Raw genomic sequence first — 95346 nt, 5'->3', positions numbered from 1 at the left:
AGAAAAGGCGTTGGCGGGCTGTTTCTGGATCACCGTCCAAGGCCTTCGAGGCCAAGGACGGTGAAGATCCCAAAAACCCGGTTTCCGGTGGATCGCAAGGCTGCTCCGCTTAAGTGAACAGCATTACGTCACAGGGACGGGGCTTTCAGTGAGCGCAAATTGAGTCTTAGAACACCACACCCTGACTGCGCAGGTAGTCATCATAGGTGCCGCTGAAGTCGGTCACGCCATCCGGGCTCAGCTCGATGATGCGCGTGGCCAGGGACGATACGAACTCACGGTCGTGGCTGACGAAGATCAGCGTGCCCGGGTAGTTTTCCAGCGCCAGGTTCAGCGCCTCGATCGATTCCATGTCCAGGTGGTTGGTCGGTTCGTCCATGATCAGCACGTTCGGCTTTTGCAGGATCAGCTTGCCGAACAGCATGCGACCTTGCTCACCACCGGAAATCACTTTGACCGACTTGAGGATCTCGTCGTTGGAGAACAGCATACGGCCCAAAGTACCGCGAATCATCTGCTCGCCCTGGGTCCACTGACCCATCCAGTCGAACAGCGTGACGTCGTCTTCGAAGTCGTGCGCGTGGTCCTGAGCGTAGTAGCCCAGTTCCGCGGCGTCGGTCCACTTGACGCTACCGGCATCCGGGGTCAGTTCGTTGACCAGGGTGCGCAGCAGGGTGGTTTTACCGATACCGTTCGGGCCGATGATCGCTACGCGCTCGCCCGCTTCAACCTGGAAGCTGAAGTCCTTGAACAACGGCTTGCCGTCGAAGCCTTTGGCCATTTTTTCGACCATGACTGCCTGACGGTGCAGCTTTTTGTTCTGCTCGAAACGGATGAACGGACTCACGCGGCTCGACGGCTTGACCTCGGCCAGCTGGATCTTGTCGATCGCCTTGGCGCGGGAAGTGGCCTGCTTGGCTTTCGAGGCGTTGGCCGAGAAGCGGCTGACGAACGATTGCAGTTCGGAAATCTGCGCTTTCTTCTTGGCGTTGTCCGACAGCAGTTGCTCGCGGGACTGGGTCGCCACGGTCATGTACTCGTCGTAGTTGCCCGGGAACAGACGCAGCTCGCCGTAGTCCAGGTCAGCCATGTGGGTACACACGCTGTTCAGGAAGTGACGGTCGTGAGAGATGATGATCATCAGGCTGTTACGCTGGGTCAGAACGTTTTCCAGCCAGCGAATGGTGTTGATGTCCAGGTGGTTGGTCGGTTCGTCGAGCAACAGCACTTCCGGATCGGAGAACAGTGCCTGCGCCAGCAACACACGCAGCTTCCAGCCTGGCGACACTTCGCTCATCGGGCCGAAATGCTGCTCGATGCCGATACCCAGGCCCAGCAGCAGTTCACCGGCACGGGATTCGGCGGTGTAGCCGTCCATTTCGGCGAATTCGGTTTCCAGCTCGGCCACGGCCATGCCGTCTTCTTCGCTCATTTCCGGCAGCGAATAGATACGATCGCGCTCGGCCTTGACCTTCCACAGCTCTTCGTGACCCATGATCACGGTGTCGATCACGGTGAATTCTTCGTAGGCGAACTGATCCTGACGCAATTTACCCAGGCGCACGTTCGGCTCGAGCATGACCTGACCACCGGACGGGTCGAGGTCGCCGCCGAGGATTTTCATGAAGGTCGACTTGCCGCAACCGTTGGCGCCGATCAGGCCATAACGGTTGCCCGCGCCAAATTTGACCGAAACGTTTTCGAACAGCGGCTTGGCGCCGAACTGCATCGTGATGTTAGCTGTGGAGATCAATTACCTTACCTATCAATGGGTTAGAGCTGGTGTTTTGTTTGCCTGATACCGCTTCGATACCAATCCGGAGCTTTGCCAGCTCCACCCAGTCTGAGCTTGAGTTGATTCAACGCGCATACGTCGCCAGCACCGTTGACCGCTGTGGCCACGCTGCTGAACGACGAATACGGGGTCTGTGTTTGGACATTGCGCGCATTGTCGCATAAGTACGGCGGCAGTTGTATGACGGGCGATAACGAACCTTGCGCTGATGAGGGTTAATGCTTTTGCCATTCACTCTGACGTGAGCAGTCCAGGCTCCGGGCGCGAAGTGCTGCTTTCAGGCACGGCGCAAGGTAGTGGCGAAATGTCTGACAGAAACTTTCCTTCTGGCGGTGGTCTTTGTCTTCGATGCCGAATGACCTGCCGATGAGTGACGTGTGCTTGTAGAAAAAAACCGCAGTCCCTGTTTCCATGCGTCAGTGAAGGAAAAAGGAAAGCACATGCCATTCATTGCTCGCTGTCTGCTGTTGATTGGCCTCATGCTGATTCCGTCGTGGGCGAGTGCCAATGTCCTGCTGGAAAACGCGCTCTGGCGCGTTGAAATCGATCCGGCAACGCTGGCCATTCAAGTCACGCCGTCCCAGGCGAATACCGTACAGGCTTCGGCGGGCGTCGCCGCGCATGGGGTGAGCGGCCTGACCCAGACCGCCAACCGCATCGATTGGCGCTGGGATGACGGCGCCTGGCGCCTGAGTGCCAGTCTCGATCAGCGCGATCTGTCGCTGTCCATTACCGCCCGTGATCCCGGTGAACTGGGTTTTCTCCGACAACCTGGCCGCGCCATGGGCAACGGCTTGATCTGGCCGTTGGCCGAAGGGCATTACGTGCCGGCAGGCGATGCAGTGTGGCAAGGCTTTCTCCTCGAACAGGGCGAGCTCAATAGCACGCAGGACCTGAGCCTGCCCCTGTGGGGTGTCGACCACGGCAGCTTCACGCTCAATTGGCTGCTGACCAATCCTTATAACAATCGTCTGACTTTCAGTGCCGAGGGTAAAAACCTCGGCCTGGCCGTACGCCATGAATTCACCTCGCTTGAACCGGACAAACCGCTGACCTTCCTACTTTCGCTGGGCACCGCCGATCCGCTGGCACCGGCCAAACGCTATCGACGTTGGCTGATCGACAACGGCCAATACGAACCCTTGAGTGAAAAACTGCAAAAAACGCCACAAGCAAAAAAAATCCTCGGCGCCAGCCATATTTATTTGTGGGGCAATGACCTGCTCGGACCAAAGGACGTCCGCAGTTGGCCGGCACTGGTGAAACTGCTGCGCGGCAATGGCGCGCTGGCCAGCGAGTTGCGTAGCCGTTTTGATGCTGAAACCCGCGATATTCTGGCGAACGCGCAACCGCCGCTGAATCGCTATCAAATGGCGACATTGCTGCGCAGTCTCAATGGCGCCCTCAACACCCAGGCCAGAAAGTCCTGGCAGGCCGTCGTCGAACCGGACATGCAGCAACTCGCCGAGGGCTACGGCACGTTGCGCGCGGAGCTGGCCAGCACATTTTCCGAGGCGCTGACCGCGTCTGCGCAGGGTTGGGGCAGTAGCTTGTCAGCGAATACTTTTGCGCAGTTGAAGGCAGCCGGGTTGTCGCGCCTATGGATTGGACTGGGCGAAGGCTGGGAGGGCGGCCTCTGGCACCCCGAAGCGGTGCGCGAAGGCGTAGCGGCGGGGTATCTGCTGGCGCCTTATGACTCCTATGAAACAGCGCTCACGGCCACTGAGAATCCGGACTGGACCACGGCGCACCTGGGCTCGCGAGCCAACCGACAGTGCGCGATCGTGTTGAACAGTGGTCAATTCAAACGCGGATTTCAGCAGTCGGGCCATTACACCGACCCACGCTGCGTGCGCCCGTTACTGGAGGCTCGCATCAAGGCAGTACAGGGTGGCGCCGGCTTCAATAGCTGGTTTCTCGATGCTTATGCCACCGGGATGCTGTTCGACAGTTACCAGGCAGATAGCCCTCTGACGCAAGCGCAAAATGCCCAGGGCAATATCGAAGCTTCACGCTGGCTGAACGAAACCCTGCAGTTGCCGAGCGGCTCCGAGGACGGCAATGCCACCACAGCGCAAGGCGTGCTGTTTGCCCACGGCATGCAGACGCCGGTCATTGGCTGGGGCGACCCGGACATGAGCAAGAACCGCAAATCGCCGTATTACGTCGGTCGTTGGTTCCCTGACGAGCAGCCGCAAGTGTTTTTCAAAAGCGTTCCGCTCAAAGAGCCTTATCGCACAGTGCATTTTGCGCCCCAGACACGTTTGCCGTTGTATCAGGCGGTGTTCCACGGATCAGTCATCACCACGCATCACTGGCTGTTCGACAGCTTGAAGTTGAGCAATGTGCGCGCCGAGAATCAGTTGAGCCAGTTGCTCTACAACGTCCCGCCGCTGTATCACCTCAGCGCTGCGACATTAAAACAACGCTTGCCATTGATCGCGAAGCAGGACGCCTTCTTCCGGCCGCTCCACGAGCGTCTGGCGATACAGCAAATGACTGACTTTCACTGGGTGAGCGAGGACAGGCTGGTGCAACGGACCACATTCGCCGATGGAACGCAGTTGCTGGCCAATTTTGACAAGCGTGAACGTGAAGTGGCGGGTCACAAGCTCGCAGGGCAGAGCATCAGTGTTTTTGAAAACAACCAAAGAGTAAATGTATTCCAGGTATCGCAGTGACACGCGTCATTGCGCCTTCGTTGCGTACCGGTATCAGGGGCAAGCCCCACGGTTTCGGGCCTTTGGACGATCGGGCGGCAGTGCCATCAGTGGCGCATTGCAGATTCGCGTGACAGATTTTCACAGATGAGGTTCACCATCGGTTACAAAGTGTGGCTAAAATGCCAGCGAATTACCCAAAAGCCGCTAACGGCATGGGCTCAAGGACGTGCCACCGGGACGATTTTCTGTATTTATGCCACTGCTGCAGACGCTGGCCCAAGGCCGGCAGACGCGCAGTTTGTTCACTTTTGACGTGTGACGATTTCCGTGAAACTCATCATTGCCGCTATTTATGTCATTTCCATTGCATACGTTCACTTGCGTGGACGGGTGCGCCACAAGTTGGGTCGGCAATTGAGCGACCACTCGACGTTCCTCGCGCCGATCAACTGCTTTTTGTACCTGTTCTCGAAGAAGCCGAACAAGCCGTTCCTCGATCCGGCTGAGTTTCCTGACCTGAGTCCGTTGCAGGCGCATTGGGAAGAGATCCGCGAAGAAGGGCAGAACCTGCTCCGCGCCGGCGAGATCAAGCGTTCGAACCAGTACGACGATGTCGGTTTCAACTCGTTCTTCAAAACCGGCTGGAAGCGTTTCTACCTCAAGTGGTACGGCGACAGCCATCCATCGGCGATGAAGCTGTGCCCGCGTACCACAGAACTGGTGCAGAGCATCGGCTCAATCAAGGCCGCCATGTTTGCCGAACTGCCGCCGGGTTCCAAGCTGGTCCGTCACCGCGACCCGTATGCCGGCTCCTACCGCTACCACCTGGGTCTGGAAACGCCGAACGATGCCGGCTGCTACATCAATGTCGACGGTGAAAACTATCACTGGCGCGACGGTGAAGCGGTGATGTTCGATGAGACCTTCATCCATTACGCGGAAAACACCACGGACAAAAACCGTATCATTCTGTTCTGCGACATTGAGCGACCGATGAAGTATCGCTGGGCCGCGGCGTTCAATGGTTGGTTCAGCCGCACCGTAATGTCTGCGGCGGGTGCGCCGAACGATGCCGGTGACCGCACCGGCGGCATCAACCGTTTCTTCACAAAAATCTACAAGATTCGCCTGCGCGGTAAAGAGCTGAAAAAACGTAATCGTGCGCGCTATTACCTGGAAAAATGGGCGATCTTTGGTGGTTTACTGGCCGTTTTCATTCTGATCTGAATAGGTTGTGAATGAGCTGACGCCATCGCTGGCAAGCCAGCTCCCACAGTGCTCGATGTGATACACAGACTTCATTCATGCGGCTAAACCTTGTGGTAGCTGGCAAGCCAGCTCCCACAGTGGCCGATGTGATACACAGACTTCATTCGCGCGGCTGAACCTTGTGGTAGCTGGCAAGCCAGCTCCCACAGTGGTCGATGTGATACACAGACTTCATTCACGCGGCTAAACCTTGTGGTAGCAGGCTTGCCAGCGATGACTGTCGCAAAAGCAACCTGTCAGTTGCCTGACAATCCCTCAGTTGTCATTCCCCGGACGCTTTTCGGGTGCGTTTGGCCGGTGCTGCTTTGGTGGCTGTCCTGGCCTTCGGCTTGGCCGGTGCCTTGCCACCCAGGCTGCGTTTAAGCAGCTCGGTCAAGTCGATCACATCGGCCGTCTTGCGCGCTTGTTCGCCACCCACCGTCTCGACGTCCTCGATCTTGCCTTCATGGGCCTTCTTATCCACCAGCGCCATGATCTTGTCTTCGAACTCGTCTTTGTAATCTTCCGGCGTCCAGTCGCCGCTCATGTCCTGAACCAGCCGCTTGGCCATGTCCAATTCACCTTTGGCCAGCTGTGGCTTGGTGACTTCGCTGCCAAGTTCCAGTTGATCAAGGCCGCGCACCTCTTGCGGCCAGCGCAACTTGACCAGTACCAATGCTGACTCCAGCGGCATCAGCGCCGCCAGATACTGCCGCGTATGCAAAACCACGCGGGCGAGGGCGACTTTGTTGGTTTTGCTCAAGGTTTCACGCAGCAGCGCATAGACCTTGCCGCCGCGTTTATCCGGCGCCAGGTAATAGGGCGTGTCGATGTTTTGCAGCGGAATCTGCTCGGCGTCGACAAAGGAAAAAATGTCGATGGTCTGCGTCGAAACCGGGTGCGCCGAGCGGATTTCTTCTTCGCTGAGCACTACGTAACGGCCCTTTTCGTAAGCCACGCCTTTGACGATGTTTTCCTTGGTGACCTCCTTGCCGGTGACCTTGTTGACCCGTTTGTAGCCCACCGGATCCATGCTGCGGCTGTCGAGCCAGTCGAAATCGACGCCCTGCGAGGACGTCGCCGACACCAGCGCGACAGGGATATGAACCAGTCCGAAACTGATCGCGCCTTTCCAGATTGCCCGAGCCATGGTGAGTTCTCCGAGTGATGTTCAGGTGACCTGTACGCGGGCGCGAAAGTTTCCAGTGGGTGCGGCGGTTTCCGATGACTTGGTCAAGCCGTGTTACATGTTGTTTAAGGGCGATGGGTTAACAAATCCGAACCCACGGCGTAGCGTGGACTCGAAGGCTCTGTTCCCTGCACATCGAGAGGCCGCCCCATGAACCGGATTATGTTTGGCATCGCCGTCCTGGCACTCAGTGGCGGTCTGGTTCATGCCGACGTCGTGCTGGCTCAAAGCCCGACCGGCAACAGCAACAACCCCTACAACAGCCCGATCCGCCGGGCCAATCCCAACAGCCTGCAGGGCACCCAACCCAGCGCTCCGGCCATTCGCGGGCCGGGCACGGTGCCGACACCGCGTCAGCCCACCGTCGAGAACCGTGGCATTGGCAACGGCCAGCCGATCCGCTCGGTGCCGGGTACGCCACCGACCTTCATCCCCAATCCGCCTCCACGCGGTAGCGGTAGCAACCGTTGAACGGCAGGACTGACGTTCTGTCAGCCATTCAAATGAACAAAAGGAATCGTGCATGTTGCGTAAAACCCTTTTAGCCACGCTGTGCACCGGCGCGCTGGTCAGTGTTCCGGCATTCGCCGCAGCGCCCAAAGAGCTGCAAAGCGAGCAGGGCACCCTTGAAGTCACCACGATAAGCCAGGGCCTGGAGCATCCGTGGGCTTTGGCGTTTCTGCCGGATCGCCAGGGCATGCTGGTAACCGAACGGCCGGGCAATCTGCGGGTCGTCGGTGCCGATGGCAAGTTGTCGGCACCGATCAGCGGTGTGCCCAAGGTCTGGGCCAAGGGGCAGGGCGGTTTGCTCGATGTGGTGCTGTCGCCGGACTTTAAACAGGATCGGCTGGTGTATCTGTCGTACGCCGAGGGCGGCGGTGCCGGCGACAAGGCCGGGACGGCCGTGGGACGCGGGCGCTTGTCCGATGATTTGCAGACGCTCGAAGACTTCAAGGTGGTCTTCCGCCAGGAGCCGAAACTCTCGACCGGCAACCACTTCGGCTCACGCCTGGTGTTTGACCGCGACGGTTATCTGTTCATTACCCTCGGTGAGAACAACGACCGGCCGACCGCGCAGGATCTCGACAAGCTGCAAGGCAAGATCGTGCGGATCTACCCGGACGGCAAAGTACCGGACGACAACCCGTTCGTGGGGCAGTCCGGCGTGCGCCCCGAGATCTGGGCCTACGGCATCCGCAACCCGCAGGGTGCAGCGCTCAATCCGTGGAACGGCACAATCTGGGAGAACGAACACGGCCCGCGTGGCGGCGATGAAGTGAACATCATCGAGCGCGGTAAGAACTACGGCTGGCCGTTGGCGACCCATGGCATCAACTATTCGCTGCAGCCGATTCCGGAAGCCAAAGGCAAAAGCGTTGAAGGAGGCGTTGATCCACGCCACGTCTGGGAAAAATCACCGGGCGTCACGGGCATGGCGTTTTACGACGCCGATCGCTTCAAGCCGTGGCAGCAGAACCTGTTTATTGGCGCGCTAGTGAGTCAGGAGTTGATTCGCCTGCAGTTCGATGGCGACAAAGTTGTGCATGAAGAGCGCTTGCTCGGTGAGCTGCAGCAGCGCATTCGCGACGTGCGCCAGGGCCCGGATGGTTACTTGTATGTGCTGACGGATGAGGACAATGGCTCGCTCTACAAAATCGGCCTGAAACCCACACCTTGAAATACATTCCCTGTAGGCGCTGGCGCAGGCGGCGATCTTTTGATCTGATTTTTCAAGATCAAAAGATCGCCGCCTTCGGCAGCTCCTGTAGCGCCAGGCTTACTCACTGCGGGAATACAAAACCACCGCCGCCCTTAGCTTCCCTCGTCCGAACCGGCTCATTTTCTCAAACTCCCCATGACTGACCGGCACATGCTGGCAGTCCATCGGTTGGCGATGCTGGCTGTGATCGACATCCGGGTCGTGCAGGTACACAAAGTCCTCATCACAGTCCGTCACCACCACCCAGTGCGGCGACTTGGAGCGGGTCAGGCGATAGCTGCTGATCAACACCAGCGGCTGGCCGCCGGCATCGAGCAGGCGCGGCAGGTCCAGCGCCGCACCGATCACCTGCTCGACATCGGTCTCTGCCAACTGTTCTGTGAACGCCTCGTGTACCAGGCGCATGACGCCTTTTTTATGCTCATCGCGCACGCCATCGAGGAACAGTGGCCCGGCCATGCTCAGTTGCAGGCGCACGCGAAAACTCCGCCGCCATGCGGCCAGAGCCAGCCCCTGCGGACTGCAGCCGCCGTGTCCGGAGGTCATGAACACCGTTGTCGCCTCGCGCCAGATCTGCAACTCCTCGCGTCGCTCCAATAAACGCCCAGGCTGCAGCGCGCCCATGGCCATCAGCAGACACGCCGGGCCGCAGGTGAAATCGGTGGTCTGGCGATACCAGGGCACCTTGATGCTGCGCGAGTCGCGGTGCTGGAGAATGCGTTTCTCCAGGCGCAGCGCATCGGCGTGGTCTTCGTAATAGTCGTGAATCAAGGCGAAACGGCGGAAGCCGCTGCGTTCATACAGATGAATGGCGGCGGGGTTGTCAGTGCGCACCTCAAGGCGCAGATAGGCGCAGTCGTGGTCCAGCGCAATCGCTTCGATGTGTTGCAGCAACTGCTTGCCCAGCCCGGTACCGCGCGCCTCGGCGGCAATCGCGATGGAGTAGAGCCGCGCCAGCGACGTACCGCGATGAAACAGCACCAGTGCGTAACCGACCAATCGCCCCTCACGCTCGGCCACCAGCAACTGTGCGTGGGCGCGGGTGATCATCCACTGAAAACTGCGAGGCGTCAGCCGGTCCGTGGTGAAACATTGCATTTCCAATGCCAGCAACGCCGGCAAGTCTTCAACTACCGCCAAACGAAAAACAGCACTCATATGACCACCGTAAAAGTTGCGTAACGAAACGGGACTTTCGAAAAACTTCGTGCTTAATAGAAATGGTCTTGTTCTCCAACGGATCAATCTCTATGTCAGCGGTACAGGGTCATTGGCGCGAAGTATCCGAGCAAAGTTTGCCGGCGGCAACTTATTTAAATCCAGTCGTTAGAGCCTCCAGTCAAGTGCTGATCATTGTCGAACGCAAGGAAGACTGGGCCTCGTATTTTCCCAGCGAAGACATCATCACGGCGCAGCAATACCTCGAGCAAACCCCGGAAAACGAGTCGGGCAAGCGCGTCCAGGTGATCAACTTGTGCCGCAGCTACAAGTATCTCGGCCACGGTTATTACTGCTCGCTGCTGGCCGAGGCGCGGGGGCACAAGGTGATTCCATCGGTGCGCACGATCAGCGAACTGACCAAAAAATCGCTCTATGGTCTGGCGCTGGATGATCTGGATAAAACTCTGGAAAAAGCTCTCAGTCATCACCTTTACAGCGATACCGAAGGCTTTACCCTGACACTTTACTTCGGCAAGACACACATCGAACCGTTGCAGGATCTGGCCCGTCAGTTATTTGAAGTGTTTCCCTGTCCGATTCTGTTAGTTGAGTTTCGCCGAACTAACGGTTGGCACATCGAAGGCATCAAGTCCGGTGCCTTGCACAAGTTGCGCGATGATCAGGAAGATCAGTTTGCCAATGCGCTGGACGGCTTCAGCCGTAAAGTCTGGCGGGTGCCGCGTTCGCCGCAAGTGGCGCGTTATGACCTGGCGATTCTGCACGATCCGCAAGAGGCGTTACCGCCCTCAAACAGCAAGGCGCTGGAAAATTTCATCCGCGTCGGCAAGCGCATGGGCATCGATGTCGAGCTGATCGAACGCAAGGATTACGCGCGTCTGGCCGAGTACGACGGCCTGCTGATCCGCGAAACCACCAGCGTCGACAACCACACCTACCGCTTCGCCAAGAAAGCCGAAAGCGAAGGGCTGGTGGTGATGGATGACCCGGCTTCGATCCTGCGCTGCACCAACAAGGTCTATCTGACGGATCTGCTCAACAGCCATCAACTGGGCATGCCCGCCACGGAAATCCTCTACAAGGAACGACCCGAAGACTTCGAACGGGTCGGCGAGCGCCTGGGGTTCCCACTGGTCCTGAAGATCCCTGATGGCTGTTTCTCACGCGGGGTGATCAAGGTCGAAAGCCAACAGGCGCTGCTCGAAGCCACCGCCGAACTGTTCGAACATTCGGTGTTGTTGCTGGCGCAAGAGTTTTTCTACACCGAGTACGACTGGCGCATCGGCGTGCTCAATCGCAAACCGATCTTCGCCTGCCAGTACTTCATGTCCAAGGGCCACTGGCAGATCTACAACCACAAGGCCAAAGGTCAGGACGTCAATGGCGAGTGTCGCACCCTGGCCATTCACGAAGCGCCGCGGGCGGTGGTGGAGCTGGCCGTAAAAACCGCGAATCTGATTGGCGACGGCCTCTACGGTGTCGACCTGAAACAGGCCGGCGACAAAGTGGTGGTGATCGAGGTCAACGACAACCCGAACCTTGATGCCGGTATCGAAGACGCCTATTTACAGGACGATCTGTATTCACTGGTGCTGGAAGAGTTCGTGCGACGGCTGGAACTCAAACGTCGCGGTCAGGCCTGGTGATGCGCCGATGATCAGCAGTTTTGCCTTGAGGCATGGCGCACTGCAGCGCGTTGAACGGCTGGACGCCGAGGTCATGCTGTTCAGCAATCCCGATGCTGCCGAGCGTGATTTGCTGCACAGCCACTACAAGCTCGATGAACACGCACTGGCCTCGGCTTTGGACCCGGACGAAGTGTCGCGCATCGAATTCCACCCCGACCATCTGTTTCTGATCTGGAAGCGTCCAGAGAACTACTCGGGGGGTGGCAGCCTGGCGTTCGAAGTGTCGTCTTGCGGCTTGCTGTTTTCGCCGGGCCAGTTGCTGGTGATCGCCACCGACGACACGCCGCTGCACGGTATCGGCACGCGCCAGCCGCTGAATGCGCCACTGGATGTATTGCTCGACCTGCTGTTCAACAACATCCATCACTACCTGGGCCACTTGAAGGTGATCAAACTGGTCGCCCGCGAGTTGCAACAAAAATTCAACGCCTCGATGCAAAACCAGCATCTGGTGCAGATGTTCAACCTCAGTGAAAGCCTGATCTATTACATCAACGCCCTGCACAGCAACGGCGCGGTGCTGACGCGCCTGCGCAATCATGCCGAGAAACAGCATTTCAGCAGCGAAGCACTGGGCCTGATCGACGACCTGATCATCGAAAACAACCAGTGCTACAAACAGGCCGAGATCTACTCCACGGTGTTCTCCGGGCTGATCGACGCGCGTGGCAATCTGATGAACAACAGCATGAACAATCTGCTGCGCAAATTGACGCTGATCAACGTGGTGTTTTTGCCGCTCAACCTGATCGCCAGCATCGGTGGCATGTCGGAGTTCAGCATGATGACGGCGGGGACACCGTGGTGGGTGTCGTATCCGGTGTTTCTGGCGGTGATGCTGCTGGGGGCGGGGGGAATTTTGTTTGGCTTGCGGCGATTGGCCAAGTGACCTGTGTGGGTTGACCAGACGCCATCGCTGGCAAGCCAGCGATAGCTCTCTTGATAACAGCCAAAAAACCCGATCAGCTCGCTCGCACAGCTTCAACAGATGCCTTTCTGTCCCGAACCCCACGTACCACCAGATACAACAACGGCCCGATCGACACAAACACCGCCGTCAGCAACAGATACGGAACCACCGACCACACCGACAGCCCACGCGAGCGGGCATCCTTGACCATCCAGATGGCGGCCAGTGTCGCCAGCAAATACAGATCGATCACCACCTGCGCGGTATCCGGGCGCGACATCAGGCTGATCCCGAAATCGATCAACGACTGCTCGGCCTGGAGCATCACTGAAACGGTATAGCCGGTAAATGCGAGCAAAGCCGTGAGGGGCAGGGCGATAGCAATCATGCGTTCATTCCTTGAAGTGCTGAGCAGAATCGCCAGCCTACAACCGCGACGCACAATTGGCCATTGACTTGCCAGCAGCGCGCAGGCTAATTTCAGGCCCATGACTTCCACCGTATTGCGCTGCCAGCCAAGCATTATTACCGCCATTCCTCATTTGGCGGGCTAGCTCACGACTGCAGCACCGAACCCGCCCTAGAGGCGGGTTTTCATTTTCTGTCTCCGGGGTCTTAACCCAAAACGCCTACCCCTGCAGGAGCTGCCGAAGGCTCGGGCCGCTTCTACAGGGGGGGAATCAGGAGACGTCGATGATGAACAATCAGCAAACCCTGCTTGAGCACTATGTAAAGAAGATCCTCGCCGCGCCGGTCTACGACATCGCGGTGCGTACGCCGTTGCAGGCCGCGCCGGCACTGTCCGAAGCGCTGGGCAACCGCATCCTGCTCAAGCGTGAAGACCTGCAACCGACGTTCTCCTTCAAGATCCGCGGCGCCTACAACAAACTGGTGCAGTTGAGCGACGAGCAGAAGGCGCGCGGGGTGATCACCGCGTCGGCGGGCAACCATGCCCAAGGCGTGGCGCTGGCGGCGCGCGAGCTCGGGATCGCGGCGACCATCGTCATGCCCTCCACAACGCCGGAACTGAAAGTCCTTGGCGTACGCAGTCGCGGTGCCGAAGCGCTGCTGCATGGCGAGAGCTTTCCGTTTGCCTTGGCCCATGCGCTGCAACTGGCCGAGCAGACCGGCCGCACCTTCGTGTCCCCCTTCGACGATCCGGACGTCATCGCCGGTCAAGGTACCGTGGCGATGGAAATCCTCCGTCAGCATCAAGGCGCGCTGGACGCGATCTTCATCCCGGTCGGCGGTGGTGGTTTGATCGCGGGCATCGCCGCCTACGTCAAATACCTGCGCCCACAAGTGCGCATCATCGGCGTTGAGTCTGAGCATTCCGCCTGCCTGAAGGCCGCACTGCAGGCGGATGAGCGCGTTGTGCTGCCCAGCGTCGGCACCTTCGCCGACGGCGTGGCCGTGGCGCAGATTGGCGAGTACGGGTTTGAGGTGTGCCGCTTTTGCGTGGATGAGGTGCTTACCGTCAGTAACGACGACCTCTGCGCGGCGATCAAGAACATCTACGACGATACCCGCTCGATCACCGAACCTTCCGGTGCATTGGCCGTCGCCGGGATCAAACAGTACGTGGCGCGAAACGGTGTACGGGATCAGACCTTCGTGGCGATCGACTCCGGCGCCAACATCAACTTCGACAGCTTGCGGCATGTCGCCGAGCGCGCCGCTGCGTGCGGCGTCCCGGCGTAGGAGCACAGGTCATTCCTTAATGGCGGTGCCGACCTTGTCCGACGCAGACCAGATGCGGTAACGCACTTCGACGTCCGACGGCGCATAAACCACCACCGGCAGCTTGCTGTTGTAACGCAGCATGAAGCCGTCGCCGACCACGGGCACGAATGCGCGTTTCTTCTGCGAGCCGGGCGGGCAGGCCATCATCGTGCTCATCGGGCCGATGACTGTTTCCAGCCGGTAGAACGAGTAACCCCAGCCTTCGAGGTTCTTCTCATCCAGCATGCCGCCCAGACGTTGGCGATTGCAGTCAACTTCAAGGGTTTTGCCAGCGAGGATCTCGACCTGAAAGTTCTCTTCCTGATCCTGCTTGGGCAGATGAATGACCTGACGAGTGAAACCGGCTTCAGCCTTGGGATACGGCGCTACATCTTCCAGTTTGCCGGCGTGAGCAAACGTGGACAGGCTGGCGATGATCAGGCCGGTGGTCGCGCAGGCGCGGAAAGAACCCATGGAAGCCTCCTTGCGGGTGTAGTGTGATTGAGGGGCATTCTTACCCTCACGCGCGTCGAATGCAAACCGGCGCCGAGTTGCAATTTGCAGGGCCTGGAAGCCCTGTTCTTGCATTTTGCAACTGGCTAAATGCTGGCCTTGTCGCCAAGTGCTTGATTTTTCAAGGGTCAAAACGATCCGATGGAAGGCACGCTTTATGCGTCTATAGGGTGCAGCGCACCGTGTTCGGGCGCCTACACTCCAAGAGGCATTTCGCCGTCTCACCGTTTGCCGCACCAAGGAAACAGCGGGGACACACCCGTACAGGAGCAGCACGAACGGTCAACGTGAAGAGTTGATTGGCAGTTTCATCAATAAGGAGAGGTTCACCATGTTTCTGTCTGCCTTGGAACTACGCAATATCATTGAAAGCAGTTTTCTGCCTAAACGCTGCCAATGCACGCTGTCGCCAGACCTTTCGATGACCGTCAAAGTCTTCGGTGATCACCAGACCGACCAGGTCGATTTATTGGTTAGCGGCATTGATGCCAGCCATTTGAACGGCTGTCGCGAAATCAACGAACTGATCGCCGGGCTACGCTCGGATCTGGCACGACAAGCGACGCCACATCATTACAGTCCACGATCCCGAGCTCTTTAACGCACCGTTTCACCCAGTTCGACCGTCACGCGCCGGGCCTGCACAAAACCAAGGCCCAGCGCGAACTCGACCACCACCGCGAGCAGAATCCCGGGGCCGGCGTGGCCGTTAAGCCATTCCGCAAAGCCCAGCACCGCCAAACCCAAACAACCGACGATAAAACCGTTGCTCAGGGCATTACGCCCAAGCGAAGGCGGCGCACTGCGCACCAGATAAAACATCACCCCTAATGCTGCAAACAGCACCGCACTGCGCCGCGCGACAAAACCGGCTGCGTCGGAATACGCGATGCTCCAGATCGCCAGCAACATATCGGGGAAAAAGCCCCAGACCAACGCCAAGAGAAAACACAACGAAGAAGTTAGAGTCGACAACGTGCGAAACGACAACTGCATGGCGAATCCTTGCGGCAGTGAGGAAGGGCCTCGAGCATAACCTCGCGAAACACTTCCCGCCTACCGCAAACCCGCAAATCAGAGCTTTCCGTCAGTTCTGATAACTGCACGCGTCAGACAATTTCCGATAACTGATTTCCTCAGGCTTGCCGTTGTTGTCGATGTACTTCATGTCCGCCGTGATCACCTTGCAATCCAGAGTGGGCGGCTCCGTCAGCGAAACGATCTTCGCCACGTGTAACGGCATGCCGTATTCATAAGGCACGGCTTTGGACGTGGCGCTGGTGTCGTTGGCTTGGGCCAAACCGGCGAATGCGGTGCAGGCGAGGGCGGTGGTCAGCAGAAACGGACGAATGTTCATAAGGGAACTCCCGTGTGGCGGTTCTAGAGTTCGGCGAGATTCAGCCAAACCTGCCGCACTGGGCGTCAGCCAAAAGTGCTGAGGGCGTGCGGTTCAGTAGAGTTTTTGACCGCAGCGTTAAGCGATGGTTAACCAGGCTGAATGCCGGCTGTCAGGGAGCGGGGCGATTTCCTGCGCAGGCAGGCCGGATTCCTACAAAGACAGATGCCTTGTCTGCTTTCGGCGGCTGGAGCGGGGCAGTTATGGTTTGGTGTCGCTGCAAAATCAGCGATTCGGGTTTGGTCACCTGAGCACTACACCATTGCAGATGTGCCATCATTTGCGTTGCGGACATCTATGTCTTCGCAGTGCACTGTTATGGCGGCTGTGTGCAGGGCGCCTTCGGGCGAGCTGAGTTTTGGTGTTGTCTCGGTTGACCAATCCTGCACGCGGCCGCCTCCCACTGTTTGGTCACGGTGCTGGCGGTTACTTTCGAAAAAATCGAGTAATCAAAATGCCAATAATTAATCCGCTCCCCAACCGCTACATCCCCCTCAACAGCGGCGTCACTGAAAGCGCGCCCCTGGTCATCGATACTGAAGCCAACCCCAAAGACATCCTCGAAGCCGCCGTCCAGCGCGTCCGCGCCTCGGCCGACCTGCTCGAAACCCTGCATTGTCTCTGCTTCAAACACGCCGACGTGCAGGACATTCCGCACATTACCCATGCGCTGTACCTGCTAACGCAGGATGGCAATAATTTGCTGCAGGTGGCGCAGCAGCAGATGTTGAATTGGAAGGCGCCGGTATAAAGGCTGGTTGCACGCTCTAGCATTCACGGGCGGAAGCGTTTTTCTGCCCGTGCTTACGTTGGTGTGGCTCGATGAGTTAAAGGGCAGGCTTTTCAGCAGGAAAAGGATCAAACGGGCTAATCAAGTCAGGGGCCCATTTCAGCTCGACAATATTTCCGGGCAGAAAACGAACGTGCAAATAAGAATCTCCGCGTTCTCGGCGAGGGAGCGGCAAGATGACCTCATGGTTTTCTTTCTGCACGCCTTGCCTGAACTGTTCGCCTGTCCGGCTGAGTATCCAAGAGACGCGAACCGTTTTCCCCTCGATACGTTGGCAGCACATACCCCCACCACCGCCCATTGCAAACAGATTGCCACCCCAGAAATCATTTACCCAGAAACTGAAAATTGGACGATTCGTGTAGTTTTCTGAAGTCAGCATGGCGCCGGGCGTACGGAGTAGGGCGAGGAGCTTGGGAGTGGCGGGCAAGTTCGGCTTTGGTCAGAAAGCAATGTTTTTTCTTGGTTCTGCATAAAAATCCTTATTCATTACAGCCAGGATACACGGTGCACTCATGTCCATCTTGTTTGAAAGTTCTAAATTGAGGCGGTGTTGTGCATAACTCTTCTCTTCCAGAGTTCCATCTCCCGGTACAAGGTTTCCAGCCGTTAGGAACTTTTACCCAGTAGCGTAAGTAGCTGGGTGCTTCATCATTTGACAGCTTGAGTGTCACATGGATCGTCTTATCAGTAATCGCTTTTTTTGAAAAGGATCCGCCTGGTTTGCGACGCTGTAAACGACTCTCTGGAATTTTCCATTCAGGATCTGCAGCAGAACACGATAATAACTTCTCAATCTGATCTTTCTTGGCTTTAGCGGTGCTTATCTGAAAACTCCAAGCACAGAGACCTCTTTGCTCGATTAGATCCGGGTAAGGTGTCGCGTTACTGTCTGTGCTTTCGGTCTTGATAGAAAGCCCACCCGCCATCTCCAAACCATGATCCCAAGCGTCCGACCCATACGTGGCATTAACTTCGTAGCTCACCCTCGTTAGCTCCATCGAGCAATCCGCAATGTGAAACTCTAATGGAACGTCTGTAGACACCGTCTGTTCAATGTCTTTCGCGTCGATCGTATTTGATTTCTGTTGTTGACGGGTCACTGAACCACCCAAACCAGAGCTGTATACTTGACAGGTTTCACCCTGCTTAGGTGAATACTGAGCTTTTGAAGTAAAGTCAAATTTTGCAGGAACAGTGGCAATCAGCGTGAAATGCTCTCTGCTGTAGTAACTCGTCGCACCCTCAACAGAGTCCTTCGCTATCTGTCCAGCAAAACTGCATGCACCAATCAACGGTAATACTAGGAAAAATGCAGCTTGAGCGCTGTTAGAAAAGTATTTGCTACTCATTAATGGCTTCCTACTCAACACCTTTTTTGCGTCTTTCAGGTTCGTCATGCTGAACAAGCCCAAAGGCGTGCCCTTGGCATCAGAAAGACTGACTTCACGCAGCGGGAAGCCGGGTTTTACCATGCGGTCGACTGGCTTTGGCTGAAACGCCTCTGCATCCCAAATCAAGTGACGTCCTATTTTCGAAGCCTTCACATTGTTCTGAGCAGTGATTACACTTTCGTAGAACCTCCCCTAAATAATACTGCGACTCCACGTTTCCGGATGTTGCTTCTTTTTCAAGTTCGGGAACGGCTGAGTCGAATTTAAGTTGGTTGTATAAAATCACTCCCTTGGTCCGTTCGTTGCTTTCTGGGGTCGCCGAACTGATTCCAGTGTAGCTCGAAAGTACCATTGCAAAAATCAAACTAGATACTCGCACTGCTTTTAGTAGCCTAGCTTGTCAGGGAAAAATGAAAGAGGCGGGTGGTTGGCCTTCCATGTTTTGGCGAGTTCTTTTGCCATTGTCACCTGCTCTTTGGTCATTTTTTTTTCTATGTCGGGAAGAGTGTCGTTGACGTCACGAATTACATTGCCACCGCCATTAAGCTCCAACAGATTTGACAGTAGAGCATATGATTTTATCGGGTCAAATTCGAAACCGTATTTCGATTTTTCTTCGCCTATGTATGACGCATATCCAAAAACCCCTTCTACATAGCCTGTTTCAGCAGCTTTTTCGTTCCAGCTTCTGAAAGAAGCTAAATCTTTATTTTTTATCATAAGTGCGGCTAAACCCATCATTGCGCGAGGGTAACCATTTTCAGCCGAAGCTTTCATCCATTTTTCGATTGCTTGCGAGCGCCTTGAAGGCAATAAGAAAGAGCCATTACCCTCCTGGTAATTCGTCGCTAGCCGAAACTGAGCAAAGGGAAAACCGTTTTCTGCTGATTTCACTAACCAGTCATCGTTCCCCGTCATGTCATATAACAGGTACATTGATTCGGCATCTCCTTGCGTTGCTCGCTGAACTGCTAATTCTTTCGCTCGAATTACCCAGTTGCTGGAAGTGTCTTTTCCTTGGGGACAGTTTTTCATAGCTACACACAAGTCTTCTTCGACTCTTCCTAGGCGAATCATAGAATATATATTCCCCTTTGTTGCCGAGTTCTCGTACGCTTTTTGCGCCGCCGGGGTCATATGCCTGCTATTTTTTCTTATTGCTTCGCCGAGATAATAAAGAGCTTCGTCATCTCCGCCTTCGGCTGCTACTTCCAGGAACTCAATTGCGGAAATAGCTTTGTATTGATTATAAAGTTCGATTCCTTTCTGCTTTGCCTCCTGTTGTTGGGGCGTGAGTGCTGCGTGCGCAGTTGCACATACCAACAGAAGAATAGCGTGAATAAATTTTAGCGGTAAATTTGATTTTACTTTCAATTTGATGCGCTCGCTGGAGGCAAATATTTTATGGATGTCTTCGGAATATAACTGTTTTCACCCATTACGATTTTACAAGCGCCATCAATTCGCAGGCCTAAAAGTTCTGAGTTTTCCTTGTAGCGTGCTCTTGCTTTATTTCCCCTTGGATCGGTAAAGCTTAGTACAGGGTCACTCATGAATGCATCGAGAGAGTGACGGTTCTCGCAGTATTTCTGACCGATGTCAACGGGCTCGACTCCAAACTGATTCATGCAGGCACATGCTAGCTCAAATTGTTTTTGAGCTTCTTCAAGCGTGCCTTGTTCTTTCGCATTAACGACTATGTGGTCGATTATTATCCCAATTGCCCGTTGTTGAGCTAAATGTGCTTCTTCTCTTGGGTATGTTCGCTTGCTCAAACTAGAAGAGGAGTCGCTTTCTGGTGCGCGAGTGTCAATTGAGAATTTTTCAGGGTTCGCCATAAGGGTCATTAGAATGGGGCCAAGCGCAGATGGTGTTGCTTGAATTACCCAGCTTCTTAATTCATCTGGGTTTTGATATTCAACAATTGTGTGAGCGATTGGTCCACCTTTTCCTCCTCTGGTCATGGTCTCATATAAACTCATAACCAAATCCCAACCCATGAGATAGGCCGTTTCTACATTAAGCCCGGTAGCGCCTAATACGTTCAGAGCGGAGGCGAATTTTCCTGCTTCAGGATCCATCCACTCAACTGTTCGCCCTTTAGTCTTATGAAGTTCTTTGCGATACAAATTGATAAGGTCAACTACTGCCTCATATCCAACTTCAAATTTAAAGCTACCGTTAGCGCCAGGACCCAGCACGACCGCCGCTTTCAAGTTGAGAATAAATCGCCCTTTATCCAGAGAAATCTGCGCCGTTCCCTGAAAGCCTACACCTAACGCAACACCTACAGAGCCACTCAGTTTTGCGAGGGTTAGCCATGGATTCGCGCTTTTCGCGTCTTTGGCGCTACCAATGCCCATTGTTGGAGCGGTGCGCAAGGCGACGAGGTCTTTTGGCGGTGCCCAGTTTAGTGCCCCGGTGAGTTCGATGGCGGCTTGCAAGCCTCCAAAAATATTGAAGTTGGCTTTTGCACCGTTTTCGACTTGCACTTTGGCGAAGCGGCCGCCTCGCAGTTGATCTGTGCTCTTGGAATCGGTGTAGGTGGCGGATTTCGACTTGTGCTCAAGATCGGGAGTAGGGCTGTCGTCACCGCTGTCCGCCTTGGCTTGTTTGGCGGCTGCGTGATCGGCGCGTTCTTCTTTTGCGGAAGCGTCTTCACGCTGTGCGCGTTTTACAGGGCTCAGCGACGCACCGTACTTTACGTTGCCAAAGATCGGGTTTAACTCGACGCTGCCGGCTAACAGCAACGACGCTCCAGCGTAGCCCCATGCTTTCACGCCAAAGTGGAAGGAGAAGCGGCCGAAATTCATTTTTTGCGGGCTGCCGTCCAGGAAGTAATCAAGCGTGATGTCTTGAGCACTGGCTTTTGCAGGCATGTCGACTTTCATCAACTGAACTTCGCCACGGGCCAGGTCCAGGCTCAAACCCATCTCGCCAGATATCTGGAAGCCCTCGGCGGCGGACATTTTCGGGCCTTCGAGCTTCACTTCACCGTGAATACTTGGCTGCGGAGGTGTCAGGCAGCGGACTAATTGAGCCTGAGGACTGTTATCAAACAGTCTTACTTTGCCGCGTACACTTTTCTGGAACACCAGTTGCTGAAGATGCTTGCCCCAGTTCGTCAGGGCTGCGTCGTCTTCAAGTTCAGTGACCTCATAGCCTTGTTTTTTCAAGTAAGCGTAAAAGTCTTTAGCTTGAAACCAGCCTTTTTTGTCGAAACAGTCGCCAACCTGATCACTGAACTTTATGGCGCCCTGGTCTTGCAGCCATTGGCGGAACGAGCTGATTTCACTGTTTTTATCGGAGCCTTCAGTAGCATCAGCAGGCACGCTTTTACCGACTTTTTTTACCGCAGCGGTCGCATTTTTTGAATCTTCCTTCATGATCTTTTTTGCGTCTTTCAGGTTCGACATGCTGAACCAGCCTAAGGGCGTGCCCTCGGCATCCGAAAGACTGACTTCACGCAGAGGGAAGCCGGGTTTAACCATGCGATCGACTGGCTTTGGCTGGAACTCTTCCGGCTCCCAAATCAAGTGCAGCCCTCGCTCTGCGGCCTTCACATTGTTCTGAGCTGTGGTTTGCAGGTCGTCCTTGATTTTCTGTAAGCGGTCCCATTCGGCACGCTCTACATCAACCAAGCCCGCCGGCGCTTGGGCGTTTTGGCCTGTGGCTTCGATCCAGCGTTTGTATTTTTCCTGAAGCTGTGCGGTTACTTCCGATTGTTTTTTCTCGGTGTCCAGATACAGCTTGAATTGCTCAATGCCTGACGGAAGGCCATCGCTGATCAGAGCGAACTCCGGGAGCGCGATACCATATTCCGACGCTTTGATAATGGTCTCAGTGTAATCATGGTAATCAAGCGCATCGGCGTTTTTGTGTAGCGTGTAAACATACCCGACGAGATCGGCGGTGCAGTCATTCATACCGCTGCAGATGTTTTCGTAACTTTTTTTCTTTTCCGCCAAGGCTTTGGCAACGTCGTCCTGTGCAATCTGCTTGAAGTTTTTGTTGCTGAGGAGTTTCTTGCGAGCCTCCAGATAAGCTTGCACGCGTGCGCGCGCTTCAATCGCCTCTTTGGAGTACAGCGAGCCACTTTCGTAGGTGTAGCCTTCCAGCTTCGCAGCTGCTACCGCTTCTTTTTTCAGCGCATGCCACTCAGCCCTCTGCTTGTAAAAGTCGGCATAGGCTTTGTGGACTTCCTGGTCAGTAGCCAGGTCTGCCGTTAGACGGTCCAGGCGCGATTGCGGGGTGTCCTCTTGTGGAGACTGTGCAGGAGCCGCTGCTGGTTTGTTTCCGTTAGCTTCGTTTTGCCTCTTTTTGGCGGTGGCGGGATCGATTTCGATCTCATCTCCCATCGCTTCAAATTCTTCCATACGGGTACGCTTCGCGCCCGTGAGGAAGTTGCTCAACTTGGGCTCAAGGAAGTATTCGAGCAAACCCGATTCCTGTAGCCCATTCAGGCGTGCATCACGTGGTTTGCTGGAGGCAATCAATTTATCCAGCGCGAACATCGATTCTTTGATGGCAGACTTTGCCCGCTCAGGGAGCAGCCAGAACTCTTGCTCCTCAGTTGCATAAATAGCGCTGGCAAACTTTTTAGAGCAAGGAGGTGCGTGAGGCTTGAAGGTTTTTGAGGCGCTATCTGGGGCGTCCTTCACGGGATCCAGTTCAACCAGATCTTCAGCAGAGCACTGAGTTGCGGGTTCTGAGGTTGCCTGTGCAGGGGCCTCATGCGCAGCGGGCGATTGAGCGGCGGGCGTGGCGGCCGCTTGCGCGCTCTTCGGTACGCTCAAATTCCATCCGACTTTGACGTTGTCCGGATTGGTAATGAAGGGGTTGAGCTGGCGGAGTTGAGCCACGGTGCTGTTGTAGCGCGAAGCGATTTGGTCCAGGGTTTCGCCGGGCATGACGGCGTGATTCGTGATTTCCATGGTGATTCCGTTCTGATGTCGCGTCGCCTTAATGTTGGGCGACGGCGGCTGATTCCAGGAGCCGATCTACTTTGATAAACGACTCGTCCTTTGACTGCAGGATCGCCATGATCTCAGGCTGTGTTTCGAATAGCGGACCGTTCACGGCATGGCCAAGCTTGAGCAGGTGATCACCGTCATAAATATTGCTTTTGAGCAGCAGATCGAGGTTGTCGGCGATATCGTTCAAGCGTTCATCACTTGGCTTGTCGAATGCCGCGTATTCCTCATCCACCCAATAAACCCATCCCAGGCGCGCTTGAACTTGCGCGGCGGTCTGAGGAAGATTGAATGGCGCTCTATCATCGAGCCATGTTGATTTTTCTTTGGCAATCCATGAAAGCCAGGGTCCACGTTGTTGGCCGAAATGCATTGGCGCAGGGGAGTAGACGGCGCTCCAGCAACCCAATAATTGATCAAAGGTTTCATCGGCGGTGTAAGCCAACGCCCCCCACAAGCTCGGTTTATGGAAGCTCAACAAACTCTGGCCTCCGGAGCCGTCGTTGGCTCTGAGTAGCCAGCGCGCGTGAGCCAAGGCCTTTTCAGGATCAGGGGTTGAGATCGCAATTCCCGAAAAGCGTTCCTCACAAAGTTTGGCAGCTTCGACGGCCACTTTGCTGCCCTTGGGCGCTACCAGCCAAAAGGGGCCATCAGGCATCTCTGCGAAATCTGTTGAGAAAAACAACTCTTGGGAAACAACCGGTTCGCCTGTTCGGTAGAGGCGAACCAAGGCTTCTGGCTGAAGACCTCGGTCGATGATGAAACATAGCGACTCGCTGGCCGCCGGCAGGTCTGAAAAGTTGTAGCGAGGCTCTGCCAGCAGAACGCTCAGCGTTTTTACATGCATGTGCAATCCTTACGGCTGCAAGCGCCGTTACTCTGTTTGCCGCACAACGGGGTGATACCTGATTCATTCAGGCGGACGGGGAGTGGTGCTTTGCCAGCCTTATCCGCATCCGCCACTTTCATCGGCCCCGGCAGCAACGGCGCAGCAGGCGTACCAACCCCCGGCGCACCACCGGTATTAATCTTCACCTCAGCGCCACTGATCGTGACACCGCCAGCATCAACCTTCACAAAACTCCCACCCGCCTTGGCGGTCAGCTCCATGCCACCCTCAACCACAACCTTGTCGCCTGCGTAGTAATGAATCTCCGTCCCCGCCTCAACAAACTGCGCCGTCCCCACCTTCACATGCTGCGTCACCGCAACTGTCAGATGATCATCCGCCCGCATCTCGCTAATCCGATCCAGATGCGTAATCCGGTGTTCCTCAACCTTGAACTCACTCAGTGTATTGGCTTCAACGGTGTCATGCCGCTCATTGCCGACCCGAATCTTCTGGTCGTGCTCGATGTTTTCGTCCCAGTCGCGCTGGGCGTGGATGTAGATCTGTTCCACACCCTTTTTGTCTTCGATGCGAAATTCGTTGTAGCCCTTGCCACCCGGGGAGCTGAGGGTTTTGAAGGTGCTGCGGGTCTTGTTTGCCGGCAGGTCGTAGGGGACGACGTTTTCCTTGTGGTACAGGCAGCCGGTGACGAGGGGCTGGTCGGGGTCGCCTTCGAGGAAGGTGACGAGGACTTCCATGCCGATGCGCGGGATGGCGATGCCGCCGTAGGCGGCGCCGGCCCAGCCGCTGGCGACGCGCATCCAGCAGGTGGTTTTGTCGTCGGACTGGCCGTCGCGGTCCCAGTGGAACTGGACTTTGATGCGGCCGTACTGGTCGCAGTGGATTTCTTCGCCTTGCGGGCCGGTGACGATGGCGGTCTGGCTGCCGAGGACTTTCGGTTTCGGGTGTTCGAGGGCAGGGCGGTAGTGCGCGTCCCACGGGGTGGCGAGGAAGCTGTTGCGGTAGCCCTGGTGGAAGTCGCTTTTGTTGTCGGTGACGTCGCTGGTGACGTTTTCGCCGAGCACTTGCGGCTGTTTGCCTTCGTGAAGCACCTCCAGCAGCAACCACATATCGTTCCACTCGGCGCGCGGGTGTTCGGCGAGGGTGAGGAAATGGCCGCTGGTGAGGGTCGGCTCGTCACCTTTGCCTTCGGCGAGTTTGTAGTCGCTGCGATGGCGTTCCAGCGCGCGGGTGCTGAGGAACTTGCCGCGCTCGCGGGTGGTGAAGCGGCCGGGGTAGTCGTAGTCCTCAAGGTCCGGGGCGAACTCGGTTTTGACCGCGCCTTCGGGCAGGATCTGCGGTTTTTCGAAGTCGTAGTCGCGGCGGCTGACGCGGGTGGTGCGGGTTTCCAGGCGCAGGTTGAAACGCTTGATCACCGGTTTGTCGGCGCTCATGCCGGAGTCTTGCTGGTAGCTCACGGCTTTGAGTTTGCGGAACACCGTTTGGTCGTCGCCGAACACCAGTTTGTGGCCGCTGCTGCTGTGCTGGAAGTGGAAGTGAATGCCTTCCTCTTCGCATAGGCGCTGGATGAAATGCAGGTCGGACTCGTCGTACTGCACGCAGTAATCGCGCTCCGGGTATTCGGCGCTGAGCTGGAAGCTGTAGGCGTCGGCAAGGATGCCGCGATCTTCCAGCACCTTGGCGATGATCTTCGGCACCGTGAGCTGCTGGAAAATCTGCTGATCGTGGTTGTGCCGCAGGTACGCCAGTTGCGGCACCAGGCTGATGCTGTAGCGGGTCAGGGTCTTGCCGGAGTCGCCTTGCTCGATGCGATAGACCAGGCCATGAATCTTGCCTTCGCCGGTGGCGCCGAAGGTCAGCACGCCGGGCTTGTGCAGCAGCTCTTCGAGTTTCAGGTCGGGACGGGCGCTGACCAGTTCGAGGTCAAAACGGAACGGTTCGTTGAGGGCTTCGCGACCGGTGAAGCTGAGGACTTGCAGGTCGGCGTTGGCACCTTCTAGCGTGAGGATGATGTGGGTTGCGTTGGCGTCCAGCATGCCTTGAATTCCGTCCGTTGAATAAGCAGGGGACGGATGATGGAGGATTAGACCGCCTCGTTCAAGGCGCAAATGGCCTATGCAGAGGGGCTGCGGTGCATAAGGGAATCCCTTAGGCGGGCCTTTGGGGCCAATGAAACCGGGCGTTTGCTGGGTTTGTACGAGAACAGTTTGCGCGCGATCAACTGGCCATGCGCTGAAGAATTGCCGGTCAGTTTCAGACTAAAGTCGCCTGTGGCACGTCAAAGCCATCTGCCATCATTGCAGCTCACCCCTGCGTGTCCACTTCCTCCCGGCTCATTTTGATCTGGGGCGGAAGCTATTTTTCTGGCTTGTTGCGCGCTTGCGCAAACGCTGCATTGTTGGAGTTTTTCATGCGTCCCCCATTTCCCCTCACCACCGCGCGCCAGTCGTTTGGCTTCGGAGCCTTTGTGCTGTGCGCCGGTTTTACCGCACAGATTCAGGCCAGCGGGTTCCTTGAAGACACAACGGCGAAAATCGAATCGCGCACGGTGTATTTCAACCGCGATTTCCGTGACGGGCACACGTCCAGTGATCAGGGCGGATCAAAGCGCGAAGAGTCGGCACAGGGCTTTATCTTCAATCTGCAATCGGGTTACACCGAGGGCACGGTGGGTTTCGGTATCGATACGCTGGGCATGCTCGGCTTGCAACTCGATTCCAGCCCTGACCGCAGCAATAGCGGCTTGCTGCCATCGAGCGGCAGCGACCCGCGCGGTTCGAAAGGCCAGTACGCCAAGATGGGCCTGACGGCGAAAGTGAAGGTCTCGGACACCGTGCTGAAGTACGGCGCGCTGCTGCCGGATCTGCCGCTGTTGAAATACAACGACGGCCGTTTGCTGCCGACGATGTTCAACGGCGCGATGCTCACTTCAAAGGAAGTGAAGGATCTGACCTTTATGGCGGCGCGTCTGGACAAGTACACCGCGCGTGATTCCACCGACTCGCAAGACATCCGCGTGCACTGCAAGAACAAGCGCTATGCGTGCAACACCACCGTCGACCATTTCGACATGTACGGCTTTGATTACAAGATCAATGATCGTCTGACGGCGCAGTATCACTACGCGGAACTTGAAGACATCTACCGTCAGCACTTCGTGGGGCTGCTGGGCAATCAGCCGCTGGGCAGCGGTGTGTTGAAGGCCGATCTGCGCTTGCTGAAAAGTGCCGACAGTGGGAATGCAAAAGCCGGTTCCATCGACAACCGTGCGTTGAGCGGCATGCTGTCTTACGCCATCAGCGGCCACACGTTCAGTGGCGGCTGGCAGCGCATGAACGGCGATAACTCGATGCCGTACCTCGATGGCAGCAACCCGTATCTGGTCAACTATGTGCAGGTCAACGACTTTGCCGCCGCGCAGGAACGTTCCTGGCAACTGCGTTACGACTATGACTTCAAGGCGATCGGCATCAACGGTCTGAGTTTCCTGACCCGCTACGTGAACGGTGATCACATCAAGGTGTTGGGCAGTGATCAGGAAGGTAAAGAGTGGGAGCGTGACAGCGAGTTGAAGTACGTGATTCAGACCGGCACGTTCAAGGATGTGAGTCTGCGTTTGCGTAATGCGACTTACCGGACGAACTATGAGAAGTTCGCCCGGGATGTGGATGAGACGCGGGTGATTGTGAGTTATAGCTTTTCGGTGTTGTAAGCCCTAGATGTGCTTCGCTTGATCCGGCGCTTTCGCGAGCAGGCTCGCTCCCACAGGGGATCTTCAATGAACACAGATTTTGTGTACACCTGGGAGACCTGTGGGAGCGAGCCTGCTCGCGAAGGCGTCCTTACAGCCAATGCCAGAAGCGGCTCCAGAAACCGCGATTCAAATCCTCTTTGCAGCCGGCATATTGCCGGGCATACGTATCGGAACGTGCCTGCACCTTGCGTGCCGTCGGCATCAGCCAGGCTTTGCTGGCGTAAGTCTTGTTGCGATAGCCGCCCCAGCCTTCGTGGTAGTTGAGGTACTGGCCGTAGGCGTCGTATTTGTAGACGCCGTTGATCGACGTGGTTTTGTCCATGTACCAGCCGACGAAGTCGATGGCGTCGTCGAAGTCTTCGCGGTCGGCCCAGTTTCGGCCAGTGCTTTTCTGGTAGTCGGACCAGACTTCATCCTTGGCCTGCGCATACCCGGAAGCGGTGGACACGCGACCCCACGGAATTACCCAGAGCAAGTATTTACGCGGGGTCTTGGCGTCGTAGCGGTAGCCGGATTCCTGATACATGATCGCGAAGGGCACCTGGATCGGTACGCCCCAGCGCTTTTGTGTGACTTGCGCGGCGTCGTACCAATCGCTTTTCTCCCGGAAGATCTCGCAAATGTCTTCAGGCGAGCGGGGCGGCGAGGTGCCGCAACCCGTCAACAGTCCCGCGAGTATCAGTAGTCCAACCGTCTGCCCTGAATTCAAAAGCCGTCATCCCGTCATGCGCAAAAAGGGCGACAGTCTACGCGCTCAGGTCAATTGCTGACGATAGGGCAAATCCGGACCGGTCTTGCTGCACGTCAGCGCTGCGGCTTGTACGGCGAATTTGAGCATGGCGTCGATCTGCTCGCGACCGAGTTGCTGCACGCCGTCGACCGAGTCCAGACCGTGTTCTGTCAGCCAGGTGATCAGCGCGGCCTGGAAGGTATCGCCGGCGCCAACGGTATCGGCGATCTTCACCGAACACGCCGGCACCGACCATGAGCCATGGGCGCGACTGAACACGGTTGCGCCTTCGCCGCCACGGGTCAGGAACACAATCTGGCAGCGGTGTTCGAGCCAGCCGTCGATGACGCGCTGCGGATCCTGTTCTGGATACAACAGGCTCAAGTCTTCGTCGCTGACTTTGATCAGGTCGGCCAATTGCACCAGCGTGGCGATGCGCTCGCGCCACAGGTCGATATTCGGCTCGGGATTGAGGCGTACGTTGGGGTCGAGGCTGATCAGGCGTTTGCCGCTTTCACGCTGGACCAGGGCCAGCAGCGTGTCGGCAATCGGTTGCACCACCAGCGAAAACGAACCGATGTGCAAACCGCGCACTTCAGGGCCAAGTGTCGGCAGGTGGGCGACGCTCAATTGCCGATCCGCGCAACCTTCGCCGCGAAAGCTGTAATGCGGCGAGCCGTTGGCGCCAACTGCGACCATCGCCAGCGTGGTCGGCGCAGCGAAATCCACCAGATAGTCCGGCCGTACACCTTCCTCCTGCAGGACTTGCTGCAAGCGGCGGCCGAGGTAGTCGGTGGACAGCCCACCGAACAAAGCCGAGTCCACGCCCAGGCGGCGCAAACCCACAGCGACGTTGAACGGCGAGCCGCCGGCAATCGCCTTGAAATTCACTTTCGAGGCCAGACCGCTGGCGTCGTCTTCGCTGAAGAAATCAAACAGGGCTTCGCCACACACCAAATACATAATTGTTTGCTCTTTATAGGGTTGCGACATGCTGTTGATAGCGTTCATAAGCCTGCTGAAACGCCGCGACGTTGGCGGCGATCGGCAGGGTTTCACTGCTCGGGTCGAGGGTCACGCAGCGCTGGCAGAGGTCGGCCAGTGTGTCTTCGTGGCCGTTCGACCAGGATTTGCACCACGCCGCCTGAATCGCCGCGCCCAAGGCAGCGGCTTCGCTGTGTTCGGTGCAGATCACCGGGGTGTCCATGGTGTCGGCGACGATCTGCCGCCACACCGCGCTTTTCGAACCGCCGCCGATCAGGCAAATGCTGCGGCTTTGTAAACCATTCTGGCGCAGTAAATCCAGTCCGTAGCGCAAGCCGAAGGTGGTGCCTTCGACGGCGGCGCGGCATAGATTGGCCTGGGTCAGGTTGTCCAGCGTCAAGCCGTGCAGGCTGCCGGTGGCATGGGGCAGGGCGGGGACGCGCTCGCCGTTGAGGAACGGCAGCATGCTCACGCCTTCGGCGCCGATGGGCGCTTGAGCGACAAGAGCGTTGAACTGGACGAGGTCGAGGTCGAACAGGTCGCGGATCGCGCCGGTGGCATTGGTCAGGTTCATCGTGCAGATCAGCGGCAGCCAGCCGCCGCTGGAGGAGCAGAAGGTCGCGACCGAGGCGTCCGGGCTGACTTTCGGTGCGTCGGCGTAGGCGTACACGGTACCGGAGGAGCCGAGGCTCATGGTGATCGCGCCGGGCTGAATATTGCCGGTGCCGATGGCGCCCATCATGTTGTCGCCACCGCCGCTTGCGACCAGCGCATTGCGGTTGATGCCGAGGTGCTCGGCGATGGTGGGCAGGATCGTGCCCACCGCCTGGTGTGCATCGATCAGCTCCGGCAGCGCCGCTTGCAGGCGTCCGCTGCTGTCGATGTCGCGCAACAGCTGCAAATCCCATTGGCGGGTGCGCACGTTGAAATAGCCGGTGCCGGAGGCGTCGCCGTATTCGCTGCACGCCCGGCCGGTGAGCCAGAAGTTCAGGAAGTCGTGAGGCAGCAGAACGCGGGCGATACGCGAGAACACATGCGGATGTTGCTCTTTGGTCCACAGCAGTTTGGAGACGGTGTAGCCGGGCGCGATGACCACGCCAAGGCGTTCCAGCGAGCCTTTTTCACCGCCCAGATGGCTGAGCAGTCGCTCGTTTTCGGCGGTGGTTTCGGTGTCGCACCAGAGCTTGGCCGGGCGCAATACCTGGCCTTGATCGTCGAGCAGCACCAGGCCGTGCTGCTGGCCGGAAACGCCGATACCGAGGATCGACTGGCCGTCGACCTGCGCCGCCAGCAGCGCCTGACGGGTGGCGAGGGCGAAGGCGTCCAGCCATTGATGCGTGTCTTGTTCGCGGCGGCCATTGGCACCACTGATCATCGTGTGCGCAGCGGCGCCCTGGCCGAGCACCTGACCGCTGGCGGCGTCGAGGATGATGGCTTTGCTGCCTTGGGTGCCGCAGTCGATGCCGAGGAAGAGTTGTCGGGTTGTCACAGTAAGATCCTCAGGGTGTCAGTTCCATCCGGGTGACGCCATTCGCGAGCAGGCTCGCTCCCACATTTTGAAATGCGTTCCCCTGTGGGAGCGAGCCTGCTCGCGAAGGCTTCAGTCGCATCACCGCTTCAATCAAGCCAACACCCGTTCCAGCGTCCGAGTCACGCCCACTTCCCGCAAACTCTCACAGCACCACTCAAACGCCGCCACAAACGCTGCCGAACGCGGTATCGCCGTGCCGAAAATCTCCTCCACCGCTAGCAACCGATCAGTCATCAACGCATCGTCCGCCACCAACGCCTGACAAAACGTCGCCCGCGGATCCGGGATCGAGTACGTATCGCCATTCTCATCCACACCCTTCAAATACAGCGCCCAGGCTGCCACCACCAGTGCCGCACGTTTGGTCTCACGCCCATCGGCAATCAACCGATTGATCGTCGGAATGGTGAACTTGGGAAACTTCGACGACCCATCCGAACACACCCGCTCCAGTTGATCGGCAATCGCCTGATTGGAGAAGCGCGCCACCAGCGTGTTTTTGTAATTGGTCAAATCGATGCCCGGCACCGGCGCCAGTTGCGGCGTTACATCCAGGTCCATGTAAGCGCGCATGTAGCGCACGAACAGCGGGTCATTCATGGTCTCGTGAACAAAACGATAGCCCTTCAAAAAACCCAGATAGGTCAGCGCCAGGTGGCTGCCGTTGAGCAGTTTGATCTTCATCTCTTCATAGGGAGAAACATCGTCGGTGAACTGCACGCCGACCTTTTCCCAGGCCGGGCGGCCGTTGACGAACTTATCTTCCAGCACCCACTGCACAAACGGTTCGCAGACCACCGGCCAGGCATCGTCTACACCGTGCTTGTCCGCCAGTTGCAGGCGATGCGCGGTACTGGTCATGGGCGTGATGCGGTCGACCATAGCATTGGGGAAGCTGACGTTCTGCTCAATCCAGTCGCGCAAGCCTTCGTTTCGCAGTGCAGCGAACGCGAGTAACGCTTTGCGGGTCACCGCGCCATTGTGCGGCAGGTTATCGCAGGACATCAGCGTGAATGCCGGAGTGCCCGAGCCACGGCGCTTTTCCAGTGCCGCACAGAGGAAACCGAAAACGGTTGTCGGTGCCTCCGGATGCTCCAGATCGTGTTGGATCTGCGGCAGGTGCGCCATGAATTCGCCGGTACTGTCGTCAATGCAATAACCACCTTCCGTGATGGTCAGCGAAACAATGCGAATCTGCGGATCGGCAAGCCTGGCGATCAGCGCCTGCGCACCGTCCTCGGCCAGCAGCATGTCGCGAATCGCGCCAATCACTCGCACTTCGGTATCGTCGCTGTCACCCAGCTCAAACAGGGTGAACAGGTAATCCTGTTCCTTGAGATCGTCGCGGGCGCGACGGTCTTCGGCGCGCAGGCCGACCCCGCAAATTGCCCAGTCGAGCGCTTCGCCGGTGTTCATCAGGGCGTCGGTGTAATACGCCTGATGCGCGCGATGGAAACCGCCGACGCCGATGTGTGCAATGCCTTGGCGCGTGTCGCGCAGGCTGTAGGCCGGCAGTTGCACTTGGGTGGCGAGGCGATGCAGATTTTGTTGGTTCAGTTTCATTGGGCAAGTCTCGAAAATCAGGCCGCCGCACGCAGCGGGCGGGTCAGCGCCACGCCGTCGGCGTCGAACAGATGGCAATGGGTTGCGTCCAGATGCAGGCTCAGCTGTTCGCCGTAACGGCTCGCCAGATCACCGCGCACGCGCATGGTCAGGGCTTCGCCGGCGCTGGTGGTGACGTGGCAGAAGGTGTCGCTGCCCAGTCGCTCGCTGACATCGGCGGTGACTTGCAGGGTGCAGTCGCCCGGTTGCGCCAGTTCCAGATGTTCCGGGCGAATGCCCAGTGTCACGGCGCTGCCGACGCTGAGGCTGGCCGCGTTCAACGGCAGGGAGATGCGGGTGCCGGCATCGAGCGAAACTTCGCAGCCATGGCTGTCGACCCGGGCAATCTTGCCCTTGAGGAAACCCATTTTCGGCGTGCCGAGAAATCCCGCGACGAACAGGTTGGCCGGCTGGTGATACAGGTCCAGCGGCGAGCCAACCTGTTCGATCTTGCCGCCATTGAGCACCACGACTTTGTCGGCCATGGTCATCGCTTCCACCTGATCGTGGGTTACGTAGATCATGGTCGCTTGCAGGTCTTTGTGCAGGCGCAGCAGTTCCAGGCGCATTTGCACCCGCAGCGCGGCGTCGAGGTTGGACAGCGGTTCGTCGAACAGGAAGATTTTCGGGTTGCGCACAATGGCGCGGCCGATGGCCACGCGTTGACGTTGACCACCGGAGAGCTGCTTCGGCTTGCGCTCCAGCATCGGCCCCAGTTCGAGAATACGCGCCGCCTCGCCGACCTTTTTCTCGACCTCGGCTTTCGGCACTCCCGCCAGATCGAGCGCAAACGACATGTTCTTTTTCACGGTCATGTGCGGGTACAGCGCGTAGGTCTGGAACACCATCGCCAGATCGCGTTTCGCCGGGCTGACTTCGGTGATGTCGCGGCCATCAAGTTCGATGGTGCCGCCGCTGACTTCTTCCAGGCCGGCGATCAGCCGCAGCAGGGTGGATTTGCCGCAGCCGGACGGGCCGACGAAGACCACGAATTCCTTGTCGTTCACTTCAAGGTCGATGCCCTTGATGATGGAAAAGCCTTCGAAGCCTTTTTGCAGATTCTTGATTTTCAGGTTGGCCATGATGATGGGCCTCCGCAATTTATTATTGGGTTAAACCAGATCGGCTTTTCTGTGGGAGCGAGCCTGCTCGCGAAAGCGGTGGCTCAGGCACCTTTTGCACCGGATGTGCCGACGCCTTCGCGAGCAGGCTCGCTCCCACAAGGGAATGCGTTGAGTTAGAGATATTCATTTCACGGCGCCGAACGACAGGCCGCGCACCAGTTGTTTCTGGCTGATCCAGCCGAAGATCAGGATCGGCGCACAGGCCAGGGTCGAGACCGCCGACAACTTGGCCCAGAACAATCCTTCGGGACTTGAGTAGGAGGCGATCAGCGCGGTCAGTGGCGCGGCTTTCGAGGAGGTCAGGTTCAGCGACCAGAAGGCCTCGTTCCAGCACAGGATCAGCGACAGCAGCACCGTTGAGGCGAGGCCGCCCTTGGCAATCGGCAGCAGCACGCGGACCATTTCCTGCCACAGTGTGGCGCCATCAAGACGTGCGGCCTCGAGAATGTCTTTGGGGATGTCCTTGAAGTAGGTGTAAATCATCCAGACCACGATCGGCAGGTTGATCAGCGTGTAGATCACGATCAATGAAATGCGCGTGTCGAGCAGGCCGAAACTCTTGGCCAGCAGGTAGATGGGCATCAGCACGCCGACCGGTGGCAGCATTTTGGTGGAGAGCATCCACAGCAACGTGCCTTTGGTGCGCTGGGTTTCGTAGAACGCCATCGAGTAGGCCGCCGGCACGGCGATCAACAGGCACAGCGCGGTGGCGCTGAAGGAAATCACCACCGAGTTCCAGGCGAAACTGAAGTAATCGCTGCGCTCATTGATGTGCAGGTAATTCTCCAGCGTCGGCGTGAAGATGAACTGCGGCGGTGTGGCGAAGGCGTCGATTTCGGTTTTGAAACTGGTCAGCACCATCCAGAAGATCGGGAAGAAAACCACGATCGCGATGGCCCAGGCCAGGGTGCCGAGCAGCAGGCTTTGCAGCCGACGAGATTGTTGGAGAGTCATGGCAGGCCTCAGGCTTTGTCAGTCAGGTTTTTGCCGATCATCCGCACCAGAATGATCGCGGCGATGTTGGCGATGACCACGGCTATCAAGCCGCCCGCCGAGGCCATGCCGACGTCGAACTGCACCAGCGCCTGGTTGTAGATCAGGTAGGCGAGGTTGGTCGAGGCGTAGCCGGGGCCGCCGTTGGTGGTGGTGAAGATTTCGGCAAACACGGAGAGCAGGAAGATCGTCTCGATCATCACCACCACGGCAATCGGTCGGGCCAGATGCGGCAAGGTCAGGTGCCAGAAGATCGCGATCGGTCCGGCGCCATCGAGGCGTGCGGCTTCCTTCTGCTCCTGGTCGAGAGACTGCATGGCGGTCATCAGGATCAGGATCGCGAAGGGCAGCCATTGCCACGAAACAATGATGATGATCGACAGCAGCGGGTAGTGCGCCAGCCAGTCCACCGGTTGCGCGCCAAACAGTTTCCAGAGGTAGGCGAGAATCCCGGAGACCGGATGGAAAATCAGGTTTTTCCAGATCAGCGCGCCGACCGTGGGCATGATGAAGAACGGCGAAATCAGCAAGACCCGAACGATGCCCCGACCGAGAAACTCGCTGGCCTCCAGCAAGGCGCTGATCAACACGCCTAACACCACGCTGATCAGCAGCACACTGCCGACCAGCAACAGGGTGTTGGTGGCACCGGGCATGAAGCCCGAGTCGGTCAGGAAGTAAGTGAAGTTCTCAAGCCCGACGAACTCGTTCTCGCCGGGGTTGAGCAGGTTGTAGCGGATCATCGAAAAGTAAAGGGTCATGCCCAGCGGCACGATCATCCACAGCAGCAACAGGGCCACTGAGGGGCTGACCAGAAACCAGCCGGGATTGGCCACGCGACGTTTGCGCTGCGGCTTGGCGAGGTCGATGTGGGCTTTGGCAGTTGAAGTATTCATGGTGATCACAACCGAGTCATACAGACCTATGGAGATCCCATGTGGGAGCGAGCCTGCTCGCGAAAGCGGTGGATCAGTGCCATGTGTATTGGCTGGTACGACGCCTTCGCGAGCAGGCTCGCTCCCACAGGAGGCAGGAGCGAGCTTTACGGGTTACTTGGGATAACCCGCGCGCTTCATCTCGCGTTCGGTGGTTTGCTGCGCGGCGCCGAGCGCCTGGTCGACCGTGGTCTGGCCGATCAGCGCTGCCGAGAACGACTTGCCGACCTGGGTGCCAATGCCCTGGAATTCAGGAATGGTCACCAATTGAATGCCGATGTAAGGCACCGGTTTTAATGTCGGTTTGCTCGGGTCGGCCGCTTTGAGCGACTCCAGCGTCACCTTGGCGAACGGCGCGGCGCTCATGTACGCGTCGCTGTAGGTCGAGGCACGGGTGCCTGGCGGCACGTTGGCGATGCCGTCGGTTTTCGCCACCAGCTCACCGTATTCCTTGGAAGTCGCCCAAGCGCTGAAGGTTTTGGCGGCGTCCTTGGCCTTGGAGCTGGTCGGAATCGCCAGTGCCCACGAATACAGCCAGGCCGAACCTTTATCGGTGACCTGATGCGGTGCAAAGGTGAAGCCGACGTGATCGGCGACTTTGCTCTGGGTCTTGTCGGTGACGAACGAACCGGCGACGGACGCATCGACCCAGATCGCGCACTTGCCGCTGTTGAACAGGGCGAGGTTCTCGTTGAAACCATTGCTGGACGCGCCCGGCGGGCCGGATTTCTTCATGGTGTCGACATAGAAGTTCAGCGCGTTTTTCCACTCGGGGCCGTTGAATTCAGGCTGCCATTTTTCATCGAACCAGCGGGCGCCGTAAGCGTTGGCGACGGTGGTAATCAGCGCCATGTTCTCGCCCCAACCGGCCTTGCCGCGCAAGCAGATGCCGTACTGCTCCTTGTCTTTGTTAGTGAGCTTTTCGGCAAAACCGGCGATCTGCTCCCAGGTTGGGCGCTCAGGCATGGTCAGCCCGGCATCCTTGAACAGGTCGGTGCGGTAATAGGTGATCGAGCTTTCGGCGTAGAACGGCAGCGCGTACAGCGAGCCCTTGACCGACAGGCCTTCGCGCACCGACGGGAACACGTCATCAAGGGCATAATTGGCCGGCAGATCTTTCATTGGTTCCAGCCAACCCTTGCCCCCCCACAGTGCGGCTTCGTACATGCCGATGGTCAACACATCAAACTGGCCGCCCTGAGTGGCGATGTCAGTGGTCAGACGCTGACGCAGGACGTTCTCTTCCAGCACCACCCAATTGAGCTTGATGTCCGGATGCTCGGTCTCGAAGGTTTTCGAGAGCTTTTGCATGCGGATCATGTCGCTGTTATTGACGGTGGCGATGGTCAGGGTCTGGGCGCCAAGGCTGACGCTGCTCAGGGTCATGCAGGTGAGGGCAAGCAGAGCTTTTGCAGTGGGTTGCATCGTGCACTCCTTTTCTGAACCCAGAGGGGGCAGAAGGACAGTTATTGTTTTTGTGTCTTCCTGTGCAGGAAGAATGTGCAGTGATTACAGCCTTCAATCGCAGGGCTGACAAATCATCCCTAGCACTTTGATCGATACTTTTTTGCACTGGGCTTCGCGCGGAGAAACGCAGGGAAGGGGTTTTCAGAGCAGAGGCGAGATCGGTTACGTACAGGTTTGCGATGCAGACAGGCCAAAACTGTGGGAGCTGGCTTGCCAGCGATGGCGGTGGGTCAGTCGATGGAGATGCAGGTCATGCCGGCCTCATCGCTGGCAAGCCAGCTCCCACAGTGGGTCGTAGTTTTAGTTATGGTTCTGCTCAGTGAGGCGCTGCACCGCGAGGCGCCGATAATGCGAAGGCGTCATGCCCTTGAGCTGCTGGAAGCGTCGATTGAAGTTGGAAATATTGTTGAATCCTGACTCAAAGCACACGTCGGTCACTGGCTTGTCGCCGTCGGCCAGCAGCTCGCAGGATTTGCTGATGCGCAGGCGATTGACGAATTCGATGAAGTTACGTCCGGTCGCCTGTTTGAACACGCGGCTGAAGTAAGTCGGCGTCATGCCCAGATGCTCGGCGACTTCCTCCAGGGAAATGTCTCGGGCGTAGTGGCTGAAGATGTAATCCACCGCGCGGTTGGTACGGTCGATATTGTGTTCGTCGGCCAGTTGCGGGGTGGTCGCGCCGGACAGTAACTGGAAATCATCACTGGCCGCGAGCAACTCCATCAGGATGAAAAAGTGCCCCAGACGAGTGATGCCCTTGCTGTCAGCGATCCGCTGCATCAGTGTCATGGCCTGGCGAATCGTGTGTTTGCAGCGGAATTCGATCCCGTACTGCGCGCGCTCCAGCAGCGGGGCCAGGGTCTTGAGCTCGGCGAACACCTGATGGCCGCTCTCGAACAATTCGTCGGTGAAGTTGACCAGCATGTCGCGCTTTTCCACCACTTCGTCTTCAGCGACCTGGCTGATCCAGTTGTGCGGCAGATTGGGGCCGGTGAGGAACAGCGTTTGCGGGTAGAAGTTACCGATGTAATCACCGATGAATACTTTGCCTGAACTGGCGACAATCAGATGCAGCTCGTATTCCTTGTGGAAATGCCAACGCACCAACGGGCAAGGGAAACCGTGCTGACGGTAGATGATGGACAACCCGTTATGGTCGTCCATCAGTTCATAAGAAGGGTCGGTGACGCGGGCCGATCGGGTCATGACGAAGTTCTTTTGTTGTTATCGCCGGCCAATCATGCCTCTTTCCGCCTGCCCTTCACCAGCGTGCGATGACTGATGCTCAAGCCCGCGCGGTCGCCTGCTCCCCATAAACAGCCTTTTCACTGCAGGCAATCCAGCAATAGCGGGCGAGATCCGAGTCGTTGAAGTAGTCGATATTGATGATGCTGCAGCGGTTGATCAGGCCGCGTGAAGAATGAAACCAGTCATTGATATGCTCGCTCAGGCGCGTTGCCCCGCCCAGCAACGTGTAGCCGGTCGCCGACAATGACCAGAGAAACCGGTAGGGCGCCTCGGCAAGCTGGTTGGTGATGTGCGTACGCAGTTCCTCGGGGCCGGTGAACGTTGATCCAGTCCATCTGTGGATGATTCTCGGCCAGTAAACATCGTCATCCAGTTCCCGTCTTGGCGGTACCGCCATGACGATTCGGCGCCGCGGGCTCGCTCGCTTGAGCTGTTCAATCGTCAGCGAGGCATTTTCTGAGGGAACCAGTCGCGGGCCAAGTTCGCGTATCAACACCTCATTGAACAGCGGGTAATTGAACGAATTGTCACCGTCGCTCAGCTCATGAAAGTCGAGGACGATGAACTCGCCGGGGTGTTTATCGAGAAACCTTGTCACGGCGTTGATGAGATCATCGAGCGTGCGCCCGGACTTGAAGCCGTTGTGATGAAAGTAGAACGCCGAGGCCGTGGAGCCCGAGCTGTAACCGAGCCGGATGTCGAGCGCACGGGCACCATGGGTCAATTGTGCAGTGAACGAGTCGTCCTGGCACGCCGTCCAGTTACCCAGGATCAACGTATGGCCAGGGGCCTTTTGGTCCATCCCGCAATTGTGTGCGCCGGGCCAGACGATGTCGGTCAGTTTCAATCGACCGACATCTAGCACCTGATCCATCCAGTTTTCTTTATCGAACGTGTTTTGCGGCATGACAAACTCCTTGTCGCTGGAATTCGCCCCGTCCATGGGGCGAAGCATTGATCTTGCAGAGCCTCCCAAGCGGGGGGCCTTGAAGTTCCAGCGTAGAGGGCAGCGACGGCGTTGCCAAGCCTTGGAAACATTCGCACAAGGATAGCTATTTAATGGCGAGCTGATGTTGCCCTAGCGTTGCACTTTGGCCAGATTGGCTGTGCGGCAATAATCCACGATTTTTGATTCTTCCATAAAATCGACGTTGATAATGTTGCATTGGGCAGCCCAGTTGTTTTTGGTTGGATCGAACCAGATATCAAGCTCGTCGTGAATGTCGACAGGCCCGCCCAATTTGAAATAGGCGGCTGCAGATAACGACCAGGGCGACCATTTGCCGGGTGGGTCATTTATCACTTCCCCAATATAGTCTTTTAGCGTCGCGTGGCTTTTTGCGGCGGTACCATTCCATTGATGGTGGACTTGCCTGGTAAACAGTTCATAGTCGAGGTCCGGGTGCGTAGGTGCAGCCAGCAGAATACGCCGCAAGGCACTGGCCTGCTTTAACTTTGCGAGACTCTGATGTGCGTCGCCTTTTCGAATAACCAGCGGGCCAATGTAATCCTTTATGGTGTCACTGAACATTTTCGCATCAAAGTCGCCTTCGCTTTCCGACAGCTCATGGCAATCCAGGATAATGAACTCATCCGGGTTGGCACTGAGGAATTTGCGCACATCCGTTAACAGATCCTCCAGTGTCCGCGAGGACAGGAAGCCTCCATGGTGCAGGCGGAATTTCTTGATACCCTGAGTCTTTGGCATGCACACAAACCGCAGGTCGAGCGCGCGGGAACCGTGATTCAGTTGTGCGTAGAAAGAATCATGCTGGCACGCCACGAAATGGCGCGGTGTCAGTAACCCGTAAGAGGCTTTCCAGTCACTACCGGCATTATGAGTGCCCGGCAGGCTCAGTTCGCTGAGAGACAGCGTGTCAATGGCAGGGGTAGAGGCCATCCAGTTGTGGTTGGAATAGTGATTGCTCATATAACATCCTTAGGTAAATGGCGCGCCGCTTAGTTAGATGTAGGCGGCGCGAACAGGATGTTTATATCGAATGCTTGTTATTTTTCCAATATGACAATTGATACTGAATATAGGGTGCTACTGTAATTGTTTGTTCTTTGCTTCAATCCACTGCGACATGTATTGAGTGCTTTTGTGCGAATGATGACGCAACATGCTTCCAGTGAAATTGTTCTTTCTAAGTTGTTGCAAGTCATGCTGGAAATGTCGTAGTTTTTCGATCAGTGCCGGGCCATGTTCCAGCTTTGAATAACGCTCACTCAATAGTGACTGACCAGCGGATTGAGCCGCGACCCAGCAAGTTTCGTCTTGATAGAGTCGAACCGCCTCTTCGGCCAACGCCGCTGCGCTGGTTGCCACGGCTCCCGGCCAAGGATGTTGGCCTTGCATGGCTTCGGCGCCAATCGGCGTCGTCACGCTGGGCGTGCCACACAGCATCGCATCAATCAGCTTGCCTTTGATGCCGGCACCAAAACGCAAGGGCGCCAGGCATATCCGCGCTGCCGACATGACCTCTAGGGCATCCTCCGCCCAGTTCATGATGTAAAAACCCTGGGCCGGGTTGTGCAGGGCGCTGGCCTTGGGGGGCGTATAAGCGCCGTAGATGTGCAGTTGCGCACCGGGGAGTTGCGCACGGATCAATGGCCACAGCGTGTTCTTCAGCCACAGCACCGCATCCCAATTGGGCGCATGGCGAAAGTTGCCGATACTCAGGAAGTGCGCCCGCTCGTCGAAAGAACGCGGCGCAGTCACTGGCGGCTCGATCATCAGCGGGCACCAGTGCAGGATCTGCCGCGGCAATCCGAATTGCTCGACCAGCAACTCGATTTCGACTTCGGAGATCATCAGGTTCAAGTCGCATCGATACAGCGCAGCCATTTCACGCTTGGCCAGATCGGTATCGGCCATCAGTTCGAACTCCTGCGTCAATGCGGGGGCGAATAGCGAGGAGAAGTCGTTGGCGTCATCGCTGTGTTTCAGACGATCTTTGAGTCGTTGATGGCGGGCATGGCGCAGACTCTGCAGGTCGGAGGTTTCCAGCACGCGTAACGCGTTCGGGCAGTGTTTTTCGACGCGCCAGCCGAACTGTTCTTCCATCATGAACTGATCGAACAAGACGATATCCGGGGCCAGTTCACTGACGAAGGTGTCGAAACTGCTGTTGTTCAGTTCGATCGCTACTTTGCCAATGCCCAGTTGCGCAAGGTCCGCCATGTGCTCGCCGGGGCCGGCAGGGCTGCTGAACGTGACATCCCAGCCTTGCTGCACAAAGGTCTCGAGGATTTGCATCACATGCCCACTGGCCGCCGATGACGCGGGTTCCGGCCACACGTAACCGATGACCAGGACTTTAGTGGCGGCGGGCTGAATCATGAGCGGTAATCCTGAGCAAACAACGGGTGGGGAACGAAAAAAGCCGGCAATTAAACCACAGCATTTGACACCTTGGGCTCCTGCGTAGGGTTGCACCCGGCGGGTGCAGGACGCTGAGCGACAATCGGCGCGTTGGTGTGCTCTATGCCAGGCAGGTTTTTCGCGTTGGCTTATGTTTTTTGGTGATTGGCACAAGTGCCAGGCAATCTAAAAACTGGTAGTTCTTACAGGTTTCAAACGAGGGGTGGTGCGCCAGGATGGTGTTTCTATCGATGCATAAGGAGTGATGGTCATGGCCCTTAAAAACACGGATGACAAAACAAATGCGCAGGCTAAAAGCTACGAGGCTCCAGTGACACAGAGGCAGCTTAAAGTCTCTATTAAGGATGCGCTGGAAAATTCAGGCGAGGTGGAGAGTGACAAAAGCGATGACAAGCCACCTCAGCCCCAAGGGCGTGCTCTGAGGAGCCCCGGGAAACATGGTTGGGACTAAAAACTTCAGCGCCGATACCCGGCAAAGCCGGCACAAAAAAGAACCCCAGTGATCGCCAGACCGCTGGGGTTTTTCTTTGCGTGTCGAATGCTTGAGGTCGCTGTGATCTAACCTGCGCCCTGATTTGCCCAAGGCGCGTTCAACAGCCAGGAGCGCACAAGGCCATCAGAGGATGTTGAGTTTTATCAATGCCCGATCATGGATGAACCCGTACCGAGCCCGCTCCAGTGCTTCTCTCATGACTTTTACATTCTGCTGATACGCAGGTTTGTTGGTTTTCAACTGGCTTAACAACGATGTGGCCAACGAAAACGAATCCGCATTTTTCAACGCTGTTCCACGGTTGTAATTGACGTCCGGGAAGCTGGGTAAATTCATCGACACCATGCCGTTGGCAAGATTCAGCAACGGCGCAGAGTCAAGTTGCTGATAGCCCTTTTGGTAAACACCAGTGTCCAGCGCATAGGCGAAATCCTTGGTTCTTGGCGTTCCATGGAAAATTTCATGGACAAAAATATCTGCCGCCGCGGCAGGGTTGAAATGGTCGTTGCGATACGCATCATTAAAGTTACGGGTGTAAACGTGAATGAACTGGTTCTCTGCATTTTTAACCCTGTCTCCATTCTTCCAGTCATTGTATTTCCCCCATTCCAGCGCAGCATAGGCATCACTGTTTTTGGTGCTGTCGAGCTGAATGTTTTTGGGTTCCACCCGTGAAAGGTCTGTCTTGACGTCGGTCAGATACTGCCGATACACGCGTCGCGCATCGACGGAGTTGTCTCCCAGGAGCAGCTCAAGCACGATGCCGGACTCGCTGATCAGGTTCGGATCGTCCAGGACCTTGATGGCGTCGTCCACTTTCCGGCTGGCGACGGGCAGGCTCTTTTTGATGATCGCGCGGGCATAGGTGTTGGGCAGGATCTTGTTCCAGTGCGGGCGCGGGAGCGTGATGTTCAAATCGAAGTTCCTCAACTTCTCCCCCCATGGCTGACGAAAACGATTCAAGGCGTACCAGTCATCGTTGTAGCGCGTAGCCAGAATCCTCAGCGGTTCGGATGCTGCGCCACTCGGTCGCCAGATGCCGTGGGCGATGTCTGTGCGCTCTGCGGCCTTGATCAGATCGTAGGATTGCGCGTGCCCGGTCAGCCTGCGTATCTGAAAAGTGGCGATTTCCAGCGATTGCTGGCCTGCGCGGCCGAATCGGGAAACCCCTTTGCCAAGCATTTTCAGGCCTGCTTGCGCCAACTCAACCCAACCATCCAACGGGTTGAACACAGCATTGATAAAGCCGATGGACGCCTTGGCCAACTGGAAGCTTTTAGAGGCGAGTGAGGCCGTCCGGGCACCGATGGTGACGATTTTTCCGACCACGGCGACCACCAGCAACAGCGTCATCGCGGCTTCAAGGATGCAGGACTTCGCCCCGGACAGCTGACGGTCGGTGTCGCCTGAGGCGATGTCTTCAATACAGGATTTGAACGGCACAATGATGTTGAGCAGGGTGTCCAGATCGGCTTCACGCTTGGCGCGCAGCTTTTCCAGTCTGGTGTGTCCCCAGCATTCCTTGACCAATTCATCGTAGGTCGCAATCGGCCGATGTTTGAGTACGAAGTTGGCGAGCCGATCAAAATCGCCGTCGAAAAAGCTTTGGTAGTAGCCCTTGGGTTGAATATCAAGATTGTTTAGCGCGGGCAAAACGGCCAGTTTCTCGATGATGCCTTGACTGGCAGCGACGAAACCGGGCGGTACACCGTGCGTATAGCATTCAACGTTGGTGGGAATGTTTATAAGGGCGGCGGGTGCGCCGTATTGCGTGAGATTGCCGGTAAAGTCTTCTCGGGCAGGGGTTTTTAGCAAGCCAGCATCATTGATCAGTTTGCCCAGCGCGGGGTTGGCGAGACATTTACCCTGCAAAGTGAAGAGTTCATAACAATAGACTTGCCCCTCCACAGACGCGCAGATCACCACGCCATAACGTCCGGTGGCGGCGTCTTTGCCTTGCTGATTTTCCACCAGTCGCAAGTTGTGCACCGCGTCTATGACGTTGCCGATGAGATCGAACGGCGTTAACGCAATGTCCATGGAGGGCGTGGGGACTATTGCCGCAGAAGACCTCACGGTGAAGAGCGTGATCCGCCCTTGCAGCAATCGCTCACGATCAACCTTGGGTATTGAGGAGAACGCAAGTTTCAGGTGCGTGGCCATCGCCTCTGTATGTGGCACATAGTCGCGATGGAACTGACGATGAAACAGACTTTGCGCAGAGACCAGTTCGCGAAGCAGACCTGGATACGCCGTGTAAAGACTTGTGCCTTGTTTGACATCCCAATCACCTGGCGCAAGATCGTTGGACATGTGCAGGTCCACCAGGGACATCGCCAATGGTTCGGACAAGCTGTCCTGATATTGTCTATTGCGAACCTGATAAACCACTTCATCCTCAAGATAACTGCAGCCAGGCGCGACGTGTTTGAGGATATCCAGCGCTATCGTTCGACGGGTCGGCAGTGGCCGAGACAGCGTGTTCGCCGTGTCGGTGTAACTTTGCGCATAACGCTCATACGCTGACAGTGCCTTTTCCAGCGAGCGTGGCAGTGAGGTTTTGGTTTCATCCAGGCTGATAATGCTGTTGAGCAGGGCCCAGTCAACCACAGGGTCCACTGACGCCAGCGCATTGAGCGCTTGTTGAGATTCGCTGATCGACGCGAAGCTCAACACGTCGAGCACTTGTCGGTAATTCATCAGCCTGGACGCACCGGGGGCGCCAATCTCGACGGTCGCCACTGCCCGACAATAATCGACCCATTGCGGCGTACCGAGAAAAAGCGTCGGCGGTAAATCCTTGACGAGGAACTCCGGCGCTTTACTGGCTAACAGCAAATGGGTCGCCAGTGCGAGTTCCATCTCACCGATTGCACAATGCTCAAGCAAATGTTCTTCGAGCTTTGTGTGCACGTCGGCAAAAGTCATTTCCATATGTTCGGCCGCGTAGAGATTGAAGCCGGCGACATGATTACGGGGTTCGTCTTCTGCGCACGCTGGATAGAGATCCAGCACGATGGCGGTCAACAGCAACTGCTGTAAGTGTTCCTGTGCAACACGCTGATCATCGCGTGCGCCGAACCAGTCCAGATCCCTGAGGTAAGTTTCTGCGTAGCGACGTGCAATAGGGCTGGCAGCGAGAGCCGACACGACCGATTGTGCCTCGGACCGCTTGAACGGAGCGGCGCGCCCACCGTGAGTGATGTCTGCCAGATGGCTCAGCAATGGCTGTCCGCCGGTGTATTGCCGGGTTAAGGCGCGGATCTGGTCACGTTGCTCTGGCAGTAGGGCTTTTGCGTTGACGTCGTTGCCATTGAGCATTTCCCAATAGTTGCCCAAGGGCGGGCTGGCGGGATATTCGTATTGCAGGAAAGCCAGCAACCGCTGCGCGTCCATCGCGGTTTGCGGAACATTGAATTGGTGAAACTTAAGCCATTGCACGATATCAACGTGGTCGTCGAGAGTAATACTGCCACCGGCCAGTTCCGCCAGTTCATACAATAGCTGAAGGTCTTCCTGCAGTGTCGGCGCAAGTTTTTCTGCATGACTGAATATTCGTGCCTGGCCGTCGAAGCGGGCATCTATCTGGCCACTGGCGGTAACACTCAATACGGCATGAGAAGGAATCTGAAGTTTGCCCAGCAGTCGCTGCAATTCAACCTTCGCGGTCATTTCCTGCAAGATGGCGATGCCGGGTTTGAGGGCATTGTGCAGCGCTGACTCAGGCGCCAGAAAGATCTGGGCGTCCCAGTGAACGATGCTCTCAGCGTGTGCGTACCTGCGCACAACGGTGGTCAGTTTATCGATAACTTGCAGGCGTTCGCGTCTGTCAGTCATTAACGAATCATAATGGGCGACTTTTGTCGGTGCGCCACGAGATAGTTTGTACGCCGAGGCGCTGATATTGATATTGATCATGAAGAACCCTGGGTGAACTGTATTTGCAGTTCGGGAACTTTCTTTTATGGATTGATCGCAGGCAAGCGCTGTGGCGTAAGTTTCTATTGCGAGAACTTTATATGAGATAAATAAAAACGACCGTCACAACTTGTTGTTGTGACGGCCATTGGCTTTGCGTGGGTAAAATGTGTCGGGTGCCGTTGACAAGAGGCCCGGTTATTACTGTCAGGTTATGTTTCTGGCCTCGAAGTTTTCATTGGGAAATTTACGTTAGCCGATTATTTCACTGACCTTGTCACGCAATTGATCAATTGAGAACGGTTTGCCAATGATGTGCATGCCCGCAGGCACATCGATGCTCTCGGCATAACCGCTGGCAAACAGGATCGGCAACTCAAAGCGCAGAGCCCGCGCTTCGGTGGCGAGTTCGCGGCCATCCATGCCCGGCAGGCCGACATCGGTCATCATCAGATCGATGGGCTGATTTTCATTCTTGAGGAATTCCAGCGCCTGCTCACTGCCGTCCGCTTCCAGCACTTTGAAGTCCAGTTCCTCCAGCACATCGACGATCAGCATGCGCACGATGGCGTCGTCTTCTACTACAAGGATGGTGGCGGCGGTGGCGGACATGATAAGGGTCTCGAAAAAGTGGATTCAGTGTCGTCCGGTCGATCAAATATGCCGGGCTCGTGCATCAGTAAGTGGCGCAGTGCCACAAGTTCCCCGCATGAACGCCAAAAAGCATAGCGGCTGAACGTTCGGGAAGGATAACTGCTGCGCGAGGCCCCGGTGTGGGCAATTACGCCGATTTACAGCTAAAGCTGCAGGAAAAATGGATCCATACCGCTGTTTTGGGGCAAACTCTCTGGTTTTCAACAGTTCGACAAGGCTGCCCCATGTCCTCTCCGTCTTCGGTAGATGAGCAACGGTTTCGCAAACTCCTGAGTCGCAACATCAGCCTGCCGCTGGGTGTTGGCGTGCTCAGTGCAGTGTTCTTCGTGTCGCTGATCACGTATCTGCTGTCGGTTATTCAGTGGGTCGAACACACAGACCGGGTGATCAATAACGCCAACGAAGCGGTGAAACTTACCGTGGATCTGGAAACCGGCATGCGCGGCTTTCTGCTCAGCGGCGACGAGCATTTCCTCGATCCGTACGAAACGGCCAAGCCGCGAATCGCCGTTGCGCTCAATACCTTGCTCGAACTGACCGCCGACAATCCAGTGCAGACCGATCGCTTGCGCCGTCTCCAGGCCTTGCAGATTGAATGGGCAACCTACGCGCAATCGATGATCGATCTGCAGCGCAGCAGCGGGGATTACCGAGGCGCCGTCAAGGCCGGACGCGGTAAGCGCCTGACCGACGAGATTCGCAAGCAGTTTGAAGACGTGATCGACATGGAGCAGCAGTTGCGCACCACACGCAACGAAGAAGTGCGCCGCACCACGATCTGGAGCATCACCCTGTACCTGATTTTTGTGGCGGGCATCAGTGCGTTGCTGGCGTACATCGGGCGTCGTGACCTGGTCAACCTGTCCGAAAGCTACGGCGCCACATTGGCGGCGCAGAATGCCAGTGCCGAGCGCCTGGAGCAGCAAGCATGGCTGCGTAACGGGCAGACCGAGTTGGCCGAGCAGGTGCTGGGACAACTGACGCTCAACCTGCTGGGCCGCAATATTTTGCAGTTCTGCGCGCAATACCTGGGCACCGCCGTGGCGGCGCTTTACGTACGCGAAGAGCACGGTGGCCTCAAGCGAGTGGCGACTTATGGCTTCTCTCGCGAGCAGGAAGAGCAGGACCAGTCGATCTACAGCGGCGAAGGCATTGTCGGCCAGGTCGCGCAGCAGGCGCGGCTTATTCGTCTCGATTCAGTACCGTCAGATTACTTCAAAGTCAGCTCCGGTCTGGGGCAAGGCCTGCCGCACAGCGTGCTGGTGGTGCCGACCAGCGATGACGAACGGGTCAACGGCGTGATCGAACTGGGTTTCCTGCGTCCGCTCAACGACCGCGATATCGAATTGCTGGAATTGATTGCCGGCAACATCGGCACCTCGATCGAGGCCGCTCGCTACCGTCAGCGCTTGCAGGAAGTGCTGGCCGAAACCCAGCAACTCAACGAAGAGTTGCAGGTCCAGCAGGAAGAGCTGAAGACCGCCAACGAAGAGCTGGAAGAGCAATCGCGGATCCTCAAGGAATCCCAGGCGCATCTGGAAACCCAGCAAATCGAGCTGGAGCAGACCAACGAACAGCTCGCCGAACAGGCGCAGACCCTGGCCGAGCAACGCGACGCCATGGACCTGAAAAACACCGAACTGAATCAGGCGCAAGTGCAACTTGAAGAGCGCGCCGAAGAACTGCAGCGTTCGAGCAAGTACAAGTCCGAATTCCTCGCCAACATGTCCCATGAACTGCGCACGCCGCTGAACAGCTCGCTGATTCTGGCCAAGTTGCTGGCGGAGAACCCGCAGGACAATCTCAGCGCCGAACAGGTCAAGTTTGCCGAGTCGATCTACTCTGCCGGCAACGATCTGCTCAACCTGATCAACGACATTCTTGATATTTCCAAGGTCGAGGCCGGCAAGCTGGAAGTGATCCCGGAAAATACCAGCGTCGCGCGCTTGGCTGATGGTCTGCGCAGCGTGTTTGAACCGCTGGCCGCCGACAAGCGCCTGACCTTTAGCGTTGATCTGCTTCCGGACGCACCGGTGACACTGTTTACCGACCGCCAGCGCCTGGAGCAGGTGATCAAAAACCTGCTGTCCAACGCCGTGAAATTCACCGAACAGGGCACTGTCAGCCTGACCATCAGCGGTCAGCCGAATGAGCGCATTGCGTTCATCGTGCGCGATTCGGGCATCGGCATTGCCGCCGATCAGCAGGAAAGCATCTTCGAGGCGTTCCGTCAGGCCGATGGCACCACCAATCGCAAATACGGCGGCACCGGGCTGGGCCTGTCGATTTCGCGCGATCTGGCCACGTTGCTCGGCGGCTCGATCAGCGTCAGCAGCGCGCCGGGGCAGGGCAGTGTGTTCACGCTGGTATTGCCGCAGCAGTACAACGAGTCCACCGACGTATCGCATGCGCCATTGACCTTCACCCCGCCTGCACACACCGTGACAGCGGCCGTTGCCCCGGCGATTGTGGTTTCACCGCTGGCGCCGGTGAACATCCCGCGCTTTGCCGATGACCGCGACAAGGCACCGTTCGCCACCCGCTGCATTCTGGTGGTGGAAGATGAGCCGAACTTTGCACACATTCTCTACGATCTGGCCCACGAACTCGGCTATCAGTGCCTGGTCGCCCACGGCGCCGATGAAGGGTATGACCTGGCGCGCGAGTTCGTCCCGGATGCGATCCTGCTCGACATGCGCCTGCCGGACCATTCCGGTCTGACTGTATTGCAGCGCCTGAAAGAACACGCCGAAACCCGGCACATCCCGGTGCATGTGATCTCGGTCGAGGATCGGGTCGAAGCGGCAATGCACATGGGCGCGATCGGTTACGCGGTCAAACCGACCACACGCGAAGAGCTCAAGGACGTTTTCGCCCGCCTCGAAGCCAAGCTGACCCAGAAGGTCAAGCGCGTGCTGTTGGTCGAAGACGACGATTTGCAGCGCGAGAGCATCGCGCGGCTGATTGGCGACGACGACATTGAAATCACCGCCGTGGGCCTGGCCCAGGACGCGCTGGAGCTGCTGCGCACGACGATTTTCGATTGCATGGTCATCGACTTGAAGCTGCCGGACATGCTCGGCAACGAACTGCTCAAGCGCATGTCCACCGAGGACATCTGCTCGTTCCCGCCGGTCATTGTCTACACCGGGCGCAACCTGACCCGTGACGAAGAGGCCGACCTGCGCAAGTATTCGCGCTCGATCATCATCAAGGGTGCGCGGTCGCCGGAGCGCCTGCTCGATGAGGTCACACTCTTTTTGCACAAAGTCGAATCGCAGTTGTCCCATGAACGGCAGAAGATGCTCAAGACCGCGCGCAGTCGCGACAAGGTCTTTGAGGGGCGCAAAGTGTTGCTGGTGGACGATGATGTGCGCAACATTTTCGCCCTGACCAGTGCGTTGGAGACCAAAGGCGCAGTCGTGGTGATCGGTCGTAATGGCCGTGAAGCGATTGAGAAACTCAATGAAGTCGAGGACATCGACCTGGTGCTGATGGACGTGATGATGCCGGAAATGGATGGCTTCGAAGCCACTATTGAAATCCGCAAGGATCCGCGCTGGCGCAAACTGCCCATTATTGCGGTGACGGCCAAGGCCATGAAGGACGATCAGGAGCGCTGCCTGCAGGCGGGCGCCAACGATTATCTGGCCAAGCCCATCGACCTGGATCGCTTGTTCTCGTTGATTCGCGTGTGGTTACCGAAGATGGAACGCATTTAGTGGAACGCAGTCATCCTCAGGAACGAAATACCGAAATCGAATTGCGGCTGTTGATTGAGGCGATCTACCTCAAGTACAGCTACGATTTTCGCGATTACTCCGGCGCTTCGATCAAGCGCCGGGTACAACACGCATTGGGCCAGTTCGAGTGCGCGACGATTTCGGCGTTGCAGGAAAAAGTCCTGCACGACCCGACCGCGTTCATGCAGTTGCTGCAATTGCTGACGATTCCGGTCAGCGAGATGTTTCGTGATCCGTCGCACTTTCTGGCGATTCGCCAGGAAGTGGTGCCGCTGCTCAGAACCTATCCGTCGATCAAGATCTGGATCGCCGGGTGCAGCACGGGGGAGGAGGTCTATTCGATGGCGATTCTGCTGCGCGAAGAAGGCCTGCTCGATCGGACGATCATTTACGCCACCGACATTAACCCGCGCTCGCTGGACAAGGCCAAGCAGGGGATCTTTTCAATGGAAAACGTCCGCGCCTATACCGCCAACTACCAGCAGGCCGGTGGTCAGTGTTCATTTGCCGATTACTACACGGCGGCCTACGGCTACGCGATTTTCGACAAGAGCCTGTGCGAAAACGTGACGTTCGCCGACCACAGTCTGGCGACCGACAGCGTGTTCTCCGAAACCCAATTGATTTCCTGCCGTAACGTTCTGATCTACTTCAACAAGAAGCTTCAGGATCGGGCGTTCGGGTTGTTCCATGAGTCACTGTGCCATCGCGGTTTTCTGGTGCTGGGCAGCAAAGAAACGCTGGATTTTTCCAGCTACGCCAACCAGTTCGAACCACTGGTGAAACAAGAACGGATCTACCGCAAATCATGAACGACACTGCGGATCTGCCTCGAATCGAGGCTATTGTGGTCGGTGCTTCTGCCGGTGGCGTTGAGGCCTTGCTGAACCTGCTCGCGCCACTGCGCCAAGGGTTTTTATTGCCGATCATTATCGTGCTGCACCTGCCGGAAGAGCGCCGTAGCCAACTGGCTGAAGTGTTTGCCCGACGTCTGTCGCTGCCGGTGGCAGAGGCGACGGACAAGCAGGATATCGAGGCGGGCACGGTGTATTTCGCCACGCCTGGATATCACCTGTCGGTGGAACAGGATCGCAGCCTGTCCTTGAGCCAAGAGGATCGCAATCATCATTCCCGGCCCTCGATTGATTACTTGTTCGAGTCCGCCGCCGACGTCTATGGCCCGAAGTTGGCCGCTGTGCTGCTGACCGGCGCCAACCATGATGGCGCGCGTGGACTGGCACAGGTCAAACGCCGTGGCGGGCTGACCGTCGTCCAGGACCCCGCCGACGCCCAAGTCGCGACCATGCCTCTGGCTGCCCTGAAAACCCAGCAGCCGGATCATGTTTTACCCATCCACGGCATCGGCCGTCTGCTTGTCGAGCTGGAACGAATCGCATGCTGAGTAATATCCAGGCAAAACTGCTGATCGTCGACGATCTGCCCGAGAACCTGCTGGCGCTTGAAGCGCTGATCAAACGTGAAGATCGCACTGTCTACAAGGCGCTGTCGGCGGACGAAGCACTGTCGCTGCTGCTGCAACACGAATTCGCCATGGCCATCCTTGACGTGCAGATGCCCGGCATGAACGGCTTCGAACTGGCCGAGTTGATGCGCGGCACCGAGAAAACCAAGAACATCCCGATCATTTTCGTCAGCGCTGCCGGCCGTGAACTGAACTACGCGTTCAAAGGCTACGAAAGCGGGGCCGTCGACTTCCTGCACAAGCCGCTGGATATCCATGCGGTGAAGAGCAAGGTCAACGTCTTTGTTGATCTGTACCGCCAGAGCAAGGCCATGAAGCAACAGGTCGAAGCGCTGGAGCAGGCCCGACGCGAGCAGGAAGCGCTGCTGCAACAGTTGCAGAGTACCCAGCTGGAGCTTGAGCAAGCGGTGCGCATGCGTGATGACTTCATGTCGATTGTCGCCCACGAAGTGCGCACGCCGCTTAATGGCCTGATCCTCGAAACCCAGTTACGCAAGATGCACCTGGCGCGAGACAACGCCGCGGCGTTCACCCTCGACAAAATGCACGCCATGGTCGATCGCGACGAGCGCCAGATCAAAAGCCTGATTCGTCTGATCGAGGACATGCTCGACGTGTCACGGATTCGTACCGGCAAGTTATCGATCCGGCCAAACCGTTTCGATCTGGTGCAACTGGTCGCCAATCTGCTGCAAAACTTCGCACAGCAGATGGAGGCGGCGGAAACGGCAGTGACCTTTGAGGCAGAGTTGCCGGTGGAGGGTTATTGGGACGAATTCCGCATCGAGCAGGTGATTTCCAATCTGTTGACCAACGCCTTGCGTTACGGCGGCAGAAGTCCGGTTCAGGTGCGCGTTTACCGTCAAGGCAACGAAGCGCGGGTCGAGGTGCAGGACCACGGGATCGGCATCAGTGCCGAGAACCAGAAACGCATTTTCCAACAGTTCGAACGGGTTTCCGCCAAGACGGTAGTGGCCGGGCTCGGACTGGGTCTGTTCATTTCCGAGCAGATCGTCGCCGCCCATGGCGGTTCTATCGTCGTCGAGAGTGAAATCAACGAAGGCGCCCTGTTTCGCGTTTGTCTGCCGATTCAGGAAAACGGCAAATCCGACGCAACCTCTGAGTGACCGCACGGTCGTATCAGCAGCTATTGACCGAACAAAGGCTTCCCATGAGCGTAGATGCGCAAGATGTAGTACTCGTCGTTGAGGACGAACCGGTTATCTTGATGGTGCTGGCAGATTATCTGTCGGGGCAGGGCTACCGCGTGTTGCAGGCAGAAAGTGGCGAACAGGCGTTCGAGATTCTGGCGAGCAAACCGCATCTGGATGTATTGATTACCGACTTTCGTTTGCCCGGTGGTATCTCCGGCGTGCAGATTGCCGAGCCCGCCGTAAAGCTGCGGCCTGATCTAAAGGTGATTTTCATCAGCGGTTATCCGCAGGAAATTCGCGAGACCGGCAGCCCGATCACGCTCAAGGCGCCGATTCTGGAAAAACCGTTCGACCTGGACGTGCTGCAGGAAAAGATTCAAGAGTTGCTAGCCTGAGCCAAAGCGCCTGACCTGAGTATCTCCCTGTAGGAGCTGCCGCAGGCTGCGATCTTTTGATCTTGAAAACAAGATCAAAAGATCGTCCGAACGCGGCCCTAGCCTCCGGCCGCTCCTACAGTTGTATATCGGCTCAGCTTTTGATCATTTCCCGGACCTTGGCGGTCAGCAGATCGAAGGTGAACGGCTTGGTGATCATCTGCATCCCCGAGTCGAGGAACCCGCCACGCACCGCCGCATGCTCGGCGTATCCGGTGATGAACAACACTTTCAACCCTGGGCGGTATTGCCGGCCGATTTCCGCCAGTTGCCGACCGTTCATGCCTGGCAAACCAACGTCGCTGATCAGCAGATCAATGCGCTGCGCCGAGTTGAGAATCGGCACGGCACCGTCGGCATCTCCAGCCTCGACAAACGCATAACCCAGTTCACTCAGTACTGCGCTGACCAGCAGGCGTACGGCCGGGTCATCCTCAACGATCAGTACGGTTTCGCCATCCATGGCATGCGGGGTTTGCTGGATATCGGTGGCGGGGTGTTCAAGTTCTTCACCACAAAAACGCGGCAGGTAGAGCCTGACCGTGGTGCCCTGATCAATCTCGCTGTCGATCGAGACGTGGCCGCGCGACTGTTTGCTGAAGCCATAAATCATCGACAGGCCGAGCCCGGTGCCCTGGCCGATCGGTTTGGTGGTGAAGAACGGGTCGAAAGCACGGCTGATTACACTTTGCGGCATGCCACTGCCGTTATCGGTGACACTGAGCATGATGTAGTCACCGGGTTCCAGATTGGGGTAGGCCTCGGTGAATTCGCGTGAGAGCACCTGGTTGCTGGTCTCGACCACCAGTTTGCCGCCCTCGGGCATGGCGTCGCGGGCGTTGATCACCAGGTTGAGCAGGGCGCTTTCCAGTTGATTGGGGTCAGCCTCGGCGATCCACAGGTTGTCGTTCAGGCGCATGTCCAGTTGAATGCTTTCGTTGAGGCTGCGCTGCAACAGCTCGCCCATCGACAGCACCAGCGTGTTCATCTGCACGGCTTTGGAGTCGAGCGACTGACGCCGGGAAAACGCCAATAGCCGATGGGTCAGGCCAGCGGCACGGTTGGCCGAGGTCACGCCCAGATCGATCAGACTGTCGAGATCGTCCGTGCGTCCGCGCGCCAGACGCCTGCGCAGCAGTTCGAGACTGCCGATGATCCCGGTCAGCATGTTGTTGAAGTCGTGGGCGATACCACCGGTGAGCTGACCGACCGCTTCCATTTTCTGTGACTGACGCAACGCTTCTTCGTTATGCCGCAGTTGCGCGGTGCGTTCCTCGACCTGTTGCTCAAGGGTTTCCAGGGTCGATTGCAGGCGCCGTTCACTTTCACTCAGATCGATCAGACGGTCGCGGGCATCGTATTGGCGTCGTCGCCCGCGCAGGGCGGCGGACACCAGACTGACCAGGGTCGCCGGATGGAATGGACGCTCAAGGAACGTCACGTTGCCCAGCAAAGCGCTGAGCCGTGAGGAGGGGCCTTGTTCCTGGCCACCGTGGTGGGTTAACAGGACGATCGGCAGGTCCGACCAAGCCGGTTGTTGCTCCAGATAAAGGAACAGCGCTTCCAGCTCCGGGCCGCGCAAGGCTTCTGCAGAAATCAGCAACAGCCCGGCGCCGGGCTCCAGTTCTGCACACAGCGTAGCCAGGTCGGGGGTAATCAGACCGCCATAACCGGCCTCTTTGAGAATCGTCAGCGCAATTTGGCTATCGCGACCCAGAGGCGCCAGTATCAACGCGCGCTCGGCAATCGGTACCGAGGCTGTCACAAGCTCTCTTCCTGCAGCAGCGGCTTGCTCGCGCCGAGGTAGGTCGGTACACCGCGCAACACGCCCTGAAAGGCTTCCAGCGGCTCGCCGATGGTCATGCCTTGGGTCGAAATGCGGTATTCGCGAATGGTCGATTCATGGCTGCCCGTGCGTTTTTTGATGATGGAAATGGCGCGGCGGACTTTGCCCAGCGCTTCGAAGTAACGCAACAGAATCACCGTATCGGCCAGATAGGTGATATCCACCGGCGCTTGCATGTCGCCGACCAGACCATGCTGGGCGACGGTCATGAAAGTCGCCGCACCTCTACGGTTGAGGTACAGCAGCAACTCGTGCATGTGCAGCACCAGGGCATTCTCTTCCGGCATAGAGGCCTGATAGCCGTTGATGCTGTCGATGACCACGGTTTTGATCTTGCCTTCGTCGACACAGCGCCGCACCCGGTGAGAAAACTCGCCCGGGGACAATTCGGCGGCGTCCACTTGTTCGATCAGCAAGTTGCCGGTGGCACGCAGGGCCTTGAGATCAATGCCGATGTTTCTCATCCGTTCGAAGAGCAGTTCCAGTTCTTCGTCGAAGATAAACAGCGCAGCCTTTTCCCCGCGTGCCACGGCGGCGGCAGCGAAAACCATCGAGATCAACGATTTACCGGTACCCGCCGGGCCAAGGATCAATGTGCTGGAGCCGGTTTCGATGCCACCGCCCAGCAATGCGTCCAGCTCCTTGATGTTGCTGGTCAATTGCAGACGCGGGTAGTCGCCGCGATGCTCGGCGGCCACCAGGCGCGGAAAGACATGCACGCCATCGCCCATGATGGTGAAGTCGTGATAACCGCCACGGTACTTTTGCCCGCGATACTTGACCACTCGCACGCGTCGGCGCTCGGCACCGTAATTGGGCGTGAGCTCCTCCAGGCGGACCACCCCGTGGGCAACACTGTGTACGGTTTTGTCGAGGGATTCGGTGGTGAGGTCGTCGAGCAGCAGAACTGTCGCGTTGTAACGCACGAAGTAATGCTTGATCGCCAGAATCTGCCGACGATAGCGCAGGGAGCTTTGCGCCAGCAGGCGAATTTCCGACAGGCTGTCGAGCACTACACGGGTCGGTTTGAAGCGCTCAACGGCTTCGAAAATCTGCTTGGTGGCTTCCCCAAGCTCCAGATCGGAGGAGTACAGCAGGCTCTGCTGATGTTCGGCATTGAGCAGGCTTTCCGGCGGCGTCAGCTCGAAGATCTTGATGTGGTCGTTGAGTTCCCAACCATGGGACAGCGCACCCTGGCGCAGTTCACGCTCGGTTTCCGAGAGCGTGATGTACAACGAGCGTTCGCCGGCTTTCGCGCCGGCCATTAGAAAATGCAAGGCGACTGTCGTTTTACCGGTGCCTGGCTCGCCCTCCAGCAAGAAAACATGACCGCGAGACAGGCCACCGGCCAGGATGTCATCCAGACCTACGATGCCAGTGGCGGCTTTCGCATTGTTCAACTCGTTAGATGTAGACAAAAAATGCCCTCTCATGACTAGGGGAAGCGAGGCAGCCGGCTTAAGTAAGCTGCCTGATTACTTGACCCTTGGCCGTGATGGCAGTTCCGCTATTTCTCTCATCATGTGGCGACGACGTTTGCCGAAAGTGGTTGGCTGAACAAGCGCACTCCCTCTGCAGGCGCTGATGAAGCGCGACTGCGCAAGAACGCGGTGGCTCAAGTATTGAAGCGGTGACTGGGCTGACGCCAGCGCCGGCAGGCCCGCTCCCACAGGGATTTAAGGTGTGAGAAACGCATAAAAACGGTGGGAGCAGCCGCCCTGTCAGCCGTTCACAGAACACCGTACTCCCGAGCCGTGCGATCCACCGCAATCCGCGTCTTGTCGATTAATTCATCCAGCTCCGCACGGGTGGCGACCAACGCAGGCGCCATGATCATCCGCCCCAACGTTGAACGAATAATCAAACCCTCCTCAAAGCCGATCGTGCGGCAACGCCAGGCGATGTCGTGCTCGTTGGCAAAGCGTTTGCGAGTCGGCTTGTCTTGCGCGAACTGCAACGCCGCCACCAAACCAACGCCCTGAATCTCACCCACCAGCGGATGATTGCCAAACACCTCCCGCAAGCAGTTCTGCAGATAAGGCCCGGTGTCAGTTTTCACCTGATTCACCACGCCCTCATCGCGCAAGGCTGTCAGGTTGGCAATCGCCACCGCGGCGGCCACCGGGTGCCCGGAATAGGTCAAGCCGTGAGCGAACACACCGCCTTTTTCCACCAGTGCCTCGGCCATGCGCCGCGACAGGATCAAGCCGCCCATGGGGATGTAGCCGGAGGTCAGGCCCTTGGCGATCGACAAGGTGTCGGGCTCGAAACCGAAAGTCTGATGAGCGAACCACTCACCTGTGCGACCGAACCCGCCGATCACTTCATCGGCACACAGCAGCACGTCATATTGGCGGCAGAGGCGCTGGATCTCGGGCCAGTAAGTGGCCGGCGGGATGATCATGCCACCCGCGCCCTGGAACGGTTCGGCGACGAAGGCCGCAACCTTGTCGGCGCCCAGTTCAAGAATCTTCTCCTCCAGTTGCCGCGCCGCGCGCAGGCCAAACTCTTGTGGGCTCAGGTCGCCTTCGTGGGCGAACCAGTAGGGCTCGTCGATGTGCGCGACGTCGGGGATGGTGCCGCCCATTTCGTGCATGAACTTCATCCCGCCCAGCGCCGTCGCCGCCAGGGTCGAGCCGTGATAGCCGTTCCAGCGACCGATCATGATTTTCTTCTCGGGTTTGCCCATCACCTGCCAGAACTTGCGCACGGTGCGGATCAGCACTTCATTGGCTTCTGAGCCGGAGTTGGTGTAGATCGCGTGGCTGTAGTGCTTGGGCAACAGGCTGAACAGCAGCTCGGACAGTTGGATTACAGCCGGGTGAGTGGTGTGGAAGAACATGTTGTAGTAGGGCAGTTGCTCAAGCTGCGCGGTCGCGGCGGCGGCCAGATCCTTGCGCCCGTAACCGAGGTTGGTGCACCACAGGCCCGACATACCGTCCAGATAACGCTTGCCGTCGTTGTCCCACAGCGCCAGGCGATCACCGCTGACCATCACCCGCGGACCTTCCTCGTTGAGCGCCTTCTGATCGACGAACGCGTGGATGTGGTGCGCGGCGTCGGCGGCTTGAAAATCACGGGTGCTGCGAGTCGGATCGAATTCGGCGGACATGGCTCATCTCCAGAGTGGGGTAGGTTCATTCCAGCGTTGCACGATCAATATTTGTCATCTAAAAATATTTTTGTAAAGAAAAGATTTGTCGATGAAAAAAGATATCCGTAGGCTGAGCAGCATCGGCAAAGGATCATCAGAGGCAACATGAGCGGACTTCGAGAACGGCAAAAGGAACAGCGCCGGCAGGTGATTGCCGAGGCCGCGCTGGCGTTGTTCAAAACCCAAGGCTTCGGCGCTACCACGCTGGAGCAGATTGCCAACGAGGCGGGGGTTTCAGCGCCAACGGTGACGAACTACTTCGGCGGCAAGCAGGAGATCTTGTTGGCGTTGCTCAAACAGCCAGACGAGCAAGCCATGCGTGAGGCGCGGGCGAATCTGGATGACGAGAGCAATCCGCTGCAAGCATTGTGCGAATTCGAAGGCCTGATGACTGACTACCAGCTGCAAGCCATGCCGGCCTCGCTGTGGCGTGAGTTGGCGCCGTTTCTGTTCACCGGGGAATTGGCGCAGGCATTGACGCCGTGGAATGCGGCGGTAATCGAAGAGACCAAGGCGCTACTGGGGCATTTTCAGGCCGTGGGCAAGGTACGCGAGTCAGTCGATATCGACGTGGCGGCGACGTTGTTCAACCAATACGCAAACATCGCGTTTATACGCCTGGCGACTGAGGCGACGCCGGACCGAGAGGCGCATGCCTTGCACATGCGCCGTGTTTTGAGCTTGATCTGCCACGGCCTTCTGACAAGCGCCGAGGTACCCGAAGACCCGTGAATCTGTGGCGAGGGAGCACGCTCCGTCGCCACACTGTTGTGCAGGGTGTTACTCGTTAATCCGCGGATGCTGCTGCACCAGATTCTTGCGTTTGGCTTCCAGTTCGGCAATTTCGGCGTCGATGTCTTCGATCTTCTGCTCGATATTGTCGTGGTGCTCCTGCAACAACTCCTTCGCTTCCTCAAGGTCGGAAGCCGCCGGTGCAGCACCTCGTAGAGGTTTGTTCGCGGTTTCTTTCATGGTCACGCCAGTGACCAGGCCGACCACGGCAATCACCATCAAATAGTACGCCGGCATGTACAGGTCATTGGTGCTTTCCACCAGCCAGGCGACGACGGTCGGGGTCAGGCCCGCAATCAGTACCGAAACGTTGAACGCTGCGGCCAAAGCGCTGTAGCGAATGTGCGTGGGGAACATCGCCGGCAGGGTCGAGGCCATCACGCCGATGAAGAAGTTCAGCAGCACTGCCAGCATCAGCAGGCCTGCGAAGATCAGGCCGATCTTGCCGCTGTTGATCAGCATGAACGCCGGAATGGCGAGGATGAACAGGCCGATACTGCCGACAACGATGAAAGGCTTGCGGCCGATTTTGTCACTGACAAAACCAATCAACGGCTGCACGAACAACATGCCAACCATGATCGCGATAATGATCAGCACGCCACGGTTTTCGCTGTAGTGCAGGTTGTGCGACAGGTAGCTCGGCATGTAGGTGAGCAGCATGTAGTAAGTGACGTTGGTCACCGCCACCACGCCAATGCAGGTCATCAGGCTGCGCCAGTGTTTGGTCGCGACTTCCTTGAACGACACTTTCGGGCCGCCGGCCAGACCTTCGCGGTCGCCTTCTTCAAGTTTTTCAACGTGCTGCTGGAACGCCGGGGTTTCTTCCAGCGCGTGACGCAGATACAGGCCAATCATGCCCAGCGGCAACGCGAGGAAGAACGGCAGACGCCAGCCCCATTCCTCGAATTTGGCTTCGCCCAGCGTGGTGGAGATCAACACCACCACACCCGCACCCAGGACGAAACCGGCAATCGAGCCGAAATCCAGCCAACTGCCGAGGAATCCACGTTTGCGGTCGGGCGCATATTCAGCAACGAAGATGGAAGCGCCGGTGTACTCGCCGCCGACCGAGAAGCCTTGGGCCATTTTCGCCAGCAACAGCAAGATGGGCGCCCAGATGCCAATCGAGGCATAGGAGGGAATCAGGCCGATGGCGAAAGTGCTGAGCGACATGATGACGATGGTCGCGGCAAGGACTTTCTGCCGCCCGTATTTGTCGCCCAGTGCGCCGAAGAACAGACCACCCAACGGCCGAATCAGGAAGGGCACCGAGAACGTCGCCAGTGCGGCGATCATTTGCGTGCCCGGATCTGCGCCGGGGAAGAACACTTTGCCGAGCACATAGGCCACAAAGCCGTACACACCAAAATCGAACCACTCCATGGCATTGCCAAGCGCAGCCGCCGTAATGGCTTTGCGCATCTTGGCGTCGTCGACGATGGTGATGTCTTTCAGGCCGATCGGTTTGACGCTGTTTTTACGTGATTTCATCCAGGTTTTCTCTTTACTGATCCATCTTGCAGCGTAGTTGCCATCTTTTTGATGGCGCGTGCTATTTGGGTCAGATACATGCGGACACGAAATAATTCACTGCTCGCTGCTTTTTTTCCCTTGCCGGAGCTGTCGACGGGCTTGATCTGCTGATCTTGCCTTGCGAAAACGACAAAACCCGCCGTCCCGATTGAACGGGGCGGCGGGTCTTGTCCGAGAACAAATGTATTGCCTGTGAGTCAGCCTTCGCGAGCAAGCCCGCTCCCGCAGGTTTGGCGGTGTGGCAGGGATCTGTGTCGACCACAGATCCCTGTGGGAGGGGGCTTGCTCCCGAAAGCGTCAGCAACCACAACACATCATTCGAGCCTTGTCAGAGCGGCCTGCTACTGCGGCAACTGCAGATTATCCAGCACCCGATTCACCGCCAGATCCCCGAGCATGATCAGTTGCGCGATGCCAGCAGTACCGGGCTATGTAGGAGCTGCCGAAGGCTGCGATCTTTTGATCTGCTTTCTAAAAAACGCCTGATTCGTCAGATGATCTACCGCCGAATTACCGCATACGATTGACCCAGATCACTGGCCCAACCCTTCCTGACCCGACGGCGACGTGTGCGCTTGCAAAACGCTGTAATCATGCACAAACCCCGTGTGTTCGACTCTTTGGCTGCTGCACGCCGACAGGCTCAGGGACGCCGTACACAACACCGACATCAGGCAATGGCTTCTCATCAAGGGGCTTCCGTGTTCTTTAAAAGGGCGTTTTCCGAGCTCTCGATCTGCAACTGGCCGTGGCTCATGATCCAGTGGATAAGGTCGGCCGTCGGGATCGAATGGGCGTACTCCACCCATTGCGCATTGGCTGGGCTGTATTGCTCGAAATAGCGACGCAGGACAATCCGGCTCTGGTCGCCGGCCAGGCCCAGACAGAACTCCTGGAACAGGATTGGCGTATCGTCTGCCGGCGCACTGGTGCGTTGGCTGAGGATCAACGGATAGTTGGCGCTAGGCCCCTCGGCGGTATACCTGCTGTGCAAAGCCTTCATGAAAAGCCCCCGGAAATTGGAAGGCGTGCAGGGTGCCAGAGGGGTTTTGCCGGAAAATGTCCGCTTGATGTCGGTGGCGAAGGAATGTTGCTCGATTGAAATAAATGACCCGAGCGCCAGAATGGTTTTAGATGCGCTCTTTTCTGGCCGGAGCCTGTGACTGTGAGCAGACTGCTGTTTGTCGACGACGACGTGGAAATTCTCTCCCTGCTGAAGAAGTTCTTCGTCCAGCACGGCTATGAAGTCGACGTGGCGGCGGATGGCGAGGCGATGTGGGCGGCCATCGCGCAGCAGCGCCCGGACACGATCATTCTCGACGTAATGATGCCCGGTGAAGGCGGGCTGAGCTTGTGCCAGAAAGTGCGGGCGCAGATGGGCATTCCGATCATCATGCTGACGGCGATGGCCGAGCTGAGTGATCGTATCGTCGGTCTGGAACTCGGCGCAGACGACTACCTGACCAAACCTTTCGCCCCACAGGAGTTACTGGCCCGTGTGCGTGCACTGCAACGGCGGGCTGGTGAACAGCAGCGTTCAGTTGAACCGTCGCGGCCGGTGATCGCTTTTGCCGGCTGGCATCTGGATGTTACCTGCCGCGAGCTGCGCTCCCCGGAAAACGTGATGATTCCGCTGTCCGGTGGCGAGTTCGATCTGCTGGTGGTGTTTCTTGAACATCCGCAGCGCATCCTCACCCGTGAGCAACTGATTGATCTCACACATGGGCGGGGCCACGACGCTTTCGACCGTAGCATTGACGTGCAGGTCAGCCGCCTGCGACGCAAGATCGAACCGGACTGCAAACGTCCCGATCTGATCCGCACGGTACGCAACGGCGGCTATATGTTCACCGCCAAGGTCACGGGTTGATGATCCCTCGATTCCTGCGGCGCGACCCGCTGAGTCGGCGTATCGCGCTGACCATTGTCGCGGCCATGCTGGCGTCGCTGGCGCTCAATTTCCTGTTCGTGGAGGTCGCGGGTACCTGGGCGCGACCGCCGATTGAACGCACCGGGCTGCTGGAGCAGATTGCCGCTACCGTCAAGGTCATCGAGGCCGCACCGGCACCGTTGCGCACGCAACTGGCGCAAGCGGCAAACGGCCTGACACAGGAGGTGATGTGGAGTGCGCAACGCGACAAACTCGGCTTGCCCCCGGGGGGTACGCCGCTCATGGCAGACAAGAGATCGGTGTTGCATCAGTTGTTGGGCGATGACCGACAGATTCGGGTGTTCAACCCTGCCGACTGGCCGAGCGGCAGTCAGCAGGGCCGGTATGCGGCGCTGATTCAACTGCCGGATGGCAGCTGGTTGTTGTTTTCTTTGCGAGAGCGCTCCTGGGGACTGGACATCGGCACACGCATCGCGATCATCATCGCCCTGGGCCTGATCGCCACGGTGCTGGTGGCCTGGCTTGCCACACGCCAACTGGCCAAACCTCTGCAGCGTTTCGCCAACGCCGCGCGTCGGTTTGGCGGCGACCTGCGCGCACCGCCGATCAAGATTGAAGGCCCGGACGAGATTCGTCAGGCGATCATCGCCTTCAACACCATGCAGGCGCAGATTCAGCACTTCATCGGCGAGCGCACGCACATGCTCGCGTCCATCTCCCACGACTTGCGCGCGCCGCTGACACGCATGCGTTTGCGCAGTGAGTTCATGGAGGATCTTGATCATCAAGGCAAGCTGATTCGCGACATCGAGGAGATGCAGTCGATGATCAACGCGGCGCTGGCGTTCTTTCGCGAAGACACCCAGCCGGAACAAAGTACGGCGTTCGACTTGTCGGAGCTGTTGCACACCATCGTTGATGACTATCGTGATCAGAATATTGCCGTCGATTACAACGGTCCGGCCCATCTGGTCTATGAAGGGCGGCCGCTTGGGATCAAGCGAGTGATCGTCAATCTGCTGGATAACGCCGCGAAGTACGCACGGCACCCGCGCATCGAGCTCACCACTAATGAGCGCGTGATCAGCATCGACGTCAGCGACGAGGGGCCGGGCGTTCCCGAGGAGTCGCTGCAACGGGTATTCGATCCGTTCTTTCGCCTCGAGGCCTCACGCAACCGTCACACCGGCGGCGTGGGCCTCGGGCTCTCGGCGGCGCGGGCCATCGTGCGCGAGCAGGGCGGGGAGCTGACGCTGAGCAATCGGCACGGTGGTGGTTTGGTCGCGCGGGTCGAATTGCCGATTCAATGAACGCGCCTTGAGCCACTCTCAAGACGCACACGTCAGATACACACGCTCAATCCTCTGCATCAAAGGGTTTTCATGTACTCGATCAGCGCGTAGCGATCATCATCGTTGCCTTGTCGCTACCTTGGTCGACCACAAAGCCACGAGGCAACCGATAGCTGCGGTAGTCGTCTGCCCGCGCCACTGTCGGGTTCAGGGAAACGATTATGATGCTTGCCGCTATCAAGGCTGACTTCACTGTCATTTGCTCGTTCCTTCATGGTGCTGCGCGGGGTGTTTTGATGGGAGTGCTACGCCTGCAAATGGAGATGCAAAAAATCGGTAACACGTTGCAAGGCCAATCGAGTCGGGTGGTTTTGCGTGGGTTTTTTTGCCGAGTCGTACTCATACGTCAGTAACGCGTGGTGGGTGCGCCGACCATCTGCTGGCGGCGCGTATGTGTAGACGATGCCGGTTTTTGCAAACGCCTGTCCGAGTCGTTGGATTCGCGGCAAAGTGCATAGCCGATCATCGCTGAAGTGCTGGATCAATACCGCGCACCCCTTCGTCACGGCAGTCCGGCTGGCCTCTTCAAGTTCGTCGTCGGCAATGTTCAGTTCGCTCATCCAGGGGCCTTCACCCCTGCCGGTTAACCAGTATCTGAACTTGAAGGGTATCGCCGGCTGGGACGCCACTGCCGCACCGACATTGGTTTCAAGGATCAGTGGAATCACAAATGCCCCGGTGACACACATTCCAATGACGCCGATCCGGTCATGGCCGTGCGTGGCACCCAGCTCTCTGACAAGGGCACGCAACCAGTCACTGACAGGGGCACTCCGGCCCGCCTTGAGGTAGGCAAACTCTTTACTGATGCAATGGAAATATCCCTTGAGCAAAGATCCCCTTTCTTGCAGTTGGCCGAACAGCAGCGGTACGTACACTTGAAACCCTGCGCTGATCAATCGTTCGGCAAATTGCAGGGTGTCGCGGGTGAGCCCCGGCAGTTCATGCATGACCAGGACAGGAATACCGCTACCCTTCATATAAACGGTATGGGTGTAGTCTGAATGGCTGAAAACAAATGACTGGTATCCACTCATGTCCATTGCAGACCTCCAGCGTCAGTTGCTTATTGTCTGGGTAATCAGGCCACCAATGAAGGTCATCAACTGGCAGCTATAAATTCCCCCGTGTCCGTCAATGACCGGAGCAAACGCTTTGACGTTGAGTACAGGGTTGTGGTCCGGTGGATTTTTCAGTTGCGGATTCTTCTCAAATTTCAGATCAAAATATTTTTGTGAGCCGTCTTTGTGCTTTTGTTGCGAGGGGAACATGGCGAAGCCTATGGGCGCCGTCGTTGAAAGTTTTGCCAGGTTCATTCGCAATTGAGGGTTGATGTACTGTTCGCATCCCTCAAAGGTTTGCCGCGCGGCGCTGTCAGTCGAATATTCCAGCGAAGAAAGAAAGTGTGTCTGGTAGGGGGCGTAGTGACCAACAGCCGTTGAGTTGGCTTCATAACCTTCGGGTACATCAGTGGTGTACTTCTGAAATCTCGCCCTGGGTGCCCGGGCGATGTGAAAAGCCCGCTTTGTCGCCAGGTCCGTCGTGCCGGTCACGATTGCCAGAACCGGCTGCTGATCATTCGTGTAATGACAACCCATGCTCAGTTTCTGCAATGTGGCCAACCGCATTGCTTCGAACGCAGGGTTGATCAGAACGACTAGATCACCGACTGTTTTGAGCGCCTCCCTCGGGTTTTTCTGGCAACCGGTTGTTGAAAGTTCGTCGGCTGGATCGAAGCTCGTGCTCTGAGTGAATCGCTCGACCAATATCGGTGCCAGCGCTGTATACAAGACCGCAGCACCGAAACTATGACCGATGAATACCAGGCGGCTTTGTGTATCGCTTTTTGCCTGTAGCTGGCTGTTGCTGTTACGCCGCACGCGCTCTTTGTCCAGACGCAGCAGCACCTCGGTGACCGCGCCACTGCCGACACTGTGCGCCGTCTGTTTACGATCCCAGAACGTGATCAGATCAAGTGGCGAGTTTCTGGCAAATACCTGGCCTCGCCACCCCATGTACAGCCCGATCACCTTACGCTTGCAACCATCCATGGCAGCGATGTTGCGCATTGCCAGTTTGAATTCACGGACATCCTCATCATCCGGCGCTGCGGAGTGCCTCCAGCCGTGCAAATACGTGACGATAAGGACTGACCCTTGAACTGAGCGGATCTCGCTCATTTGCGCTTCAAACACAGCAGGATTCAGCAGGTTGCCGTACTCGTCGAACTCGACGAAACCATGCTGGAAGTCAGCCTTGCGGGCGTCATCAACGGAGCAGGATGCCAGAGGGGGGGCGAGATCGTAGGGTTTAAGGTACGGGGGGGCAGGGTGATACTGTTTGAGCGGGGCACAGCCAAGGAGCGTAAAGCCCAACACAATGACCATGATCAGTGCGCGCATCACCATCGTCCTCTGTTTGTTGCATCCTGATTTGCAGAGTAGAAGGTTTTTGTGTCGATGCTGGCATTTTGTTATGAGCTTCCAGTGTTCCTGGAGCTGACGTGTACTACTGTTCGATAAAACATCTCCCTGAAACCACAGCAAGGATGCGCAAAGATGATTTCATTTCGGGCTTTTGCAAGAACATTCCCATGGCTCGCGATCGTTTTAATGCAGGCGAGTTGCTCTACCGATCAGCAGATTCACCAGTTGAAAGCCGTTCCGGCGAAACCCGCCTCCACTGCGTCGACCAGCGCGCAAGGCGCGACTGTCGACGATCCGAGCGTCTTCTTCGCTAAGGACGGGCATTTTTATACCGCCGGTTACGTCGCTTATCTGGCGGGGTATCACGATCTCGACAAGATCCAGCGTATCTCATGTTTCACTCAGACTCCCGATGAGGAATTTTGGAAGCTTAACGCTGTACCTGTCTCTATTTATGGCATCACGCCAGGGCTTTGGACCTATCGGAGACAGGTGGTGAACGGACTTCATTCTTTGCATGGGGGAGACACAAATGCGGTTTATGAGCGAAGGGCACGCCTGAAGAAAATGATCGAGGACGCGGTCAAACCTGATTCTGGTGTTCCAGATTGGCAGTTGGGTTTCCTGATTCACGCATTCGGCGACAGTTATGCGCATGTAAAAGGAAAACCACCCCAGGCGTATGGTCCGGGTGTCGGACATATGTTTGACTCACTCTTTGGTGATGATCCCGACGCCATTTTCATCAACCATCACTATGAAAAATACAACGCCTACGTGAACTCACTGTTTGCGGCGCTTGCCAGTGGCCAACCCGATTCAGCGCCAGACGAGGCGGCGCTTCAAACCTTTACCGGGGAAATCGCCAGACAGGCCTCCGAAGGTGATGACCCAGACAAAGCAGTGACCATCACTATCAAGAATGGATCACCCACCTTCGATTGGGACAAGAACGATAAATTGTGCGAAAGCCTGAATACCCGAATTGCCCATAAAGACATTAATGACTTTCTTGAAAAGTTATCGAATGCACTTTGATGCTATTCGCAGGCCCCCAGCAATTTGATCGCGAGTTCTTTGCTGGGTTGATCGTCCGTCGCCGCCAGTTTGGCGGCAGTCGGTGCAATTTTTTCTTTGCAACCGGCCTCGGCCAGAGCCTGTTGGTTGAAGCTTCGCGCGACGTGTTGTGCGGCTAGTCCTGTGGCAAATACTTTGCCAATGCCCTGGCCTGCACTATCGGCTCGCAGGAGGGTGTTTGAGTCGAAGGCGGAGAACACAGACAGAGCGTCATTGCGGCTCAGAACCTTGCCTAGATCCGTGCTTAAGTCCTGAATTGTCCGCCGGGAGCTGTCGATGTCTTTCTGGACCTGCTCTTTATCTTCTGCAGCAGTAGCCCTGAGTTTGGTTGTTTGCAGCGCTGTGATGTTGTTGCTTTCGGTGCCGATTTGATCAGTGAGAATCTTGGCCAGGTGCTTACGCTCTTCAGCGGTCAATGATTCGCCCGACTTGATCTGATGGATATTTTCCCCAGACTTCGAGGTGCGCTCGACAACCGGCACATAAGCCGCATCAAGCGTATTCACGCCAATCGATGCGCCAAACTCCCCGGTGCCTGTTCCCGGGGCCGAAACCTCAACCCCAACAGACGTTTTGGATACAAACACCAAGGGCGTTTTGCTGGTGCAGCCGACCGCTGCAACCAGTGGAAGCACGACAATCAGATACTTTTTCAAGGGATGTCCTCTGCAGAGTTAGAGCACACGTGGTTGATGGTTTCACCCAGTGCTTTTTTGATGTTTTCGATTTGTTTGGGGTCGCGAACGATCAGGATCAGGTTGCAGGAAGAGGGAGAGGGGATGACGACGACTTCCTGATTCAGGTAGCCAATATTGTTGGTGCCCTGAATGCTCGTTGCGCCGACGCCGAATGCGCTGGTGACGATGGCACGCGCGGGCATGTCGGTCCGTAGATCGACCGGGCCAATGTTTATGAAGCGTTGCTGGGTTTGAGCGCCTTTTACAGTGACAACGGAACAACCACTGGCCAGGCAGGCCGCAAGCAATATCCCTATCAGGCGCATTCAGTGCTCCCTCTCTGTACCTGCATAAGGCTTAGCCGCTACTTTCGATGCTGTCAAAGTGATGGCGACTACATGATGGGAGCAATCAATGAGCGTGTGATTGGCGATTCCGCCCACTAAGAATTTCAGGTTGCTTGCGTGAAATATTAGGTATAAGTTTTCATGAAATTATAGAAAGATAATTTCATGAGGCCGTAGATGTTTCAGCAATCCCTGCGCCATGTCGACAGTTACTACGCCCACAGTTGCGCCGAAATCCTCTGCGATCGACCCGCTTTGGCAGGTGACCAAGACACCGACGTGGTGATCATTGGCGCCGGTTTCAGTGGTCTGCACACCGCGTTGCGCCTGGCGTTGGCCGGCAAGCGCGTGACGCTGCTGGAAGCCAGTCGCGTGGCGTGGGCAGCTTCGGGGCGTAATGGCGGGCAAGCGATTCTGGGCTGGTCATGCGATATGCCGCCACTGGAAGCCGCGCTGGGTCATGAACGAGCCAAACGGCTGTGGGAGGGCATGCGCTGGGCAGCTCAGGAACTTCGCGAATTGCCCAGGCGCCATGGCTTCGACTGCGACTATCGCCCCGGACATCTGTGGACGTCGGTGATGGCGCGCCGAGTCAGTCTGCTGACCGAATGGCAACACGAGGCCAGCCACAAATGGGGCCACGATGCATTGCAATTCATCCCACGCGAAGCGCTGCCGCAATGGCTGGCCAGCGAGCGTTATCAGGCGGGTCTCTACGACCCCGAAGGCGCGCACCTCAATCCGCTGAAACTCGCACTGGGTCTGGCGGCTGCCATCGAGCGCGCCGGCGGGCGCATCTTTGAGCAAAGCAAAGCGCTGAGTTATCAGGAGGAGGGCGCAGGTTTTCGGGTCAACACCGCGCATGGCTCGATCAAAGCCGATGTGCTGGTGCTGGCTTGCAATGCCTATCTCGATGAACTCGACCCGAAACTCTCCAGCTGCATCTTGCCGGTGGGCACCTATCAGGTCGCAACCGCGCCACTTACGCCGGAACAAGCCAGCGCACTGTTGCCCAGCAATGTCTGTGTCACCGACAACCAGTTCGTCCTCGATTACTTCCGCCGTACGCCAGACAACCGTTTGCTGTTCGGCGGTGGCTGTACCTATCTGGGCGGCATGCCCAAGGACATCGCGGCGGCGACCCGGCCGTATCTCGAACGTGTGTTCCCGCAGCTCAAAGGTGTCGCGGTGGAATTTGCCTGGGGCGGGCACATCGATCTGACCCTGAACCGCACGCCGGATGTCGGCGGCGAGGATAATCGTTATTGGCTGCAGGGTTACTCGGGACATGGCGTGCTGCCGACACTGGCAGCGGCTCGCGCGGTGTCTGACGCCATTCTCGGCGATGCGGATGAATTGGCGTTATACCAAGGCTTGAGCAATGGCCGTTTCCCCGGCGGCAAACACTTCGCCGCGCCGCTGGAAGCCATCGGCAAGGCCTGGTATCGACTGCGCGACAGCATCTGATGATCCATTTTGCGGAATCCCGGCCATGAATAAGCAAGAAGAAATCGCCGCGCTGGCGATCCTGATCCACGACCTGCGCAAGCACAAGAAATGCACCCTGAAGGAATTGGCCGACAAGATCGGCCGTTCGGTGGGATTTTTGTCGCAGGTCGAACGCGGTTTGTCCCGGCCCACGGTGGCGGACCTGACGGCGATTAGCGAAACCTTCGGCGTACCGACCACCTATTTCTACAGTTTGCCCAAGGCCAAGGAATTGCCGTGGGTGACCCGCCCGGACGAGCGCCGCACGCTGTATTACGCCAATGGCATCACCGACATTCTGGTGTCGCCGCAGATGCGCGCCTCGTTTTCCATGCTCGAAAGTCACCTTGAACCCGGCGCCAGCAGCGGCGACCGGCACTTGAACGACAGCTCGGAGCAGGGCGGTTACGTGCTCGAAGGCGAACTGACGTTATGGCTCGGCGATAACGAAGAGCCCGCCACTTTAAAGACCGGCGACAGTTTTCAATTCGACAGTCACACCCGTTGCCGCTACGGCAATCTCACCGACCAGCTCACCCGCGTGCTGTGGGTCTACACCTGAAAACAATAAAAGGATGAACACGATGGACGCTGTCTGCGCTGACCTGCTCGCCGAAGTACGGGCGTTTCGCCAACGCTACCCCGAGGTGCGTTATGTCGACCTGATTTCCCTGGACATTCCGGGGCATTTTTACGGCAAGCGCTATCCCATGGACATGCTCGAAAAAGTCGCCGCCGGCAGCGCCCTCAAACTGCCGCAAAACTGCGTGTTGCTCGGTGTGCAGGGTGGGTTGTTCAAGATTGGCGACTATTGCTTCAACGACGGCGACCCCGACGCCGTGCGCCGACTGGTGCCGGGCACACTCAAACCAGTGACCTGGGAAGCGCAGCCACTGGGCCAGATGCTGATCACCTCTGACGGCACGGAAAAACCGATCGAATTCGAACCTCGCGAGGTGCTGGCGCAGGTGCTGAACCGACTGGCGCGCAAAGGCATTCACCCCGTCGTCGCCTTCGAACTCGAGTTCTACCTGTTCGACAAAAAACTGCGTGACGGCTTACCCCAGTTCCCCCGCGACGACCTGACCGACGACGCCGATGATCAGCCCAACATGCACATTGAACGCTTGTCACGCTTCGCGCCGGTGCTCGACGAAATGGTCGAGGCCACTCGTGCTCAAGGCATCGACGCTACCGTGATTACCGCTGAACTGGGCCCCGGCCAGTTCGAAATCAACTTCGGCCACCTCGACGACGGTTTGCGTGCAGCTGACTGGGCTGCTTTGTTTTGCCGCAGCACCCGTGGCGTCGCGCTCAAACATGGCTACCGCGCCAGCTTCATGGCCAAACCGTACCTGCAGCATCCGGGCAGCGGCATGCATGTGCATGTCAGCCTCTATGATGCGGCCGGCAATAATCTGCTCGCGGCGAATCAACAGCAGCCTTTGCGCCACGCCGTCGCCGGGTGTCTGCAGCTGTTGCCCCACAGCATGCCGATCTTCGCCCCGAACCAGAACGCCATGCGCCGATTGAGTGGCACGGTGAACACCGCCACCAAAGCAAGCTGGGGCTTTGAAGATCGTGATGCGTGTTTGCGCATTCCCGAGTCGGATGAGAAGAACCTGCGCATTGAATATCGACTGGCGGGCGCAGATGCCAATCCGTATCTGGTGTTGGCGGCGATTCTGGTGGGCTTGGAGCATGGATTGGCGGCAGGTAAAGAACCGATCGCAGCGCTCAATGAAGACCGCAATAGCGGGATCGCCTTCCCGACAGAGATGTTTGAAGCGGTGAGGGCGATGCAGCATCAGCCGCAACTACGTGAAGGCCTGGGCGCCGAGTTCGTGGACGTGTACTGCGAGAACAAACGCCAGGATCATCTGGCATTCATGCAGGAGATCAGTGCGCGGGAGTATCGCTGGTATTTGTGATGGCTGAGCCCGGCCAATGCTCCTTTCGTCGCTTGCGCTGAACACCGGACGCCCGCGTTCTCTCTATCGGATATTCCGGCACGAGACAAACCTATGTTCGATCAGCGAAAGAAGATGCACTGGCCGCATGGCGCAAACTGGCGACGCAAGCGCAGCTGAGGATGGACCCGGAGCAGCAGTACGACGAGTTGCTCAAAGCCGCCGATGACATGGAAGAACAGGGACTGATCAACAGTGCCGAGTGGCGCCAACTGGTGCGCGATGCCGGCAGTGTGTTCACCGGCGTGCCCCTTGCTCGTACCCCGCAATGAAAAAACCGCACAGCAAACAAAGGTCGCTCATACCACACGACCTTTCTTGGGTGGCGAAGGATCGGGCAGGCGTTTTCTGGACTCGGTCAGAAGTTGCGCGAAGGCCGCCTTGTCGACGGGCCGGCTCATGAAATAACCCTGAACTTCGTTGCACTGATCCTTGCCGAGAATGTTCAGTTGCTCCTCGGTCTCGACACCTTCGGCGGTGACGGTCAGGCCCATGGCTTTGCCCAGACCGATGATTGCCTGCACCACTGCGCGATCATTGGCGCCGCTGCTGATGGAGGCGATGAAACGCTTGTCGATCTTGATCCCGTCAAACGGATAGGCGCGCAGGTAGCCGAGCGATGAGTAACCGGTGCCAAAGTCATCCATGTTCAAGCGCACACCCAGCTCCTTGAGGGCATTCATGGTGCCCAGCGCACCGTCGGTGTCGACCAGCATGACGTTTTCGGTGATCTCCAGTTCCAGTCGGCTGGCCGGCAAGCGCGTCTGGATCAGCACTTCGCGCACGTCTGCAACGACATCACTGGCAGAAAACTGGGCCGGGGAAAGATTGACCGACAGCACAATGTCCTCAGGCCAGGTCAGTGCGGTTTCGCAGGCTTCGCGCAATACCCAGCGGCCCAGCGGGACGATCAGATCCGTCTGTTCGGCCAGGGCGATAAACAGGTCCGGTCCGAGCAAGCCCTTGGTCGGGTGCTGCCAGCGCACCAGCGCTTCGACCGAAACGATGTGCTTGCCGTCAACCTTGTAGCGCGGTTGATAGTGCAGGACGAACTCGTCGTTTTTCAGTGCGCAGCGCAGATCGCTTTCCATCTGCCGACGAGTCTGGATCTGGTCGCCCATGTGCGCCTCGAAATAACACCAGGTGTTTTTGCCCTCGGACTTGGCCTGATACAGCGCAATGTCGGCACAGCGGATCAACTCGCCGGGCACATAACCCAGGCGGCGGCTCAGAGCGATGCCGATGCTCGCGCCCACGTGCAGCGGGTGATCTTCGAAAACCACCGGTTGGTGCAGGCTGGCGACCAGACGCGTGCAGAACTTGTCGACTTCATTGCGGCTGTCCATGCCGTTGAGCACCACGACGAATTCGTCACCGCCCAGCCGCGCGACGATATCGAGCTCGCGGGTACAGTCGCGCAAGCGGTTGGCGACTTCCTGCAGGACCGCATCACCGGCCGGATGGCCCAGGGAATCGTTGATCGGTTTGAAGTTATCCAGATCGATCACCAGCAGGGACAGCGGCGGTGCATGTTCCTTTAACAGCAGTGCATCATCCAGATAGCGTGCCAACTGGTTGCGGTTGGGCAGACCGGTCAACGCATCGTGCATGGACAGGTGTTGAATCTGTGCATGGGCGGCGACTTCGTCGGTGATATCACTGGCGGTGCCGCGATAGCCGAGCACGGCGTGCCGTTCGAGAATTGGCCGTGCCGAGAGCCGGCAGTGGCGTTGCTGACCGGTGTGATCACGGTACGTACAGCGCAGGTCGCTGGCATTTGTTTCGCCAGTGAGTTTTTTCAACCAAAGCTCCAGCGGCGTGGTATCGCACGACACCAGTTGCCCGATGCCTTGCCCGAGCCACTGGGTGTGCGAGTAACCGGTGACTTCACTGAAGTGTGCCGAGAGGTAGGTCAGTTGCAAGTCTCGATCGATTTCCCAGATCCAGTCCGAAGCCGCTTCGGCCACCGCACGAAAACGTTCTTCACTGGCTTCCAGTGCCTGGTTGGCTGTTTCCAGCGCCTGATTCGACGCCTGCATCGTGCTGAAGCTGTTGTCGACGTAGGTCGAAGAACGCAAGGCGTGGCGAAAGAAATAAGCGGTCAACAACATCAGCACCAGCAGTGTGGCGCAGAGCGGCGGTAACAATGACCAGAGCAATTGCTGGCCGGGCTTGTGCAGGTCGGCGGTGAGGCTGTAGCCGGTGCTGTCCAGCGGCACGCGCGGCTGCTCCTCGTCGAGCATGTCGTCCGCGGTCAGGGTCAAATTCCGCAAGCCATAAGCGCTGCCGATCGTGCGCAGCTTGGCCGGCGTCAGCGTGTCGACAAACACCAGCACCGAGGTCTGTTGCGGATCTTCCCGTGGGCGCTCATCGTTGGGCAGGATCGCTGCGGCCGTCACCAGCGCCGGCCAGCCTTCGAACAACGAGTAAGTGCTCACGGGAACCGTCAGGTCGGGCTGGCGTTGCACCTGTTCGACCAGCAACGCAGCAGACATCTTGAGCAAACCGGACAGCTCGGCATCGACCATTTGTCCTTGCACCACGGCGTACTTGGTCCGCTGCCGATCCAGCACAAACACGCCTTCATAACCGTCACTGGTAAACAGGGTTTTGCCGAGATTCTGTTCGCTGTAAGCCCAATCCGTGTCGATTCGGTCGTGCAGATGCTCATAGGCCGTGGTCCAGCTGGCGTAGCTGGTGATGTAACTCTTTGACGCGGTGATGCGGTTCTCCAGTGCCCGCGCCGAGTAAAACCGGACGTCCCTGGCCTCTTGCTGATCAAGGCGGGCGGCGATACTGAACAGGGCCCACGTCGCGGCAAGCACGCCGACAACGAACAGCGCACCGATGGCGAGGGCCAGGCGGCGAGTGACGGCACTCTGCAAAGGAGGAACGGGCACAGCGTGTGTGGACATATCCATTTGCTCAACCTGATCCCGTGTCTATTTCAATCTAGAGCAACGGCCTTGGCGCGATGTTCCGCTGGTTCGTCATGATTGCGCGGCGGCGGCTTTCACAAGCGTAGTGAAGGTACGGTGGTTTTGCCTTGGCGCAGCGCAATCCCGTGACCGTCCGTCCGGCCCCGGAACACCGTGTCTTCGCGGCATTCGGCGATATGCTTCAACGTTACAAACCCCCAAGTCAGTCATTCGATGGCAAACTTCCCACTAATGGATTGTTTTGGAGACCACCATGCTGGGTGCGTTTGAACGAAGACTCGACCCTTTTCCTCCTGACGAGGTACCGCCGCCGCCCAATGGTCTGGCGCGTTTTTTGTGGGCCTGTACGCGGGGTGCCCGCGGTTACATCCTGGTGCTGGCATTGCTCAGTGCCGCTGTGTCGATTTACGAAGCGTGGCTGTTTTCCTTTCTGGGGCAAGTGGTGGATCTGCTCTCGACCTGGCAGGCCGGTGGTGAAGCCGCTGCGCAGGAGAGTCGCGTGTTGTGGGGCATGGGCATCGTCATGGTGACCAGTGTCGCTCTGGTGGCGTTGCGTACGATGGTGCAGCACCAGATCCTGGCGATTAACCTGCCGTTGCGCCTGCGCTGGGACTTCCATCGGCTGATGTTGCGGCAAAGCCTTTCCTTTTTCTCCGATGAGTTTTCCGGACGGGTCACGACCAAAGTGATGCAGACGGCGCTGGCTGTGCGCGACGTGCTGTTCACCATGATCGAGATCATCCCGGGGATCGGCGTGTATTTCATCGCGATCATCGCGCTGGCTGGCGGCTTCGCGCTGAAGCTGATGCTGCCGTTCATTGGCTGGGCCGTGCTGTTCGCGCTGGCCATGTGGTACTTCGTGCCGCGCCTGGGCAAAGTCGGGCAGGAGCAGGCGAACGCGCGCTCGATGATGACCGGGCGTATTTCGGATGCCTACACCAACATCACCACGGTGAAGCTGTTCTCCCACTCCAATCGTGAAGCGCACTTCGCCCGTGCGGCGATGGAGGATTTCAAACTGACCGGTTTTCGCCAGATGCGCTTGGTCAGTCTGTTCGAGATCGTCAACCAGGCACTGGTGGTGGGGCTGATCATGTCAGCCGGCGGTTACGCCCTGTGGCTGTGGCACCAGGGCGACGTCGGCGCCGGTGCTGTGGCGGCCATCACCGCCATGGCGCTGCGGATCAATGGCATGTCGAACTGGATCATGTGGCAAATGACCTCGCTGTTCGAAAGCATCGGCACCGTTCAGGATGGCATGGCGACGCTGACCCAGGGCGCCAAGGTGCAGGACGCCCCGGATGCTGGCGTGTTGGTGACTTCCGGCGGCGCCGTGACCTTCGATAAGGTGAGCTTCAACTACAACGGCGAACGTCAGGTGCTCGACGGCTTGAATCTGAGCATTCGTCCCGGCGAAAAAATCGGCCTGGTCGGGCGCTCCGGTGCTGGTAAATCCACGCTGATCAACTTGCTGCTGCGCTTCTACGACGTCGACAGCGGCGAGATTCGCATCGATGGCCAAAACATCGCGAAAGTAACGCAGGACAGTCTGCGCAGTGCCATCGGCATGGTCACTCAGGACACCTCGCTGCTGCACCGTTCGATTCGCGACAACATCGCCTACGGCCGTCCCGATGCCACCGACGCGCAAATCCGCAGCGCCGCCGCGAGCGCCCAGGCCGATGAGTTCATCAGCCAACTCAGCGACCGCCAGGGCCATAGCGGTTACGACACACTGGTGGGCGAGCGCGGCATCAAACTGTCGGGCGGCCAACGCCAGCGCGTCGCGATTGCCCGGGTGATGCTCAAGAACGCGCCGATCCTGCTACTGGACGAAGCCACCAGCGCGCTGGATTCGGAAGTCGAAGTGGCGATTCAGGAAAGCCTCGATGAAATGATGCAGGGCAAGACCGTGATTGCGATCGCCCATCGGCTATCGACCATTGCGGCCATGGACCGGCTCATTGTCATGGACGAAGGACGCATCATCGAACAGGGCACGCACGCCCAGTTGCTGGAGAAAAACGGCGTCTATGCGCGGCTTTGGCAGCATCAGAGCGGTGGTTTTTTGGGTGAGGACAACGGCGTGGTGGAGTCTGCCTGCACGCAATGAGCAGGGAACACATGATTTGGCAGCAACGATGCGGTCTCATTTGAGACCGCATCTGGCAATTCAACGCTGAGCCATCAGCACGGCTCAGCGTTCGCCAGTGTAAAGGTTTGAAGGGATGTTTAATGACGAGGGATGATTCAGTGGCGAACACCGCAATTAGCATTAGTCAGCTGCAAATCGATATTCAAGAACACTTTCAAAAGTTCGAACGTGCGCCTATCAAAGCTGCATGGCGCAGGCGCGATGCGCGCAGCTGTCTGATCTGGATTGCTGCATGTCTCCCTGGAATCTTATGGGTGGTTTTAGAATTGCCCAGTGTCTCGCTTTATCAATACATTCCGGTGCTGTTTGCCATTTTGATTATCACCATGATCTGCGCAGCAAAGATCACCGATGTGTACGCTCGGATTCGCGCGGAAAGCCTTGGTGCGGACGTGAATGCTTCTCGCACTGATCGTTTGAAGCTGAGGCAGGATTGGTTGTGCATGCGTTATGAATGTCGCCCCGGTGAGCTTGTAATTAAGGCGAGAGCCCTCAGACAGCTTTGGGAAGAACGGCAGGAAATTCGGCGTTTGGCCAGTAACGATACGATGGGGCCGCGCTTCGCTGCGTTCTTTCGGTTGCCCGACTCTGCGCGATTTATAGGATTACTGATTGCGATCACGGCAATTATCGCCACGCTGGTGACGTTGGGAAGTAGCATCGACTCAATCTTCGAGGCCCTGCAAAACTGGCGGAGGCTAATCGCAAATGTGCTTATTGCCACCTTGTTGTGCGCAGAGGTCGTACTGTTCTGGATAATGCTCACGGGCATGATTCGAGAGATTGGCCCTTCGATACTTGAGCAAATCGGAGTGCTGCCACTTTCCAGTCGGCAGGTTTATCGCTACCTGTTGGCCATGCACACTGCTAGCGAGCCGAATGATCTGCAGGGGAAGTGGATTGATCGTTTATTAAGTTTTGCTGCGCTGTTTTTCATACCCATCCCGCAATTGTGGGAGCGAATAACGGCCTCGGTCTCTTCGCGACTGTCCAGGCTAAGCGCCTGACTGGAAACGTCCGCTTGGCATGCGATGAGCCAAGAGGGAATTGATCAAATCGTCTGCTCGGTGGACTGCCGTCAGATATTTTCATGGATAGGGAGCGTTTCCATGCCCCAACCGAAATTGCACCTGATGTGCGGCAAGATTGCCTCCGGCAAATCAACACTCGCAAAGTCACTGGCAAACGAGCACCGCGCGATTCTTTTGAGTGAGGATCGCTGGATTTCCAGGCTCTATCCCGCCGAAGTACAGACAGTGACGGATTACGTGCGCTGCGCAAAACGCATTCGCGATGTGCTCGGGCCTTTGGTTATTGATCTGCTTGGGGTGAGGCTTGATGTGGTTCTGGACTTCCCGGCGAACACGGTTGCAGATCGTGAATGGCTGCGAGGTTTGGCCGACGCTGCTGGATCGGCGCATTACCTGCATTATCTGGATGTCGATGACGACACTTGCCGAGCCAGGCTGCATGCTCGCAATGAGCGGGGCGAGCATGACTTTGCCGCCACTGATGCGGAATTTGATTTGATCACCGGCTACTTTCGGGTTCCGGAAGAGGTCGAGGGGCTGGTGATCGTTCGGCATTGTTCGTGAATTTCTGGGGGGGGGCGATAAGGTAATGTCGGTGAATGGGTGGGTGCCTGTTGTTGGCAAAAAACTGCCATTTGCCTAGGGCTACTTTCGAACGTGGAAGCGGGCGCCCTCACCAATCTGACATTAGAATCCACGCACAGTATAAAAGTAGGAATTCATGAAATTTCATCCTGATGGTCCCTCCATACCTGACATCCTGCTGGAGCGTTGTGATGCTGGTCGCGTAGTGTTTCTGTGCGGTGCCGGAGTTTCACTTCCATCAGGGATGCCAACATTTGTTGGTCTTACTCGGTATGTCATAGAGTTCTATGATCCGCCCGCCGATTCAGAAATCATGGTCGCATTTCTACCATGGTTGGACGATCAATCACCTGCGGCGGCGAACGTCCCACTCGACCAGATATTTAACCTCCTTCAACTTGAGTATGGCAAGAATGAAGTTAACGCCCTGGTTACAGAGCGGCTGAGTGCTTCCATAGCTAACACAGGTTTTGGGCGTGAGCACGGATTGATCAAGCGAATATCTTCGAGCCAGGGCGGAGTGCCGCAGATTGTCACGACGAACTTTGATCGTTTGTTCGAACTAGGAGAGAAGGGAGATGAACTGGCCCTGCATATGCCGCCCGCTTTCCCCGACTTGAACTTCGGATCGAAAATAGAGGGCATCACGTATCTACATGGGCGGCTTGCGGAGGCCGCCGCAGAAACCCATCCCTACGTCCTGAGCAGTGCAGACTTTGGGCGTGCCTATCTCTCAGAGGGATGGGCTACCAACTTCATCCGGCACCTGCTCGAAAGGTATACCGTTGTATTGGTCGGCTATCAGGCAGAAGACCCACCAATCAAATATCTTCTTCAGGGTCTCAACCATGATGGCAAGTATGATCGCTCTAAGCTCTATGCATTTGACCGTGGGCTTCCCGAGGAGATCGAAGCTAAGTGGCGTGACCGCGGTGTCACAGCCATAGCCTATTCCGATCACTCGGATCTATGGAAAAGCATGGACGCTTGGGCAAATCGGGCTGACGATCCGCGTAGATGGCGTGAATCCGTAATTGCCACATGCCAGCAGGATCCAAAGGGTCTAGCCCCCCACGAGCGTGGCCAGGTTGCACATGTCCTTCGTACAGCGCATGGAGCGAAGTTGTTCGCGGAGGCTGAGCCCGCGCCTCATCCGGAGTGGGTTTGCGTCATGGATTCGAATGTTCGATCAGCCAACCAGAGCAGCAGCTATGGTGACGATGAAGTCTTCGATCCTTGGACCGCCTATGCACTCGATGACGATCTGAAGGATATTTCCGAAGATGATTTTAATCAGGGTGTCAGCAACGACAATCTTTTAGTCTGGCGAGACGAAGACGACAATCCACACGAGCTCCATCGGTTGGGTGGGCGTCAGGCTGAAGGTTACGAAGCGACGCCGAAAAGGCTTAGTCATCTCATTACCTGGCTGAGCAAGTGCATTGATAGTCCTGTTCTGGCTTGGTGGGCCATCCGACAAAGTGGACTGCATCCACGACTACTGCAACAGATTGAGTGGCGAGTGGATCATTCGGGGGCTCTCAACGAGCATGCGCGTCATATCTGGCAGCTGATCCTGGAGTTCCATCGAGATCCCCATAATCGTCAGTGGAATGGCGACTGGTTCAAATTCAAAAAGCGAATCACGACGGAGGGCTGGACGGCCAGCGTTCTACGAGAATTCCGCAGGATTTCAACACCTCGATTGGAGATCAAGCGGCCGTTCGGCTTGGGAAAGGCAAAACCGCCATCAGCACGGTGGGAGGAAATCCTTTTCAGGGACCTTGGTGAGTGGGAGGTTGTGCTCCTCGAGCGGCACAACGAAGAGTTGGACGTGCCTGATGATCTATTGCCACAGGTAGTAGGCATCCTTGAGGCGCAGCTAACTACTGCTTCAGGACTGCTCGGAGATATCGAGACTCACTACTTCAAGACACCAACCTGCTATCCAGGCCGCGAGGTTGAAGGGGAAGAACACATAACAAATGCGGCGGATATAGTGACGTGGTTCGTTCGACTTTTTGACCGAATGGTTGCCAAGTGGCCAGATCTGGCCAAGGCACATGCCACGATCTGGCCTGTTTCAGATTTGTTCTATTTCCGAAAGCTTAAGCTATATGCATTCAGCAAGGTCGATGTGTTCGAGGCTGACGATGTAGCCAGGGAACTATTGTCCTTAGATCAGGAGGCATTCTGGGACGCTGAAGTAGATCGAGAGCTTCTTTTCTTACTGATGGATCGATGGGGAGAGTTCTCCCGAAATAGTAAAATTCAGCTCACTGACCGCATCTTTGCTGGCCCCGATCAGCGCGCTCATTGGTCTGACGAAGATTTTTCTGCAATGCGGGACTTGAGCGCCGCCAGATACGCTAGATATCTAGAACTACATGGCTGCGATCTGAACGAAAATCGAAGTGAACGGCTTTCTGAAATGATAAAAGGCATTCCAGATTGGAACGACGGTTGGGCAAGCTCGACGGTGCTCGAACTGGGGGCTCGAGGAGGCTGGATTGGTACGGACGAAAAGCCAGATGTACTCCTAAACCTTCCCGTAAATGAAGTTGCCTCCAGAGCAAAAGAAGACCTAAAGCTCGACTTTGATAGCTTCACCGAGAAGCGACCCTTCACTGGTTTGGTTAAAGTTAATCCGCGAAAGGCGTTGTCTGCACTCACTATTGTAGGAAAAGCTGGGGACTACCCTGAGGCACTCTGGTCGTCCATGATCAATGAGCTTCCTACTGACATCGCGCCCAGGCTGAGACGAGTATTCCTGAATAGGGTAATACGACTCCCACATGCAGTGATTGGTGGGTTGCGTCATACCTTGGGCCGATGGCTCGAAAAGAACTTGGTTGCGGTCCTTGAGATTGATGAAGCTCTCGGTTGGGCAGTATACGATCACATTGTCGATGGCATCTTCAGTTGTGGAGCAGATGCAGCGAAGAGCGGTTTGGGAGAAGTCCGCCGAGGTGGAAAAATTACTCAACAATCCCGGCGCACTTTTAGCCATGCGATTAATGGCCCTGTTGGCATGTGCACTGAAGCACTTTTCCATGCAGTCCCCGGAGATAAACAGGAGGCTGGTTCCTTAATCCCAGATCACATCAAGTCTCGCTTCGATCGCCTCCTAACGGCACCTGGGGAGGGGGGAGATCATGCCGTGTCAGTAGCGAGCCGCAAACTGAATTGGCTCATGTACGTTGATCCCATCTGGACAGAGAAATGCCTCACTCCAATGTTGGCATTTGATCACCCTTCCTCGGAACCTGCGTGGAGCGGTTTTCTTCACGGCGGGCGAGTTCCTAGGCCGCCATTGGCAAAGATTATCAAACCGCTCTTGATCAACCTATTTCCTTGGATCGGAGGACTCTCTTGGGATCGCGACTTCTCAAATGTAGCCGCCCAGTGGCTTGGTTACATGCGGGTTTTTCAACCGAATGAGCCGAGCGGTCTTTCGAAAGGCGAAATGCGATCGGTTTTACGAGCGATGCCTGACGATACTCGGAACCGGTTTATTTTCTGGCTGGGCCAGGTTGGACGAAAAAACGATAACGGCTGGACCGAGCTCGTCATCCCCTTAATCGACCAGGACTGGCCAAGAGAGCGCCGGTATAGAACCTCAGCTTCTATGAGGGCATGGATCGGCCTGCTTGATGGTGCCGGTGATTGTTTTCCGGTCGTCTATGAAGCGGTGAAAAAGTTTCTGGTGCCCCTAGAGACAAATGATCAACCGTTCTACCGATTCACTCGAGAACTCAGTGATGAGAGTCCGATTACCACTCTATTTCCTGGAACGACGCTGGACTTGATAAACAGAGCGACACCTCAAGTTCTCACCCGACCACCTTATCAATTGCCTATGATCCTAGCGCTCATTGCGGAAACGGAACCTAGTCTCGCATCAGATAAACGCTATTTGCGTCTTATCGATCTTGTTGAGCGAAGCTAGATCTCGATCTTCTTGGCTATCGTTCACCCGTGAACTTCTCGGAGTTTCCTAATCACATGATGACCGCTTTTAGCCTAAAGCGGTCGCTCGCAAACGCCCGCTCTTGGCCGATTTTCGCCACTCCCCATCCTCAGCCTTGGTGACCAGACAACCTGAGCGCTTATTTAGCCATCACCTCGTCCAGAGCATGCTCAAGCGTACTCACCGTGCGCTCGATGTTGTGCAGCTTTTCCAGTCCGAACAGACCGATGCGGAACGTCTGGAAGTCGGCTGGCTCGTCGCATTGCAACGGTACTCCGGCGGCGATCTGCAGGCCGTGGCTGGCAAATTTCTTGCCGTTTTTGATGTCGGCGTCATCGGTGTAGCTCACCACGACGCCAGGGGCCTGAAAGCCTTTAGCCGCTACGCTTTTGATGCCTTTGCCGGTCAACATGGCGCGCACCCGATCACCCAGAACCTGTTGTTCTTCGCGAACCTTGTCGAACCCGTAGGCTTGGGTCTCTTTCATTACTTCGTTGAATCGTGCGAGGGCATCGCTGGGCATGGTCGCGTGGTAGGCATGGCCGCCCTGTTCGTAGGCCTGCATGATTTGCAGCCATTTTTTCAGGTCGCAGGCGAAACTGCTGCTGTGCGTTTGTTCGATGCGCTTGAGTGCCAATGCACTGAACATCACCAAGGCGCAGCAAGGGGAAGCGCTCCAGCCTTTCTGCGGTGCGCTGATCAGCAGATCGACGGCGCACTTGTGCATGTCCACCCAAAGCGTGCCTGAGGCGATGCAGTCCAGCACGAACAGGCCGCCCACCGCATGCACGGCATCACCGACGGCCCGCAGGTACTCGTCAGGCAGGATAATCCCTGATGAGGTTTCAACATGGGGGGCGAAGACCATCTTAGGCTTTTGCGCCGCAATGGCTGCCAGCACTTCGTCCAGCGGGGGCGGGGCGTAGGCAGCCTGGCGAGCGCTGTCGACCGGCCGGGCTTTCAGCACCGTGGTGGCCGCCGGGATGTTGCCCATCTCAAGGATCTGGCTCCAGCGATAACTGAACCAGCCGTTGCGTATCACCAGGCATTGCTGGTCGGTCGCTAACTGTCGCGCCACCGCCTCCATGCCGAATGTACCGCTGCCCGGTATCACCGCCACTGCCTGCGCGTTGTAGACCTGTTTCAGGGTCGTGGAGATGTTCTTCATCACACCTTGAAATGACTGCGACATGTGGTTGAGCGAGCGGTCGGTGTAGACCACTGAATACTCGATCAGCCCCTCGGGATCGATACTGGGATATAGCGTTGACATGGGTTGACTCCTTTGGCAGAGATCTCGGTGGTATCGACCGCGCCCTGAGTTCAAGAAGGGCGGCAACCGATCCAATATAGCTGACCCTCTACCTGACGAAGCCACCAGCGCACTTGATTCGCACCTCGAAGCAGGATGTAAGGTGAGAATTGATTTCTCAACAAAATGTACTCTCTAGTTACTGCAACGGTTCAGCGCTGCTTGTATCCTAGCTGCACGAAGAGGATGAATGGCGCCCGCTATTGCCTTGACCCAATGTTGCGGGAACGGAAAACCGGACTTTCCAAAAGGTAGTAACGTGAAGCGTGATTCCCATCTGGTTGTGCTGTTGCTGCTGGTCATCGGTTGTTCCCTGGCGTCATTGACGGTCTGGAAGGTATTGGCCTCTCGAGAGCGAGCACTCGAGGAGGTGGATGTCCATGGCTTGAACCTTACCCAGGCGCTGGCGACTTACTCCGAAGGCATTGTCCGTCAGAGCTCGCTGCTTTTGCTTGGGCTGGTCGAGCGTCTGGAAACAGAAGGGAGCGGCCCTGAACAGATTCAGCGACTGAGTGCTTTGGTCAACCGCCAGGAGCCGCTGATGCCACAGCTCAGTGGTATCACGATCTACGACAAACAGGGTCATTGGTTGATGTCTTCCAACCGGCCTATTCCATCGGGTGCGAACAGCACTGATCGAGCCTATTTCATTCATCACCGCGACGATCCGTCGCGCGAGACCTTTATCGGTCCGCCGATCCAGAGCCGTTCCAATCAGGAATGGGTGATCACCGTCAGCCGGCGTTTCAATGGTCCTGACGGCGAGTTCGCCGGCGTGGTGGCGGTCACCCTGGGGGTCGAAAACTTCCTGCGATTGTTTGGAAAGATCGACGTGGGGCAGGAGGGTGCAATCGGTTTGTCCTATACCGACGGCACGTTGCTGGTTCGCTATCCATTCCGTGAGCAGGACATGGGGCGCAACTTTTCCAAGTCGCCCATCTACGCCAAGTATCTCGTCGACCAATCTGTCGGCACCGCATCGTTTACTTCCAGCCTGGACGGCGTGGAGCGGCTCTATGCCTTCCGCAAGAGTGACCGGCTGCCGTTGATCACGACTGTGGCACTGGGCAAGCGCGAAGCCCTCACTGCGTGGCGAACGGAGGCGGTGCTGTCGGCGGTGGTGGTGACGGGGTTGCTGGGGCTGACCGGGCTCATCGGTTGGTTTCTGATTCTGGATATCCGTCGGCGCACCGAGGCAGAAGATCAACTGCGCGCGGCTCAGCAGCAGTTGCTCTCGTCGAACCGGCAACTTGAATTATTGGCGATGCGGGATGCCCTGACCGGTCTGGCCAATCGCCGCTGCTTTGATGAGAGCCTTGCCATGGAGGCGCGGCGAGCGCAGCGTGATGGCACCACCCTGGCTTTGCTGATGATCGATATCGACTTCTTCAAGCGCTTCAACGATTCGCTCGGGCATGTGGCAGGAGACGCCTGCCTGCAGACGGTGGGCAGAATCTTCGAGGGCTGCGTCAGGCGACCGTCAGATCTGGTGGCACGTTATGGCGGAGAGGAGATGGCTATCATCATGCCTGACACCGACGGTGACGGTGCCGCGGTGGTGGCGCAACTCATCCTCGACCGTTTGCAGCAAGCGAACATTGTGCACGACACCAGCCCGTTCGGTCGGTTGACTGTGAGTATCGGGATTGCCACCGCGACCGGTGCCCGGCTGGACAATTTGCAGGGATTGATCGAGGTGGCAGATCAGGCGCTGTACAACGCCAAGGCGTTTGGACGTAATCAGTTTGTGAGGGGAGGGTTGTGACAGGGCGCGTTGGCTAATCAGGCTGCCACCCAGACGGCAATAAAAAACCAGCATTCACGCCGGTTTTTTATTGCCCGCTGTAACCCTCTCCCGGAGGAAGAGGGAACTGATCAGGAGAGTGCTCAGAGGGCAGCTTTTACCTGCAAGCCAAACACCAATGCATTGTCGATGTTCTGCCCGGAGAACGCGCCCGGCTCGATGATGTATTGCATGTTCGGCCGCAGTGTCAGCCAAGGCGTGGCCTGATACCCGTAGCCGAGTTCGATCAACTGCTCGGCGCTGTCCAGATTCGGCAACGCCGTGCCGTTGTTCAACGCGGTGTCTTGCAGTACATCACGACTGCGCGGGTTGGGCACCGCTCGGCCATAACCCAGCGCGAGCGTGTCACGCGGGCGGCCTTCGAACGGTTTGTACAACACCACGCCGGTGCCATACCACTTGCTGAACGGCGAAGCCGCTTCGCTCGCCGCCGAGTATTGACCGAAGGCGTGCAGGCTGCGGCCTTCGGACGATTGCGAGCTCCACACCGCCTGATCGATCAGCAGGTAATGGCCGCCGCGACCGGACACTTCCTTGTCGCTGCCAATGCGTTTCACGTCAGAGCTGTCGTAGTAGTAGCCGACCTTGTATTCGCCGGGAAGCTCGCCTGCGTGCTTGTACACCAGTTCGACCGGCACCACGGTGCCGGTGGTGTGTTTCGGGCCCAGGTGCCAGGCACGGCTGGCGTTGCCGTTGCTCTCGGGATCGACATTGAACGCGGCCACACGCAGTTGCCACTCAGGCGACAGGTCGTACTTCACCCGCACACCAAGATGCGCGTTGGGATAGTTGGTCCAGCCGCTGCCACCGGACATATTCAGCGGATGCCCGCAGAAACCGGCGTTCATGAAGTTGCAGAGGATGCCGCTGTCGAGGCCGCCGAGGTCATTACCCATGGCCATGTAACCGAGTTTGACGTTCAGTGCCGGGGTGAACAGCGTGCGCTCGTAGCTGAGTTCGGTCAGGCGAGTGTAGAGGCCCCCGTAGTTTTCCTGGATCGGCAAACGGTTGCCGACCAGATCCTCGGAAGCGCTGTTGCCGCGACGGTCATTGATGCTCAGTTGCACCTTGCCGGCGTTGTCGACGCCATACAGTTTGCTCAGGTCGAACTGCACACCGAGCTTGATGTTCTGAGAATAACGCGCCGAACGGTGCAGGCCACCGTCAGCGTTGTAGACGGTTTCGCCGGTGTAGTCGCCGGTGAATTTGACGCCGTCTTCGGCCATCTGGTGGCGCAGGCCACCCCAATCACCGGTCAGGGTGTTGCGGGTCATCAGGTTGGAATCGGTATCGGCGAAAGCGGGCAGGGCGGCGCTGCAGGTCAGCCCCAACAGCAAGCCGGCATGAGAAAAGCGAACAGGCAAAAACATGTGCATCTTCCTGCTGAAAATTTTAGCGATAGCGCAAAGCAGCGCGGCACCCTAAGGTGCCGCGCTCTGAAGGGTGTGCCCATGTTCACCATGGGCACAGTGGTTTACGGCAAGGCGTAAGCCATCACGTAGTCGCCACGATCGGTGGACTGACGAGCGCCACCCGCGGTGATGACGATGTATTGCTTGCCGGTTTTTGGCGAAACATACGTCATCGGGCCGCCCTGGCTGCCGACTGGCAGACGGGATTTCCAGACTTCCTCACCATTGCCGCTGTTGAAGGCGCGCAGGTAGAAGTCTTGAGTGCCGGCGATAAATATCAAGCCGCCTTGGGTCGACAGGGTGCCGCCGAGGGTTGGCAGACCGATCTTGATCGGCAGGTGCATGCGGATACCCAGGGGGCCTGTGTCTTCAACGGTGCCGACCGGAACCTGCCAGGCGACTTTCTGGGTCTTCATGTCGATGGCGGTCAGTGTGCCGAATGGCGGCGCCTGGCAAGGAATGCCGGCGACCGACAGGAAGCGGTTCTTGTTCACCGCGTAAGGCGTACCTTTGAGCGGCACAGCGCCCATGCCCGTGTTCAGTGCTTCGCCACCGCCAGCGGCCTGACCCTTGTTCTGCGACGGGATCATCTGAATCCACAGACCCAGACGCATATCGTTGACGAAAATGAAGCCGTGCACCGGGTCAGTCGAGATGCTGCCCCAGTTCATGCCGCCCAGCGAACCCGGGAAGCTCAGGGATTTGTCGGTGCCTGGCGCGGTGTACAAGCCGTCGTAGCGCATGCCCTTGAAGTCGATGCGGCAAAGCAATTGGTCATATGGGGTAGCGCCCCACATGTCCGATTCGGTCAGGTGCTGGGCACCGATCTGCGGCATGCCCACCGATTTTGGCTGGGTTGGCGAGTAAGGCTCGTTAGGGATGTTCGCCGCTTTGACCGGTACCTCTTTAACGTCGGTCAGCGGTTTGCCAGTGGCGCGATCCAGCACGTAGATCTGCCCGGCCTTGGTGCCGATGACCAGCGCCGGCACGGATTTGCCTTCCTTGGTGAAGTCGATCAGGCTCGGCTGCATCGGCAGGTCGAAGTCCCAGAGATCGTTGTGAACGGTCTGGAACACCCACTTTTCTTCGCCGCTGTTGGCGTCCAGCGCGAGGATCGAAGCGCCGTAGGTGTGATCGAGTTTGCTGCGCTCGACACCATAGATGTCGGTGGAGGAACTGCCCATCGGCAGGAATACGGTGTTGGTCGCCGCGTCGTAAGACATTGGCGCCCAGCTGTTCGGCGTGCTGCGCACATAAGTGCTGCCGTCTGCCGGTGCTTTTTTATCCTGCGGATTACCCGGGTCGAACGCCCAACGCATGGCGCCGGTCATCACGTCAAAACCACGAATCACGCCACCTGGCATGTCGGCTTGCACGTTATCAGCAACCCGGCCACCCACCACGACGGTGGTGCCTGCCATCAACGGCGCGGAGGACAACTGATAGTAGCTGTCCGGAACATCGCCCAGACCGGCCTTCAGATCCACCTGACCGTTGTTGCCAAAGCCTTGGCAGAACTCGCCGGTGTCGGCATCGACGGCGATCAGGCGCGCATCGATCGTGTTGGTCAGCAAGCGGCGCTGGCAGTTGGCAACTGGCGCTGGCTGGGCGTCTGCAACGGGGGAGCTGCTCGGCTTGGCGACTGCGGCAGTGGCGTCGAAGTAGGCCATGCCACGGCAGCGCTGCCAGACTTTCGACTGCGCGTTGATCGCGTTTTTCCAGAGTTCCTTGCCGGTATCGGCATCCAGCGCAATCAGGTTGTTGTGCGGGGTGCAGATGAAAACCTTGTTGCCGACCTGCAGCGGGGTGAGCTGGTCTTCGGCACCGTTGCCATCACTCACGGCGACGTCACCGGTGTGGTAGGTCCACGCGACCTTCAGTTTGTCGACGTTGTTACGGTTGATCTGATCCAGCGCGGCGAAGCGGCTGCCACCTTCGGTGTTGCCATAGTGCGCCCAGTCTTTCTGGGCTTTTTCCGGCTCGACCGGCGTCAGGCCCGGGCCCGTGCCAGTAGCAGCGACGGTGGGGTGCGCGACGAACATGTTGCCGGCAGCCACGGCCAGGCCAACCGCGAGTACAGCGGCCAGCGCATAAGCGCCACGACCTGGAACGCGACCGTTGGCACGCTTGAGCAATGGGTAAACCAGCGCCACGACCAGACCGATCACACTGAACATGAACAGGCGCGAGAACACCGGCCAGAACACCAGTCCGGCATCGATCACCGCCCAGATCGCCGTTCCTACCAGGAACGCCGCGAACAACCAAGCCCCGGCCAGTTTGAAACGAGCAATCAGCAAACCGGAGACAGCCATTACCAGGCCACCCAACAGGAAGTACCACGAGCCTCCCAGGCTGACCAATTTCACGCCACCAGCAGCGAGTGCCAGACCGAGCAGAGCGATAACCACGCCCAGCCCGACCAGAATGAATTTTGATATGCCCGAGAGGCGTTGACTCTGCTTCACGTTGAATGTCCCGTTGAAATGAGGCACGCATTATATCGTTAGGTAACTACCTAGTTAAATCACTATTTCTGAGGGAAGCGTAGTTCGCTGCTCAAGCACATGCCTACAAGAGGAGCCGGGCGGTCTCCAAGGCGGCGACGCAATTATCCAAAGGTAGGGGAAAGCGTTGTTTATGGCAGAAGTATCGTCAGTTTTGACAGCTAAAAAAATTCTTTCAAAAACCTGTGTTTAACCGACGTACGGCAAAATACAGCGCCGTGTGGGCAAACGATCAGGCATATGCATATGCTCTTTTAATCTTTGATTCCTGTTCGGTTTACCGCTCAACTGGCGCCTTTTTGATAGGCGGCTAATGATGTCTGAGCGGCGTGACGTAGTGGTTCTGGGCTTGGGCGCCATGGGCGCCGCCACCGTGTATCAACTGGCGAAGGCCGGTGTGGATGTCGTCGGGATTGACCGCCATCACCCGCCGCACAACCTCGGCTCCAGCCACGGCGATACGCGCATCACCCGCCTTTCAGTCGGAGAAGGCGCGCAATATGTGCCGATCGTGCGCAATTCCCACCGCATCTGGCGTGAGCTTGAGGCGCAAACAGGGGAGTCGCTGTTCGAACAATCGGGCCTGTTGGTGCTGACCTCCAGTCCCGATTTCGACCCCAATGACAAAACCGACTTCACCCTGCGCACCATCGGCCTGGCACAGACCTACGGCATCGAGCACGAAGTCTTGTCGGCCGAACAGATTCGCCAGCGCTTTCCACAATTCGCCCACGTGCACGACTCGGCCATCGGCTATTTCGAACCCGGTGGAGGCTTTGTGCGACCCGAGCGCTGCATCGACGTACAGCTCAGGCTGGCCGAACAACACGGCGCGACCCTGCACAAAGGCGAGACGGTCACCGGGGTTACTTCGGACGAGCAGGGCGTCACAGTCACCACCGATCGGCGCACGCTGCTGGCCAAAAAACTGGTGATCAGTGCGGGCAACTGGAGCGGCGAATTGCTTGGCAAACCATTTGAAAGTCTGCTGAGTGTCTACCGGCAAAAGCTGTTCTGGTTCGAGCTGGAGGAGGGGACTGATCTGGCTGGCCACTCGCCGACGTTCATCCTCACTCACGGTCGTGGTGACGACAACATCAACTACGGCTTCCCCGCATTATCCGGTGAAGGCTGCATGAAGATCGCCACCGCGCAGTACAAAACTGCGACGTTGCCGCAAGACATTGACCGTACGGTCTCGGCGGCCGAACAACAGGAGATGTATGCGCACCAGGTGCAAGGCCGCATCGCCGGCGTAACGTCCAGGGTGGTCAAGTCTGCGGTGTGCGCTTACACCGTGACGCCGGATCGCCATTTCATCATCGACGAGCATCCATCGCTGCAGCACACCCTGTTCGTGTCGGCCTGTTCCGGCCACGGTTTCAAACACTCCGCCGCACTGGGCGAGGCGTTTGCGCAGTGGTGCATGCGCGGCTCGACCGACCTGGACCTCTCGTCTTTTTCCCTGACACGCTTCGAAGGAACACCATCGTGAAACGCGTCGCGCTCTATGTTGCACTGCTGGTCGCCGGTGTGCGGCTGTGTCGCAGCGCGACAGTTAAGCGTTCTCTTCGATCCGGCGCACGTGACCCAAAGAATCACGCTGCATCGATTGCAGGTTTTTCTCGATGGTTTCGCACAGGGCTTCCATCTGGATCTGATGTTCGCTGTGGCGAAACGGGCTTTGCAGGTCGGTGCCGATGCGCTCGATGGCCAGCAGCATAAAGCCCACGACGGTTGAAGCCAGCGGGGTGAACCAACCCAGAGATTCCACCAGCCCGACCGGTACAATCAGGCAGAACAGCGAAATGAACAGCCGTGGGAAATAGACATAAGGGTAGGGCAGCGGCGTATTGGCGATGCGCTCCATGCCGCCCTGGCTGTTGGACAGATCCACCAGCGTGGACTCCAGCCGCGCCAGGCGAATGCTGTCCAGGCGCCCGGCCTTGTATTCCCGGGCGAGCAGGGCGGCGGAACCGGTGAGGATGTCGTTGGCAAAGTTGTTGGTGGTGCCACTGCGGGCGAATTCATCGGCGGGAATGAACGCCCGAACTTCTTCCGGGCAAGGATGGCCTTGCAGATGTGCCGCGAGGCAATTGACATAGGCGACGTGGCGGCGCAACAGGGTCGACTTGACCGGATTCACCTCGCGGCCGGGATCATCCAGCAGCGTCAGCACCTGCCGGGCAAAGCTGCGCGAGTTGTTGATCATCGCGCCCCACAGCGTGCGCGCTTCCCACCAACGGTTGTACGCGCTGCTGTTGCGGAAACTGATCAACACAATCAACGCCGAACCGAGCAAGGTCAGCGGCATAAGCGGCAGGTTCAGTTTGGCGTTGAGAAACAGCATGAAGTCCACGGTGACGGCGATGTCCCAGAGCAACAGCCAGAACAAGGCCCAACCCACGTAGCCCAAGGTCTTGATGATCAGACGGTATTTTTTGACGATGGCAGCTTTCAAACGGAAACCTCGTGGCGAGCGGTCAGCATTAATGCCTTAGCTCGGACGCTGTTTTCGGGGTAAAGGTTCGGTGAAGGAAATTCCCGGGCATAAATAAAACTGCCGGACAAGCCCAGGGCTGTCCGGCAGTTTTTTGCGTGGCCGGGCATCCCCGATCAATCACCGAATCAACGGCACGCTACTGAGGGTTTGCAAATCCTCAAAACTGATATCGGCGTAAATCTCCTTGACCTTCAAGCCGTCGGGCGTGACGTCCAGAATGGCCAGGTCGGTGTAAATCCGGGTAACGCAACCAATGCCGGTCAGCGGGTACGTGCATTGCGGTACCAGTTTGCTTTCGCCGGTCTTGGTCAGGTGATCCATCATGACGAACACCTGACGCGCGCCGGTCGCCAGGTCCATCGCGCCACCGACGGCCGGAATAGAGCCTTCAGCGCCGGTGTGCCAGTTGGCCAGGTCGCCGTTGACCGACACCTGAAAAGCGCCAAGCACGGCAATGTCGATGTGCCCGCCGCGCATCATCGAAAACGAATCGGCGTGATGAAAGTAGGCACCACCGGCCAGCAGCGTGACGTGCTGCTTGCCCGCGTTGATCAGGTCATCGTCTTCCTCACCCGGCGCAGGGCTGGGGCCCATGCCCAACACACCGTTCTCACTGTGGAGGAACACTTCCTTGTCACCCAGGTAGTTGGCCACCAGCGTCGGCACGCCAATGCCGAGGTTCACGTAAGAACCTTCGAGAATGTCGTCGGCCACACGCTGGGCCATTTCGCTACGCGAGAGTTTGTTCATAACAGTCATGGCGGGCCTCAGTTGACGTTGGCTTTCGGGACACGGGCGAGCGGCACGGCGACCACGCGCTGGACGAAGATCCCAGGGGTGACAATGTGCTCGGGATCCAGCTCGCCCAGCTCGACGATCTGGTTGACCTGGGCGATGGCTGTCGTTGCCGCCATGGCCATGATCGGGCCGAAATTACGCGCTGCTTTGCGGTAGGTGAGATTGCCCCAACGGTCGCCTTTTTCGGCCTTGATCAGCGCCACATCGGCGCGCAACGGCATTTCCAGCACATAGTTGCGCCCGTCGATCACCCGGGTTTCCTTGCCTTCGGCCAGTAACGTGCCAAAGCCAGTGGGCGAATAAAACGCACCGATGCCAGAACCCGCCGCACGGATACGTTCAGCGAGGTTGCCCTGTGGGACGACCTCAAGCTGCACCTTGCCGGCCAGATAGAGCTCGTCGAACACATAGGAATCGGATTGGCGCGGGAACGAGCAGATGACCTTGGCCACACGCCCGGCCTTGAGCAACGCCGCCAGACCGATTTCACCATTGCCGGCATTGTTGCTGATGATGGTCAGCTCGCGAGCGCCGCAAGCAATGACGCCATCCACCAACTCGGACGGCATGCCCGCCGTACCGAAACCACCCACCATGATGGTTGAGCCATCGGCAATGCCATCGAGTGCGGCAGCGACGGATTCAAACGTTTTGTTGATCAAGGCGTTCTCCTGTTATTCATCTTTGTGTGAACAGATCAATCAGCATGCAAACCGCAGGAATTTCGGTGCCTGCAGCGTTATGCATAGCCTGCCAAACAATGCGGTGAAGAGGGTGGCCCAAGAGGCGATGTCGTGCGATTAGCGAACGCTACCATCTGGCGACCAAGGTGGGTGTTGATCAACCTGGAGGAGGGGGCGCCTGACGCCCAGAAACACCCCGAACGTCCGTTAATGAGGTTAGAGTGGTCATTCACGTCTGTTTTCGCGCGGTTGCATCAAGCGGTTCCAGCGAACGTGCAGAGCCAGAAAACCCTATATCCATCGTTGTGTGAACAATGAATCGTCCGCTGTTCGTTTCTCTGGATGGGCCCAAGGGCACCGGTAAAACCACACTGTTGGAGGCCGTTACGAAAGTGCTGAGGGCTGACAACAAAAAAGTTATCCGGCTTTGCGAAAGAAAAAGCGATCCCTACAGGGGGGAAACGATGGCCCTTGTGAACAAGCTTGCCAGAAGTCCCTCCAGGGATTTGGAGTGGGCTGTTTGCCAGGGCTTTGCTGAAAGTCGTCGCTGGATCTCCCGATACGTGCTGACCAGACAGCCGCCCAGCAGCATCATATTGATTGATCGCTGGTATCCGTCTGATGCCGCGTTTCGACAAACAATCCCGTTTGCCGAGATTCTCCAGTTGAACATGGATCGAGACGTGCGAGTGCCAGACCTGCATGTCGGCGTCGTCACCGCGCCGGATATTTCATGGGCAAGGGCTGCGACACGATCACGGGGACTGGGCGGCACTGTGATCCAGAAGTACGCAGAGCACGTCGCGTGTACCGAACTGTTCGAGCAAGCGATTGCCGACCACGGCTGGGTTCTGTGCCGTAATGAAGGAACGGTTGAAGACGCGACAATGCAGTTGGTTTCTGAGATCTACGGGGTGCTTGGGTGATGTCGCCGTTATCGCCGACAGACCGAAATGCAAACGCCCGATGCAGTGCATCGGGCGTCGAGGTCGGCGGCTTGCCTTCTGCCTGCTGAGGGCTATCTATGACAAGTCATCGAGGTTTTTTTCATGCGTATGGATATGAACCAACAGATCACCAGGCTGACATTTCAAGTAACGACAAATTGCATCCAATGTTGCCAGTCGAACGCCCTTTACTTTGCCTTGTTTAAGTAAGGACAAGTTTTGCTCAGTGATACCGATGGCACTCGCCAAATCTTTCGATTTGACCTTGCGGTGAGCGAGCATCACATCCAGCTTTATTTCAATGGTCATCACGTGGGCCTAGATAAATTGGTTGTTTTCTCGAGCCAAGGCCGTTTGTAGTGGTCAACTAATCCCGGACACGACGTTAAGTTTTTTCTCGGCCTGAGCTGGGGCCAGTCCGTTGTTGAATTGGTGCGGTCTAATCCAGTTGTACCGATGCATCAGGTAATGACTGATGTCGC

The 95346-nt window shown here is 57.3% G+C and carries 74 protein-coding genes and 1 pseudogene; 30 read left to right on the top strand and 45 right to left on the bottom strand.

Annotated elements, in window-relative coordinates; genetic code table 11:
- Positions 1–166: 166 nt before the first annotated feature.
- Positions 167–1753: an ABC-F family ATPase gene (locus tag CKW18_RS17050; RefSeq protein WP_095189865.1), complete on the bottom strand. Its 1587-nt coding sequence runs from the start codon at positions 1751–1753 to the stop codon at positions 167–169.
- 482 nt (positions 1754–2235) lie between these two features.
- On the opposite strand from CKW18_RS17050, the gene CKW18_RS17045 reads away from it, so the two are divergent.
- Together CKW18_RS17045 and lpxO are read left to right on the top strand one after the other, a co-directional pair.
- Complete coding sequence (locus tag CKW18_RS17045) at positions 2236–4476, top strand: glycoside hydrolase (protein ID WP_095189864.1); 2241 nt, start codon at positions 2236–2238, stop codon at positions 4474–4476.
- 309 nt (positions 4477–4785) lie between these two features.
- Positions 4786–5685, top strand: a complete 900-nt coding sequence (gene lpxO / locus CKW18_RS17040) for a lipid A hydroxylase LpxO (protein WP_095189873.1) — start codon at positions 4786–4788, stop codon at positions 5683–5685.
- A gap of 304 nt (positions 5686–5989) precedes the next feature.
- On the opposite strand, the gene CKW18_RS17035 is transcribed toward lpxO, so the two are convergent.
- Positions 5990–6856, bottom strand: coding sequence for a Ku protein (locus CKW18_RS17035; RefSeq protein WP_095189863.1), 867 nt, complete (start codon positions 6854–6856; stop codon positions 5990–5992).
- A 189-nt stretch (positions 6857–7045) separates the two neighbouring features.
- Between CKW18_RS17035 and CKW18_RS17030 the strand changes: the two genes are divergently transcribed.
- Both CKW18_RS17030 and CKW18_RS17025 read left to right on the top strand, forming a co-directional pair.
- Positions 7046–7366, top strand: coding sequence for a hypothetical protein (locus CKW18_RS17030; RefSeq protein WP_095189862.1), 321 nt, complete (start codon positions 7046–7048; stop codon positions 7364–7366).
- Between the two features lie 52 nt (positions 7367–7418).
- Positions 7419–8573 carry a PQQ-dependent sugar dehydrogenase gene (locus CKW18_RS17025; RefSeq protein ID WP_095189861.1) on the top strand — a complete coding sequence of 385 codons (1155 nt, stop codon included), beginning with the start codon at positions 7419–7421 and terminating at the stop codon, positions 8571–8573.
- 99 nt (positions 8574–8672) lie between these two features.
- On the opposite strand, the gene rimI is transcribed toward CKW18_RS17025, so the two are convergent.
- Positions 8673–9773, bottom strand: a complete 1101-nt coding sequence (gene rimI / locus CKW18_RS17020; protein WP_095189860.1) for a ribosomal protein S18-alanine N-acetyltransferase — start codon at positions 9771–9773, stop codon at positions 8673–8675.
- Between the two features lie 92 nt (positions 9774–9865).
- On the opposite strand from rimI, the gene CKW18_RS17015 reads away from it, so the two are divergent.
- Together CKW18_RS17015 and CKW18_RS17010 are read left to right on the top strand one after the other, a co-directional pair.
- Positions 9866–11440, top strand: a complete 1575-nt coding sequence (locus CKW18_RS17015; RefSeq protein WP_095189859.1) for a RimK family protein — start codon at positions 9866–9868, stop codon at positions 11438–11440.
- 7 nt (positions 11441–11447) lie between these two features.
- On the top strand, positions 11448–12371 hold the full coding sequence (locus tag CKW18_RS17010; protein WP_095189858.1) for a magnesium transporter CorA family protein: 924 nt from the start codon (positions 11448–11450) through the stop codon (positions 12369–12371).
- A 73-nt stretch (positions 12372–12444) separates the two neighbouring features.
- Here CKW18_RS17010 and CKW18_RS17005 read toward each other — a convergent pair whose 3' ends face one another.
- On the bottom strand, positions 12445–12780 hold the full coding sequence (locus CKW18_RS17005) for a DUF2834 domain-containing protein (protein WP_095189857.1): 336 nt from the start codon (positions 12778–12780) through the stop codon (positions 12445–12447).
- 305 nt (positions 12781–13085) lie between these two features.
- Between CKW18_RS17005 and ilvA the strand changes: the two are divergent.
- Positions 13086–14069: pseudogene (gene ilvA, locus CKW18_RS17000) on the top strand (threonine ammonia-lyase, biosynthetic); the annotation flags it as partial.
- Between the two features lie 33 nt (positions 14070–14102).
- On the opposite strand, the gene eco reads toward ilvA, so the two are convergent.
- Positions 14103–14588 (bottom strand): serine protease inhibitor ecotin, encoded by a 486-nt coding sequence (eco, locus tag CKW18_RS16995; RefSeq protein WP_095189856.1) that lies wholly within the window; start codon positions 14586–14588, stop codon positions 14103–14105.
- Positions 14589–14958: 370 nt separating this feature from the next.
- On the opposite strand from eco, the gene CKW18_RS16990 reads away from it, so the two are divergent.
- Positions 14959–15228 carry a DUF1652 domain-containing protein gene (locus CKW18_RS16990; protein ID WP_095189855.1) on the top strand — a complete coding sequence of 90 codons (270 nt, stop codon included), beginning with the start codon at positions 14959–14961 and terminating at the stop codon, positions 15226–15228.
- Here CKW18_RS16990 and CKW18_RS16985 read toward each other — a convergent pair.
- Both CKW18_RS16985 and CKW18_RS16980 read right to left on the bottom strand, forming a co-directional pair.
- Entirely contained in the window at positions 15225–15623 is a 399-nt protein-coding gene (locus CKW18_RS16985) for a hypothetical protein (RefSeq protein WP_095189854.1), read from the bottom strand. The genes CKW18_RS16990 and CKW18_RS16985 overlap by 4 nt on opposite strands.
- 91 nt (positions 15624–15714) lie before the next feature.
- Positions 15715–15984: a DUF2790 domain-containing protein gene (locus tag CKW18_RS16980; protein ID WP_095189853.1), complete on the bottom strand. Its 270-nt coding sequence runs from the start codon at positions 15982–15984 to the stop codon at positions 15715–15717.
- A 493-nt stretch (positions 15985–16477) separates the two neighbouring features.
- Here CKW18_RS16980 and CKW18_RS16970 point away from each other — a divergent pair, with 493 nt between their 5' ends.
- Entirely contained in the window at positions 16478–16774 is a 297-nt protein-coding gene (locus CKW18_RS16970) for a hypothetical protein (RefSeq protein ID WP_095189852.1), read from the top strand.
- Positions 16775–16850: 76 nt separating this feature from the next.
- Here CKW18_RS16970 and CKW18_RS16965 read toward each other — a convergent pair whose 3' ends face one another.
- The 6 genes from CKW18_RS16965 to CKW18_RS16940 form a co-directional block, all read right to left on the bottom strand.
- Positions 16851–17195, bottom strand: coding sequence for a DUF3304 domain-containing protein (locus CKW18_RS16965; protein ID WP_095189871.1), 345 nt, complete (start codon positions 17193–17195; stop codon positions 16851–16853).
- A 100-nt stretch (positions 17196–17295) separates the two neighbouring features.
- Complete coding sequence (locus tag CKW18_RS16960; RefSeq protein WP_256586992.1) at positions 17296–18333, bottom strand: hypothetical protein; 1038 nt, start codon at positions 18331–18333, stop codon at positions 17296–17298.
- A 258-nt stretch (positions 18334–18591) separates the two neighbouring features.
- Positions 18592–19581, bottom strand: a complete 990-nt coding sequence (locus tag CKW18_RS16955) for a tetratricopeptide repeat protein (protein ID WP_256586991.1) — start codon at positions 19579–19581, stop codon at positions 18592–18594.
- Positions 19578–23141, bottom strand: coding sequence for a LysM domain-containing protein (locus CKW18_RS16950; RefSeq protein ID WP_095189851.1), 3564 nt, complete (start codon positions 23139–23141; stop codon positions 19578–19580). The genes CKW18_RS16955 and CKW18_RS16950 overlap by 4 nt, the downstream gene beginning before the upstream one ends.
- Before the next feature lie 28 nt (positions 23142–23169).
- Positions 23170–24027, bottom strand: a complete 858-nt coding sequence (locus CKW18_RS16945; RefSeq protein ID WP_095189850.1) for a DUF4123 domain-containing protein — start codon at positions 24025–24027, stop codon at positions 23170–23172.
- Positions 24018–26066: a type VI secretion system tip protein VgrG gene (locus CKW18_RS16940; RefSeq protein ID WP_095189849.1), complete on the bottom strand. Its 2049-nt coding sequence runs from the start codon at positions 26064–26066 to the stop codon at positions 24018–24020. The genes CKW18_RS16945 and CKW18_RS16940 overlap by 10 nt, the downstream gene beginning before the upstream one ends.
- Before the next feature lie 374 nt (positions 26067–26440).
- Here CKW18_RS16940 and CKW18_RS16935 point away from each other — a divergent pair, with 374 nt between their 5' ends.
- Positions 26441–27742 carry an OprD family porin gene (locus CKW18_RS16935; protein ID WP_095189848.1) on the top strand — a complete coding sequence of 434 codons (1302 nt, stop codon included), beginning with the start codon at positions 26441–26443 and terminating at the stop codon, positions 27740–27742.
- A 130-nt stretch (positions 27743–27872) separates the two neighbouring features.
- Here the strand turns inward: CKW18_RS16935 and CKW18_RS16930 are convergent, their stop codons facing one another.
- The 14 genes from CKW18_RS16930 to CKW18_RS16860 all read right to left on the bottom strand — a co-directional run bounded on the left by CKW18_RS16930 (position 27873) and on the right by CKW18_RS16860 (position 46806).
- Positions 27873–28493: a hypothetical protein gene (locus CKW18_RS16930; RefSeq protein WP_095189847.1), complete on the bottom strand. Its 621-nt coding sequence runs from the start codon at positions 28491–28493 to the stop codon at positions 27873–27875.
- A gap of 45 nt (positions 28494–28538) precedes the next feature.
- A complete protein-coding gene (locus CKW18_RS16925; RefSeq protein ID WP_095189846.1) occupies positions 28539–29477 on the bottom strand; it encodes a carbohydrate kinase in 939 nt (312 codons plus the stop codon).
- 13 nt (positions 29478–29490) lie between these two features.
- Positions 29491–30987 carry a xylulokinase gene (gene xylB / locus CKW18_RS16920; RefSeq protein WP_095189845.1) on the bottom strand — a complete coding sequence of 499 codons (1497 nt, stop codon included), beginning with the start codon at positions 30985–30987 and terminating at the stop codon, positions 29491–29493.
- Between the two features lie 132 nt (positions 30988–31119).
- On the bottom strand, positions 31120–32592 hold the full coding sequence (locus CKW18_RS16915) for a mannitol dehydrogenase family protein (protein WP_095189844.1): 1473 nt from the start codon (positions 32590–32592) through the stop codon (positions 31120–31122).
- Positions 32593–32609: 17 nt separating this feature from the next.
- The gene (locus tag CKW18_RS16910; protein ID WP_095189843.1) at positions 32610–33713 is read right to left on the bottom strand and encodes an ABC transporter ATP-binding protein; all 1104 of its coding nucleotides are present in this window, start codon (positions 33711–33713) and stop codon (positions 32610–32612) included.
- A 165-nt stretch (positions 33714–33878) separates the two neighbouring features.
- Entirely contained in the window at positions 33879–34709 is an 831-nt protein-coding gene (locus CKW18_RS16905) for a carbohydrate ABC transporter permease (protein ID WP_095189842.1), read from the bottom strand.
- A gap of 8 nt (positions 34710–34717) precedes the next feature.
- On the bottom strand, positions 34718–35644 hold the full coding sequence (locus CKW18_RS16900; RefSeq protein ID WP_095189868.1) for a carbohydrate ABC transporter permease: 927 nt from the start codon (positions 35642–35644) through the stop codon (positions 34718–34720).
- Between the two features lie 153 nt (positions 35645–35797).
- Complete coding sequence (locus CKW18_RS16895) at positions 35798–37108, bottom strand: sugar ABC transporter substrate-binding protein (RefSeq protein WP_095189841.1); 1311 nt, start codon at positions 37106–37108, stop codon at positions 35798–35800.
- Positions 37109–37450: 342 nt separating this feature from the next.
- The gene (locus CKW18_RS16890; protein ID WP_095189840.1) at positions 37451–38356 is read right to left on the bottom strand and encodes an AraC family transcriptional regulator; all 906 of its coding nucleotides are present in this window, start codon (positions 38354–38356) and stop codon (positions 37451–37453) included.
- A 79-nt stretch (positions 38357–38435) separates the two neighbouring features.
- Complete coding sequence (locus tag CKW18_RS16885) at positions 38436–39305, bottom strand: phospholipase (RefSeq protein WP_095189839.1); 870 nt, start codon at positions 39303–39305, stop codon at positions 38436–38438.
- A gap of 171 nt (positions 39306–39476) precedes the next feature.
- The gene (locus CKW18_RS16880) at positions 39477–40328 is read right to left on the bottom strand and encodes a phosphatidylinositol-specific phospholipase C domain-containing protein (RefSeq protein ID WP_095189838.1); all 852 of its coding nucleotides are present in this window, start codon (positions 40326–40328) and stop codon (positions 39477–39479) included.
- 117 nt (positions 40329–40445) lie between these two features.
- Positions 40446–41741 (bottom strand): glycosyltransferase, encoded by a 1296-nt coding sequence (locus CKW18_RS16875; RefSeq protein ID WP_095189837.1) that lies wholly within the window; start codon positions 41739–41741, stop codon positions 40446–40448.
- Between the two features lie 658 nt (positions 41742–42399).
- Positions 42400–46194 (bottom strand): hypothetical protein, encoded by a 3795-nt coding sequence (locus CKW18_RS16865; RefSeq protein ID WP_141233111.1) that lies wholly within the window; start codon positions 46192–46194, stop codon positions 42400–42402.
- Positions 46195–46446: 252 nt separating this feature from the next.
- Positions 46447–46806: a response regulator gene (locus tag CKW18_RS16860; RefSeq protein ID WP_095189834.1), complete on the bottom strand. Its 360-nt coding sequence runs from the start codon at positions 46804–46806 to the stop codon at positions 46447–46449.
- A gap of 266 nt (positions 46807–47072) precedes the next feature.
- Here CKW18_RS16860 and CKW18_RS16855 point away from each other — a divergent pair, with 266 nt between their 5' ends.
- The 5 genes from CKW18_RS16855 to CKW18_RS16835 are packed head-to-tail and all read left to right on the top strand — an operon-like array spanning position 47073 to position 53623.
- Positions 47073–50570 (top strand): response regulator, encoded by a 3498-nt coding sequence (locus tag CKW18_RS16855; protein WP_095189833.1) that lies wholly within the window; start codon positions 47073–47075, stop codon positions 50568–50570.
- A complete protein-coding gene (locus CKW18_RS16850) occupies positions 50570–51403 on the top strand; it encodes a protein-glutamate O-methyltransferase CheR (protein WP_095189832.1) in 834 nt (277 codons plus the stop codon). The genes CKW18_RS16855 and CKW18_RS16850 overlap by 1 nt, the downstream gene beginning before the upstream one ends.
- Complete coding sequence (locus CKW18_RS16845) at positions 51400–51993, top strand: chemotaxis protein CheB (RefSeq protein WP_095189831.1); 594 nt, start codon at positions 51400–51402, stop codon at positions 51991–51993. Before CKW18_RS16850 ends, CKW18_RS16845 begins: the two co-directional genes overlap by 4 nt.
- A complete protein-coding gene (locus tag CKW18_RS16840; protein WP_095189830.1) occupies positions 51987–53201 on the top strand; it encodes a hybrid sensor histidine kinase/response regulator in 1215 nt (404 codons plus the stop codon). Before CKW18_RS16845 ends, CKW18_RS16840 begins: the two co-directional genes overlap by 7 nt.
- A 44-nt stretch (positions 53202–53245) precedes the next feature.
- Positions 53246–53623: a response regulator gene (locus tag CKW18_RS16835; RefSeq protein WP_095189829.1), complete on the top strand. Its 378-nt coding sequence runs from the start codon at positions 53246–53248 to the stop codon at positions 53621–53623.
- 133 nt (positions 53624–53756) lie between these two features.
- On the opposite strand, the gene CKW18_RS16830 is transcribed toward CKW18_RS16835, so the two are convergent.
- From CKW18_RS16830 to CKW18_RS16820, 3 genes are all read right to left on the bottom strand, one after another.
- Positions 53757–55427: an ATP-binding protein gene (locus tag CKW18_RS16830; protein ID WP_095189828.1), complete on the bottom strand. Its 1671-nt coding sequence runs from the start codon at positions 55425–55427 to the stop codon at positions 53757–53759.
- Positions 55424–56926: an ATPase domain-containing protein gene (locus CKW18_RS16825; protein ID WP_095189827.1), complete on the bottom strand. Its 1503-nt coding sequence runs from the start codon at positions 56924–56926 to the stop codon at positions 55424–55426. The genes CKW18_RS16830 and CKW18_RS16825 overlap by 4 nt, the downstream gene beginning before the upstream one ends.
- A gap of 311 nt (positions 56927–57237) precedes the next feature.
- Positions 57238–58620: an aspartate aminotransferase family protein gene (locus CKW18_RS16820; protein ID WP_095189826.1), complete on the bottom strand. Its 1383-nt coding sequence runs from the start codon at positions 58618–58620 to the stop codon at positions 57238–57240.
- A gap of 147 nt (positions 58621–58767) precedes the next feature.
- On the opposite strand from CKW18_RS16820, the gene CKW18_RS16815 reads away from it, so the two are divergent.
- Positions 58768–59394 (top strand): TetR/AcrR family transcriptional regulator, encoded by a 627-nt coding sequence (locus tag CKW18_RS16815; RefSeq protein ID WP_095189825.1) that lies wholly within the window; start codon positions 58768–58770, stop codon positions 59392–59394.
- Between the two features lie 48 nt (positions 59395–59442).
- Here the strand turns inward: CKW18_RS16815 and proP are convergent, their stop codons facing one another.
- A complete protein-coding gene (gene proP / locus CKW18_RS16810) occupies positions 59443–60948 on the bottom strand; it encodes a glycine betaine/L-proline transporter ProP (RefSeq protein WP_095189824.1) in 1506 nt (501 codons plus the stop codon).
- Between the two features lie 730 nt (positions 60949–61678).
- Entirely contained in the window at positions 61679–61993 is a 315-nt protein-coding gene (locus tag CKW18_RS16800) for a hypothetical protein (protein ID WP_095189823.1), read from the bottom strand.
- Between the two features lie 162 nt (positions 61994–62155).
- Here CKW18_RS16800 and CKW18_RS16795 point away from each other — a divergent pair, with 162 nt between their 5' ends.
- Positions 62156–62860, top strand: coding sequence for a response regulator (locus CKW18_RS16795; protein ID WP_095189822.1), 705 nt, complete (start codon positions 62156–62158; stop codon positions 62858–62860).
- Positions 62860–64191, top strand: coding sequence for an ATP-binding protein (locus tag CKW18_RS16790; protein WP_095189821.1), 1332 nt, complete (start codon positions 62860–62862; stop codon positions 64189–64191). The genes CKW18_RS16795 and CKW18_RS16790 overlap by 1 nt, the downstream gene beginning before the upstream one ends.
- An 82-nt stretch (positions 64192–64273) precedes the next feature.
- Here the strand turns inward: CKW18_RS16790 and CKW18_RS30605 are convergent, their stop codons facing one another.
- Genes CKW18_RS30605 through CKW18_RS16780 form a run of 3 tightly spaced genes read right to left on the bottom strand, consistent with a single transcriptional unit; the run spans position 64274 to position 66635 of the window.
- The gene (locus CKW18_RS30605; protein ID WP_170947272.1) at positions 64274–64432 is read right to left on the bottom strand and encodes a hypothetical protein; all 159 of its coding nucleotides are present in this window, start codon (positions 64430–64432) and stop codon (positions 64274–64276) included.
- 46 nt (positions 64433–64478) lie between these two features.
- Complete coding sequence (locus tag CKW18_RS16785; protein WP_095189820.1) at positions 64479–65276, bottom strand: dienelactone hydrolase family protein; 798 nt, start codon at positions 65274–65276, stop codon at positions 64479–64481.
- Between the two features lie 15 nt (positions 65277–65291).
- The gene (locus CKW18_RS16780; RefSeq protein WP_141233110.1) at positions 65292–66635 is read right to left on the bottom strand and encodes a hypothetical protein; all 1344 of its coding nucleotides are present in this window, start codon (positions 66633–66635) and stop codon (positions 65292–65294) included.
- Positions 66636–66791: 156 nt separating this feature from the next.
- Between CKW18_RS16780 and CKW18_RS16775 the strand changes: the two genes are divergently transcribed.
- On the top strand, positions 66792–67697 hold the full coding sequence (locus CKW18_RS16775) for a hypothetical protein (protein WP_095189818.1): 906 nt from the start codon (positions 66792–66794) through the stop codon (positions 67695–67697).
- A 2-nt stretch (positions 67698–67699) separates the two neighbouring features.
- Here the strand turns inward: CKW18_RS16775 and CKW18_RS16770 are convergent, their stop codons facing one another.
- Positions 67700–68392 (bottom strand): hypothetical protein, encoded by a 693-nt coding sequence (locus tag CKW18_RS16770; protein ID WP_095189817.1) that lies wholly within the window; start codon positions 68390–68392, stop codon positions 67700–67702.
- On the bottom strand, positions 68389–68739 hold the full coding sequence (locus CKW18_RS16765; protein WP_095189816.1) for a hypothetical protein: 351 nt from the start codon (positions 68737–68739) through the stop codon (positions 68389–68391). The genes CKW18_RS16770 and CKW18_RS16765 overlap by 4 nt, the downstream gene beginning before the upstream one ends.
- A gap of 198 nt (positions 68740–68937) precedes the next feature.
- On the opposite strand from CKW18_RS16765, the gene CKW18_RS16760 reads away from it, so the two are divergent.
- From CKW18_RS16760 to CKW18_RS31495, 4 genes are all read left to right on the top strand, one after another.
- Complete coding sequence (locus CKW18_RS16760) at positions 68938–70227, top strand: FAD-binding oxidoreductase (RefSeq protein ID WP_095189815.1); 1290 nt, start codon at positions 68938–68940, stop codon at positions 70225–70227.
- A gap of 25 nt (positions 70228–70252) precedes the next feature.
- Positions 70253–70810, top strand: coding sequence for a helix-turn-helix domain-containing protein (locus tag CKW18_RS16755; RefSeq protein WP_095189814.1), 558 nt, complete (start codon positions 70253–70255; stop codon positions 70808–70810).
- A 22-nt stretch (positions 70811–70832) separates the two neighbouring features.
- A complete protein-coding gene (locus CKW18_RS16750; RefSeq protein WP_095189813.1) occupies positions 70833–72179 on the top strand; it encodes a glutamine synthetase family protein in 1347 nt (448 codons plus the stop codon).
- Between the two features lie 161 nt (positions 72180–72340).
- Entirely contained in the window at positions 72341–72490 is a 150-nt protein-coding gene (locus CKW18_RS31495; RefSeq protein WP_310867543.1) for a hypothetical protein, read from the top strand.
- A 27-nt stretch (positions 72491–72517) separates the two neighbouring features.
- On the opposite strand, the gene CKW18_RS16740 is transcribed toward CKW18_RS31495, so the two are convergent.
- Entirely contained in the window at positions 72518–75139 is a 2622-nt protein-coding gene (locus CKW18_RS16740) for an EAL domain-containing protein (RefSeq protein ID WP_095189811.1), read from the bottom strand.
- Between the two features lie 271 nt (positions 75140–75410).
- Here CKW18_RS16740 and CKW18_RS16735 point away from each other — a divergent pair, with 271 nt between their 5' ends.
- From CKW18_RS16735 to CKW18_RS16720, 4 genes are all read left to right on the top strand, one after another.
- Positions 75411–77270 (top strand): ABC transporter ATP-binding protein, encoded by a 1860-nt coding sequence (locus CKW18_RS16735; protein ID WP_095189810.1) that lies wholly within the window; start codon positions 75411–75413, stop codon positions 77268–77270.
- A gap of 155 nt (positions 77271–77425) precedes the next feature.
- Positions 77426–78319 (top strand): hypothetical protein, encoded by an 894-nt coding sequence (locus tag CKW18_RS16730; protein ID WP_095189867.1) that lies wholly within the window; start codon positions 77426–77428, stop codon positions 78317–78319.
- Between the two features lie 102 nt (positions 78320–78421).
- Positions 78422–78907, top strand: coding sequence for an ATP-binding protein (locus CKW18_RS16725; protein WP_095189809.1), 486 nt, complete (start codon positions 78422–78424; stop codon positions 78905–78907).
- Between the two features lie 157 nt (positions 78908–79064).
- A complete protein-coding gene (locus tag CKW18_RS16720) occupies positions 79065–82877 on the top strand; it encodes an SIR2 family protein (protein ID WP_095189808.1) in 3813 nt (1270 codons plus the stop codon).
- Between the two features lie 160 nt (positions 82878–83037).
- Here CKW18_RS16720 and CKW18_RS16715 read toward each other — a convergent pair whose 3' ends face one another.
- Positions 83038–84171 (bottom strand): aminotransferase class V-fold PLP-dependent enzyme, encoded by a 1134-nt coding sequence (locus tag CKW18_RS16715; RefSeq protein ID WP_095189807.1) that lies wholly within the window; start codon positions 84169–84171, stop codon positions 83038–83040.
- Between the two features lie 298 nt (positions 84172–84469).
- Between CKW18_RS16715 and CKW18_RS16710 the strand changes: the two genes are divergently transcribed.
- Complete coding sequence (locus tag CKW18_RS16710) at positions 84470–85975, top strand: sensor domain-containing diguanylate cyclase (protein ID WP_095189806.1); 1506 nt, start codon at positions 84470–84472, stop codon at positions 85973–85975.
- 122 nt (positions 85976–86097) lie between these two features.
- On the opposite strand, the gene CKW18_RS16705 is transcribed toward CKW18_RS16710, so the two are convergent.
- Both CKW18_RS16705 and CKW18_RS16700 read right to left on the bottom strand, forming a co-directional pair.
- The gene (locus CKW18_RS16705; protein WP_095189805.1) at positions 86098–87384 is read right to left on the bottom strand and encodes a carbohydrate porin; all 1287 of its coding nucleotides are present in this window, start codon (positions 87382–87384) and stop codon (positions 86098–86100) included.
- A 104-nt stretch (positions 87385–87488) separates the two neighbouring features.
- Positions 87489–89894: a glucose/quinate/shikimate family membrane-bound PQQ-dependent dehydrogenase gene (locus tag CKW18_RS16700; RefSeq protein ID WP_095189866.1), complete on the bottom strand. Its 2406-nt coding sequence runs from the start codon at positions 89892–89894 to the stop codon at positions 87489–87491.
- A 355-nt stretch (positions 89895–90249) separates the two neighbouring features.
- Here CKW18_RS16700 and solA point away from each other — a divergent pair, with 355 nt between their 5' ends.
- Complete coding sequence (solA, locus tag CKW18_RS16695) at positions 90250–91428, top strand: N-methyl-L-tryptophan oxidase (protein ID WP_095189804.1); 1179 nt, start codon at positions 90250–90252, stop codon at positions 91426–91428.
- A 63-nt stretch (positions 91429–91491) separates the two neighbouring features.
- Here solA and CKW18_RS16690 read toward each other — a convergent pair whose 3' ends face one another.
- The 3 genes from CKW18_RS16690 to CKW18_RS16680 form a co-directional block, all read right to left on the bottom strand.
- Positions 91492–92394: a bestrophin family protein gene (locus CKW18_RS16690; protein WP_095189803.1), complete on the bottom strand. Its 903-nt coding sequence runs from the start codon at positions 92392–92394 to the stop codon at positions 91492–91494.
- Between the two features lie 159 nt (positions 92395–92553).
- Positions 92554–93195 carry a 3-oxoacid CoA-transferase subunit B gene (locus tag CKW18_RS16685; protein ID WP_095189802.1) on the bottom strand — a complete coding sequence of 214 codons (642 nt, stop codon included), beginning with the start codon at positions 93193–93195 and terminating at the stop codon, positions 92554–92556.
- Positions 93196–93203: 8 nt separating this feature from the next.
- Entirely contained in the window at positions 93204–93896 is a 693-nt protein-coding gene (locus tag CKW18_RS16680) for a 3-oxoacid CoA-transferase subunit A (protein WP_095189801.1), read from the bottom strand.
- Between the two features lie 335 nt (positions 93897–94231).
- Between CKW18_RS16680 and CKW18_RS16675 the strand changes: the two genes are divergently transcribed.
- Complete coding sequence (locus CKW18_RS16675; protein ID WP_095189800.1) at positions 94232–94843, top strand: dTMP kinase; 612 nt, start codon at positions 94232–94234, stop codon at positions 94841–94843.
- Positions 94844–94939: 96 nt separating this feature from the next.
- Here CKW18_RS16675 and CKW18_RS16670 read toward each other — a convergent pair whose 3' ends face one another.
- Positions 94940–95173: a helix-turn-helix transcriptional regulator gene (locus tag CKW18_RS16670; RefSeq protein WP_095189799.1), complete on the bottom strand. Its 234-nt coding sequence runs from the start codon at positions 95171–95173 to the stop codon at positions 94940–94942.
- Positions 95174–95346: the final 173 nt, after the last annotated feature.

The sequence above is a fragment of the Pseudomonas sp. Irchel 3E19 genome (assembly GCF_900187585.1).
In the GTDB taxonomy this organism is placed as follows: Bacteria; Pseudomonadota; Gammaproteobacteria; order Pseudomonadales; family Pseudomonadaceae; genus Aquipseudomonas; species Aquipseudomonas baetica.
This window is presented reverse-complemented; position numbering and strand designations above follow the sequence as displayed.

Coding starts and splice junctions, on each gene's coding strand:
- CKW18_RS16880 (WP_095189838.1), bottom strand. CDS start 40,328: ATGAGCAATCACTATTCCAACCACAACTGGATGGCCTCTACCCCTGCC.
- CKW18_RS16785 (WP_095189820.1), bottom strand. CDS start 65,276: ATGGACATGAGTGGATACCAGTCATTTGTTTTCAGCCATTCAGACTAC.
- CKW18_RS31495 (WP_310867543.1), top strand. CDS start 72,341: ATGGACCCGGAGCAGCAGTACGACGAGTTGCTCAAAGCCGCCGATGAC.
- CKW18_RS16860 (WP_095189834.1), bottom strand. CDS start 46,806: ATGTCCGCCACCGCCGCCACCATCCTTGTAGTAGAAGACGACGCCATC.
- CKW18_RS16855 (WP_095189833.1), top strand. CDS start 47,073: ATGTCCTCTCCGTCTTCGGTAGATGAGCAACGGTTTCGCAAACTCCTG.
- CKW18_RS16945 (WP_095189850.1), bottom strand. CDS start 24,027: ATGCATGTAAAAACGCTGAGCGTTCTGCTGGCAGAGCCTCGCTACAAC.
- CKW18_RS16895 (WP_095189841.1), bottom strand. CDS start 37,108: ATGCAACCCACTGCAAAAGCTCTGCTTGCCCTCACCTGCATGACCCTG.
- CKW18_RS16840 (WP_095189830.1), top strand. CDS start 51,987: ATGCTGAGTAATATCCAGGCAAAACTGCTGATCGTCGACGATCTGCCC.
- CKW18_RS16740 (WP_095189811.1), bottom strand. CDS start 75,139: ATGGATATGTCCACACACGCTGTGCCCGTTCCTCCTTTGCAGAGTGCC.
- CKW18_RS17030 (WP_095189862.1), top strand. CDS start 7,046: ATGAACCGGATTATGTTTGGCATCGCCGTCCTGGCACTCAGTGGCGGT.
- CKW18_RS16950 (WP_095189851.1), bottom strand. CDS start 23,141: ATGGAAATCACGAATCACGCCGTCATGCCCGGCGAAACCCTGGACCAA.
- CKW18_RS16835 (WP_095189829.1), top strand. CDS start 53,246: ATGAGCGTAGATGCGCAAGATGTAGTACTCGTCGTTGAGGACGAACCG.
- CKW18_RS16845 (WP_095189831.1), top strand. CDS start 51,400: ATGAACGACACTGCGGATCTGCCTCGAATCGAGGCTATTGTGGTCGGT.
- CKW18_RS16675 (WP_095189800.1), top strand. CDS start 94,232: ATGAATCGTCCGCTGTTCGTTTCTCTGGATGGGCCCAAGGGCACCGGT.
- CKW18_RS17045 (WP_095189864.1), top strand. CDS start 2,236: ATGCCATTCATTGCTCGCTGTCTGCTGTTGATTGGCCTCATGCTGATT.
- CKW18_RS16765 (WP_095189816.1), bottom strand. CDS start 68,739: ATGCGCCTGATAGGGATATTGCTTGCGGCCTGCCTGGCCAGTGGTTGT.
- CKW18_RS16725 (WP_095189809.1), top strand. CDS start 78,422: ATGCCCCAACCGAAATTGCACCTGATGTGCGGCAAGATTGCCTCCGGC.
- CKW18_RS16980 (WP_095189853.1), bottom strand. CDS start 15,984: ATGAACATTCGTCCGTTTCTGCTGACCACCGCCCTCGCCTGCACCGCA.
- CKW18_RS17005 (WP_095189857.1), bottom strand. CDS start 12,780: ATGATTGCTATCGCCCTGCCCCTCACGGCTTTGCTCGCATTTACCGGC.
- CKW18_RS16925 (WP_095189846.1), bottom strand. CDS start 29,477: ATGTATTTGGTGTGTGGCGAAGCCCTGTTTGATTTCTTCAGCGAAGAC.
- CKW18_RS16905 (WP_095189842.1), bottom strand. CDS start 34,709: ATGACTCTCCAACAATCTCGTCGGCTGCAAAGCCTGCTGCTCGGCACC.
- rimI (WP_095189860.1), bottom strand. CDS start 9,773: ATGAGTGCTGTTTTTCGTTTGGCGGTAGTTGAAGACTTGCCGGCGTTG.
- CKW18_RS16875 (WP_095189837.1), bottom strand. CDS start 41,741: ATGATTCAGCCCGCCGCCACTAAAGTCCTGGTCATCGGTTACGTGTGG.
- CKW18_RS16865 (WP_141233111.1), bottom strand. CDS start 46,194: ATGATCAATATCAATATCAGCGCCTCGGCGTACAAACTATCTCGTGGC.
- CKW18_RS30605 (WP_170947272.1), bottom strand. CDS start 64,432: ATGACAGTGAAGTCAGCCTTGATAGCGGCAAGCATCATAATCGTTTCC.
- CKW18_RS17035 (WP_095189863.1), bottom strand. CDS start 6,856: ATGGCTCGGGCAATCTGGAAAGGCGCGATCAGTTTCGGACTGGTTCAT.
- CKW18_RS16990 (WP_095189855.1), top strand. CDS start 14,959: ATGTTTCTGTCTGCCTTGGAACTACGCAATATCATTGAAAGCAGTTTT.
- CKW18_RS16885 (WP_095189839.1), bottom strand. CDS start 39,305: ATGCCGCAAAACACGTTCGATAAAGAAAACTGGATGGATCAGGTGCTA.
- CKW18_RS16900 (WP_095189868.1), bottom strand. CDS start 35,644: ATGAATACTTCAACTGCCAAAGCCCACATCGACCTCGCCAAGCCGCAG.
- CKW18_RS16685 (WP_095189802.1), bottom strand. CDS start 93,195: ATGACTGTTATGAACAAACTCTCGCGTAGCGAAATGGCCCAGCGTGTG.
- CKW18_RS16670 (WP_095189799.1), bottom strand. CDS start 95,173: ATGACCATTGAAATAAAGCTGGATGTGATGCTCGCTCACCGCAAGGTC.
- CKW18_RS16760 (WP_095189815.1), top strand. CDS start 68,938: ATGTTTCAGCAATCCCTGCGCCATGTCGACAGTTACTACGCCCACAGT.
- CKW18_RS16720 (WP_095189808.1), top strand. CDS start 79,065: ATGAAATTTCATCCTGATGGTCCCTCCATACCTGACATCCTGCTGGAG.
- CKW18_RS16800 (WP_095189823.1), bottom strand. CDS start 61,993: ATGAAGGCTTTGCACAGCAGGTATACCGCCGAGGGGCCTAGCGCCAAC.
- CKW18_RS16750 (WP_095189813.1), top strand. CDS start 70,833: ATGGACGCTGTCTGCGCTGACCTGCTCGCCGAAGTACGGGCGTTTCGC.
- CKW18_RS17025 (WP_095189861.1), top strand. CDS start 7,419: ATGTTGCGTAAAACCCTTTTAGCCACGCTGTGCACCGGCGCGCTGGTC.
- CKW18_RS17015 (WP_095189859.1), top strand. CDS start 9,866: ATGTCAGCGGTACAGGGTCATTGGCGCGAAGTATCCGAGCAAAGTTTG.
- CKW18_RS16970 (WP_095189852.1), top strand. CDS start 16,478: ATGCCAATAATTAATCCGCTCCCCAACCGCTACATCCCCCTCAACAGC.
- CKW18_RS16820 (WP_095189826.1), bottom strand. CDS start 58,620: ATGTCCGCCGAATTCGATCCGACTCGCAGCACCCGTGATTTTCAAGCC.
- solA (WP_095189804.1), top strand. CDS start 90,250: ATGTCTGAGCGGCGTGACGTAGTGGTTCTGGGCTTGGGCGCCATGGGC.
- CKW18_RS16940 (WP_095189849.1), bottom strand. CDS start 26,066: ATGCTGGACGCCAACGCAACCCACATCATCCTCACGCTAGAAGGTGCC.
- CKW18_RS17010 (WP_095189858.1), top strand. CDS start 11,448: ATGATCAGCAGTTTTGCCTTGAGGCATGGCGCACTGCAGCGCGTTGAA.
- CKW18_RS16780 (WP_141233110.1), bottom strand. CDS start 66,635: ATGCGCGCACTGATCATGGTCATTGTGTTGGGCTTTACGCTCCTTGGC.
- CKW18_RS16985 (WP_095189854.1), bottom strand. CDS start 15,623: ATGCAGTTGTCGTTTCGCACGTTGTCGACTCTAACTTCTTCGTTGTGT.
- CKW18_RS16715 (WP_095189807.1), bottom strand. CDS start 84,171: ATGTCAACGCTATATCCCAGTATCGATCCCGAGGGGCTGATCGAGTAT.
- CKW18_RS16935 (WP_095189848.1), top strand. CDS start 26,441: ATGCGTCCCCCATTTCCCCTCACCACCGCGCGCCAGTCGTTTGGCTTC.
- CKW18_RS16965 (WP_095189871.1), bottom strand. CDS start 17,195: ATGCTGACTTCAGAAAACTACACGAATCGTCCAATTTTCAGTTTCTGG.
- CKW18_RS16815 (WP_095189825.1), top strand. CDS start 58,768: ATGAGCGGACTTCGAGAACGGCAAAAGGAACAGCGCCGGCAGGTGATT.
- CKW18_RS16755 (WP_095189814.1), top strand. CDS start 70,253: ATGAATAAGCAAGAAGAAATCGCCGCGCTGGCGATCCTGATCCACGAC.
- CKW18_RS16910 (WP_095189843.1), bottom strand. CDS start 33,713: ATGGCCAACCTGAAAATCAAGAATCTGCAAAAAGGCTTCGAAGGCTTT.
- CKW18_RS16915 (WP_095189844.1), bottom strand. CDS start 32,592: ATGAAACTGAACCAACAAAATCTGCATCGCCTCGCCACCCAAGTGCAA.
- proP (WP_095189824.1), bottom strand. CDS start 60,948: ATGAAATCACGTAAAAACAGCGTCAAACCGATCGGCCTGAAAGACATC.
- CKW18_RS16705 (WP_095189805.1), bottom strand. CDS start 87,384: ATGTTTTTGCCTGTTCGCTTTTCTCATGCCGGCTTGCTGTTGGGGCTG.
- eco (WP_095189856.1), bottom strand. CDS start 14,588: ATGGGTTCTTTCCGCGCCTGCGCGACCACCGGCCTGATCATCGCCAGC.
- CKW18_RS16790 (WP_095189821.1), top strand. CDS start 62,860: ATGATCCCTCGATTCCTGCGGCGCGACCCGCTGAGTCGGCGTATCGCG.
- CKW18_RS16890 (WP_095189840.1), bottom strand. CDS start 38,356: ATGACCCGATCGGCCCGCGTCACCGACCCTTCTTATGAACTGATGGAC.
- CKW18_RS16735 (WP_095189810.1), top strand. CDS start 75,411: ATGCTGGGTGCGTTTGAACGAAGACTCGACCCTTTTCCTCCTGACGAG.
- CKW18_RS16775 (WP_095189818.1), top strand. CDS start 66,792: ATGATTTCATTTCGGGCTTTTGCAAGAACATTCCCATGGCTCGCGATC.